General features: G+C 42.8%; 92 protein-coding genes, 1 rRNA gene, 1 pseudogene and 1 riboswitch. Of the genes and pseudogenes, 69 read left to right on the top strand and 25 right to left on the bottom strand.

The window, feature by feature from the left end; translation table 11 throughout:
- Positions 1-711: 711 nt before the first annotated feature.
- Positions 712-3,033, top strand: coding sequence for a putative bifunctional diguanylate cyclase/phosphodiesterase (locus tag IEY48_RS08990; RefSeq protein WP_229786374.1), 2,322 nt, complete (start codon positions 712-714; stop codon positions 3,031-3,033).
- On the opposite strand, the gene IEY48_RS08985 is transcribed toward IEY48_RS08990, so the two are convergent.
- Positions 2,999-3,973: an alpha/beta fold hydrolase gene (locus IEY48_RS08985; RefSeq protein ID WP_188919438.1), complete on the bottom strand. Its 975-nt coding sequence runs from the start codon at positions 3,971-3,973 to the stop codon at positions 2,999-3,001. The two genes, IEY48_RS08990 and IEY48_RS08985, sit on opposite strands and share 35 nt — an antisense overlap.
- A 58-nt stretch (positions 3,974-4,031) precedes the next feature.
- The gene (locus tag IEY48_RS08980; RefSeq protein ID WP_188919436.1) at positions 4,032-5,837 is read right to left on the bottom strand and encodes a DUF885 domain-containing protein; all 1,806 of its coding nucleotides are present in this window, start codon (positions 5,835-5,837) and stop codon (positions 4,032-4,034) included.
- Between the two features lie 218 nt (positions 5,838-6,055).
- On the opposite strand from IEY48_RS08980, the gene add reads away from it, so the two are divergent.
- Entirely contained in the window at positions 6,056-7,054 is a 999-nt protein-coding gene (add, locus tag IEY48_RS08975; RefSeq protein WP_188919434.1) for an adenosine deaminase, read from the top strand.
- A gap of 121 nt (positions 7,055-7,175) precedes the next feature.
- Here the strand turns inward: add and hemN are convergent, their stop codons facing one another.
- The 3 genes from hemN to IEY48_RS08960 form a co-directional block, all read right to left on the bottom strand.
- Positions 7,176-8,552 carry an oxygen-independent coproporphyrinogen III oxidase gene (hemN, locus tag IEY48_RS08970; RefSeq protein ID WP_188919432.1) on the bottom strand — a complete coding sequence of 459 codons (1,377 nt, stop codon included), beginning with the start codon at positions 8,550-8,552 and terminating at the stop codon, positions 7,176-7,178.
- A 184-nt stretch (positions 8,553-8,736) separates the two neighbouring features.
- On the bottom strand, positions 8,737-9,486 hold the full coding sequence (locus IEY48_RS08965) for an NRDE family protein (RefSeq protein WP_188919430.1): 750 nt from the start codon (positions 9,484-9,486) through the stop codon (positions 8,737-8,739).
- A 59-nt stretch (positions 9,487-9,545) separates the two neighbouring features.
- Positions 9,546-11,132, bottom strand: a complete 1,587-nt coding sequence (locus tag IEY48_RS08960; RefSeq protein ID WP_188919428.1) for a ZIP family metal transporter — start codon at positions 11,130-11,132, stop codon at positions 9,546-9,548.
- Between the two features lie 264 nt (positions 11,133-11,396).
- Here IEY48_RS08960 and IEY48_RS08955 point away from each other — a divergent pair, with 264 nt between their 5' ends.
- The 3 genes from IEY48_RS08955 (at position 11,397) to IEY48_RS08945 (ending at position 15,363) form a co-directional block, all read left to right on the top strand.
- Positions 11,397-11,993, top strand: coding sequence for a YhgN family NAAT transporter (locus tag IEY48_RS08955; RefSeq protein WP_188919426.1), 597 nt, complete (start codon positions 11,397-11,399; stop codon positions 11,991-11,993).
- Positions 11,994-12,181: 188 nt separating this feature from the next.
- Positions 12,182-12,496 (top strand): hypothetical protein, encoded by a 315-nt coding sequence (locus IEY48_RS08950; protein WP_188919424.1) that lies wholly within the window; start codon positions 12,182-12,184, stop codon positions 12,494-12,496.
- The gene (locus tag IEY48_RS08945; protein ID WP_188919422.1) at positions 12,496-15,363 is read left to right on the top strand and encodes an immune inhibitor A domain-containing protein; all 2,868 of its coding nucleotides are present in this window, start codon (positions 12,496-12,498) and stop codon (positions 15,361-15,363) included. Before IEY48_RS08950 ends, IEY48_RS08945 begins: the two co-directional genes overlap by 1 nt.
- A 72-nt stretch (positions 15,364-15,435) precedes the next feature.
- Here IEY48_RS08945 and IEY48_RS08940 read toward each other — a convergent pair whose 3' ends face one another.
- Positions 15,436-16,002 carry a chorismate--pyruvate lyase family protein gene (locus IEY48_RS08940; protein WP_188919420.1) on the bottom strand — a complete coding sequence of 189 codons (567 nt, stop codon included), beginning with the start codon at positions 16,000-16,002 and terminating at the stop codon, positions 15,436-15,438.
- 126 nt (positions 16,003-16,128) lie between these two features.
- Between IEY48_RS08940 and IEY48_RS08935 the strand changes: the two genes are divergently transcribed.
- Positions 16,129-16,527 carry a flagellar basal body-associated protein FliL gene (locus tag IEY48_RS08935; protein WP_188919418.1) on the top strand — a complete coding sequence of 133 codons (399 nt, stop codon included), beginning with the start codon at positions 16,129-16,131 and terminating at the stop codon, positions 16,525-16,527.
- Positions 16,527-17,588 (top strand): 23S rRNA (adenine(1618)-N(6))-methyltransferase RlmF, encoded by a 1,062-nt coding sequence (rlmF, locus tag IEY48_RS08930; RefSeq protein WP_188919416.1) that lies wholly within the window; start codon positions 16,527-16,529, stop codon positions 17,586-17,588. The genes IEY48_RS08935 and rlmF overlap by 1 nt, the downstream gene beginning before the upstream one ends.
- Before the next feature lie 9 nt (positions 17,589-17,597).
- Here rlmF and IEY48_RS08925 read toward each other — a convergent pair whose 3' ends face one another.
- The gene (locus IEY48_RS08925; protein WP_188919414.1) at positions 17,598-18,458 is read right to left on the bottom strand and encodes a formate dehydrogenase accessory sulfurtransferase FdhD; all 861 of its coding nucleotides are present in this window, start codon (positions 18,456-18,458) and stop codon (positions 17,598-17,600) included.
- Positions 18,459-18,794: 336 nt separating this feature from the next.
- Between IEY48_RS08925 and IEY48_RS08920 the strand changes: the two genes are divergently transcribed.
- From IEY48_RS08920 to IEY48_RS08830, 19 genes are all read left to right on the top strand, one after another.
- Positions 18,795-19,262, top strand: a complete 468-nt coding sequence (locus IEY48_RS08920; protein WP_188919412.1) for a DUF3305 domain-containing protein — start codon at positions 18,795-18,797, stop codon at positions 19,260-19,262.
- On the top strand, positions 19,259-19,903 hold the full coding sequence (locus tag IEY48_RS08915; protein ID WP_188919410.1) for a DUF3306 domain-containing protein: 645 nt from the start codon (positions 19,259-19,261) through the stop codon (positions 19,901-19,903). Before IEY48_RS08920 ends, IEY48_RS08915 begins: the two co-directional genes overlap by 4 nt.
- Before the next feature lie 140 nt (positions 19,904-20,043).
- The gene (locus IEY48_RS08910; protein ID WP_188919408.1) at positions 20,044-21,729 is read left to right on the top strand and encodes a 4Fe-4S binding protein; all 1,686 of its coding nucleotides are present in this window, start codon (positions 20,044-20,046) and stop codon (positions 21,727-21,729) included.
- 10 nt (positions 21,730-21,739) lie between these two features.
- A complete protein-coding gene (locus IEY48_RS08905; protein WP_188919406.1) occupies positions 21,740-22,405 on the top strand; it encodes a TorD/DmsD family molecular chaperone in 666 nt (221 codons plus the stop codon).
- Positions 22,406-22,455: 50 nt separating this feature from the next.
- The gene (locus IEY48_RS08900) at positions 22,456-22,653 is read left to right on the top strand and encodes a formate dehydrogenase (RefSeq protein WP_188919404.1); all 198 of its coding nucleotides are present in this window, start codon (positions 22,456-22,458) and stop codon (positions 22,651-22,653) included.
- Positions 22,654-22,669: 16 nt separating this feature from the next.
- Positions 22,670-25,519 (top strand): formate dehydrogenase subunit alpha, encoded by a 2,850-nt coding sequence (locus tag IEY48_RS08895; RefSeq protein ID WP_188919448.1) that lies wholly within the window; start codon positions 22,670-22,672, stop codon positions 25,517-25,519.
- Positions 25,520-25,546: 27 nt separating this feature from the next.
- Positions 25,547-26,143: a formate dehydrogenase FDH3 subunit beta gene (gene fdh3B, locus IEY48_RS08890; protein ID WP_188919402.1), complete on the top strand. Its 597-nt coding sequence runs from the start codon at positions 25,547-25,549 to the stop codon at positions 26,141-26,143.
- A 47-nt stretch (positions 26,144-26,190) separates the two neighbouring features.
- A complete protein-coding gene (locus tag IEY48_RS08885) occupies positions 26,191-27,207 on the top strand; it encodes a formate dehydrogenase subunit gamma (protein WP_188919400.1) in 1,017 nt (338 codons plus the stop codon).
- A 268-nt stretch (positions 27,208-27,475) separates the two neighbouring features.
- Positions 27,476-27,709, top strand: coding sequence for a hypothetical protein (locus IEY48_RS08880; RefSeq protein ID WP_188919398.1), 234 nt, complete (start codon positions 27,476-27,478; stop codon positions 27,707-27,709).
- Between the two features lie 84 nt (positions 27,710-27,793).
- Positions 27,794-28,588 (top strand): EcsC family protein, encoded by a 795-nt coding sequence (locus IEY48_RS08875; RefSeq protein ID WP_188919396.1) that lies wholly within the window; start codon positions 27,794-27,796, stop codon positions 28,586-28,588.
- Positions 28,589-28,692: 104 nt separating this feature from the next.
- Positions 28,693-29,577 carry a formate/nitrite transporter family protein gene (locus IEY48_RS08870; RefSeq protein ID WP_188919394.1) on the top strand — a complete coding sequence of 295 codons (885 nt, stop codon included), beginning with the start codon at positions 28,693-28,695 and terminating at the stop codon, positions 29,575-29,577.
- Positions 29,578-29,670: 93 nt separating this feature from the next.
- Positions 29,671-30,663, top strand: a complete 993-nt coding sequence (locus IEY48_RS08865; RefSeq protein ID WP_188919392.1) for an alpha/beta fold hydrolase — start codon at positions 29,671-29,673, stop codon at positions 30,661-30,663.
- A gap of 428 nt (positions 30,664-31,091) precedes the next feature.
- Positions 31,092-31,289 (top strand): formate dehydrogenase, encoded by a 198-nt coding sequence (locus tag IEY48_RS08860; protein ID WP_188919390.1) that lies wholly within the window; start codon positions 31,092-31,094, stop codon positions 31,287-31,289.
- A gap of 18 nt (positions 31,290-31,307) precedes the next feature.
- A complete protein-coding gene (locus tag IEY48_RS08855) occupies positions 31,308-34,166 on the top strand; it encodes a formate dehydrogenase subunit alpha (RefSeq protein ID WP_188919388.1) in 2,859 nt (952 codons plus the stop codon).
- Between the two features lie 28 nt (positions 34,167-34,194).
- Positions 34,195-34,764, top strand: coding sequence for a formate dehydrogenase FDH3 subunit beta (gene fdh3B / locus IEY48_RS08850; protein WP_188919386.1), 570 nt, complete (start codon positions 34,195-34,197; stop codon positions 34,762-34,764).
- A gap of 79 nt (positions 34,765-34,843) precedes the next feature.
- Positions 34,844-35,815, top strand: coding sequence for a formate dehydrogenase subunit gamma (locus tag IEY48_RS08845; protein ID WP_188919384.1), 972 nt, complete (start codon positions 34,844-34,846; stop codon positions 35,813-35,815).
- Positions 35,816-35,893: 78 nt separating this feature from the next.
- Entirely contained in the window at positions 35,894-36,175 is a 282-nt protein-coding gene (locus IEY48_RS08840) for a DUF2306 domain-containing protein (protein ID WP_188919382.1), read from the top strand.
- The gene (locus IEY48_RS08835; RefSeq protein WP_188919380.1) at positions 36,172-36,612 is read left to right on the top strand and encodes a GNAT family N-acetyltransferase; all 441 of its coding nucleotides are present in this window, start codon (positions 36,172-36,174) and stop codon (positions 36,610-36,612) included. The genes IEY48_RS08840 and IEY48_RS08835 overlap by 4 nt, the downstream gene beginning before the upstream one ends.
- A gap of 111 nt (positions 36,613-36,723) precedes the next feature.
- Positions 36,724-37,593, top strand: a complete 870-nt coding sequence (locus IEY48_RS08830) for an EamA family transporter (RefSeq protein WP_188919378.1) — start codon at positions 36,724-36,726, stop codon at positions 37,591-37,593.
- 99 nt (positions 37,594-37,692) lie between these two features.
- Here IEY48_RS08830 and IEY48_RS08825 read toward each other — a convergent pair whose 3' ends face one another.
- Positions 37,693-38,733, bottom strand: coding sequence for a DUF7450 family protein (locus IEY48_RS08825; protein WP_188919376.1), 1,041 nt, complete (start codon positions 38,731-38,733; stop codon positions 37,693-37,695).
- A 217-nt stretch (positions 38,734-38,950) separates the two neighbouring features.
- Between IEY48_RS08825 and IEY48_RS08820 the strand changes: the two genes are divergently transcribed.
- Positions 38,951-39,598, top strand: coding sequence for a hypothetical protein (locus IEY48_RS08820; RefSeq protein WP_188919374.1), 648 nt, complete (start codon positions 38,951-38,953; stop codon positions 39,596-39,598).
- 17 nt (positions 39,599-39,615) lie between these two features.
- Here the strand turns inward: IEY48_RS08820 and IEY48_RS08815 are convergent, their stop codons facing one another.
- Positions 39,616-41,466, bottom strand: coding sequence for a tetratricopeptide repeat protein (locus IEY48_RS08815; RefSeq protein ID WP_188919372.1), 1,851 nt, complete (start codon positions 41,464-41,466; stop codon positions 39,616-39,618).
- Between the two features lie 258 nt (positions 41,467-41,724).
- Here IEY48_RS08815 and IEY48_RS08810 point away from each other — a divergent pair, with 258 nt between their 5' ends.
- Entirely contained in the window at positions 41,725-42,057 is a 333-nt protein-coding gene (locus IEY48_RS08810; protein ID WP_160055443.1) for a DMT family transporter, read from the top strand.
- Between the two features lie 110 nt (positions 42,058-42,167).
- On the opposite strand, the gene IEY48_RS08805 is transcribed toward IEY48_RS08810, so the two are convergent.
- On the bottom strand, positions 42,168-43,331 hold the full coding sequence (locus IEY48_RS08805) for an iron-containing alcohol dehydrogenase (RefSeq protein ID WP_188919370.1): 1,164 nt from the start codon (positions 43,329-43,331) through the stop codon (positions 42,168-42,170).
- Positions 43,332-43,618: 287 nt separating this feature from the next.
- Here IEY48_RS08805 and IEY48_RS08800 point away from each other — a divergent pair, with 287 nt between their 5' ends.
- The 6 genes from IEY48_RS08800 to IEY48_RS08775 all read left to right on the top strand — a co-directional run bounded on the left by IEY48_RS08800 (position 43,619) and on the right by IEY48_RS08775 (position 48,718).
- Positions 43,619-44,488, top strand: a complete 870-nt coding sequence (locus IEY48_RS08800; RefSeq protein WP_188919368.1) for an AraC family transcriptional regulator — start codon at positions 43,619-43,621, stop codon at positions 44,486-44,488.
- A 42-nt stretch (positions 44,489-44,530) separates the two neighbouring features.
- Positions 44,531-44,857: a N(4)-acetylcytidine aminohydrolase gene (gene yqfB, locus IEY48_RS08795; RefSeq protein WP_188919366.1), complete on the top strand. Its 327-nt coding sequence runs from the start codon at positions 44,531-44,533 to the stop codon at positions 44,855-44,857.
- 265 nt (positions 44,858-45,122) lie between these two features.
- The gene (locus IEY48_RS08790) at positions 45,123-46,460 is read left to right on the top strand and encodes a coproporphyrinogen III oxidase family protein (RefSeq protein ID WP_188919364.1); all 1,338 of its coding nucleotides are present in this window, start codon (positions 45,123-45,125) and stop codon (positions 46,458-46,460) included.
- A gap of 79 nt (positions 46,461-46,539) precedes the next feature.
- Entirely contained in the window at positions 46,540-47,391 is an 852-nt protein-coding gene (locus IEY48_RS08785) for a PfkB family carbohydrate kinase (RefSeq protein ID WP_188919363.1), read from the top strand.
- A 218-nt stretch (positions 47,392-47,609) separates the two neighbouring features.
- Entirely contained in the window at positions 47,610-48,302 is a 693-nt protein-coding gene (locus tag IEY48_RS08780; RefSeq protein WP_188919361.1) for an MOSC domain-containing protein, read from the top strand.
- A 56-nt stretch (positions 48,303-48,358) separates the two neighbouring features.
- Positions 48,359-48,718, top strand: coding sequence for a DUF4870 domain-containing protein (locus IEY48_RS08775; RefSeq protein WP_188919359.1), 360 nt, complete (start codon positions 48,359-48,361; stop codon positions 48,716-48,718).
- Between the two features lie 95 nt (positions 48,719-48,813).
- On the opposite strand, the gene IEY48_RS08770 is transcribed toward IEY48_RS08775, so the two are convergent.
- Together IEY48_RS08770 and IEY48_RS08765 are read right to left on the bottom strand one after the other, a co-directional pair.
- Entirely contained in the window at positions 48,814-50,736 is a 1,923-nt protein-coding gene (locus IEY48_RS08770) for a methyl-accepting chemotaxis protein (RefSeq protein WP_188919357.1), read from the bottom strand.
- A 246-nt stretch (positions 50,737-50,982) separates the two neighbouring features.
- The gene (locus tag IEY48_RS08765; protein ID WP_188919355.1) at positions 50,983-52,632 is read right to left on the bottom strand and encodes an electron transfer flavoprotein-ubiquinone oxidoreductase; all 1,650 of its coding nucleotides are present in this window, start codon (positions 52,630-52,632) and stop codon (positions 50,983-50,985) included.
- Between the two features lie 233 nt (positions 52,633-52,865).
- A riboswitch (molybdenum cofactor riboswitch) is annotated at positions 52,866-52,998 on the top strand.
- Here IEY48_RS08765 and moaA point away from each other — a divergent pair.
- The 11 genes from moaA to IEY48_RS08710 all read left to right on the top strand — a co-directional run bounded on the left by moaA (position 52,986) and on the right by IEY48_RS08710 (position 61,337).
- A complete protein-coding gene (gene moaA / locus IEY48_RS08760; protein WP_188919353.1) occupies positions 52,986-53,966 on the top strand; it encodes a GTP 3',8-cyclase MoaA in 981 nt (326 codons plus the stop codon). It overlaps the preceding riboswitch by 13 nt.
- Before the next feature lie 114 nt (positions 53,967-54,080).
- A complete protein-coding gene (gene moaC, locus IEY48_RS08755; protein WP_373293719.1) occupies positions 54,081-54,512 on the top strand; it encodes a cyclic pyranopterin monophosphate synthase MoaC in 432 nt (143 codons plus the stop codon).
- Positions 54,513-54,566: 54 nt separating this feature from the next.
- The gene (moaD, locus tag IEY48_RS08750) at positions 54,567-54,815 is read left to right on the top strand and encodes a molybdopterin synthase sulfur carrier subunit (protein WP_188919349.1); all 249 of its coding nucleotides are present in this window, start codon (positions 54,567-54,569) and stop codon (positions 54,813-54,815) included.
- A 2-nt stretch (positions 54,816-54,817) separates the two neighbouring features.
- Positions 54,818-55,279, top strand: a complete 462-nt coding sequence (gene moaE / locus IEY48_RS08745; protein ID WP_188919347.1) for a molybdopterin synthase catalytic subunit MoaE — start codon at positions 54,818-54,820, stop codon at positions 55,277-55,279.
- 64 nt (positions 55,280-55,343) lie between these two features.
- On the top strand, positions 55,344-56,192 hold the full coding sequence (gene modA, locus IEY48_RS08740; RefSeq protein WP_188919345.1) for a molybdate ABC transporter substrate-binding protein: 849 nt from the start codon (positions 55,344-55,346) through the stop codon (positions 56,190-56,192).
- On the top strand, positions 56,192-56,869 hold the full coding sequence (modB, locus tag IEY48_RS08735) for a molybdate ABC transporter permease subunit (protein ID WP_188919343.1): 678 nt from the start codon (positions 56,192-56,194) through the stop codon (positions 56,867-56,869). Before modA ends, modB begins: the two co-directional genes overlap by 1 nt.
- Positions 56,853-57,959, top strand: coding sequence for an ABC transporter ATP-binding protein (locus tag IEY48_RS08730; protein WP_188919341.1), 1,107 nt, complete (start codon positions 56,853-56,855; stop codon positions 57,957-57,959). The genes modB and IEY48_RS08730 overlap by 17 nt, the downstream gene beginning before the upstream one ends.
- Before the next feature lie 196 nt (positions 57,960-58,155).
- Positions 58,156-58,617: a hypothetical protein gene (locus IEY48_RS08725; RefSeq protein WP_229786373.1), complete on the top strand. Its 462-nt coding sequence runs from the start codon at positions 58,156-58,158 to the stop codon at positions 58,615-58,617.
- 7 nt (positions 58,618-58,624) lie between these two features.
- Positions 58,625-59,308: a response regulator transcription factor gene (locus tag IEY48_RS08720; RefSeq protein WP_188919337.1), complete on the top strand. Its 684-nt coding sequence runs from the start codon at positions 58,625-58,627 to the stop codon at positions 59,306-59,308.
- Between the two features lie 67 nt (positions 59,309-59,375).
- On the top strand, positions 59,376-60,617 hold the full coding sequence (locus IEY48_RS08715) for a sensor histidine kinase (protein WP_283106223.1): 1,242 nt from the start codon (positions 59,376-59,378) through the stop codon (positions 60,615-60,617).
- A 42-nt stretch (positions 60,618-60,659) separates the two neighbouring features.
- Positions 60,660-61,337 (top strand): TIGR01621 family pseudouridine synthase, encoded by a 678-nt coding sequence (locus IEY48_RS08710; protein WP_188919335.1) that lies wholly within the window; start codon positions 60,660-60,662, stop codon positions 61,335-61,337.
- A gap of 356 nt (positions 61,338-61,693) precedes the next feature.
- On the opposite strand, the gene IEY48_RS08705 is transcribed toward IEY48_RS08710, so the two are convergent.
- Complete coding sequence (locus tag IEY48_RS08705; RefSeq protein ID WP_188919334.1) at positions 61,694-62,857, bottom strand: GGDEF domain-containing protein; 1,164 nt, start codon at positions 62,855-62,857, stop codon at positions 61,694-61,696.
- A gap of 177 nt (positions 62,858-63,034) precedes the next feature.
- On the opposite strand from IEY48_RS08705, the gene IEY48_RS08700 reads away from it, so the two are divergent.
- Together IEY48_RS08700 and IEY48_RS08695 are read left to right on the top strand one after the other, a co-directional pair.
- Positions 63,035-63,208, top strand: coding sequence for a YqaE/Pmp3 family membrane protein (locus IEY48_RS08700; RefSeq protein WP_160055483.1), 174 nt, complete (start codon positions 63,035-63,037; stop codon positions 63,206-63,208).
- A 118-nt stretch (positions 63,209-63,326) separates the two neighbouring features.
- Positions 63,327-63,497, top strand: a complete 171-nt coding sequence (locus IEY48_RS08695; RefSeq protein WP_188919332.1) for a DUF2986 domain-containing protein — start codon at positions 63,327-63,329, stop codon at positions 63,495-63,497.
- Between the two features lie 48 nt (positions 63,498-63,545).
- Here the strand turns inward: IEY48_RS08695 and moeB are convergent, their stop codons facing one another.
- Complete coding sequence (moeB, locus tag IEY48_RS08690) at positions 63,546-64,328, bottom strand: molybdopterin-synthase adenylyltransferase MoeB (RefSeq protein ID WP_188919330.1); 783 nt, start codon at positions 64,326-64,328, stop codon at positions 63,546-63,548.
- Positions 64,329-64,335: 7 nt separating this feature from the next.
- Positions 64,336-65,589, bottom strand: coding sequence for a molybdopterin molybdotransferase MoeA (gene moeA, locus IEY48_RS08685; RefSeq protein WP_188919328.1), 1,254 nt, complete (start codon positions 65,587-65,589; stop codon positions 64,336-64,338).
- Positions 65,590-65,739: 150 nt separating this feature from the next.
- Here moeA and IEY48_RS08680 point away from each other — a divergent pair.
- Positions 65,740-66,012: pseudogene (locus IEY48_RS08680) on the top strand (GIY-YIG nuclease family protein); the annotation flags it as partial.
- A 90-nt stretch (positions 66,013-66,102) separates the two neighbouring features.
- Here IEY48_RS08680 and IEY48_RS08675 read toward each other — a convergent pair.
- From IEY48_RS08675 to hslR, 4 genes are all read right to left on the bottom strand, one after another.
- Positions 66,103-67,965: a M14 family metallopeptidase gene (locus tag IEY48_RS08675; protein WP_188919324.1), complete on the bottom strand. Its 1,863-nt coding sequence runs from the start codon at positions 67,963-67,965 to the stop codon at positions 66,103-66,105.
- A gap of 146 nt (positions 67,966-68,111) precedes the next feature.
- Positions 68,112-69,668 (bottom strand): phosphoenolpyruvate carboxykinase, encoded by a 1,557-nt coding sequence (locus tag IEY48_RS08670; protein WP_188919322.1) that lies wholly within the window; start codon positions 69,666-69,668, stop codon positions 68,112-68,114.
- A gap of 249 nt (positions 69,669-69,917) precedes the next feature.
- Entirely contained in the window at positions 69,918-70,778 is an 861-nt protein-coding gene (gene hslO, locus IEY48_RS08665; protein WP_188919320.1) for an Hsp33 family molecular chaperone HslO, read from the bottom strand.
- A 27-nt stretch (positions 70,779-70,805) separates the two neighbouring features.
- Positions 70,806-71,204, bottom strand: a complete 399-nt coding sequence (gene hslR / locus IEY48_RS08660; protein ID WP_188919318.1) for a ribosome-associated heat shock protein Hsp15 — start codon at positions 71,202-71,204, stop codon at positions 70,806-70,808.
- Between the two features lie 253 nt (positions 71,205-71,457).
- Between hslR and gspC the strand changes: the two genes are divergently transcribed.
- From gspC to IEY48_RS08600, 12 genes are read left to right on the top strand one after another with little or no spacing between them, the layout of a single operon-like run.
- Positions 71,458-72,372: a type II secretion system protein GspC gene (gspC, locus tag IEY48_RS08655; RefSeq protein WP_188919316.1), complete on the top strand. Its 915-nt coding sequence runs from the start codon at positions 71,458-71,460 to the stop codon at positions 72,370-72,372.
- A gap of 24 nt (positions 72,373-72,396) precedes the next feature.
- Positions 72,397-74,529: a type II secretion system secretin GspD gene (gene gspD, locus IEY48_RS08650; protein WP_188919314.1), complete on the top strand. Its 2,133-nt coding sequence runs from the start codon at positions 72,397-72,399 to the stop codon at positions 74,527-74,529.
- Positions 74,522-76,081: a type II secretion system ATPase GspE gene (gspE, locus tag IEY48_RS08645; RefSeq protein WP_283106220.1), complete on the top strand. Its 1,560-nt coding sequence runs from the start codon at positions 74,522-74,524 to the stop codon at positions 76,079-76,081. The genes gspD and gspE overlap by 8 nt, the downstream gene beginning before the upstream one ends.
- Before the next feature lie 3 nt (positions 76,082-76,084).
- On the top strand, positions 76,085-77,317 hold the full coding sequence (gspF, locus tag IEY48_RS08640) for a type II secretion system inner membrane protein GspF (protein ID WP_188919312.1): 1,233 nt from the start codon (positions 76,085-76,087) through the stop codon (positions 77,315-77,317).
- Between the two features lie 58 nt (positions 77,318-77,375).
- The gene (gspG, locus tag IEY48_RS08635; RefSeq protein ID WP_188919309.1) at positions 77,376-77,810 is read left to right on the top strand and encodes a type II secretion system major pseudopilin GspG; all 435 of its coding nucleotides are present in this window, start codon (positions 77,376-77,378) and stop codon (positions 77,808-77,810) included.
- A gap of 1 nt (position 77,811) precedes the next feature.
- A complete protein-coding gene (gene gspH, locus IEY48_RS08630) occupies positions 77,812-78,384 on the top strand; it encodes a type II secretion system minor pseudopilin GspH (protein WP_188919307.1) in 573 nt (190 codons plus the stop codon).
- Entirely contained in the window at positions 78,377-78,781 is a 405-nt protein-coding gene (gspI, locus tag IEY48_RS08625; protein WP_283106221.1) for a type II secretion system minor pseudopilin GspI, read from the top strand. The genes gspH and gspI overlap by 8 nt, the downstream gene beginning before the upstream one ends.
- Complete coding sequence (gene gspJ / locus IEY48_RS08620) at positions 78,762-79,457, top strand: type II secretion system minor pseudopilin GspJ (protein ID WP_188919305.1); 696 nt, start codon at positions 78,762-78,764, stop codon at positions 79,455-79,457. The genes gspI and gspJ overlap by 20 nt, the downstream gene beginning before the upstream one ends.
- Positions 79,457-80,443 (top strand): type II secretion system minor pseudopilin GspK, encoded by a 987-nt coding sequence (gspK, locus tag IEY48_RS08615; RefSeq protein ID WP_188919303.1) that lies wholly within the window; start codon positions 79,457-79,459, stop codon positions 80,441-80,443. The genes gspJ and gspK overlap by 1 nt, the downstream gene beginning before the upstream one ends.
- Before the next feature lie 51 nt (positions 80,444-80,494).
- Complete coding sequence (gene gspL, locus IEY48_RS08610; RefSeq protein WP_188919301.1) at positions 80,495-81,703, top strand: type II secretion system protein GspL; 1,209 nt, start codon at positions 80,495-80,497, stop codon at positions 81,701-81,703.
- Position 81,704: 1 nt separating this feature from the next.
- Positions 81,705-82,181 (top strand): type II secretion system protein M, encoded by a 477-nt coding sequence (locus IEY48_RS08605; protein WP_188919299.1) that lies wholly within the window; start codon positions 81,705-81,707, stop codon positions 82,179-82,181.
- 9 nt (positions 82,182-82,190) lie between these two features.
- A complete protein-coding gene (locus IEY48_RS08600) occupies positions 82,191-82,952 on the top strand; it encodes a type II secretion system protein N (RefSeq protein ID WP_188919297.1) in 762 nt (253 codons plus the stop codon).
- 60 nt (positions 82,953-83,012) lie between these two features.
- Here IEY48_RS08600 and yrfG read toward each other — a convergent pair whose 3' ends face one another.
- Complete coding sequence (gene yrfG, locus IEY48_RS08595; protein WP_188919295.1) at positions 83,013-83,660, bottom strand: GMP/IMP nucleotidase; 648 nt, start codon at positions 83,658-83,660, stop codon at positions 83,013-83,015.
- A gap of 77 nt (positions 83,661-83,737) precedes the next feature.
- Between yrfG and nudE the strand changes: the two genes are divergently transcribed.
- The 4 genes from nudE (at position 83,738) to IEY48_RS08575 (ending at position 86,678) form a co-directional block, all read left to right on the top strand.
- Entirely contained in the window at positions 83,738-84,292 is a 555-nt protein-coding gene (gene nudE, locus IEY48_RS08590) for an ADP compounds hydrolase NudE (RefSeq protein WP_188919293.1), read from the top strand.
- A 140-nt stretch (positions 84,293-84,432) separates the two neighbouring features.
- Entirely contained in the window at positions 84,433-85,242 is an 810-nt protein-coding gene (cysQ, locus tag IEY48_RS08585) for a 3'(2'),5'-bisphosphate nucleotidase CysQ (protein WP_188919291.1), read from the top strand.
- Between the two features lie 105 nt (positions 85,243-85,347).
- Positions 85,348-86,040 carry a hypothetical protein gene (locus tag IEY48_RS08580; RefSeq protein WP_188919289.1) on the top strand — a complete coding sequence of 231 codons (693 nt, stop codon included), beginning with the start codon at positions 85,348-85,350 and terminating at the stop codon, positions 86,038-86,040.
- 83 nt (positions 86,041-86,123) lie between these two features.
- Entirely contained in the window at positions 86,124-86,678 is a 555-nt protein-coding gene (locus tag IEY48_RS08575; RefSeq protein WP_188919287.1) for a hypothetical protein, read from the top strand.
- Positions 86,679-86,717: 39 nt separating this feature from the next.
- Here the strand turns inward: IEY48_RS08575 and mnmH are convergent, their stop codons facing one another.
- Positions 86,718-87,821, bottom strand: coding sequence for a tRNA 2-selenouridine(34) synthase MnmH (gene mnmH / locus IEY48_RS08570; protein ID WP_188919285.1), 1,104 nt, complete (start codon positions 87,819-87,821; stop codon positions 86,718-86,720).
- Positions 87,821-88,876, bottom strand: a complete 1,056-nt coding sequence (gene selD / locus IEY48_RS08565) for a selenide, water dikinase SelD (RefSeq protein ID WP_188919283.1) — start codon at positions 88,874-88,876, stop codon at positions 87,821-87,823. The genes mnmH and selD overlap by 1 nt, the downstream gene beginning before the upstream one ends.
- Positions 88,877-89,070: 194 nt before the next feature.
- Between selD and IEY48_RS08560 the strand changes: the two genes are divergently transcribed.
- A complete protein-coding gene (locus IEY48_RS08560; RefSeq protein ID WP_188919281.1) occupies positions 89,071-89,685 on the top strand; it encodes a TetR/AcrR family transcriptional regulator in 615 nt (204 codons plus the stop codon).
- Positions 89,672-91,537 (top strand): MFS transporter, encoded by a 1,866-nt coding sequence (locus tag IEY48_RS08555; RefSeq protein WP_188919279.1) that lies wholly within the window; start codon positions 89,672-89,674, stop codon positions 91,535-91,537. The genes IEY48_RS08560 and IEY48_RS08555 overlap by 14 nt, the downstream gene beginning before the upstream one ends.
- 54 nt (positions 91,538-91,591) lie before the next feature.
- Here IEY48_RS08555 and IEY48_RS08550 read toward each other — a convergent pair whose 3' ends face one another.
- Positions 91,592-92,701, bottom strand: a complete 1,110-nt coding sequence (locus IEY48_RS08550; RefSeq protein WP_188919277.1) for an acyl-CoA desaturase — start codon at positions 92,699-92,701, stop codon at positions 91,592-91,594.
- A 156-nt stretch (positions 92,702-92,857) separates the two neighbouring features.
- On the opposite strand from IEY48_RS08550, the gene fabR reads away from it, so the two are divergent.
- Positions 92,858-93,475, top strand: a complete 618-nt coding sequence (gene fabR / locus IEY48_RS08545; RefSeq protein WP_188919275.1) for an HTH-type transcriptional repressor FabR — start codon at positions 92,858-92,860, stop codon at positions 93,473-93,475.
- Between the two features lie 73 nt (positions 93,476-93,548).
- On the opposite strand, the gene trmA is transcribed toward fabR, so the two are convergent.
- The gene (trmA, locus tag IEY48_RS08540; protein WP_188919273.1) at positions 93,549-94,646 is read right to left on the bottom strand and encodes a tRNA (uridine(54)-C5)-methyltransferase TrmA; all 1,098 of its coding nucleotides are present in this window, start codon (positions 94,644-94,646) and stop codon (positions 93,549-93,551) included.
- Between the two features lie 129 nt (positions 94,647-94,775).
- Between trmA and murI the strand changes: the two genes are divergently transcribed.
- Positions 94,776-95,555: a glutamate racemase gene (gene murI / locus IEY48_RS08535; RefSeq protein ID WP_188919271.1), complete on the top strand. Its 780-nt coding sequence runs from the start codon at positions 94,776-94,778 to the stop codon at positions 95,553-95,555.
- A 20-nt stretch (positions 95,556-95,575) separates the two neighbouring features.
- Here murI and IEY48_RS08530 read toward each other — a convergent pair whose 3' ends face one another.
- Positions 95,576-96,028, bottom strand: coding sequence for an RNA recognition motif domain-containing protein (locus IEY48_RS08530; protein WP_188919269.1), 453 nt, complete (start codon positions 96,026-96,028; stop codon positions 95,576-95,578).
- 659 nt (positions 96,029-96,687) lie between these two features.
- Here IEY48_RS08530 and IEY48_RS08525 point away from each other — a divergent pair.
- A 16S ribosomal RNA gene (locus IEY48_RS08525) occupies positions 96,688-96,803 on the top strand; the annotation flags it as partial.

Raw genomic sequence — 96,803 nt, 5'->3', positions numbered from 1 at the left:
GCGCATGATAGGACAGGGTATGTGTTCAGCAACTATGCTGAATGGAAGTATGCATGAGCCGTATACGAGGTCCGTACGTACGGTTCTGTGAGAGGGATGGGGCGGTGACGCCTCACCCTACTCGATACGTCTGAGATTTGTTTGTCAAATGAGCATTATAGCAGTGTGGTGATATGCCCATGTGAGAGTAGGTCATTTCCAGATGCCTAATTTACTCGTTAGATTAGAGTTGTGAAAAGCCCGTTGCTAACCCAACGGGATTTTTTACGTCTGTTGTTTTATTGTTATAGCGAAATGAGCTATCTTGATCTGCTATAGCTTACTGTTTAATGACCGAGCCCTAACACAATGATTTTTTGATGCATTCAGGTTGGGCGGTTAATAGATACTGAATTCTGTTGATATCTGCACTACAATATGTGGAGTAAAAGCCTTCATGATTAAACAGTCTTTATCTTGTTTATGTGGTTGTGTTCTATAACTATTCCTTTACATATTGCTAAGATTACCGCTAGCATATATTTATCTATTTTATTGGGTGGGTTTATTTTGCCTCGGTTGCCGAAACTGTCTTTGTCTTTCCTTGTTCCTGCGTCTTTTTTTATCCTTTACCTTGGGTTGGTATGTGGGGAGTATTTTTATGAACATGCAGAACTAAATGAGCAATTAGCATCGAGGCAGTCTGAACAAATTCAGAAAGATCTTTTTCGTATGAGTCATGTGATTGAATCTGCCGTGATGACTCAAGATTTCGAGCGTATAGAGCAAGAGGTCGCGCTTGTATCGACTGATCAGAATATGATGGCGTATGTTATTTTAGATTCTGCTAGCGAGATTCAATTTGCTAACCACATAATTTGGCGTGAAAGTAATGCCATCAATGTCCTTGAAGGTTATTCAGCCGATAAGCATCGTGCTTCTATTGGCAGAAATAAACCTAATGTCATCGTCAATTTTGAACGTTTATCGATTCAAGCCTATTACCCGCTGAATTCAAATTCACGTTTTAGTTATTCGAATATGGTTGAACTTATTTATCTCGAATATGATATTGCAAATCTGTTATCTGAAGCTTCAGAGAGTTTACTCAAACGTTTTATTGAAATTTGGGGCTTAGGTGCAATTGTACTGACGTTGTTTTGTATTTTATTGCATTACGCATTTATCCGACCGTTAACTCAATTAAGTCGTGCTGCTAAAAACCTCGATAAGCCAGATTTTAATACGAATATAGTTTGTGTTACGCGTGAGGTTTCCACGCTACGAGATTACTTAAATTTAGTTAAAGGTCGTTTGTTCCGTAGTCAAAAACGCCTTAATGATGCGGAGCAACGTTGGTTATTTGCTGTGGAGGGCGCGCGTAATGGCATTTGGGATTGGGCTATTGCTACCGGTGATGTGTTTGTTTCTGATCGCTGGAAAGAAATATTAGGCTATCAACCTTATGAACTTGATAATGACTATTCTGTTTGGGAGTCTCGTTTACATCGTGACGATAAGCCCCAAGTATTAAATACTCTTCAAAATTATATCAATAATCAACATGATGAATATGAGAGTGTGCATCGCTTACGACACAAAGACGGCCGTTATATTTGGGTGCTTGATCGAGGCAAAATTGTTGAGTGGGATGAGTTAGGTAGGCCTTTACGGATTATTGGTACTATTACTGATGTTTCTGGTGACGTTAAAAGTCAGCGAATTTCGGTGGATAAACCTAATCACAATGGCCTAACAGATTTAATTAATCGAGAAGTACTTGCTGATCAACTTTATGATTTGCAAGTGCTTAGCCGTAAGACTGGCCAGTTCTCTGCGCTCCTTATGATTAATTTAGATAACTTTAAGCTGATCAATGATGCCCTTGGCCGACAGCTAGGTGACCGTTTATTGATGCAAATAGCTGCTCGGTTATCAGGGAGCTTTTCGAGTGCGGGCACTGTGGCGCGTCTTGGTGCTGATGAGTTTGTTATTTTGGCTAAAAACTTTGGTCATGATATCGATCAAGCAAACAAACGGGCATTAGCATTAGCGAGTGAAGTTCGACAGCTCATTGGCCGCGGTTTTACTATCTCGGAGCAAAATTTATCGATTACAGCTAGGATTGGCTTGGTTGTTTTTGATGGAATTGAGTCGTTAGAACCACAAGTATTATTGGCTCGAGCCGACAGTGCTTTAGAGCAAGCTAAGGACAGTCGTTCTAATGGCTGCGCTATCTATCAGCCAGAATTAGACCAACAACATGTACAGCCAATAAAGCTGCAAAGTGAGCTTAAGCTTGCCATCCATAATAAACAAATGTCTTTGGTGTATCAGCCCGTTGTTGATCATACAGGGCAATTAAATAGTGTCGAAGTATTGATGCGCTGGTATCACCCACAATTTGGTTATATTAATCCGCGCAAATTTATTGCCGCAGCTGAAGTAACTGATTATATTTTTGAAATCGAGCTTTGGGCACTCGACCAAGTATTGTTGTTAATCAATTCTTTACAACAAATGAATTCAACTGTGCCTGTGATGTCACTTAATATTTCTTCAAGGCATTTTCATCAGGATCATTTTGCTCATGTGGTGATGAGCAGAATATCAGCGGCCCATGTCTCACCTAAATTACTGCAATTTGAAATAGCAGAAGATATTTTTAGGGTTAATGCTGATGACGCAAGAAATAAGATTATAGAACTACAAGCTTATGGTATTAATATCGCGATGGACGATTTTGGTGGTGGTTCTTGTGGTGTGCATCAATTACAAGGGATTTCATTTTCGCAGGTTAAGTTGGCGGCTGTGTATCTTGAAGAAATAGAATATAACCCTGAAACATTTAACATCGTAAACGCCATAGTTGAATTTGCGAATAAGTTGAATTTACCCGTCGTCGCTAAACAAATCGAAAACAAAAAACAACTTAACTTATTAACCCATGCAAAATGTACGGGCTTTCAAGGCTACATTATTAGCCGTCCACTTGATCAAGACGACATCACACAGTTAATTAAGACGCAGTTATCGTTGAGTGTTGCGCCATAAAGTCCATTGAATACGATAAGGCGATATTGCGCATTGTATCTGTTTCAATAAATACCTCATGAAACGCCCCTTCAATAACCACTTTGTGGCACTTGTTACTGAGTGAACGATTTTGTGCTTCATTGCAAACAACGCTGTCTTTTTCTGCCTGTAAAATCAAAATCGGAGTTTGGCTCTCTTTGGCATAACCGATGCTTTGCATCGCTGCATCTAAGGCTTCAAGTAACCAATGATTGGTCGGAGACCCTAATTGAGCCTTTGGGGTGGCATTAAACAAGTTGCGATAATGCTGATAGCGCTGTTGGCTGTGAGTGAGCTGATTTCGGTTGAAATTGACGGCTTGATAAGCACCACCGCCTAATACAAAACGGCTGTTTACCTTGCCATTAACTATCTGGCTGTTATCAAATTTAGTGGCTAACCATCGTACTAACGACTCAGCAAAAGGCAGATTAATGCCAAACATAGGTGCTGAAAACACGGCCGCTGTAAATGTTGTGGGGTGCAAGTGTATATAGTGGCTTGCTATGGTGCTTCCCATTGAATGAGCTAACATAAATAGCTCTGTATGCTTAAAAGGCCTGACAACCTCATCAATGAATTGACTGAGGTCTTGGGTATAATCACTAAAATTATCGACATATCCCATATGAGGGTTATGTGTCAGCCGGTCAGATAACCCTTGGCCTCGATGATCTAATGCATAGACGCTAAAACCCTGCTGAAATAAATCAAACATTAACTCTTTATATTTTATATATGACTCAACACGACCATTGCTAATGACTATTGCTTTTTGGCTATCTGGATGTTGGATATGGGCATAAGCGATATTCATCCCGTCTGGTGTCTTAAAGTGACTTTGTTTGACTCCTAGCCAAAAATCGCGCTGGGCGCTGGTATCTAACTTGAGTTCAGACGAAAATTTCATGTAATGCATTATGTATAAGCCAGCTGGTTAATATGTTTAGGTGTTTATCGAGTCATCACAATGGCAGTTAACTTTGGCCATTGGTGGTTAATAAGGCCTGTTGCTGCAAGATAAACTGATCAATCATTTGTTCTAATACTGACATTGGAATTGACCCATTTTCAAGTACCGCATCATGAAAAGCTCTGAGGTTAAAATCAGTGCCTAATTCGGCCTCTGCTTTTGCACGCAAACGTTTAATGGTGAGCTCGCCTATTTTGTAAGACAGTGCTTGTCCAGGCCATGAAATATAACGGTCAATCTCTGTGGTGACATTATGCATTGATAGCGCGGTATTGCTGGCCATAAAATCAATAGCTTGTTGACGAGTCCAGCCTTTTGAATGCATCCCAGTGTCGACGACTAGGCGGGCTGCTCGCCACATTTCGTAAGTTAAACGGCCAAAGTTACTGTATGGGTCTTGATAAAACCCGGCTTCAAGTCCGAGGTATTCTGAGTATAGTCCCCAGCCTTCACCAAACGCTGAAATATAGCTATAACGTCTAAAGTTGGGTAAATCAGTTAGCTCTTTATTTAATGAAATTTGCAGGTGATGCCCTGGTACGGCTTCATGCAGCGTGAGTGCTTCAAGTTCATATAAAGGGCGTTTATCAAGCGCATAAGTATTGACCCAATAGTAACCAGGTTCGTCATCGCGGTTTGAGCCTGAGTAGCGTCCTGTTGTGTATTTAGGTGCTATTTCTGCAGGTACAGGAGCAATGCCGTAAGGCGTGCGAGGCAATTTACCGAAATATTTAGGCAACATGGCATCGGCTTTTTTGGCAATAAAGGCTGCCTCCCTGAGTAGCTCATCTGCCGACTTTGGGTAAAACTGCGGATCGGTGCGTAAAAAATGTAAAAAGTCCGCAAAGCTGCCGTCAAATTTTACCTGCTGAATAATTGCCTCCATTTCGGCGCGTATTCTTGTAACTTCTTCTAGCCCAAGCTGATGGACTTGCTCGGCACTCATGTCGACAGTGGTGTAGTAATTAACTCTATTTTGATAAAACGCTGGGCCATCGGGTAGTGCTGAAGCGGCAATTTCGGGGCGTGCATTGGGTATGTACTGCTCGGTCATAAAATCATAAAACTGCTGATAAAGTGGCAGTACAGTATTTGTTACTAGCTCAAGACCTTGCTGGGTGAGTGCGTTTTTTTGTGCGGCGCTGAAATGATCGGGATAGTCAGTGAACGGCTTAAAGTAGCCACTTTTTTGTGGCTCAACAATAAAAGCACTAATGCTGTCTTCAAAGCCTTTTAAGGTTACTTTTGCCGGCGTTATCCCGCTGGCAAGGCCTTGCTTAAGCCAGAATGTTTGTTGTTCAAAATAACGTGGCATACCCTCTAATTTGGCAATATATTGTTGGTAATCTTCAATATTGTTAAAAGGTGCTTTTGCGATGGAGGCGATATAAGCGTGAAACCCACTCTCAGCGGTGATCGGCAGGTAATGGTCATGAAAATAATACAGGTCGACATCGTTTTGCAGCTGAGCCTGAAGCATATCGGCGTTGATAACACTAGCACTTGATAATTCACTACGATCTAGTGTGGCGAGTTGTTTGAGTAAGGCTTTTGTTTGCTGATCTTTTAGTGCTAATGATTCTGGGGATAAGTCATTGAGCTTACTGGCGGCTTCTTTGTTACCTAAGTTGGCAGCAAGCTCTGGAGAATACGCTAAAGTGAGCGCCCAACTCTTATCGATTAAGGTTTGTAATTCTTGTTCGACACTTGTTTGTGTTGCAGGAGCTTCAGTGGAAGTTTGTGGTGTCGCGTTAAAATGACAACCAGATAAACTGAATATAAAAAGTGCAGGTAAAAGCAGCAAGCGCATCAAAAGTCCTTTAATGTGGCAAAGTGTTGGCTTCGTTTATTGAGAGTATGCCCGATTTTAATCCAAAAACACATCGCAAATACTGTTAAGACTTGTTGTGACTGAATTCAGAAAAAAACAATCGCCATCAGAAAATATGTAAATACATGTTAAACTGAATACTATTCTCTGACCGACAAAATCAAACCAATGGCAGGGTAAGTTTATAGGGGTTAATTATGATAGATACAACCATTCCGCTGGTTGATTTGCATCGTCATTTAGACGGTAATGTTAGCGTAAAAACCATTTGGGAATTAGGCCATCAACATGGCATTAAGTTACCCGCTAATTCGTTAGAAGAGCTTGCACCTTTTGTGCAAATTCAGGGTAAAGAAAACAACCTGGTTGATTTTTTAAAGAAGCTAGATTGGATGGTTGCTGTATTGGCTGATTTAGATGCTGTTAAGCGTGTTGCCTACGAAAACGTAGCCGATGCCGCAGCTCAAGGATTAGATTACGCAGAGCTGCGCTTTAGTCCTTACTACATGGCGATGAATCATAATTTACCGATTGAGGGTGTGGTTGAAGCGGTTATTGATGGTGTTCGTGCAGGTGTTAAAGAGCACGACGTTCAAATTAATCTCATTGGTATTATGTCGCGCTCTTTTGGCCAAGAAAAATGCCGTTTAGAGTTAGAAGGCATATTAGCGCACCGTGACAGCATTGTTGCAATGGACTTGGCGGGTGACGAGCTCGGGTTCCCAGGCGACTTATTTACTGAGCACTTTAAACGTGTTCGTGATGCTGGACTACAAATCACTGCACATGCGGGCGAGGCTGCGGGTGCAGAAAGCATGTGGCAAGCCATTAACGTTTTAGGTGCCACTCGTATTGGCCATGGTGTTAATGCTATTCACGATCCTAAATTAATGGAATACCTTGTTAAACATCGTATTGGTATTGAATCGTGCCCAACCAGTAATTTACATACCTCAACCGTCGCAAACTATGATGTGCATCCGCTGCATAAATTTTTAGACGCTGGTGTGTTAATTGGTTTGAATACTGATGATCCAGGCGTGAGCGCAATTGATATCGCGCACGAGTATCGTGTGGTTAAATCAGAAATGGGCTTTAGCGATAGCCAATTAGCAACCTTGCAACGTAATGGCGTTGAGATGGCGTTTTTGTCAGACAGTGAACGTAAAGCGTTATACGCAAGAAAAGCGAAATAACCTGAGTTTAAATAGCTTGAGTTGAATGCCATAAAACGTTGCGTTAAACCTTATAAAGTACATAACAAAATAGCCAGCAAATGCTGGCTATTTTCATGTTCAGATATTGATTAACGCTGAATTAAATCACCCTTGAAAACTGCTGTTGGCGGGCTTTTTGACGATAATACACATCAAAGCACATACAAATATTACGGATAAGTAGACGACCGGTCGCGCTAACAGTAAGTTTGCGGTCAGTTATATCGACAAGCTTATCGTCAATAAAGGTCTGTAATAACTTTAAATCTTCAGCAAAGTAGTCTTCAAATTGAATATCAAACGCAGCATCAATTTTGGCCATGTCTAAGTCAAAGTGACAAATGATTTGCTTAATGACCGCGCGACGGATTTCATCATCACGATTTAAGCTACAGCCTTTCCAAAGTGCATGACCATTAGCATCAATGGACTCGTAGTAAGGGCGAATGTCTTTTTGGTTTTGTGCATAACAATCGCCAATTTGGCTGATTGATGAAACACCTAAACCTAACAAGTCACATTCTTCCTGAGTGGTGTAACCCTGGAAGTTGCGGTGTAGTTTACCGGCATTTTGTAGCTTGGCTAATTCATCGTTAGGTTTAGCAAAGTGGTCCATACCAATAAACTGATAACCAGCACCCGTTAACGACTCAATGGTTTGATGCAACATATCGAGTTTTTGTTGTGGTGATGGCATATCGGCATCTTTAATTTTACGTTGCGCCGCAAAACGAGATGGCAAATGCGCATAGTTAAATACCGATAAACGATCTGGCGATAATTCAATAATACGTGCAATTGTTTGAGCAAAAGTTTCGGGTGTTTGTAGCGGTAGACCGTAAATAAGGTCAACGTTAGTCGATACAAACCCTAATGCTTTCGCTTTGGCAATTAAGTCGAAAATAAATTGTTCGTCTTGCTCGCGATTCACCGCAACTTGAACGTCTTTATTAAAGTCTTGCACACCAATAGATACCCGGTTAAAACCGGCTTCTTTTAATGTGTCTAACATACTCAGTTCAATCTCACGTGGATCGACTTCAATTGAGTATTCACCCACTTCAGCAAAATTAAAGTGTTCTTTAATCAACGCTGTTAACTTAAGAATTTGCTCTGGGCTTAAGAAGGTTGGTGTGCCGCCGCCCCAATGCATTTGGGTTACGGTGTAATTTTTGAATAGCGGTGCGCGCTTAATAATTTCAGCGGCTAAATACTCAATATATTGGTCTGCTTTGTGGGCATGGCGGGTAATAATTTTATTACAGCCACAGTAGTAACAAAGCTTGGCACAAAAAGGAATATGCACATACAACGACAGTTTGTCGGTTTTGCTATTTTTAATCGATGTCAGTAAATCTTGCTCAGTAAAAGCGTCATCGAATTCTAATGCGGTCGGATAAGAAGTATAACGGGGACCGCTGTAATTGTATTTTTCGATCATCGACTGATCCCAACTAATCTGAGTGGGCTGCTTCAAGGCGTGTCCTCCGGGGGTAAATTAGCAACACGCGAAGTATGCAATGTTCGTAAACAAATTAACTTGATCTAGGTTGTAAAAATGAATGTTGCTTGTTTAAACCCATGCAGTTTAGCGCCCGCTGATATGAGATTTTGTTATTAATGAGGTGTATGTCACAGTCTATTGCCGTAAAATATTGAAGTTAACCCAGTGTAAATTGCTGCGAACCGAGGTTTCGCGCTTTTCCGTCATAACGCGTTTCACAAAAGGTCATACTGCCGCTTCTGTGTTTGAGTAATATGCTAGTCGAGCGGGTGCCATACTCTTGGTGTTGAATAAAAATAGAGGACAGTCTGCGTTCCCACTCCATGCTCAGGCCTGTTTGTGGTAAATCTGCATCTGCTGGTTGAGAAGTGTCGAGCATTAATGTGCGTAGGGCTTCCACATCGGGTTGAACTGTTTTGGATATGTAACTTTGTAGTGCTTGCTGACCTTTAGCCATTTTAGGCCATACATCGTCTAACGCTCCATTACTCACCGCATGAAACCCTGGTGACAACAAGGTAGTTTGTAAGGTTTTACTGTTAAAGCAATACAGTTGTTGCTGTTGTTGAAACACTAAATTGAACGGGTTGTAGTTGATGGCGTGTTCGCTTAACCATTGCGGGGTGATATCAGCTGTGCATAGCGCATTAACGACCAACTCACCACGACTTCGCACGCCGTCTTGTTGTTCCATTTCTCGTATATTGGTTAACCCTGCAAATTGGCCATGTTCATTCACCCCAAGCCAAGTGCCGCCGGCAAGTTTATCTTGTCCTGCATAGATGGCGGGTGTAGTTGGCCAACAATGTGCGGGTTCTGTTGCTCTATGATGAAACTCATCACGATTGGCACAAACAATCAGTGGATAATCTGGGTGGGCATCAATAGCAACAAATAAAATACACATGGGGCTACTCGGTAAAGGACGATAACCCCATCATAACCATAAATGGTATTTACGGGTTATTAATGTTGATGATTGCGCCCTGAGTTATCTTCTTTAGAGTGCGAATGATGATGGCCATGGTCATGACCTTTTGCATGGTCATGTGGCGCAGATTTTATATTAATCATCAAGCGACTTAAAAACTGACGAGGCCCAAGGCGTAATAAGCTTGCGCCAAATAATAATGCTATCGCCACCAAGCCAATCATATTGACGCTATCTGGCAGATTTAACGTAGTTGTTGAGCTTAATGTCACCTGGTCTGCGACCATTAGCCCCGCTAATAAAATAACGCCTAACATTAAGCCTTGTTTCCAATTCATTAATTTTAACTGACCAATACTGAGCACAGGTGCAGCTAATAACGTAAAGGCAATGGCTATCTGACTCCAACCGCTGTACGCCAAAGCTAATGCCAAAATAACGGTGCCAAGATTACAAAAACGCATAGGTAAAAAGACCAACAGTAAAATAAACACCTGTGTCGCCGGATTTTCTAATGGAACCGACGGGTGACCAATTACATTAGCCAGTACTAAACTTAATATAATCCAAGGCGCGCTTCGGTCAATGAGTTGGCCAAAACCAAAACGCAGCGCCGAGTTAGGTTGTGAAGGATGTGGGTCGGTAATCTCAACTTGAGTCGCCGTCATCAATACGCCTATCGCCAGTAAGCCAAACAATTGGTACAGGGCAAACCAGGGACCCAGTAAAAGTAAGGTTACCAATAGCGCTTCAGGCCCTGCTAGGCGTTGTAACCAGCGCAGCGCTAGTGAGTGATGAGATGGTCGTAAACCCAGAGCAAATCGGGCAGTCGCAATAACATAGCTGGCTAATAAAATGGGTGAAATGGTTAATAACCAGCTCACAAACTGTTCAGGGCCATGGTTATGATGTGTATGTTCGTGGCCTCCGGTGTCCATTAACAACAATAGTGCCAATAAACCTAAGCCAAATAAGCTGCCAATGCCTGCTTGGTATTGATATTTTCCTTGCTTGTCTTCGTGCTGGTGACCATGAGGTTGATGTAGTACAACATGCAAAATTGAGCCAGTAACAAATGCTTGTAGATAAACCGTATTTTCCAGGCTTAATTGAGTTAATAACTGCTCACCAGCAAAATAGCCTGCTGCGGTCAGTAACATCATTGCTGCCAACACAATACTGGCCCAACGCGTCCCCACTTGCGGCTTTAATAGCCACCAAATAGCCACCCCGACAGGTAGGCGGTGCATAATCACGCCCAAGGCAAGCAAGATAGAGTTGCCTTCTTGTTGTGCTAGTACCATTGCACCACCATCGGTAATGGTGTGCAATAACAGCCCGCCAATACCGAGGGTTAAAGTAATATTATGGGTAATGTCTGAGTATCGATGAAACAGTTTTTCGCTGGCAGTAGGGCCCCAAACACCGAGTAACACAAAAAACAGCGTGATAAATCCGCCGTGTTCGAGCAGTTCTGGCAATATATGGATGAGCACTAGCCCACCTAGCGAGACGAATATAAACCCGTCTAAGCCTTTTTGTAGTCCACTTCCCGATGAAAAGTAACGGTAAAAAAGTGGCCCAAATAATAATGCGATACAACTAGCGATGAGATAGAGCATGATATCCAAGAGTTCAATCGAAAAAAAACGATGCAGTATAACATTTTTCAATTATGTTGTAGCGTGCGAATAGCGCAAGCTGAAAAATTTACTTAAAACAGATAATGCAAGCAATGACTCGATAGTCAGCCATAGGCACTGTGAAGGTAGAGGACTGTGCTATTGGAAACAGATTAAACGAATATCTGACTCATTACGTCGATTGTTGTGACAGTTTCGGTATACAATATCGTCATTGTTTTACAAATTAAAAGATAGTTGTCCATGGATATTTTTTCTGCTGCTGTGATGTTATTTCTGATTATGGACCCCCTCGGTAATTTACCTATTTTTGCCTCCATATTACGCCACATCGATCCTAAAAAGCGCCGCAGAGTGTTAATCCGTGAATTATTATTTGCGCTAATTATCATGCTGTCATTCTTGTATGCTGGTGAAGCTATTTTGAATTTTCTTAATTTGCGTTCAGAATCGGTCAGTATTGCCGGCGGGATTATTCTATTTTTAATTGCGATTAAAATGATTTTCCCATCACCAGGGGGTGTAGCAGGCTTAGCTGCGGGTGAAGAGCCGTTTATTGTGCCAATGGCCATTCCGTTAATGGCTGGTCCGTCTATTTTGGCCGCGTTGATTTTATTAGCGCATACCGACAGTAGCCGAATGATGGATTGGACCATTGCTTTAGTGTCTGCATGGGCATTAAGTGCGTTTATTCTAATGTTTTACAAATTATTTACCCGTTTATTAGGCGAAAAAGGCCTAACTGCTGTTGAGCGTTTAATGGGTATGGTGCTGGTGATGATTTCAGTGCAAATGCTGCTCGATGGTATTTCAAATTATATAAACCACACTGCCAGTTAACCCCAATCGGCTCTATTTGCTTTTAAAACCGACTTTAATGAGTCGGTTTTTTGCTTTTCGGCCTTCATAATGATTTTTTTACTACTTTTTAATCGAACGGTCATCAATACATTAAACAATGTCTAAGTTTAATTGTAAGTCTATCGTTGCAGCTGTTAATGTCATGTAATTATGGGTTGGGGTGATATATGAAACATATTTTGATTATGTTGGGACTGCTAAGCTTAAGCTTGCAGGGGTGCCAACATCAAGTGACTGAGGCGCAAGCCAGTAAACAGACCGCAGAAGTGGCCACCAAACCCATCATTAAAGATTGCGGGCCTAGCGCTATGCCGCCGATACGAGATCGCAGCAAGTTAATTGTAAACTTGCGCGCCAAAGGAATAATTACTGACGATATGGATCAGGCACAAATAGATAAAACGGTTGCCGACTATATTGCTAAGCGTCAAAAAGCATTTGAAAAATGCCACAAACCTACACCAAATACAGGTAAGTCGTAATGAGTAAGTTAACTAAATATCAAGGGTTTGCTGTTTCTAGCTTGTTGCTTGCATGCAGCAGTATGGTCGCGGTAGCCGCGCCGCAAACGGGCACGCCAACCGATGGCGCTATCATCAATGAACAGCAAGTATTGTATTGGTTAATTAAACGCGGTGAATTAGCGGCAGATGCCAGTGATGCAGAAAAACAAGCAGCTGTAGAAGCATTTGTGAGCCGCGGCCGTGATGCCACGTATAAACCCGCAGCCATTGAAGTCAAAGCTGAGCAAGCGCGTCTTAATCAGTTATCACAGTCAAGTAGTAGCAGTAAAACGGCTCAATATGTGGCCTCAAATAACACCGTTCAGGCTGACCAAGATATAACTAAAACGGTTAAAGTGTTGGCCGTGCTGGTGGACTTTCCTGATTTACCTTACGATGCTAACCAGCTTGAATCTGGCGATACTGCAATGTATTACAGCAGTTACCCCGCATCACATTATCAGCAATTGTTGTTCTCAGAGACTGGTTTTACTGGACCCAATAATGAAACGTTACAGTCGGTATATCAATATTTTCAGGCCGTATCGGGCGAGAGTTTCTTTTTTACCGGTGACGTAAAAGGTTGGGTTACAGCAGACAATAACGCGGCATATTATGGTGCCAATAATGCTGACGAAGATGATCAAGCCGTGCCTGAATTAGTTAAAGAGGCGGTTGTTAAAGCGGTTGCCGATATGACCGATGCCGAATTAGCAACGTATGATGTAGAAGACCCATACGACTTAGATGGCGACGGCAATTACGATGAAGCCGACGGCATCATTGACCATGTGATGCTATTTCACTCAAGTATTGGTGAAGAAGCGGGTGGCGGTGTATTGGCCGATGATGCTATTTGGTCACATCGCTATTATGTAGATACCAGCACTACAGGTTATACCATACCTGGGCGGGGTGGCCTTAAAGTATTTGGTTATACCGTGCAGCCTATCGACTCTGCTGCCGGTGTTTGTACCCATGAGTTTGGCCATGATTTAGGTTTACCTGATGAATATGATCTCACTTACAGTGGTGATGGTTCACCCGTAGGTGCTTGGTCGTTAATGTCTGACGGCAGTTGGACCGGTAGTATTGCCGGGGCTCAGCCAAGTGGTTTTAGCCCATATGCGAGATCGTATCTTCAACAAAAATATAAAGGTAAATGGGTTAACGAGCAAAATATTGCCCTAGCCGATTTAACCAGTAGTGGTACTGCAGTGCAGTTAAATCATGCGGTTAATGCCGATGCCGTAAACCAGCTATCGATAGCCTTACCTGCTGAAGATATTGCCTTTACCGCTCCTTTCAGTGGCGAGTACCAGTATTATTCTGGCCAAGGCAACATGGTTAGTAATGCGATGTCATTTGATGTTACCTTGCCGCTAGATACGCCATTAGCACTGACATTTAAAGCGCATTGGAATATCGAGGTTGATTATGATTATGTGCAAGTGATGGTCGACAGTGTGGCTATAGCAGGTAACTACACCACCACAAATAATGCTATTTTCCCTAGTGTAAAAAACTACATTACTGGCCAATCAAGTGATATCAGCACAGCAACAGGGACTGAATCCTGGGTTGATCTTAGCTTTGACCTTAGTGCTTATGCTGGTCGCACCGTTCAAATCAGCATGGTGTATAAAACCGATGAAGCCGTTGGCGACTATGGTATGGCGATTGATGACATTCAACTGACCAATCAAGGTAGCGCATTTTATGTCGATGGCGCAGAGTCTAGTGGTGTTGCAACCTTATCAGGTTTTAGCCGCATTGATGATAATCGTCCTGGTAAAGCAAGACGTTATATTGTCCAGCTTCGCAGTCATCAAGGTGTCGATGGTGGATTGTTTTATGAAAAATACGAACCGGGTGTATTGCTATGGTTAGAGAACTTTAACCAAGTTGATAATAATGTTTCAGAACACCCTGGTGAAGGTTTAATCGGGGTGATTGACGCCGATCAAAACCTTATTGGAACCCGCAGTACCGACGTGCAAATTCGTGACGCGACCTTTAGCTTGTATGCTCAAAGTAGTTACTCTGGCGATACATCTTTAGGTGCTGAGTCATTATTTGATGACAGCCGAGATTACAGTGCGCCACTTAAGCCACAAGCAGGCATGATATTACCTGAGTTAGGGTTAACCATGCAGGTAACAGAGCAAGCATCCGATAGCAGCACGGCAACCGTTGAATTTGCCTTAGCTGACAGCAGTGTTTTACCTGACGTGACGCTGACTGCAGAGATTAGCGCACAAGTAAACGGTGCAGATGTGAGTTTTAGTGCTGAGGTTAGTGGTGGCAGTGATTACACCTATGCTTGGTCTTTTGGTGATAATGCCACTAGCACAGATACCGCTCCCACTTATACTTATGCACAATCAGGTGATTATGCCGTGAGCGTGGTAGTGAAAGACAGTGCGGGTAATACGGTTACCGACACAGAGAACGTACGAGTGGTCATATTACCTGTTGCTGCGTTTACGTTAACTCAAACGGATGCTAGTGTTAGTATGACAAACCGTTCAACCGAAGGCTTTGGCGGGCTCACTTACCTTTGGAATTTTGGTGATGGCAGTGCCTCAAGCACAGTACAAAACCCGAGCTACACTTACACCCAGAGTGGCACTTATGCGGTGACATTAGTCGCAACAGACTCATTAGGCAATGAGTCAACGGTTAGTCAAAATGTGACTATTACGCTTGCTACTACGCCTACCACCACAACACCAACAGAGGCCACATCTACTGACAGTAGCAGTGGTGGCGGTAGTTTGGGTTGGTTAAGTATGGTGCTACTTGCACTTGCTGGTGGGTATCGTAAGCGGACTCAAACCGTTTAACGATTAGATTATCGACACAACCCATAAAAAGCCCATTACTTAACCTAATGGGCTTTTTTATTGCGGTGCGGTTTAATGCTGATTGATGTACTCAACTGCTGCGGGCAAAAAAATCTCGCTAACGATCAGTTGTGAATCGAGTAAATTAAAATAGCGTCTTCGCCCCCATAAACTCGATGTCACATGCTGGTCAAGGCTTGTGGCTAATGCAGCAAGTCTGCCACAGGTTTCGAACTGGGCCACTTCGATATCACCAGGGGTAATATCTGGGCTGGTAAATAATACCTCTCCAAGCGGGCGGGTACCTAAACCTTCAAAATGATGGCTCTGAGTGTGTAAAATATTTTGCGGGATTAATGTGCGGGCAAACACCCAAGGTGTGCCATCAAGGAATAATAGTACTTCACGGATCCAAACCGGTTCATTGTGGCTTGGAAACTCATGTTCAAGAGGTGAGAGCAAGTGCTCCCCAAGGACTTTGACTTCAAAATGGCGACAATGGGTTTTAAGGCGTTGGGTTAAACTGCCTGGCGCTAATAACCAGTCTTTAAGTTGGTTATCGGGTAAGGAATCGATTTTTTGTGGCGAAAACCAATGAATTGATTCACCATATGGAAAGCTAACACTGGTCACGTTCATCTAAAACTCGTTACAATATACCTCAACGGCAATAGTCTATCATGTCGTGAATCACCAAACACGCCTCAAGGTGTGTACAACATGGCCGATTTAATTAACGTTACATCTTTAGGAGTGTCTCTTATTATGAAAAAATGGTTTTTTACGTTAGTTATTTGGTGCTGTGTTTCATTAAACGTCAACGCGGCAGGTGAAGGTGTAGAAGATTACGCATATTATGGCTTTGAGCCTGATATCGTGACTAATTATATTTCTAATCGTAAAAAGTTAGGTTTTGTTAAGATCAGTGTTGAGTTGATGGTAAAAGATCCTAATGATCTTGTGAGTTTAGAGCACCACGATCCACTTTTACGTTCGGCCATCGTTGAAATTCTGGGTAACCAGTCTGAAGATAAAGTGAAATCGCTCTCTGGTCGAGAAGAAATTCGCCGTGAATGCTATGAAACCGTTAACCGTTTAATGGAGCAAGAAGTTGGCCGTGCAATCGTGGTTAATTTACTGTTCACCAAATACTTATACGATTAATGACCAATCCTAAATCTCGTGTTGGCCGAGCTAAGCAACCTACTGGTAAACGCTCGTCAACGGCACAGAAAAAAGCGCCACAGAGCAAAACCATAATCAAAACGTTACACCCTCGTAATGCTCACCAGCATGGTTATGATTTTGACAAGTTAGTTAGTGTAATGCCGTCATTAGCGACTTTTGTGCGGCCTAATCCTTATGGAAATCCATCAATCGACTTTGCTGACCCTCAAGCTGTTAAGGCGTTAAATGCGGCGCTGTTATTCAGTGAGTACAAAATCAAAGCATGGGATATTCCGTCAGGATATTTATGCCCGCCAGTGCCTGGACGTGTCGATTATTTGCATTACATTGCGGACTTATTAGCATTAAAAGGTCACATTAAACGTGGAGCAGGAATACGCGCGTTAGATATTGGTACCGGTGCCAATGGCATTTATCCTTTGTTGGGGATTACCACCTATGGTTGGCAATTTGTTGCTTCAGATATTGATCCCGCATCGATTGATAACGTGGCACATATTGCCAAGCAAAACCCTGATATTGCTGCAAACTTACAGCTAAGGTTACAACCCGACCCCCAGGCTATTTTTAGTGGCATTATTACTAAAAACGAACGTTTTGATGTCACCATGTGTAACCCGCCTTTTCATCGTTCTTTAGCCGAAGCCTCCGCAGGCACTTTGCGTAAGGTGACTAATCTCGCTAAAAGCCAACAACAAAAACACGGCAAAACCTCAAGCAATTTATCTGCGGCACAAACTAATCCTAAGTTGAATTTTGGTGGGCAAAAAGCTGAGCTGTGGTGCGATGGCGGCGAGCAACAATTTTTGGCCAATATGATCAACCAAAGTAAAGCGTTTGCCAGTCAAGTATTGTGGTTTACTTCGTTAGTCTCAAAGTCAGATAACCTCAAGCCATGCTATCAGCTGCTTAAGCAATTAAATGCGGTTGAGGTAAAAACCATTGAAATGGCCCAAGGTAATAAAGTGACTCGTATTTTGGCGTGGAGTTTTATCCCCACGCAATTACATCTGCAGTGGGGACAATTACGAGGTTAGCTTGAGGTGTTATGCGTTATTTTTGAGTGCGTCAAACTCTACGGTTTCACTGCCGTGATAAATCAAAAAATGACGCCCTTTGGCGCGTGCTATCAAGGTAATACCTAGCTGCATGGCTAAGTCTAAGCCCATTTGAGTCACACCACTGCGAGACAATAATACCGGTATTCCCATCTTGGCGACTTTAATCACCATTTCTGAAGTGAGTCGGCCTGTAGTATAAAAGATTTTATCGCTGCCTGTTTGCTGCTCTAACCACATGTCACCGGCTAAGGTATCTACTGCGTTATGGCGCCCAACATCTTCAACAAAGGCTAAAATTTTATCGTCTTGGCAGATACCACAGCCATGTACCGCACCTGCATTTTTGTAGGTTTCATTGTAGGCATTAATATTATTAAGTAGCGCATAAATTGTTGATTGTTTTAAGGCTGGTGTTGGCAGCACTATATCGTCTAAACCTTGCAAGAAACCACCATAAACCGTACCTTGACCGCAACCTGATGTAACCGTTTTTTCCGACAACTTTTGTTCAATATCATCAGAGACTTCTTGGGTTATTACCGCGGCAGAGTTCACATCCCAGTCAACAATGACAGACTCTAATAAGCTTAAATCACTAAGAAATCCCTGGTTTTTAAGATAGCCAATGGTTAATGACTCGGGTTTTGCTCCTAGGGTCATTAAGGTCACGATTGGACGCCAGTTTAAGTACACTGTTAGTGGGCGTTCACAGGCGACAAATTTATCGACAATTTCACCTTGATCATCAACGGCTTTTACTGCAAGTGTTAATGGAACTTGAGTCGCTGTTTTTACAAACTTAACGGGCTTTTTAGTTGCAGATTTTGCCGAAGCAGATTGGGTCATAGGTAGCCTCTTGAGGTGTTTTTATTGAGATGTTGGCACAAATAAATGGCTTCATCGTTGGTTTAGCATAGCAATAATTATTCCTTAAAACTGAAAACATCTTACTTAAGCGTGATCTGGCGCAAATCTTCAACAAATCAATACTTTTAACGTGTATTAATGTCCCAGTTAGCATTGCAGTGTGGACATAATGTCCTATTGTTAATGGGTAAATTGGGATCAAGTTCAAAGTTAATTTTGATTTTTAGTTGGCACTATTTTTGCTGTAACTAAGAATAGTAATTCAATTAACCGTGGCTCGTTCAGCACGTAATTAACTCAGAGGTCAGCATCAATATGCAACATACCGACAAGATATGGCCGATGTATGTGTCACTCAGAAAAGTGCAAGTGCAAACCGGACGCTGGTCATCAGTGCGCTGGGAGCTTGAGCACATGGTGCCAGCAACGCAACCTAAACCAGACAATGCGGTGTTAATTCCGCTTGAGTTATACAAAGATCAACGCGGCAGTTACCGCATTAATCTCGATATGGAAAATCCAACGTTATTTATCGTGTGTGATGAGCTAAGCGATGGCACCTGGGTCCCAGCGATGATTTCGGCTGACCAACACGTGAGTGCCGGTTGTCTAGAGTCAGACACGCCAGTCTTAAACGTTGCCATGCCAGGCGCCGTTGCCTGTTGGATTGAAGCCTTTATCACCCGCCATGGCGAAGTGGAAATCAGCGCCCATCGTCGTAAGCATGTTAATCGTCGTAAAAATGAAGGCCCGAGTGCAGATCATTTAGGAAACATGCGATGAGTAGCTCTGATGGATTATTAAGCCGTTGGGAGTTACGTCGCCAACGAGTGGCTGAAGAAGCTGAACAGCTTGAGCAAGAAGCCGCTCATGTTGATGAAACTGTTGATGTTGTCGCCCTAGATGATGCAAGTCACACAAACGATGTTGATGAGGCATTAACTGAAAGCAACGTCGAAGACGAGCCATTGCCCGATCCAAATACCATTGAAGTGGGTGGCAGCTTTGCCCGTTTTATGGCTAAAAATGTCGACCCAACCGCGAAGGCTGCAGCATTACGTGCCTTATGGAAACAACCACAATATGGGCATATTGATGGATTACTAGAATACGCACTGGATTACTCCAATCAGCCAGTGTTATCTGCTGATGTATCAGCTGAGTTAGCCAATAAAGTATTTCGTTATGTTGTTGAAAAAACTGATGATGCTGAAGATGAAAAGCTAGCAGAAGTTGAAAACAACATTGAAACCCCGCTTGAAGCTGAAATGGCTGAAACGGTAAATAACACAGATGTTATCGATAGCGATGAATCGTTAAGTTTATCTCAACAATCGACAGAGCCGCTTATGGTCAGTCATGCACAAGTTCAGGATGATGACCAGCTTGTGCCAGCTTTTGCCAGTGATGAGGCTAAAGGCTAACAGACCTCTGCATACCTATATGATATTGATAAAGTAATGGGTGTGCTGTCAGTCGTTTGAATGAGCTTAGTTAAACAAGCGTTAATAACAGTAATGAGCCACTGTTATTAACCCAGAATAAAACCGATATTAGGAACGCAATGAGCATAATTAAAAACCAGCCTATGCTGAAACAAGCTCGGCAGCAGGTGATGGCGAATACGCAGATCCTACAAAATCTGATCCCGCCAACAGTCAGCTATACTACTCAAGGTAATGTATTAGTCATTGGCCCAGAAGATCTTGCCCGTTTAGCAGCGGACAAATTGTCCACTATGAACAATTGTGTCATTTTGGCGAATGAAGCGATTACCAGCCAGGATGAAGCTCACCTTGAAGCGGTAATGAATGCCGCAACTGATATTGAAAGCTACTATAATAAATTAATCAGCATTAAAGGCTTTTTAGGCCAGTTTCAAGTTAAGGTTGAAGGTGACAATGGCGTAAGCGATTTAAGTGTGGTGGCAATTCGTCAAGCCCACTTTGATATCGTGCTCGACTTAAGCCACAGTCCAAGCATTAACTTAGAAATGTTACCTCCCGGCTATTTTTACGTTGGCCAAGACCAAGCGCTACTTGCTGACGCACTTGAACAAATCCCTGATTTAGTCGGGGAGTTTGATAAGCCAAGATACGTCAAAGTCAATCATGACATTTGCGCTCATAACAAACATGGTTTAAATGGTTGTAATCGTTGTTTAAATTTTTGCCCTGCAGATGCAATTAGCAGCGTGGCACAAAAAATTGAAATCGACCCATACCTTTGCCATGGCGCAGGCAGTTGCAGCAACGCATGTCCAACTGGGGCATTAAGTTACGACTTACCGTCACCAAAATCATTACATTCTTACCTTGAAAAGCTCGTTAGTCGTTACCGTTTACAAGCGCAAACAGCACCCGTGGTGTTATTTCATGATAATGAAGCCGGTGCGCAGTTTATTACAGATGAGTTAAGTGGTGATGTGTTACCCATCGCAATGGAAGAGATTACCGTAGCCAGTATTGACCATTGGATGACCACGTTAGCGTATGGCGCGCGTGAAATCCTTATTCTTAATACAGATTTGACCGCACCAACGTTAACCCAAATGTTAAACGGTGAATTAGCACTAGCAAATCGCATTTTAGATGAAATGGGCCAGCCACAGCGTATACGCTTAATTAGCCCAGATGAGCTTGCTGATTTATACCCATCATTGGCAATCAGTTTAGCGTGGCCTGTCATTATGCCAATGACAGTAAACCAAGCTGATGCTGGGCCTGCTAGCAATGCCAAGCGCAGTTTGTTGTTTCAAGCGATTGATCATCTAAACAGTCAAGCTGCAGCCGTTGATAATGTGCTATCTATTGCCAATATTCCTTACGGCGTTGTGAGCATTAACAGCGACAAATGTACCTTGTGCATGTCATGTGTTGCGACTTGCCCAACCCAAGCGCTAAAAGATGGCGGTGATACACCAGCACTTAAGTTTACTGAGCAAGATTGTGTGCAATGTGGTTTATGTGAAGCTGCTTGTCCTGAAAAAGTCATTAGCTTAGTGGCACAAATTAACTTTAATCCACAACAGCGCCAACAAGTTCAAATACTAAAACAAGAACCACCATTTGAATGTATACGATGCGGTAGCGAATTTGCCACCCAATCAATGGTGCACAAAATGATAGAAATGGTCGGCGCACACAGTGCATTTAGCGCCAATATAGAACGTTTGAAAATGTGTGGCGACTGCCGAGTAAAAGACATGTTTGAAGACATCCTTGACGATCCAGAAAAGCAATTGCGATAAGAGATCTGCTATGACAGAAACAGTGAGAGAAATAAGCGAGAACGACCAATTAAGAGCTGATATTTATCAGTTGTTGGCAGCGTTAATGCGTCGCCAACCGAGTGCCGAATTATTGCAGTTTTTAGCTGATTTAGACATAGAAGTCGAAGAAGGCAACGCCATGAGCGATGCTTGGGTTGCATTGAAGCAAGCAGCACAAAAAAGTGATACTGATACCCTAGAAGATGAATATTTTGCCATCTTCTTAGGGGTCGGCAGCGGTGAAATAATGCCTTACGGCAGTTGGTTTATGACAGGTTCATTAATGGACAAACCCCTAGCCGCATTACGCAGTGACTTAATACAATTAGGATTTGAACGCGAAGAAAACGTCAAAGAACCTGAAGATCATGTTGCCGCACTATGCGAAGTGATGGGTTGCCTCATTTTAGAGGCTCCAGGTTATCGCCAATTAGCGTTTTATCAACGCCATATTGGTAGCTGGATTATTCGCTTTTGCGACAATTTAGCTAAAACACCTAGTGCTAAGTTTTACGTTGCGGTTGCGCAACTTGCTAACGCCTTTTTTACGGCCGAAGCTAACGAATTTGAACAGTTAAGTTTAAATATTCCGGTGAATTGTCCAGGTAGTGCTGACTTAGAACCAGTAGAAGAACAAGCTGTGCAAATTAACTAAACCGGATGATGGCCTAACCGGCCACATCTTTTTATCAATAAGGAGACATTATGAAGAAGCAAGCTTCCGACATGGGTCGTCGTCAAATGCTAAAAGCATTAGCGCTCGGCAGTGCGGCAGGTGCTGTTGCAAGTGTGAGTGCCCCAGCACTTGCTCAAGTGACTAAACCTTCTACCGAAGAGCCTAAGGGCAATAACTATCGCGAAACAGAGCATATTCGTAATTACTATGCTTCGTTAAGCAAATAACAAAGGAGAGTGTGTGATGCGATTAACCCGCAAATCAGACACAGTCGAGACTAAAACAACGTCCGGCTTAGGTCTTAACCGACGTCAATTCCTCAAGTCTGCCAGCTTGGCGACAGGTGGTATTGCCGCAGCGTCAATGCTTGGTGCAGGTATGATGCGTAAAGCAGAGGCAAAAGACGTGCCTCATAACGCACCTACAGAAGTGAAAAGAACCATTTGTTCTCACTGTTCTGTTGGTTGTGGTATTTATGCTGAAGTACAAAATGGGGTATGGACAGGGCAAGAGCCTGCGTTCGACCATCCATTTAACCAAGGTGGACACTGTGCAAAAGGTGCTGCATTACGTGAGCATGGCCACGGTGAAAAACGCTTAAAATACCCAATGAAGTTAGAAGGCGGTAAATGGAAGCGTCTATCATGGGAGCAAGCCATCAATGAAGTAGGCGACAAAATGGAGTCGATTCGTCAAGAATCTGGTCCTGATTCAGTTTACTTTATGGGTAGTGCAAAATTTTCAAACGAACAAGCTTATATGTATCGCAAATTAGCGGCAATGTGGGGCACTAACAATGTCGATCACTCTGCACGTATTTGTCACTCTACCACGGTAGCCGGTGTTGCAAACACTTGGGGCTACGGTGCGCAAACTAACTCGTTTAACGACATCCGCAACTCAAAATGCATGATGTTTATTGGTTCTAACCCATGTGAAGCTCACCCAGTGGCGATGCAACACATTTTAATTGGTAAAGAACGCGGCGCTAAAATCATTGTGGTTGACCCACGTTTTACCCGTACAGCAGCTAAATCTGATGAATATGTTCATATTCGTCCAGGTACTGACATTCCATTTATTTATGGTCTGTTATGGCATATTTTCGAAAACGGCTGGCAAGATGAATCATTCATTTCTCAACGTGTATATGGCATGGAACGTATCAAAGAAGAAGTGAAAAAATACACCCCAGAAGAAGTCGAAAACATTGCCGGTGTACCTAAAGCGCAAATGTATCGCGTAGCCAAAATGATGGCTGAAACTAAGCCTGGCACTATCGTGTGGTGTATGGGTGGTACTCAGCATCACATTGGTAACGCTAACACTCGTGCTTACTGTATTTTACAGTTAGCCCTTGGCAACATGGGTATTGAAGGCGGCGGAACAAACATTTTCCGTGGTCACGATAACGTGCAGGGTGCAACAGACTTTGGTTTGTTATTTGATAACTTACCAGGTTACTACGGCTTAACGTCTGGTGCATGGGACCATTGGTCAAATGTATGGGATCTCGAACCAAGCTGGGTTAAAGATCGTTTTGACCAAGGTGAATACCTAGGTCAATCACCACAAACATCTGCAGGTATTCCTTGTTCACGCTGGCACGATGGTGTGTTAGAAGACAAAGCCAAGATTGCCCAAAAAGACAACATTCGTTTGGGATTCTTCTGGGGTCAGTCTGTTAACACCGAAACTCGTGGCCGTGAAGTGCGTGAAGCGCTTAACAAGATGGACACGATTGTGGTAGTCGATCCATTCCCAACCATGGCGGGTGTTATGCACGAACGCCAAGATGGCGTGTATTTACTGCCAGCAGCAACTCAATTTGAAACCTATGGTTCAGTATCTGCATCTAACCGTTCACTTCAGTGGCGCTCACAAGTGATTGAGCCACTATTTGAGTCGTTACCTGACCACGTTATTATGTATAAGTTGGCCAAAAAATGGGGCGTTGCAGATCAATTCTGTAAGCACATTAAAGTCAATGGTGACGAGCCATTAGTGGAAGATATCACCCGTGAATTTAACACAGGTATGTGGACTATTGGTTACACTGGCCAAAGCCCAGAACGTTTGAAAATGCACCAAGAAAACTGGGGCACCTTCGACGTTGAATCACTAGAAGCACCTGGCGGCCCAGCTAAAGGCGAAACCTATGGTTTACCTTGGCCATGTTGGGGCACACCAGAACAGAAACACCCAGGCTCACAAATTCTGTATCGCACAGGTCGTGAAGTTAAAGATGGTGGCGGTAACTTCCGTGCACGTTATGGTGTTGAGCACGAAGGTAATAACATTCTTGCAGAAGGTTCTTTCTCGAAAGGATCTGAAATTCAAGACGGTTATCCAGAGTTTACTGCCGACATGCTTAAACAGCTTGGCTGGTGGGACGACCTAACGGCTGAAGAGAAAGTCAAAGCAGAAGGTAAAAACTGGAAAACAGATATCTCTGGTGGTATTCAGCGTGTGGCAATTAAGCATGGTTGTATGCCTTACGGTAACGCTAAAGCGCGTTGTATCGTATGGAACTTCCCTGATGACATTCCATTACACCGCGAACCGCTATACACGCCTCGTCGTGACTTAGTGGCTAAGTACCCCACTTATGAAGACCGTATGGTAGCGCGCCTACCTACACTTTATAAGTCAATTCAAGACAAGGATTTTGCTACCGACTTCCCACTTGCTGTCACAACTGGTCGTTTGGTTGAGTATGAAGGTGGTGGTGAAGAAACCCGTTGTAACCCATGGCTTGCTGAACTGCAGCAAGAAATGTTTATCGAGATCAACCCAGCAGATGCAGCTGATCGCGGTTTACGTGATGGCGATGACGTGTTTGTTCACAGTCCAGAAGGGGCAAAAATTACCGTTAAGGCAATGGTGACACCACGTGTTATTGCTGGCGAATGTTTTATGCCGTACCACTTTGCGGGTGTATTTGAAGGCAAGAGCCTAGAGAAAAACTACCCAGAAGGCACAGTACCTTACATTATTGGTGAATCAGCCAACACGGTAATGACCTACGGCTATGATGTTGTGACTCAGATGCAAGAGACTAAGTCTAGCTTGTGTCAGATCAGCAAAGCCTAACAACACTTGATGAGGAGATAAGCCATTATGGCAGTCATGAAATTTCTGTGTGACACCAAACGCTGCATCGAGTGTAACGGTTGCGTCACAGCTTGTAAAAACGAAAACGACTCTGCTTTAGAGTGGGGTATTCAGCGTCGCCGCGTGGTGACAATCAACGATGGTGAACCAGGAGAAGCATCAATATCAGTTGCTTGTATGCATTGTACCGACGCGCCTTGTATGGCCGTATGTCCTGCAGACTGTTTCTACCGTACCGAAGACGGCATTGTGTTACACAACAAAGATACTTGTATCGGTTGTGGATACTGTTTCTATGCTTGTCCGTTTGGTGCACCGCAGTTCCCTAAAAAGACTGCATTTGGTAGCCGCGGTAAAATGGATAAATGTACATTCTGTGCGGGTGGCCCTGAAGAAGATCATTCTGATGCAGAGCGCCAAAAATACGGTGCAAACCGTATTGCAGAAGGTAAATTACCAATGTGTGCCGAGTTGTGTTCAACCAAAGCGTTACTTGCGGGCGATGCAGGCATTGTGTCTGACATTTACCGTCAACGTATGGCAACACGCGGTAATCCAAATGTGATTTGGGGCTACAATCCTAAAACAGGTGAAATGATCTAACCAGAGCATAGGCTGCGATTAAGTTCGCAGCCATTTAAGGAGTGACAATGTTAACTTTAACGTTAAACAAATCACTGCGCAGGATGTTTGCTCTGTTGGTTCTGTGTATGGGATTGGGGTTGGTCACATCGCCGGTGTATGCCGCTGATGAGCAATCTAGCCAGCAACAAGCAAAGTCTAAATCCAGCGATGCAGATCTCTGGCGCGCAGTTAAAGCCGGCGAACCGGGATACAGTACAGATAAAGGCTTAGAAGCCGATGTGCTTATCAATGTCGCAGGTAATGAAGGAAAGGCCCTGCGAAATACCTACCTAAAACCTGCAATCGGCTTAGCTGTGATAGGGGTTTTTGGTGCCTTTTTAGTGTTTTACTTAGTGAATGGTCCATCTAAACTGAGTAAAGGCTTTTCAGGCAAAATGGTACTTCGTTGGAGTAAAAGCGATCTGTGGTTACATTGGATTATGGCGATATCTTGCCTAACTCTGATGGTAACGGGTATCGTTATTATGCTCGGGCGGCATTTTCTTGCACCTTACGTGGGTGAAGGAATATGGGCCGGTATCATCGCATTTAGTAAGTTTACTCACGACTGGTCGGGGCCTATTTTCATGGTCTCTTGGTTGTTGTGTATTATTAAATGGATGCCACTACAAACCTTTAAAATGTACGATTTGAAATGGTTTTTAGTGGTGGGTGGCTACATTAACTTTGGTCCGTTTAAAGGCAAACACCCAGACAGTGGATTTGCCAACGCGGGTGAAAAAATGTGGTTTTGGACCTTAGCTATTTTTGGTCTAAGTATCAGTGCTACAGGGGTCATGTTAGTGTTCCCTACACTTGATTTACCAAGAGAGTTGTCGTTGCTTGCCTTGTTGATACATGGCGTCAGCGCTGCAATCTTAATTGCGTTTACGATTGTACATATTTGGATGGCAACCGTACTCAGTGAAGGTGGTATGGAGTGTATGGTATCTGGCTATTGTGACGAAAACTGGGCTTCGCAGCACCACAATGTGTGGTACGACGAAATCAAAGCTGATGGCACGTTAAAATACAAAGAGTAACCCTATAAAGTAAGTGTTAACACACTTGTTTATGGTAGAGATAAAACACCTTGTTAGGTAACTGACAAGGTGTTTTTTATTGGCATTTTTTTGTTTTGGCTGATTGTTGTATGGTGCGTGATAAATATGATCCGAATATTGTCATGACCAAAGGCTATCCTCATAACTAGAGAAAGAGGGTATGCTATTAAATATCCTGAAAATGGTCTGATTAGCCCACCTAAGCGACAGTTTGTTGCTAAAACATCTATGATTAAAAGAGGCAGTAATGGCAACCCCCAAAAATGATAAAACACCCGTTGATGAAAATGTTGATGATAGTGTTGCTTATGGTATGTCACAACGAGGCCGCCAGATTGATGATCCTTTAGAGGCGATTAAGGCTATGCGTTTAGGGCAATTGTCTGTTTGCCGCCTCAAAACCGAGCAAGAAATGCAAGCGATGGTAAGTAAAGCAACAAGTACCAAAACTGTTAGTCATAACGTGAAAACAGATGACTAGATTTGGAACTGACTTTGTTGTATCAATAACTGAAGGTCTTCAGCTTTTGTTACCACCCCGTTGCCATACCAATAAGGGGACTCGTTGAATATTTCAGAATCGCATTACAAAGAACTTGTTATTGCCAAATCGCTATTAGAAAACCCTGGATTAGCAGTAAAAATAAGCCACTTTATTGGTACGCCAATTGAAAAGGGGTTGGCGTTACTGCCTGCTAACTGGAATAAAAATATCGCCAAAGTCACTGAAAAATCGTTAATGAAAGCCTCTGAAGCCGCTATCTTTACCATGAAAGATATTCCCGGTGAAGCGTCATCTAATCGCTGGCACAAATTAGGTGCTGCGGTGAGTGGTGGTGTGGGTGGCTTTTTTGGTTTAACAGCTATTGCTGTTGAACTGCCGGTTTCTACAACGATTATGTTGCGATCTATTGCGGATATTGCCCGCAGTGAAGGCGAATTAATTACCTCCCTCGACACAAAAATGGCCTGTTTAGAAGTGTTTGCTTTAGGAGGCACGAGTGATTTAGATGATAGCAGTGAATCAGGATATTTTGCGGTGAGAGCTGCGTTAGCAAAGTCGGTGTCGGAGGCGGCTGAATTTATGCTAACAAAAGGGATAACCGACGAAGCAGCACCGCTTTTGGTGAAACTCATCAGCAATATTGCTGAAAAATTTGGCGTGCAAGTCACCCAAAAAGCCGCGGCTCAAGCGTTACCGGCTATTGGCGCTGCTGGTGGTGCAATTATCAATACTGTGTTTATTGATCACTTTCAAGACATGGCCAGAGGCCATTTTATTGTCCGAAAGTTAGAGCGACTATATGGCTATGATACAGTCAGAACAGCTTACAACTTGTTGCCTAACAACACGCATTAACCGCCATTGAATCTCGCTTTAGCATTAGCGCCAATAATCAACAAGGTAAAGTATTTTTAAGCAAGGGGCACCAGAGCAGATTTATTGCAGAAAAGGATAGCAACATGACACAAAATGGACCATCTCAACCGACCGGCAACGCGGTGAAACGTGAGGCGCGTGAGCACGAAATAAGCCCATCAGAAATCGCCTTGACTGGTGCTGAGCGTGAAGCCGTTGCAGAAAATAGCAGTCTTTCGTCGCTGACCGTGTACTCAATTATAATGCGCGAAGGTCTAGAAGAATTAGAGCGACCTTTATTGTCTTTGTGGTGGTCAGGCATTGCTGCTGGTATTGGTATTTCATCTTCGGTATTAGCCGAAGCGGTTATCCGCAGCAATATAGGCAGTGATCACCCATACTTATCTTTGGTAGAGAGTCTGGGCTACACCTTCGGATTTGTGCTGGTGATTTTGGCACGGCTACAGCTGTTTACTGAAAACACCATTACCGTTATTTTGCCCTTGCTTGCCAATACAACCAAGCGCCATTTAGCAAGCACGGCACGTTTGTGGGCAGTCGTGCTAGCGGCCAATTTTGTCGGGACTTTTTTTACTGCGGCGATGGTGGTGCATGGCGGCATTTTAACCGAAGATATTTTTAGTGCCATATTACAGATATCACGGCACGTAGCAGAGTTGTCCCCCTCTGAATCGTTATTACGCGGTATTCCGGCAGGATTCTTTATCGCTGCACTCGTGTGGATGTTGCCATCAGCAAAAGGCTCATCGTTAATGTTGATTGTGATGTTTACCTGGTTAATTGCGGCAGGTGAATTTACTCATGTTATCGCCGGTTCGAATGAAATATTTACTTTAGTGTTAAATGGCGAACTGCATTTTATTGCGGCGTTGTCGTTGCATATTGGGCCAATGTTGCTTGGCAATATCATTGGCGGGACAGGGTTATTTGCCATGCTAGCTTATGGTCAAATTCGCCAAGAAATGTAACCGCTTAAGAGGTGAAAATTACGATGTTGTATTAAGCGTAAATCACTGGCATTGTGTATTTTTGTTTGTTTATGATTTTTTAATGAGATCAATATGAAGAACTTTCTTTTAGTATTATTAAGCCTTGTTTTGTTCGTGCCGCAAACCTTTGCAGCTGAGCCTGTAACCTACAACAAAGAGTTAGATGGTTTTGATTATCCTTTTGATGTTAAAACGTTTAATTTTAATTCGCAAAACACCGATTTAGCCATGCGCTATATGGACATTGGCGACAAAGATGCCAAAAAAGTGATGGTGTTATTGCATGGTAAAAACTTCTCGGGTTATTACTGGGAGCAAGTTGCCAATGACCTGCTAAAAAGCGGTTATCGAGTGATTATTCCTGACCAGATTGGTTTTGGTAAATCAACTAAGCCCGATTTTTATCAATACAGTTTTGGCCAACTGGCGCTCAATACAAAATTGTTGTTAGACAGCTTACAGATTAACCAGTTTGAGCTTGTTGGCCATTCAATGGGCGGTATGCTTGCGACAACTTTTGCGGTTAATTATCCAAGTGCAGTCAGTAAATTGATTTTGATTAACCCTATCGGCTTAGAAGATTACAGCCAGTATGTGCAATTTAAAGACGTGAATTTTTTCTACAAAAATGAGCTAGGTAAAACCTTAGATAAAGCGCGCAATTACCAAAAAGCCAATTATTATGATGGCAAATGGTCTAGTGAGTATGAAAAGTTATTAGTGCCGTTACAAGGTATGTTGGCTGGCGATGATTGGCCTATCGTTGCTTGGAACAATGCCCTCACTTATGGGCCTATATTCTCTGAAAATGTCGTTGATAGATTTTCGCAGATAACCAGTGAAACAGTACTCATTATCGGTACCCGAGATCAAACCGGCCCAGGTCGTGGTTGGCTAAAAGAAGGGGTTACCAGAAAATTAGGCGAGTATAAAAAACTGGGTGTTAATGCACATCAATTAATTAAAGGCTCAACCTTAATCGAACTTGAGGGGTTAGGCCATATGCCGCAAATAGAAGACTACCCAGTATTTATTAAAGCATTTCATCAAGCTATTGCTGAATAATCTTATGCAGCGGGACATTACAATCTCTTGTTACGGGTGCGTTGTGTCGCAATAAATTGGTGCAATTTAGCGATATTATTATCACACCTCGAGGATGCTCCTCGGGGTGTTTTTTTATACTCTCCCACCTCAAACAGTGCCCTCGAAAAATCACATTTATCCTGCTGAACATGCTTAATTAAACCAAGGTAATTTAGTGTTTAATTTTTGAACAGCTATATGTGTGATCTAAAAGGCATTTCTGACTTTTTAAGCCAGTAAAATCCTCCTTCCTTAATGTAGATCAATTTACCACAGCGCTATCCCTCTTAATATCACCTAGAAATTTTAAACACTGTGCTTAAGCAAGGTGTTCAGTCCGCACTTTTTTAACAAGATGGCAGTATTGGCAACATGTTAAAAAGCGCTTCCTTTTCGATGGAGATTACATGAGTAAGCAACAACCTGATCTGAATCGCAGATCTTTGCTGAAAGCTATCACTATTGGTAGTACAGCAGGCGTCGCTATTTCCGCGACAGGCATTAAGGTTGCCAACGCAACAGAGCAAAGTGCAAGCACTTCTCACATTAAAGGCTATCAAGAAACAGCCCACATTCGCAGTTATTACGATAGCTTACGCGGCTAGTTCAGGAGAATTTTAGCGATGAAATTAACTCGCAAGTCAGATACGGCTCTTACCAATAATGCTTCTAATAAGCTTGGTATTAATCGTCGTCAGTTTATGAAACAAATGGGTGTTGCAACAGGTGGTATTGCTGCAGCGTCAATGATGGGTACTGGTATGATCCGCCGCGCTGAAGCGAAAGATGTACCTCATAATGCACCTACTGAAATCAAACGGACTATTTGTAGTGCGTGTGCGGTAGGTTGTGGTTTATACGCTGAAGTACAAAATGGTGTGTGGACTGGCCAAGAGCCAGCATTTGATCATCCATTTAATGCCGGCGGCCACTGTGCTAAAGGTGCTGCATTACGTGAGCATGGCCACGGTGAAAAACGCCTTAAGTACCCAATGAAATTAGTGGGTGGAAAATGGAAGAAAATCTCTTGGGATCAAGCTTTTAATGAAGTTGGTGACAAGATGATGGATATCCGTAAAGAGTCAGGTCCTGATTCTGTTTACTTTATGGGTAGCGCTAAGTTTTCTAACGAAGGCTGTTACATGTATCGTAAACTTGCTGCGATGTGGGGCACCAACAATGTCGACCATTCAGCGCGTATTTGTCACTCTACCACGGTAGCCGGTGTTGCAAACACTTGGGGCTACGGTGCGCAAACTAACTCTTTTAATGATATTCAGAATGCACATGCAATCTTCTTTATCGGTGCTAACCCTGCAGAGGCGCATCCGGTTGCAATGCAACATATCTTAATCGCCAAAGAAAAAAACAACGCTAAATTAGTTGTAGTTGATCCGCGTTTCTCACGCACAGCTGCACACGCTGATTTACATTGTGGTCTTCGTCCTGGTACTGATATTCCATTTATTTACGGTATGTTATGGCATATTTTTGAAAACGGTTGGGAAGATAAGAGCTTTATTGACCAACGTGTTTTTGCCATGGACTCTATTCGCGAAGAAGTGAAGAAGTTCCCTCCTAAAGAAGTGGCACACATTACTGGCTGTAGCGAAGAAGAAGTCTACCAAGCTGCTAAAATCATGGCCGAAAACCGTCCTGGCACCGTTATCTGGTGTATGGGTGGTACTCAGCATCACGTGGGTAATGCCAACACTCGTGCTTACTGTATTTTACAGCTTGCTTTAGGCAACATGGGTATTCAAGGTGGCGGTACTAACATCTTCCGTGGTCACGATAACGTGCAAGGTGCAACAGACTTGGGTCTGTTATTTGATACCTTACCAGGTTATTACGGTTTAACTTCAGGCGCTTGGGCACATTGGAGCAACGTTTGGAGCTTAGATTTAGATTGGGTTAAATCACGTTTTGACCAAAATGAATACTTAGGCCGTGTGCCGATGAATACACCTGGTATTCCTTGTTCTCGCTGGCATGACGGTGTGTTAGAGACACCGGAAAAACTGGCCCAAAAAGACCGTGTTCGCATGGGATTCTTCTGGGGTCAGTCTGTTAACACTGAAACTCGTCAGTCAGATGTGCGTGATGCATTAGACAAGATGGAAACCGTCGTTGTTGTGGATCCATTCCCAACCATGGCCGGTGTAATGCATCGTCGCCAAGATGGTGTGTACTTGTTACCTGCCGCAACTCAGTTTGAAACTGAAGGCTCTGTGTCAAACTCAGGTCGTAGCCAGCAATGGCGTGAAAAAGTGATCGAGCCATTATTTGAGTCGAAAACTGACCTTGAAATCATGTACCGCTTATCGCAAAAGCTAGGCATCGATAAAGAATACACCAAGCGCATCGCCAAAAACGCTAACGATCTGTTAGTGATTGAAGACATTACCCGCGAAATTAACCGTGGTATGTGGACTATTGGTATGTCAGGCCAAAGCCCAGAGCGTCTTAAGCAACATACTCAAAACTGGGGCTTATTTAGCAATAAGACTCTAGAAGCACTTGGCGGTGAAGTGAAAGGTGAAACCTATGGTCTACCTTGGCCATGTTGGGGCACACCAGAGCAAAAACACCCTGGTACTCAAATTTTGTATAACACAAATAAACATGTATTGCAGGGCGGTGGTAACTTCCGTGCACGTTATGGTGTTGAGTACGAAGGTAAAAACTTACTTGCTGAAGGCAGTTTCTCGGTTGGTTCTGAAATTGAAGACGGTTACCCAGAGTTTACCGCAGACATGCTTAAACAGCTTGGCTGGTGGGATGATTTAACTGCAGAAGAGAAGCAACATGCAGACGGTCACAACTGGAAAACTGATATTTCAGGTGGTATTCAGCGTGTGGCAATGAAGCATGGTTGTATTCCTTACGGTAACGCTAAAGCGCGTTGTATTGTTTGGAACTTCCCTGACCAAGTACCTGTTCACCGTGAGCCGCTTTATACACCGCGTCGCGATCTTGTGGCTAAGTATCCTACTTACAATGATATGCAAGTTCACCGTTTACCGACCTTGTATAAATCAATTCAAGACCACGACAGCTCAGTTAAATATCCACTAGCACTGACTTCGGGTCGTTTAGTTGAATATGAAGGTGGTGGTGAAGAGTCTCGCTCTAATCCTTGGCTTGCTGAACTTCAACAACAAATGTTTGTTGAAATTAGCCCTGCAGATGCCGCTGATCGTGGCCTGCGTGATGGCGATACAGTATGGCTTGAAGGTGCTGAAGGTGGCCGAATTAAGATTAAAGCCATGGTTACGCCACGTGTTAAGCCTGGTGTTACCTGGATGCCATACCACTTTGCTGGTGTGATGCACGGTGAGAGTTTGGCGGCTAACTATCCAGAAGGCACTGTGCCTTACGTTATCGGTGAATCGGCTAACACTGCATTGACTTATGGTTATGACCCTGTGACTCAAATGCAGGAAACCAAAGCGTCACTTTGTCAGATTGTAAAAGCGTAATTGCAGTTAAGCTAGGAGAATTGCCAACATGGCTACAATGAAATTTTTATGTGATACCAAGCGCTGCATTGAATGTAATGGCTGTGTCACTGCATGTAAAAACGAAAACGACTCTGCTTTAGAGTGGGGTATTCAACGTCGCCGCGTGGTGACACTCAAAGACGGTGAGCCAGGTGAAGCATCAATATCTGTTGCCTGTATGCACTGTACCGATGCACCTTGTATGGCAGTATGCCCTACAGATTGCTTCTACCGTACCGAAGACGGCATAGTGCTACACAACAAAGATACCTGTATCGGTTGTGGCTACTGTTTCTATGCGTGTCCTTTCGGCGCACCTCAGTTCCCACAAAAGTCAACATTTGGCGGTCGTGGCAAAATGGACAAATGTACTTTCTGTGCTGGCGGCCCTGAAGAAGATCATTCTGAAGCAGAGCGCCTCAAATACGGTTCTAACCGTATTGCTGAAGGTAAGTTGCCAATGTGTGCTGAGTTATGTGCAACTAAATCGTTGCTTGCGGGTGATGCCGGTGTGGTATCAAATATCTACCGTGAGCGTGTTGCTTCTCGTGGTTCTAACAATGCAATTTGGGGTTAATTCTCTGTTGTTAAGTTAGTCTCCAAGTGTTGCTAGGTATTCAAGATATTGAGCACCTAGCGACTCAAAAGGATGTAACATGAAAAATATACTAATCGCGTTATCTGTGGCGCTGAGTTTACTTTTTTGTGGTTTTGCCCTGGCAAATACCGCAGAAGAGCCGAGTTCAGCCAACGAGTTAATGTGGACTCAAGTAAAAGATGGTGCTCAAGGCGTTACCACGTCACAAGGCCAGGCTCATAACCAGCTAATTAATACCTACGACATGCGTGTGTTTCAGCTACGTAGCGACTTATTAGCACCCGCCATTATGGCTGCGTTATTTGGCATGATTATCGTGTTTGTGTTGTTTATTAAAGTAAACGGCATTTCAAAATTACACGGTGGTTTTTCTGGCAAAATGGTACATCGCTGGTCAAAGTTTGATGTCAGTGTTCACTGGTTAGGTGCGATTCCTTGCTTGTTACTGATTTTAACCGGGTTAACCTTGCTTGCGGGTCGTTTCTTTTTCCAACCATACTTGGGCGAAGGCTTATGGGCTGGGTTAATTAATGCTGCTAAGTTAGTGCATGATTATATGGCCATTCCATTTATGTTCGGTTGGCTACTGATGACCGTGCTTTGGGCTAAAAATCAAATGCCAAAAATGTACGACATCAAATGGATGCTCTATGTTGGTGGTTATATTAATTTTGGTCCATTTAAAGGTAAGCACCCTGACGCAGGGTTTGCTAACGCCGGTGAAAAACTATGGTTTTGGACGTTTGCATTATTTGGTCTAGTGATTTGTGCTTCAGGCATGTTGTTACTGTTCCCAAATATATTTGAACCAAGCCGTACCCTGAGCTTAATCGCTTTAGTGCTTCACTCGGTGAGCGCCATTATTATTACCGCGTTTTCTATCGTGCATATCTTTATGGCTACAGTTATGTCTGAAGGTGGTATGGAGTGTATGGTCTCTGGCTACTGCGACGAAAACTGGGCGACTCAACATCACAACTTGTGGTTTGATGAAATCAAAGAAAATGGCACCTTAACTTACAAAAAGTAAATTAATGGCGTGTCATCTGTTAAACACCTTATTGGGCAACTGATAAGGTGTTTTTATTTATGCCTCAAAAGAGACTTAATGCATTACCTTGAGCCACTGCATATCGCACAAAGCATTAGGAAACATGTTGATGCTGTTTACGCCATGGTGTCATTGTTTATGCCTGCGCATTTAGGCTTGCTATTGTTTAATCATTTTGGCTATATTCATTTGTTAAATTTACTGACATTGTATGCGGTACCTACGGGGTGTTTTTATCGTAAAAAGGGTAATGTTAATGGCCATAAACGCAGCAAATTGTGTTGTATTGCGGTCGGTTATTACATAGTTGGTTTTTGGGATAAAGAGAGGTCATTATGACTTACCAGTTTGTTGAAGGTACGGTAGACGATATTGTCGCGGTACTTGCATTAGTACCTGAGTTTGACAATAGCATCACGGCAACCACAATCGCCGAGCGTCTTGCGGGTAAAAGCGCGTTAATTTTAGTGGCTAAGTACGATACAGCGCCCATTGGTTTTAAAGTGGGTTACTCGCTCAATCATGATGAGTTTTACAGCTGGCTTGGTGGTGTACCACAACACAGAGAAATGAAAGTCGCCTCTCAATTGCGCCAGTTGCAAGAGTCTTGGGCGGTTGCGCAAGGATTCAAAGCGATTAAGGTTAAGTCCATGAATCAGTTTCCCAACATGTTACATATGCTTATTGCCAGTGGTTATCATATCTGTGGTTATGACAATAATGGTGCAACAACGAATAGCAAAATTGCTTTTATAAAAAACATCATACAGACATAAAATTAATCGCTTAATGGTATGACTTCTGTGCATGTTGATATTTAATACTGCTCGGTTTGAACGTGCTCATGTAGAATGCCATTATTGCGTTTTTCATCTTTGGGTTTTTCTATGCAAATCAATCGTGTACTTCTTACTGCTGTCGGTAGTGTGTTGTTGGCAATGGTGACCATTCAATCTGGCGCCTCTTTAGCAAAACAACTTTTCCCGATTATTGGGCCTGAAGGCACCACGGCGTTGCGTTTAGGTTTTGCAGCAGCCGTTTTATGGTTAGTGTTCCGCCCTTGGCGGGCAATGCCTCAAGGTCGAGATTGGCAAAGCATTATTATTTATGGTTTGTGCTTAGGTGGGATGAATATCTTATTTTATCTTGCGATTGAACGTATTCCGTTAGGCATTGCGGTCGCACTTGAGTTTACTGGCCCTTTGGCAGTCGCCTTATTTAGCTCAAAGCGCAAAAGCGATTTGTTTTGGGTGGCCTGTGCCATTGCAGGCATTTTATTACTCATGCCAAGTTTGTCGAGCGCTCAAGGGCTTGATATAGCAGGGGCATTGATGGCGCTTGGCGCCGGTGCTTGTTGGGCTGGGTATATTTTATTTGGTACTCGTACAGGCAAGCAAGCATCTGGTGGCATAACGGTGGCTTTAGGCATGACAGTGGCGGCAATTGTTTTAGTGCCTGTTGGTGCTGTTACCCAAGGGTTAGCGTTAATTAGCTGGGAAGTCTTACCGCTTGGGTTATTGGTGGCTGTATTATCAAGTGCCTTACCCTATTCATTAGAAATGGTGGCGCTGCGTAATATGCCGACGCAAGCGTTTAGTGTGCTGATGAGTTTAGAGCCTGCAATTGCGGCCCTGGCTGGATTTGTTATTTTGAGTGAACAATTATCCTTATTACAGTGGCTCGCTATTGGTTTGGTGATTATTGCGTCAATAGGCAGTAGTTTTACTCCTAAAAAAGCGGTTGAGATGGGCGTGTAGATTTCTATGCGCGAGAATGTATTTTTGTTATTTTTCTCCAATAAAAAATAGTCAGTGAGGGGACTCACTGACTATGTATAACCCTTTATCAATGTAGGTTTATAGTTGCTTTAATGGTTTTATTTCTGCTCTTTTCATTTCTCTTGGAATTGGCTTACCGGGTTTATTAGGCTTGACTGGGGGTAAGTGTTTTTTACTCGATGGTACACAGAACAACTCACGTTGATCATTGACTATCTGATCAGGCGCAAATTGGTTATTGATTTCAAGATTGTGGTTTCTCACTTTGCTTTGTTTGATTAAGTCATAGCAAACCATATGACGCTTTTCGTTTCGAATTTTATACATCTTGTCGTTGTGGATCTTGCTTGACGGGTTACATAACAATACTGGCTTACCCAAAACTGCACGCGTTTTACCAAACTGATCTTCTATCATGATGGTTTCTTCACGAAGAGCATCTCCTTTTTGCACGCCATAACATTGGAAGTGTTCTCCAGGCATATGGACTGCAACCGGTGCCGCTTCAACGATATCGCCACAGGCCGCGGTAAATACAGAATAGGTTTTTGGGGCTAAGTTACTGGTCGACCAAGCCCAGCGGAAATTATTAGTATTCACATTATTGGCTAGCGGGAAGTTCATCGTTCCCCAGGGTGAGGTGCCTCCGGCGACAGAACCAGGCAATAGATAAGGTGATTGGCCATTAGACAAGGTATTTGCAATTAATGTATTAATTTGGCTTGCATTAGGTCCGCCTGCTTGTGCCCAACCAGACGATGTAATCGAAGATTGGTGTGCTTTAAAGTGGCCTGAGCCGGTATAAATCGTGCTATCACCTTTAAAAATAGCTGCCATACCTTGTGACACCTTACCATCCCCCCATGCAATCACACTGACTGAACAGGTTTCTAGTGATTGGGCTGAGTTGTCAATATCAAACTTGAATGATTCAATTTTTTGCCAATTACTGCCATTGGCCCCACGGTAAACGACTGTAGGTGTACTACCATTACCTGGTGAATGTACCACAATGAAATCGTTATCTGCTGTGACGTTAGCGGTTATTGGGGTTGCACAAACTATTGTTGATGCACTCATTAGACACATACTGATTAATGTTTTTTTGAATATACTCATCCTGACCTTCCTTATTCTGGTTAGTAAAATGTTGAAGCATGCTTAATGACTTAAGCTGATTCAAAACTAACAGTTAAGATAAAAAAGTCAGTAAAGTTAGAGGGTTAAAAAGGGGGCGTTTTATGTTTTACCCAAATTTACCCTAGTATTTAGTGGACTATAAAAATGGAAATGCATAGCGTCTAAGTTGATGCATTCATTCTAAAAAGGATATTTTATGAAATACATATTGCCCCTAGTTACTCTGCTTAGTTGTGCTGGTAGCGCATCTGCGCACCAACTTGCATTTAATGAACTCACCCCTGTCAGTGCCGCGATTAAAACCGAAATCACTTTTGAACTGAGCGAGATGGATATGATTAAACAGTATCATTATCGTGCCCAGTACTTTGATATTGAAAAATGGATGATGAGTAAACAACTGACATTACATAATGATCATGTAGCTGCGTCGCAATCGATGAACACTCGTCAGATGCAACAACCTGAAGTCGAAATAGATGATTTAGGTGGCTTTCATGGTGTGATAGACCCATTCACGAAGCTACAAGACAATAATGTTAATTCACCCGATCTTAATAGCGTGACAAATCGAATCAATATTGCAGGGCTTGTGGCTGTGTCGATGTGTAATGCTTATGCTTCGATTAATATCAAAGATCAAAATAATAATCTAATGCCTAAGTTTATTGCACCTAATAGCTTTTTAGTGGGGATAAATCCTGCAACAGCACAACAAAGTGATTATCGATTGACCGAAGGATTAACGTTTAGTTGTGTGTATAAAAATGTACTTAAGCCAGTAGTAAGAGACAGTGTTCGTGAGATTAAACTACAGCAACCATTACTTAAAAAAGGTGGGTAAACCACAAAATTAATCGATTACGTTATGCCTAAAGACTCGCTCTTGATCACTTGCATAATTCGGTCAAGATGCGAGGTTAGTAGTGTTCTATCATCGTTAGACAAATTGCACTCAGACAATATGAAGTGACATGTTTTAACAACATTACGCCAACGTGGATTATCAGGTAATTTTTTTACGTGTAGGTATTTATCTAAAGAGCGTGTTCTTAGACGACCAGAGTCGATAGATATCGTCCAAATTTGGCTTCTGTCGGCTAATTCTACTTTATTAGTTTTAGTGCTCTTTTCCCAAATATTAATGCAATCAAGCATGGTCGTGACCAACAATTCTGCAAACGAGGCTGTTAATTCGCTTGGTGATTGTGGTGAGGTGTCTGGTTGTTGTTCGCTCTCTTCATGCTCTGTTGTGTCGTCATTTGACAATAAAAATAACTGCTGCTTATGTGACTCAATAATGGTCATTAAATGCTGCTGAGCTTTACGCTTTCGATAAATATAAAAACTCACTACAAAACCGACAAGTAAACTAATGCTGGTGATACTCAAAATTAAGTTAAGCAATTTATCAATTTCTTGGCTTTTTTGTTGGTTGATGATTTGCTCTTCTGCTAATGCTCTTTGTACACGTTCATTTTCAATATCACTTTGGATTACCTTAATGTTTTCGCTGTATTTTTTTTCAAGCAAAGCCTCATGTAATACCTGATATCGCTTTAAATACACTAAAGACTCGTAAGGACGTCCATTGTCATAATAGAGCTCACTTGCATATTGATAGATACTCATTTTTTGTAATGAGTCTTGCTTGGTGTCGCTATAATCCATGGCGTTTTCAATGAATGTGATTGCTTGTGTGACATCTTTTTGGTGATTGGCTATTTGCGCTTTTAAATAGTAAATCACATCGTGAAATGAGTGATCTTGACGAGGTAAATATTCAGATAAACTCTCTGCAACTGCTTGAGCGGGTGCAAATTCATTTGCATTGATATGGATTGTGGCCAAATTGATTAAAGCAGAAAGCTTGTCGTTACCCGTTAAATTGTCATTATAAGCCGATATTACCTTATCGCTATAAAAGTGCTTCTTATTGAACTCATTGTTTATATTATATATCTCAGCAAGATTACCGTAGAGGTGCGACATATAACTAATGGTATTTATGTCTGCATTGTCACTTGTGTGGCGTAAATAATGCTCGAGCGACAGTTCAAAATAGCGTTGAGACTCGGTATATTTTTCGAGCTTTTTATAGATAAGACCCAGATTACTCAAAGTTATGGCAGTATAAAAATCATTCCCCAAAGCTTCTTTAATAGCCAAACTTTTTTGGTAGTAGCTTAAGGCTTTTGCATAGTGGTTTAAATACTGCTCCGTTAACGCTAAGTCGTTGTAGCTTTTTGCTAACCAAAGGTCAGATTGTGCTGTTTGCGCGATATTGAATGCATTTTCGAATAGGTTTTTTGCTTCAACATAGTCTTTTTTGTAGAGTTTTTCTGCTGCACTTTTGCGAAGCCAAAGGTATTGGATTTCGGTACTTTGTATAAATCCGGTGCTATTTTTTACGGCGATGAGTTGTTGTTCAGCGGCCGCAGCATTGTCTAACTCAAGGTACAGATCGTATAGCGTTAATTGTAATTTAGCGGCAGTAATAGGGTAATTTTCTTTGTCTAATGCAGTGAGCTGTTGACTGCAAAAACTGAGGCTAGCTTTGGGAGAGACTTGTTTTATACGAGTGTTACATTGTTCAAGTATAACGTTAGTTTCACTATTTATGTCTTCCGTTACCCCAATGTCTGCTACGGCACTAAGGCAGTAAATACACAGTAAAAAAATAGATAAAGACGTTGTTGAAAATCTCTTCACGTTGTCACCAATTCAATACCTGATTTTTGGGGGGCTGTAATACAGCGATATTCATTTAACATATTAACAACATAAACAGATAGTGAATGTAAATACAAGCAATCGCCGTGATTGATTGTCTGAGTCGCAAACTAAGATGACATAGACACAATGGGTGCGGGTTGAGTTTAGTTATCGATATAGCTAAGCATTCGCGGGCTGATTTCTTGGCGATTAATCTTTATACTGCTCGCCTGTTTGGCTGGGTAGAAAGTAAAAATGAAAAGTTGGATATTGTTAAGTGTGGCGATTTTAACCGAAGTTGTGGCGACATCTGCGCTTAAAGCCAGTGATGGATTTACTAAAGTTACGCCTTCAATAGTGGTTATTGTTGGGTATGTGTTGTCTTTTTACTTTCTTTCTCTAGCATTAAAAGGGATCCCGGTAGGTGTTGCTTATGCCACATGGGCAGGCCTTGGGATTGTGCTTATTACCTTAATAGCTTGGGTGATGTACGGTCAAAAGTTGGATTTAGGTGCACTGGTGGGCATGGGATTTATTTTGATTGGTGTGGTGATAATGAATTTATTTTCGAATGTGACGCCGCATTAGCGTAGAAAGACAGGTAACTAAAAAGGGCTTAACAATGCACGTGATTGTTAAGCCCTTTTTCGTTTCGAGCAACTCGAAGCGACCTTAATGTCGCTTCGATTAAATGCTGACTACCACGCCATATCTAAAATTTTACGGCTGGTGGCTAAATCAACTTTACCGCTTTCAGATAATGCTGTCATGCCGTGGGCTTCTAACGCGTCAACCACTTGAGATAGTTGCTCTTGCGTTACACCATGGTCGCGTAAACGCACAGGTAAACCCACTTGCTTGAAGAAAGCTTCGGTTTTGTCGATAGCCTGATCTACACGGCTTGCTTCGTCACCTTCTGTAATATCCCACACGCGTGCAGCATATTGTACGAGTTTGGCGTGTTTTTGCTCTTTCAGCACACGCCATAATGATGGCAAGATCACCGCAAGCGTTTGTGCATGGTCAATATCAAATAGGGCAGTTAGTTCGTGGCCAATCATATGAGTCGACCAATCTAACGGTACGCCTGTACCAATCATGCCGTTTAGGGCAGATGTGGCACTCCACATTAAGTTTGCACGAGCATCATAGTTAGTTGGCTCTGCAACTGTGATTGGGCCAACTTCAATTAAGGTACGTAAAATACCTTCTGCCATGCGGTCTTGTACGCGTGCATCAACTGGGTAAGTGGCATATTGCTCAAGCACATGCACAAATGCATCAACCACACCGTTAGCAACCTGAATTTTTGGCAAGCTGAAAGTTAATTCAGGATCTAGCATGGCAAATGTTGGGTAAGCACATGGGTGGTTTACTGGGAATTTACCACCTTGATAACTTACAACGGCAAAGGCGTTCATTTCAGAACCGGTAGCGGGCAGGGTAGCAATCACACCGAGTGGAATCACTTTGTCATCAGCCACTGGCACTGGGTTAAACCCGTGTTGTAGTAAGCTTGCTGTATCGCCGTCAAACTGAGTGGCAAGGGCGATAAATTTGGTGCCGTCCATGACTGAACCACCACCCACAGCTAACAAGAAGTCGATTTTTTCATTACGTGCCACTTCTACAGCTTTTAGTAGAGTGTCATATTTTGGGTTAGCTTCAATACCACCAAATTCAAATACAGTGCGGTTACCTAAAGCGGCTTTGACTTTATCAAGCGTACCAAAACGTTGCACGCTGCCGCCACCGTAAGTGATTAATACTCTGGCATTGGCTGGTATAAGTTGATCTAACTCTGCAATACGGTCTTTGCCGAAAACAACATGAGTAGGGTTACGATAATTAAAGTTAAGCATAATAGGCGCCTTTTGGTTTAGCGATAAAACAATAAATACGTTGCTGTTTACCGATGCTCTTAAACATCAGCTTGTAAGAGTGACGTAAACAACAGCCAGAAATCATGTGTCTATAATAATCTCTTGAGTCAAAATAAACATACACAGAACTATTGTGTTCATGCTCATTCCTACCTTTTTTGTTCAAATAAGACGTTTATTTGCTAAATATAATGCCTTTTACTACTTTTTTGGTAATATCTATCTTAACTCGGCAATGGTGCTGTTAATTTTATTAAGGTGGTTTTATGAATGAGATAGCAACATTAATGGCACAGCTTGCACCACAAGAAGGAGTTAATAATACTCATTTGGCTGGGGTACGTGTGTTTCGTGGCTCACAATATGCTTCTCGGGGGCCATTATGCTATTCCCAGGGGGTGTTGATTGTGGGTCAGGGCAAAAAGCGTGTCTATATTGAGGATAAAACCTTTGACTACGACCGTCAGCATTCTTTAGTCATGACGGTACCGCTCCCGGTTGAATGTGAAACCTTTGCCAGTATTGAAGAGCCGGTATTAGTGTTGATGGTGGATATTAACTTAGTGCAGTTAAATTACATCGTTAGGTTAATGGACGAACATCATCAAATTCCAAAAGATTTAAATGAGTCGCGCCAAAGTGGTTTTTTTATTGCCGACAGCACTGAAGACATGGATTGCAGTGTTATCCGCTTATTGCAGGCTTTGCAGTCGCCGTTAGAGGCTAAAGTGATGGGCGAGGCGTTAGTGCTAGAACTGCTATATCGCTTATTAGATGCCCCAAATTCCGCGCCGCTGTATGCTTTGTCGTTAAGCCACACTCGTTTATCTCGGGTTGAAAAAGCCTTGAGTTATATCCATAAGCATTATGGTGAGTCGGTTGAGGTGGATACGCTAGCGAGCTTAGTGAACATGAGCCCGTCGGCATTTCATCGTTGTTTTAAAGAGGTTACCACGTCTTCGCCTATTCAATATTTAAAGAAAATTCGCTTAAATAAAGCCAGAGAGTTATTGCAATTACAACGGCTGAAAGTGAAAGAGGTATCTACCCAGGTGGGCTATGAAAGCACCGCACAATTTAGCCGTGAATTTAAACGCTACTTTGATCAAAGCCCGGGTGAGTTTGCTCGGTTATAATACGCGTTTACGTAGAGTTATTTCATTGATTAAGGGTTTAATATGTCTGTAATTGCACCCACACAAATCACTTTTTTTGAATTTTTAACGCCACTCGTAGCGTCGGGGCAAAAGACGATTACCATCCGTGATTTCAGCGAAAGTCATTACCAACCTGGTACTCAAGTTGAGGTCTATACCCTTGAAAGCCATACTAAGGTTTGTGACATTGTTATTTTGGCCGTTGAGCCGTTAGCCTTTGACGACATCAATGAATTTCATGCCAACCAAGAAAGCTTACCTTTAGATGAATTAAAACAGCTTATCCAACAGGTTTACCCTGACCAACAACGTCTATTTATGATCTCTTTTGCGCTTGTTGAGACGTAAGTAAGTTCGAATTAATTGTCTATCAATCAGTGATCTCAAGTGTCATACCTCGTTTTAGACACGCTTCAATACAGTAGTGTCTAAAACATGATCTGCTTAACAAATGATCTCTTCTAACCATGTTAGTTTGCATATCTATTAGTTACTTCACATTTTAGCTACCGCTAAAGTGATACTTTTGCTTTCTGCGTGTGACGTATTTGTATATCTAACATTTTACTGTCAATGGTTTTGCTCTTAGGGCTTCATTCAATTAGGATTTTCTATGTCTTCAATCATTCAATCAGCCAGCCAAGAGTTGATTAAACCTTACCAAGCCAATATTACTGTGCCTAACTGGATGATAAGTTCAATGGAGCGGGTGATGCAGTATTATGTCGATAAAAATCTGCGTCTTGACACCATTTCAACAGACCGCATGCCTAAGCCTGTCGAAGGCAAAAAGTACATGTTGTACGCTCACATTCCGTTTTGTCATACCTTGTGCTCGTTTTGTACTTTTCACCGCTTTTTATTCCGTGAAGACAAAGCGCGTGAGTACTTTATTGCGCTACGCAAAGAAATGCAGATGGCGAAAGATTTAGGCTACGAATTTGAGTCTATGTACATTGGCGGTGGCACCACCACGGTTTTAGAAGATGAACTCGCTCGTACCATTGAACATGCAAAGACATTATTCCCGGGCATTAAAGAAGTGTCTTGTGAGTCTGATCCACAACATTTAGGCAGCCCTGAATTTAAACAGTTAAAAGGCCTAGTCGACAGAATGTCGATTGGGGTGCAAAGCTTTGATGACGGCATTTTAAAAATGACCGACCGATTAGATAAGTTTGGTTCGGGGCAAGAAACCTTTGACCGCATTATGGCGGCAAAAGAATTATTTCCTATTATCAACGTTGATTTGATTTTTGGTTTTAAAGGTCAAACTGACGAGATTATCCAGTCTGATCTCGATATGGCATCTAAGCTAGACCCGCGCCAAATTACCACTTATCCATTAATGATTACTCACCAAACACGTAAAAGTGTCAAAGGCGAACTCGCAGCGCCTCATGGTGAAATGGTTAATCAGTATCGTCAAATCTTGAATAGCTTAACAGGTCAGTATAACCAGCTTTCAGCTTGGGCCTTTGGTAAAACCGATAATGAAGGTTTTGATGAGTACGTGATTGATTATGATGAGTACCTAGGTGTGGGTTCAGGCTCATTCAGTTTTTTAAATGACACCTTGTATGTGAATACCTTTTCACTGAAAAAATACCAACAACGTATTGCGCAAGGCCGCATGGCGGTTGAGCAACAGAAAAAATACCAATTAAAAGAAGTGATGCAATATCGTTTCTTACTGGGTATGTTCTCTGGGCGTTTATCGCGTAAATATTTCCGCGATAACTTTAATGTCAATTTAGACACCGCCTTATTTAAAGAAATGGCGTCAATGAAAGCTATGGGCGCACTAAAAAATGATCCGGTTAATCCTGACGAATTAATTGTGACCGACAACGGTAAAATGTTGGGCTTATTGATGATGAAAGAGTTTTACTCTGGTATGGACAATGTGCGTGCGCAGTTGCGTCAACCGCTTGCCGAGGCAGACATGTAATTTACGTCTATAGCCGTGTGATCTACGCCGATTTTGTTATACTTAATGCTCTTTTGTCGGGGTTTTTCTAGGTATCGCTATGGCCAATATTTTACTGCTCGCTAATATCAATTGTGACCGTATTTTACGGTTAGATAAACCATTGCAAACTGGCGGACGGTTTCATTATCAAGACGGTGGCTTACGTTTAGGCGGTGGTGGTGCCAATACTGGCTTAGGTTTGGTGTGGGCAAAACACAATGTGTCGCTAGTCAGCGAAGTGGGCAGTGACGACATTGGCGATTGGATTTTAGCGAAAGCGAGTACCCTTGGATTAGATTGCCGTTTAGTTCATCGTTTTAGCGGTAACACCTGTGAGATGTTGCTGGTGATGACGCCAGATGGCGAGCGCACCATTATTAGACCGCAACGGCCTATATTCGAGTTATCTCATGCTCCCAATTGGCAACAATGGGACGCGTTTTATATCAATTCATCTGCAAATGGTGCCGACATATGGGCCCAAGATGCTATCGACAGTAATCCTCATTGCAAAGTGATTGCGCAACTGGCTAAAGATCAGCGCAAGCGTCCTTGCCATGTGTTGATTGCCTCGATTACCGATATGCAGGGGCGTTGTAATCAAGCGCCGTGGCAGTTTGCTCAATCTATTGCTGGCGATGCGCTACAGTATTTTATTGTTACCGATGGTGATAAAGGCGCAATAGCCTACAGTGCTGAAGGCGAACAGCATGTTCCCGCTGTGATGGCTGAAGTTGTTGATACCACTGGCGCAGGCGATGCGTATGCTGCGGGTGTCATCCATGGTTTATGCCAAAATATGTCTATTTTTGATGCAATGCATCAAGGGGCGTTATGGGCTTCATTTGCCGTTGCAACTCCAAGCTCTATACCTGGTGAAGCGCTTAAAAAGCACCTTACATCAAGTTAATGAAAATCTTTGCCGTTGTCATTTTTATGTCATGGTTGATCATTATTATGTGCCGGTCTAATCAACTTATGCTCGATTGCAAAGCGTAAATACGTCTATGTATTGGGTATTTTTCGGTATTAACTCCCTATTTTTATTGCCTTACTATTCACGAGTAAGGCTTTTTTTTACCAGAAATTTGGGTATATTGACTCTACAGGATCTGTGGGGAAGGCAGGATGAATAAAAAGTGGGTTAACCGTATTTCGGGTTTGTATTTAGGTGACCAGGTGCAAATGCACAATGGTGTTGCTAGTGGTATTAACCAAAAACATGCCGCAACACAACTGACTGTGCAGTTTGATCGCGTGGTGGGCAATAGTGAGGCCGATCCAAAGCATCACGGTGGTTTAGACCGAGTATTGCATCATTTTCCCCGCGAACATTATGGTCAATATCGCCGCTGGGACTTAATGTCTAGCTTTAAAGATGCACCATCGATGGGTGAAAATATCAGTACTGTCGGTGTGAATGAGTCCCTCGTTAATATTGGTGATATTGTTCAAATTGGCGATGTCACTTTGCAAGTTACCCAACCACGCTCACCTTGTTTTAAACTCAATGTACAATTTGAACAGCCTAAATTTGCCCTCGCGATGCAAGAGAGCCGCATGTGTGGTTGGTTTTATCGAGTATTGTCTGAGGGGGTTATTCGCCCAAGCGATAGCATTTGTTTAATTGAGCGTAAAACGGACATTAGTATTGCTAAGGCGATGCAAATTTACTTTTTACCTGAGTTTGATGCCGAGCAGTATCAAACTTTACTTGCTTGTGATGGCTTAGCACAAAGCTGGGTCGAATCACTGCAACGCCGCTTGGCAAAACAAAGTATCGAAGACTGGGCAATGCGTTTGTACGGTAAAGCCAGTTAATTAAATACTGTTAGACAATAACGTATACAAAATAACAGCATGATAAGGAACATCGAATGTCTGAACCGACAGGTGAAGTAAGTAAACAAGCAAAAGACATGGGCTTATTGATCCACGCCACAAGCTTTGCAGGGTATATTTTTCCATTAGGTAGCGTATTAGGTCCGTTGATTGTGTGGTTGATGAAGCGTGACGAGTATGAGTTTGCTAATCAGTGTGGTAAAAATTGCCTTAACTTCAAATTGAGTTTAATGATTTATGCGATGATTTCGGCTGTTTTGATTTTGGTGGGCGTTGGCGTATTACTGCTAGCAGCGTTAGCATTATTAGATATTATTTGTACTATTATCGCGATAGTCAAAGCCAGTGACGGCATTGCTTATCAATATCCACTATCGATTAAGTTTTTGAAATAACACCTTAAGATGATAAAAATAATGCCACTCAATGAGTGACATTATTTTATTTACGAGCTATTGAGTGTTTGCTAGTTGCAAAAACTCTAGTGGGATTACACCTTAAAGCGAGCCACCAACACATCTAATCGGCTTGCTAGTTGGTTCAAGGCTTTACTTGCTTCAGCTGCCGCTTGTGCGGTGTCAGATGTGCGTTGAGTAATATCATTAATCTCAGTCACATTACGGTTAATATCTTCAACCACCGTTGACTGCTCTTCTGTTGCAGCCGCGACTTGGATGTTCATATCGCTAATTTGAGCAATACGCTCACTGATGCCACTGAGCGACTGGCTGGCTTCATCAACTGCAGTAACCCCTTCTTTTGAGCGACTGCTCGATTGTGCCATGGCATTTACAGCTCGACTGGCTTCTGATTGCAGCTTATCAATCATGGTTTGTACTTCGTTAGTCGATGCTGCAGTACGTGAAGCAAGGTTACGCACCTCATCAGCTACAACGGCAAAACCACGGCCGGCTTCTCCGGCGCGGGCCGCTTCAATGGCTGCGTTGAGTGCCAGTAAGTTGGTTTGCTCAGAAATCGCACGGATTACATCTAAAATACTGCCAATTGACTTAGTATGGGTCGCAAGCGATTCAATCACTTCGCCTACCTGTGCCACATCGATTGAAAGTTGATTAATGGTTGAGCGAGCGCGCGTTACCACTTTTTGGCCATCAACAGATTCTGTATCAGCATCGCGAGCTGTCACGGCAGCTTGAGCGGCATTTGCTGCAATTTCGTTTACGGTGGCGCCCATTTCGTTAATAGCAGCGACAACCATCATGGTGCGATCTTTTTGCAGATGACTGTCGTCTAGAGTTTGGTGTGCCTGATTAGACACATCCACTGCAGATAGACCAAGTTGTTGGCTAGTATCTGCAACTTCAACAACAGTTTGTTGGATTTTGCTAATAAAGCTATTAAACCCGCGAGCTAATTGGGCGATTTCATCTTCACCATTGACTGGCAGTCGTTGGCGTAAATCACCTTCGCCTTCACCGATGTTTCTGAACATTTCCGCAACTTGTGCAATCGGACGGCTTACTGAGCCGGCAACCGAAATGGCAATCACAATGAATACAGCAGCAATTAACACTGTCCATAATAGGATTTGATAAGCCGATTCTTCAAGTAAGGCAAACACTTCAGCTTCAGGCACTTGCGCAACTAAATACCAGTCCATTGACTTAATGTAGCTGCTGGCGATTAACATATGTTGGCCATTTACATCAGCTTTGATTAAGTTAAAATCATTTTTATTGAGTAAGCTGTTGGTGTTGGCGTTAGGGTATAAATTACTTAAAGTCGCTTTACCTATTTGGCTGGTGTCTTGGTGTAGTTTTACGTCACCTTTAATGTCAACTAAATATATAAAACCGCTGTCTTCAATTTTAAATGAAGCCAGTAAGCTCACCATATCATCTAAAGGTTTAGCGAGACCGACCAAGCCTCTACCATCAGGCTGTTGATAATTAATGTAAAGTTTAACATCGCCGTTACTAGGCTCTGTAAATACATTTAGCATCCGTTCTTGTTTACTATCGCGATAATCAAAAAACCAAGCATCTTGCTGTTGGTTTAATATGCGCAAAAACCCATCTTGATTATAATAGGCTGCCGTTTCGCGGTCGGCGTAGGATGCTTGTGCTAAATCATATTGATTTTTTATACTATTAAGTTCAGCGATAACAATTTCTTCTTGGTCTGCAGGTCGACCATTTTCAAGCCATTCAAGCAACATTTTACTTTTTGCTAGCTGTTCACCAGCATTCATAACTGTGCTGATTTGAAGATCGACTTCATTGCGAATTTGCATCAACAAGCTGGGCATTTCAGAGTTAAGCATACGTTGCTCAACCACTTGTTTCGCACTTCGTTGGCTCAGCAACCCAACTAACATGGTTGATAGCAGCACAGCAAAAGCAACGGTGAGCAGGATTTTTTGCTTAATGGTAAGGGTGCTAAATGTATTCATCTACAACGGCCTCTAAAAGTATCTCTTTGTTATATCGGACACAATGGCAATAAATTGATAAAAATTTTGTATTAATCAGTAATGACAAAACGGTTAATGGTGTAGGTCTTTGTGATGTTATGGGGCTAATGATAGTCGAAAAAATAAAAAAAACGCACCTATTTTTAAGTGCGTTTTTTTGACAGTAGCCAATAAATTAACGATGGGTGAACAACGAGTTAATGGCAAATAAACATAACTCGTCGTTTACATGTTTGGATAATTTGGTCCGCCGCCGCCCTCAGGGGTTACCCAGGTAATATTCTGGCTTGGATCTTTAATGTCACAGGTTTTACAGTGAATACAGTTTTGGCCATTAATGACAAACTTTTTTTCACCCTCATCTTCTACGACTTCATATACGCCAGCAGGACAATAACGTTGCGCTGGCTCGTCGAATTTAACTAAGTTGACCGAAATCGGAATGCTTTGGTCTTTTAAATGTAAATGACAGCGTTGACCTTCCTCGTGATAGGTGTTCGACAAATACACTGAAGATAATTTGTCAAAACTGAGTTTTCCATCTGGCTTTGGATAGTCAATCTTACTGTACTCGCTAGCTAAACCCATTGAGGCATAATCTGGTGTGGTATCGCGGAAGGTTACCGGGAACTTACCACCAAACCAGTTTTGGTCTACGTAGTTAAATGCGCCACCCATTAAGGTGCCAAATTTATGCAACGCAGGGCCAAAGTTACGCGACTGATGTAGCTCTTCATGCAGCCAGCTTTCTTCAAAGCGTTGCTGGAAACAGTCAAGGTCTTTACCGCCCTCTAACCCGGCAATTAGACCTTCACCTAAGGTTGTCGCTGCAATAATCCCGCTTTTAATCGCAGTATGGGTGCCTTTAATTTTGGCGAAGTTAAGGGTGCCGGCATTACAACCGATAATTAATCCACCCGGAAAGCTCATCTTAGGTAGTGAGTTTAAACCGCCTTTAGCAATGGCTCTGGCACCGTAAGTTAGGCGTTCGCCACCCGTAAGTGTTTGGGCAATAACCGGATGTGTTTTATAACGTTGAAACTCGTCAAACGGGCTTAAATGCGGGTTTTTATAGTTTAAGTCGATAATTAAACCCACAGCGACTTGATTGTCTTCCATGTGATATAAAAATCCGCCGCCAGATGAGCCGTTGACTAATGGCCAACCACCAGTGTGAACCACTTTACCTTGCTGGTGTTGCTCAGCAGGGATTTTCCAAATCTCTTTAAACCCTAAACCATAATGTTGTGGGGTTTTGCCATTATCTAAATGGTATTTTTGAATAAGCTGCTTACCGAGGTGGCCTCGGCAGCCTTCAGAGAACACGGTATATTTAGCGTGTAACTCCATGCCTGGCATATAGCTGTCTTTAGGCTGGCCATTTTCATCGACGCCCATATCGCCAATTAAAATGCCTTTGACGCTGTTATCTTCATTAAACAACAATTCACTTGCAGCAAAACCTGGAAAAATTTCGACACCCATGGCTTCGGCGCGATTAGCTAACCAACGAGCAAGGTTGCCCACACTAATAATGTAGTTGCCTTCGTTGTGCATGGTTTTAGGCACTAAACTGTTGGGCATTAAGCGTGATTTTGACTCAGAGTTGAGTAAATAAATTTCGTCGTGACTGACTTTGGTGTTGAGGGGAATATCAGAGTCGCGCCAATCATTGAATAGCTCGTCCAGTACATCAGGTTGAAATACCGCGCCAGATAAAATGTGGGCGCCCACTTCAGAGCCTTTTTCTACCACACATACTGTGATTTCTTTATCGGCATCTTTTGATATCTGCATTAAACGACAAGCCGTTGCTAAACCTGCAGGGCCTGCACCGACTATTACAACGTCGAACTCCATTGACTCGCGTTCCATGTTCTCACCTTTCAAAGTTTCCCGTTAGCGTGCGGGTTTATTGTTTTTTTATCACGATAGTTAAACGATCGTTTATCCTTTTACTCACCTTACCGCAAAATTTGCTTTTGTCACAGGGGCAAACACAATCTTATCAGCGTGAGTCGAGTCACAAATAGTTAACGATTTAGTGATTTTGAATAAGATATTCATCTAAAGGGGTATTTGTAAACCTACAAATAAGCCTATAATTAGGTCTGACGGTTCTCCGAGCTTTTTGTCCTACGTCAATGATATGGGCATTTTGCCGTGGTAATTTTGCCACCGGGGTGAGTAAAGAAATGCACTTACCTCCCACACTTGGAAAGGTTAACATGTCCCAGTTACAAGACAATTTTGGACGAAAATTTCATTATTTACGGATGTCAGTCACTGACGTTTGTAATTTCAAATGCAGCTATTGCCTGCCCGATGGCTATCGCCCTGATGGCAAACCGACTTTTTTAACGCTCAACGAAATTGAAAATCTCGTAGCGGGATTTGCTGCTGTGGGCACGCAAAAAATTCGTATCACAGGTGGCGAGCCGACCCTTCGCAAAGATTTTACTGATATCGTGCGCATCGTTGCTGATAACCCTAATGTCAATACAGTGGCAATGACCACTAATGGTTATCGTTTACAGCAGCATGCAAAAGAATGGTATGACGCAGGTTTGCGCCGTATTAATGTCTCAGTAGACAGCTTAGACCCAAAAATGTTTTACCAAATTACCGGTGAAAATAAATTCGACCAAGTGATGCGTGGTATTGATGCAGCACTTGAGGCGGGGTTTGAACGAGTCAAAATTAATGCGGTGTTATTGAAAGGCTTAAACGATAAAGATTTACCGCGTTTTTTACATTGGATTAAACACACGCCTATTGATTTGCGCTTCATTGAACTGATGGAGACAGGCCTAGGTCGTGACTATTTCAATGCCCATCACTTGGCCGGTATCGACATTAAAAAGCAGCTTGAGCAAGAAGGCTGGTTATACGATTTACCGAGTGCAGATGATGGCCCCGCACAAAACTTCAGTCACAGTGATTATCAAGGCCGTATTGGCCTGATTATGCCGTACGCCAAAAACTTTTGCGCCAGTTGTAATCGCCTTAGAGTCTCTGCCAAAGGTAAATTGCACTTGTGCTTATTTACTGAAAATGGCGTTGATCTACGCGACTTACTGCAAGAACCATCGCAACGTGATGAACTAATCACTCGCTTGCATGGCCAATTAGAGCAAAAGAAAGAAACTCACTTTCTGCATCAAGGCATTACTGGCGTGACGAAGCATCTAGCCTCTATTGGTGGCTAGTCGCCACCTTTCTTAGCTCAAAATAAGTGTCGTTAACCTACAAATTCTATTTGATAAGGTATTCATATCATGAGTAATCGTTTCACCCACATTAATGCCGATGGCAATGCTCACATGGTCGATGTCACTGAGAAAGCCGTGACCGAACGCGAAGCCAGAGCTGAAGCATATATCGACATGGCCGCAGATACATTAACGATGATCATGAGCGGTAGCCACCATAAAGGTGATGTGTTTGCTACAGCGCGTATTGCTGGTATTCAAGCCGCTAAAAAGACTTCAGATCTTATTCCGTTATGCCATCCTTTAATGTTAACCAAAGTGGAAGTTGAGCTTGAAGCTCAGCCAGAACATAACCGTGTCCATATCACTAGCTTGTGCAAATTATCTGGTAAAACCGGTGTTGAAATGGAAGCGTTAACCGCTGCGTCTGTGGCTGCGTTAACCATTTACGATATGTGTAAAGCGGTGCAAAAAGACATGATTATCTCGCAGGTGAGATTACTAGAAAAACGCGGCGGAAAATCTGGCCACTTTACTGCTTAATATTGGCTAGTTAAGTTATTTATTGTCATCAAATTAATGTATTGAGAGACCACTATGATCCAAATATTATTTTTTGCGCAAGTCCGCGAGTTACTCGGTACCGCGAAAGTGGAGCACAGTAGCGCCAATATCCATACCACAGAAGAACTACGCGCAGCGTTAGCTGCAACCGATGATAAATGGGCTAAAGTGCTCACTTCGGATAAGCTACTTGTTGCAGTAAATCAAACGATAAGCCAATGGGATACCCAGATAAAAGCCGGTGATGAAGTTGCCTTTTTCCCTCCAGTAACAGGGGGGTAGTCATGACAAATGTAACAACTGTTAGAGTGCAAACTCAGGACTTTAGTGTGGCTGACGAATATGCCTTACTAGCCAATGACAACCAAGATGGTGCTGTGGTCAATTTTATTGGTAAAGTGCGCGATTTTAATGATGGCAGCGCAGTGACTGATTTAACGTTAGAGCATTACCCAGGCATGACCGAGTCAGTCTTAGATCAAATTTGCCAACAAGCACGTGAGCGCTGGCCATTAAACAAGGTGACCATTATTCACCGTGTCGGCACGATGGCGCTAGGTGAGCAGATTGTGTTTATCGGTGTCACCAGTGCTCATCGTAAGGCTGCCTTTGCTGCATGTGAGTTTTTAATTGATTTTTTAAAGACCAAAGCACCATTTTGGAAACTTGAAGCCAATGATACTGGCAGTAAATGGGTCGAAGCTCGTGACAGTGATGAGCAAGCGGCTAAAATGTGGCAAAAATAGTGTGGCAAAAATAATCTAACTAATATTCTGCCGTTGTTTGCTCAACCAATAAGGTCAGTTATTAATGTTTTCTACTTCGTTATCTGTTTTTACTCATGGTGAGCGTTTCAAAAGCCAGTGTTACGCTATTGCCTTCACGCTAATATTGGGTCTATTGAGTGTGATATTGCCGACTCATGTTGCTCAAGCTGCCGATACTCCAGCCATCGCTGCCGCAGCAAATATTAAATTTGCCCTTGATGACATCGCCAAAGATTTCAAACAACAAACCGGTTTGTCTGTTCGTATCAGTTATGGCTCATCTGGCAACTTTATCACTCAAATTCAACACGGCGCCCCCTTTGAAATGATGCTCAGTGCCGATGAGTTTTATATAGAGCAATTGCATAAGGCGGGTTATACCCAAGATGCTGGAGTTATTTATGCCATCGGCCGCTTAGCACTGGCAGCCCCAAAACAATCACCGTTAATTCTTGATGCTGAGTTGGTGGGATTGGGGCAATTTATTACCGACGGTAAGCTTAAACGCTTTGCGATAGCCAATCCCGATCATGCGCCATACGGTGAACGCGCCCGAGAGGTGCTAAAAGCCAAAGGGTTATGGGATGCTGTGCAACCTAAGCTCATTTTTGGTGAAAACGCGTCACAAGCCGCTCAGTTTACCATTAGTGGTTCGACTCAAGGTGGCATCGTACCTTTGTCCTTGGTGCTTGCGCCGCAATTTACTCAGTTGGCTAACCATGTGGTTATTCCTGAACATTTATACCAGCCATTAAATCAACGCATGGCATTAATGCCAAATGCTTCTGAAACCGCAATGCGCTTTTATCAATACATGCAAAGCCCACAAGCGCAAAAAGTGCTAAGCGAGTTTGGCTTTAATTTACCGCAAGCAACAGAGAAGCTCGACTAATGGATTGGCAAGCGCTGTTGCTGTCGGTCAAACTCAGTAGCTTTACTGTGTTGTTGTTAATTCCGTTGGCGATCATCATCGGCCGAGGGTTGGCGTACTTTCAATTTCGCGGTAAATCATGGTTAGAAGCATTAATTTTAGTGCCCTTAGTGTTGCCGCCGACTGTCATTGGTTATTACTTGCTGGTGGGTCTGGGTAATCAAAGCTTCATCGGCGGCCTTGCTGAGCAGCTTTTTGGCCAACAACTGGTGTTTAATTTCTCTGGGCTAGTGATAGCCTCCATTATTGTCAATATTCCCTTTGCTGTGCAGCCGATACAGCGTGCTTATGAAACCATTCCAATTGATATTCGCGACGCAGCAGCTTGCTGTGGTATGAGCCGTATGCGGATCTTTCTTAAAGTCGAGTTACCTATGGTATGGCCTGGTGTATTAACTGCATTAGTGCTGTGCTTCTCCCATGTGTTAGGTGAATTTGGTGTGGTATTGATGCTCGGCGGTAATATTGCTGGCGAAACCAAAACGATCTCAATAGCCATTTATGACAGTGTGCAAGCCTTCGACTTTGACTCCGCAGGCATGATGTCATTGGTATTGTTGCTGTTTGCGGTGAGTTCTTTGGCACTAACAACCAGTATGTCGCGGCGTTTAGGAGGCCTTAATGCCACACAACGCTGATCTTGTTTGTCATATTAGCCAGGAGTTGCCCATCCCATTGGCGGCAAACTTTACCTGTAAAGCCGGTGAAGTGTTAGCGGTAGTAGGGCCTTCGGGGGGTGGTAAAACCACCTTACTAAGAATGATTGCTGGGCTAACAATCCCCAAGCAAGGCCGTATTCAATGTGGTGATGCTTTATGGTTTGATTCTGCAGAGGCTGTGACGTTAACACCGCAGCAGCGCCATATTGGCTATATGCCACAACATTTTGGCCTATTTCCGCATTTGTCGGCGTTAGATAATGTGATAGCAGGGCTTGACCATATCCCTAAGTCAGAACGTAAACAGCGTGCTTTAGATTGGCTAGAGCGGGTTAATTTACATGGCTTGCCTAACCGTTTGCCTGCGCAACTTTCGGGGGGTCAGCGTCAACGTGTGGCGTTGGCGAGGGCATTGGCTCGTGAGCCAGCCATTTTATTACTCGACGAGCCTTTTTCGGCGGTTGACCGTGAAACCCGCGAACGTTTGTACATTGAACTTGCTAGGTTAAAGCAACAGCTGTCCATTCCAGTGGTGATGGTGACTCACGACATCCATGAGGCGTTATTGCTCGCCGATAAAATGATGTTAATAAGCCAAGGCAAAATGCTCCAACAAGGTCAACCTTTTGAAGTGCTGTCACATCCTTATGATGAAGCGGTGGCTCGCCAAATGGGCTTGCGTAATATTTTTGATGGTGAAGTGGTTGAGCAAGATATTGAGCGAAACATGACCTGGTTTAAACTCGGTGAAGAGCTCATTATCAGTGACAGCGCGCCACCATTGACAAAGGGCCAACCAATCCGCTGGGTTATTCCTAATCAGGGGATTCGTTTTAATGCCATCAGCAGTGGCCGTTTATGTAAAAGCATCAATAAGCTTGATGTCATGATCGAGTCGGTATTGGTCATGGGCGAATCGTCACGTGTTATCGCAGCTGTTATGGGGATTGGTTCAGTGCTTAATGCTGACGTGCCGACCCACTTAGTCGAAAAGTTAGGTCTGCAAAGCGGAGTGCATACCACCATCGCGTTAAAGTCTGAGCAAATTCATATCTTAAACACCCCTTAATTCAAGTTGATTTAAGCTCGAAGGCCTTGTTTTACGGTGTTTATGATCAATTATTAATCTTAGATTTCTTGGGACTTTGGCCGCTCTTAGGTAGAGTAGTGCTGTAATAAAATTTTCAATCAAATAGAGGCTAGTGATGGTTCGGTTGCTATTAGCAATATGCTTTCTTCCTTGTGCCGTGATGGCTACGCCGTCGATGCACACTTTATTGATCAACGGTGAGTTTCTCAAACCCATTGTGGTCATGGAGCAATTAGAACAACAAGACAAAGGCACAATATGTGACTTTGATGTTGATGTGGAAGAAGGGTTACTGGTTTACAAGATTTCTATGGTTAACGTAGAAGCGCGAGAAATCAGTAAATACCAGTACCGAGCGTTAGATGGTGTACTGCTAACCGAAAAATCATCTGCTTATAATTCTGACGATATCGGCTCTGTGAATGCCGCTAAAATGTTACAAGCTAAGCACATGACGTTTTCTGCGCTGGTTGCTTTAGCGATTGAAGATCAACAAGGATACTTAACGCAAGCGGAATTGGACCACGACTTATCTATTAGTTATCTCGAACTAAAATTACTCAATCAAGATAGTAAAAATACCATTGCTTTCGACATTGAAACCCTGCGTCCACTTCCACTGCTCAAATGGGATTAAAGACTCTATGACTAAGCGTATTTTATTGGTTGAAGATGATGCCACTACGTTAAAATATGTGGCCGACGGATTTACTGCACAAAATTACCAAGTAGACAGTGCGACTGATGGCCAAGAAGGCTTAACATTAGCCAAGCACAATCAGTACGACTTACTCATTTTAGACCGTATGTTACCTAAGCTTGATGGTTTGACGTTATTGTCAGCCTTACGCACCAGCGGTAACAAAACACCGGTACTCATTTTATCCGCATTAAGCCATGTAGATGAGCGCGTAAAAGGCTTGCGTGCCGGCGGTGATGACTACATGACCAAGCCGTTTGCATTTGCTGAGTTATTGGTGCGTGCTGAGAAACTGGTTCAACGTAATGTTATCGAACCCGCGGCTACCGATATTGAAGTCGGCGGCTTAAAAATGGAGCTGCTAACGCGTAAAGTGACCCTCGATGACAACGAGTTAATGCTGCAACCAAAAGAGTTTCAGTTACTCAAATACCTCATGGAACATCCTAACCAAGTGATAAGCCGTACACTGTTGTTTGAAGCGGTGTGGGATTACCACTTTGACCCTCGTACCAATGTGATTGATGTGCATATTGCAAAACTGCGTCGTAAGTTTGAAGAACTTGGACACGGTGAGTTAATTGAAACAGTAAGGGGTGCGGGTTATCGCCTCTGCAAAGGCCATTAAGCCTTATCAAAGTAGTGCGTGGCGCATCACGCTTATCTTCTCGACGTTAGTGACCATTTTAATTGTGATGTTGGTATTAAGCCTTTATCGACAGTTGGTCATTGAACAACAAAACCAGGTAGATAAGCACCTAGCCGCCGAAATGCAGCGATATCAGCAGTTAGCGTTAACCGTGAATCGCCGCAGTTTTGCGGCGCAAATTCGCGCCGCCGATCCTAAAACCGCATTAATTGCATGGCGTAACAGTGTCGACATGGTTGGGGCATTAACTTTTTTGCCTGAAAACATGCCGCAACTCCCCGAAACCAAAGACTTTCCTATTTTTACCGGTGGCCCTGATAAATTACATATTTTGACCGGTGGCCTGGTGATTACCCGTTACGGCCCTGTATTGATTGCCACCCGTACCGATCACCTAGCAACTCTCATTGAAAAGTTTATCAATGCGGCATTTTGGGCGGTGGCATTCACTTTAGGCTTAACGCTGGCGTTGGGGTATATTTTCTCAAAAGCCATCCTTAGACGACTGGTCGAATATAACCGTTTGAGCGAGCAAATTGAGGCCGGACATTACGAAACTCGCTTGCCTGTCAGCGACAGCCAGGATGAGTTTGATATGCTAGCGCGACAATTTAATTTAGTGTTAGACACCCTAGAACAAAACTTACGTGCGGTGCGGGGCGTGACAGATAATATCGCCCATGACCTGCGTACGCCGCTATCGCATTTGCGAATAGGTATTGAACAGCTCGCTGACAAACCCACCAACGAGCTGGCCGATGCTAGCGCAGAGTTACTTGAAGAGTTAGACCATTGTTTAGGCACCTTCGATGCAATGTTGTCATTAACTCGAATAGAAGAAGGCCAGCAAACGCTCGATTTACAACCAGTGAGCTTACAACAAATTTGCCAAGACTTATTTGAAATGGCCGAAGTGATTGCCGAGTCTCGCGACCAGGTGCTAGACATTTCACTTGAAAATGACGTGCAGATTAATGGTGATAAATACCTGTTATTCCAAGCGCTATTTAATCTGGTCGATAATGCAATTAAGTATTCACCGGTTGGTGCATCCATTTGCATTAAGCAGCGTGGTAAACATATCCAAATTAGTGATAATGGCCCAGGGATTGTTGATGAAGATAAAGAGCGAGTATTTGACCGCCTTGTGCGTCTAGACCCGAGCCGTCACTACAAAGGGACTGGCTTGGGCTTGTCGATGGTAAAAGCCATTTTATCGCGTCATAAAGCCACTATTTCATTACACGACAATAACCCAGGGTTGTTAGTTAATATTCATTTTAAATAGTCAGCGACTCAGTTGTTGGCTTTGATTGAGTTGGATCCATCCATGTATCAACTGCTGAGCGAGCAAGATGACTTTATTGTGATAAATAAAGACCCTAATGTGCATTTTCATAGCCAAGATGGCACCGCAGGGGTTATCGCTCAAGCCGAAGCGGATTTAGGGTATAAATTGTATCCGGTCCATCGACTAGACACTCCCACCTCAGGCTTGCTTATTGTGGCCAGAACCCCACAAGCGGCCAATGTTTTTACCCAAATGTTTACCGCTCATCAGGTGCAAAAATACTACTTAGCCATCGCATTAGGTAAGCCTAAAAAGAAACAAGGTTGGATAGTCGGTGATATGGCGAAATCTCGCCGAAGTATGTACAAATTGCTTCGCACTACAGACAACCCAGCTATGACGCAGTTTTTTTGTGCCAGTCTCAGTGAAGGTAAACGTGGCTATTTACTCAAACCTTTAAGTGGTAAAACCCATCAACTACGTGTTGCGCTGGCGAGCATTGGCGTGCCTATTTTAGGCGATACGCTTTACGGTAAAGATGACAGTGATCGCTGCTACTTGCATGCGTATTGTGTGCATTTTAACTATTTAGGCCAGCAATATGCGTTTGAACAATTACCACTTCACGGGGATCAGTTTGTTGATGAGTCGTTTGTTCAACTAGTTAACGAGCAATGGGATCAACCTGAGCGATTGCCCTGGCCGAGCAAACGCTAACTCACGGCGTTATGCATTATCATAATATTACTGACTTAGCTCGACGTTGTCTGACGATGCATATTGTTTGGTGTTAGGGCCTGTTGTTCTTTGCTGGTTAAATTTTGTTCGAGTTAAAAACGTTTTAATCGAGGCGAATGGATTGATGCCTAGTCATCTAAGCAACCCTTTATTCGCAAAGATTCATTCAACAAAGAGTAAAACGTTTTTAGCCGAACCCTTCGGGCAGCGTTTGTTGGCCATTTTTACTGCGTTATCGACTTTTTATGTAGAATAACTACACCTCGAAGTCTCTGCCGCGCAGTTGTAAATGTGAATAATGGCCAACAATTCGCTGCAAAAATAACCTTGAAAGATCAACAGGTCCTAATAGTATTACGGCCATTGTTTTTGGCGATATACATAGCGTCATCAGCTAATTGTAATAACTGCTCTACACTGAGATGCGGTTTACTGGTGACATAACCGATACTTAATGACACCGAGACGGTATTTTTTTGCCACAAAATAGAGCTGTTATTAATTTTAGTTTGAATTTTTTGTGCTACGACAAGAGCATCATTATCTGCAGTTAACGGCAAAATAATTAAAAACTCTTCACCGCCATAACGACAAATAAAGTCAATTTTGCGTAACGATTGCTGCAACACTTTTGCCGTGTTTTTGATGATAAGGTCGCCTGCAAGATGACCATAGGTATCATTAATTTGTTTAAAGTGGTCTAGGTCGAGCACGAGGATGCTATAAGCTAAGCCGTTACGCTGCCATAGGGCGTCAACTTCTTCTAATTTTTTCAGTAATGCATGGCGATTCCATAGTCCTGTCAGTTGGTCTTTATTGGCTAAACTGGCCACTTTGAAGACTAAGCGCGTTAATGCATTGCCATACAATACAAGGTTACTTATCAGTAATAAAATGATGTAACTCCACATCACCAAAGGGGAGTTTAATTTATCTGCGGCAGATAAATTAGCTAACTTTTCAGGGTAGATAAACAGGGCAAGAGCGCGAATTAAAAATAACGATGCCATCAAAAAAAACGGTGCGTTTATCAGTGTGGCATAGTAGATAGAGAGATGTTTTCTGGCTGCTCTGACATTATCAAGCCCCATTAAAGAGAGTAACACAGCAGCAGTGACGCTCATTAAAATCACTAAATAGACAGCGTAACCAAGTGAAGGGGGTACCATTAACATTAATAAGCCGCAAATGGCTAGAGCAACCAGGTCGAAGAGATAAGACACGGGCTGCTTAAACAAGTATTGGCAACCCCATCGCGCGAAAGCAAATCCCAGCAAAATAGTCATATCGGCCACGAACCAATACAAATAGTTAACTTCTGTGGTGCGTTGGGTATAGAGTAAAATGCCTATTACGGTCAGTAAATTGGCAAAAGCAAAGCGCCAACTGGCTTTAGGGGCAATACGAAATACGCCAGCATACAGGGCCCATGCAATTGTACAGCTAGTGCCAATTAAGAAAAAAAATTGAACAAAAATAATACTTTGGTTATCTTCCATATGACCTATTAGTATTTAACAACGTACCGTGAATAGAATGCTACAGTTTCTGGTCCATAGAAATTTTGTGAACTGGGTAGCAAAATGTTAGGGTAAATTCACATCATAAACAAATGATGTCAGTTACTGTTTTTATAATTGCAATCACTGAATTAAGCAAACAATTAAGGATGATAAATGGATACAAATAAGTTATTACTGGTAATTATCGCAATCTTGCTTCCACCTTTAGCCGTTTTTTTGAAAAAAGGCTTAGGTAAAGATCTATTGATCAATGTGTTATTGTGCTTTTTCTTTTTTATTCCGGGTTTAATCCACGCTCTTTGGGTTGTGCTACAAGAAGATCTATAACCATTTCAAACTAATAATGGTTCTGTAAGTTGGTTAATTGCAATCACTCGATCTCAATAGAGGTTATGCGGCTTAAACGTTATAATGAGCAACTTATCGAGTCGATGATGTGGCCAATATGAACCGTAAAAAGAAAATCAATCAAACGCTTAAGGCAAAAGCCAAAAAAGCCAATGCTAAACTGCATAGCACTAATAAGCCCGCTTATGTATCAAAAGCTGAACGTGAAAGGTTAGCACAACAAGCATTGCTCAACGGCGACGTTAATCAATGCTCTACAGAGCAGTAGAGGGACGATATCTAGCTAGCGCTTCTCGCCCTCTCACTGCAGTAGATCTTACTCGCTCTTTGGCAGGGGATTACCGCATATTTTACAATGTGGCTGCTTAGGCAGTTTTAACGATCTAAATTCCATTGTCATGGCATCAACCATTAACAGTTTTCCTGCCAATGGTTGTCCTAATCCGCTGATAACCTTAATGGCTTCGGTGGCTTGAATACAGCCAATCATTCCGACAACCGGTGCTAAAATACCCGATTCTACACAGGTTAATTGCTGCTCGCCAAATAGCGCGCTAAAGCATTGATAACAAGGGCTATCATCTTGATAATCAAATACTGTGACTGTGCCTTCCATCCGAATTGCTGCCGCAGACACCAATGGCACTTTGTGGTCAAAACAACTTCTATTTAGCTGCTCACGCACTAATACATTGTCTGTGCAGTCAAGCACTAAACTGTGCTGGCTAACGAGCTGATTAATTTCATCGTCATCTAGCAATTTATTGATAGCGTTGATGATAATTAACGGATTAAGTTGAGCCAATGTTTGTTTGGCTGAATCTACCTTGGCCTGGCCGACATTAGCATCAAAGTGCAGTACTTGACGTTGCAGGTTAGACAGTTCAACACGATCAAAGTCGACTATCGTCATTTCGCCAACACCGGCAACAGCTAGGTATTGGCTTGCTGCGCAGCCCAAACCGCCAGCACCAATAATGAGTACTTTTGCTAATTTGAGCTTTTCTTGACCGTCGATATCCATGGCTTTAATGGAGATTTGACGGCTATAGCGCAGCATTTCATTGTCGGTTAATATTTCTTGGTCTTCAGACTGCATAATTCTCCTAGCACAGCACGCTGTTAAAAGGTTCTACGGTGACTGTATTACCTTTGGCTAAGTCGCCTTGGAATTGCTCTAAAATCACAAAGCAATTAGCTAAGCTCATCGAGGTTAACATGCCTGAACCTTGGCCTCCGGTTATGGACACTTCGAGCTCACCAGAGGCATTACGGCTTAAAATGCCACGTTGATATTCTACTCGACCAGGATGTTTACGGGTGTCGGTTTGCAGTGTCGCCTGGCACAATAACGGTGCCTTAGGCGTAATGCCCTGCATTTTGTTTAAAATGGGTAACACTAATTTATAAAACGTCACCATTGAAGACACAGGGTTGCCCGGTAAACCACAAAAAATTGCATTATCTATTTTACCAAAAGCAAAGGGCTTACCTGGTTTGATGGCGAGTTTCCAAAAGGTGATTTGGCCTTCTTCAGATAATATTTGTTTAGTATAGTCAGCATCGCCTACAGATACACCGCCAGATGTCAGTACCATATCCGCTTTACTGGCGGCTTCTTTAAAGGCGCCGCGTATGGCTTCTTTATCATCGGTAATAACGCCTAAATCAATCCATTCAATGTGACTTTTGCTCAATAAACCTTGAATTGAATAACGGTTTGAATCGTAAATTTGTCCTGGTGACAGCTCACTACCAACAGGGCGTAACTCATCACCAGTTGAGAAAAATGCCACTTTTAATTTACGGGTAACACGTACTTGGTTAATCCCGATGGTGGCTAATACCCCCATTTCTGCAGCACGAATGGTGACACCACGATGTAATACTTTGGTGCCTGCCAATAATTCTTCACCACGACCACGCACATTGGCGCCGAGTTTTTTGGGATGTACAATCGTGATACTGTCGCCGTCTGCTTGAGTCTCTTCTTGCATTTGTACCGTGTCATACCCAGCAGGAACAGGAGCGCCGGTCATAATACGGATGCAGCTATTAGGTTGCACTTTGCCTTTAAAAGGATGGCCTGCAAAAGAACTTCCGATAAGAGTGAGTGTAGTTTTATCTTGTGAGAGATCTAAATCGACATAACGGAATGCGAAACCGTCCATTGCTGAGTTGTCAAACGGAGGTAAGTCGATACTTGATGCTAAGTCTTCTGCTAAAACGCGGTCGATGGCATTGTTTAATGTCACTAACTCGGTATCTTGGGTTGCATCAACTTGCGCTAATAATTGTTCAATGGCTTGATCTGGATGCATTAGCTTAGGTTGCGCGCAAGGGTCTTGATTGTTTGGCATCTGAACTTCCTTAATGAATACCTTAGGCACTTTTTTAGTGCCTGAGTTAAAAATGATGTTCGCTATTAATAGCGCTTAGTATGCCATGATGGTAAAAGAGTTTTATGATCATACTTAAGGTTTTTCTCGCTTATGTCACAAACTGATGCAGTTTCTTCATGGTATCTATACATTATTCGCTGTGCTAATTCGCATTTATACACTGGGGTAACAACAGATGTTACTCGGCGTTTTGCTGAGCACCAAAGTGGTGGACCCAAAGCGGCTAAGTTTTTAAAAGGCAAAGGCCCATTAACTTTGATGTACCAAGAGACGCTTGTTGACCGTAGCTCAGCGCTTAAACGTGAGATAGCAGTAAAAAAGTTGTCTCGATTACAAAAGCTGCAGCTGATAGACCAATTTAGCGCTAAACAACAGCGTTGAGCACCGCATTTTCGATGCCGTGAGTGACACTCATGTTAAGCCAAGGGACACAAGCCTTGGCATCTGTTGTGTTTTGTTAAGCGCTGGAGCTTACTTTGCCGCGCGTAATACCGGATACATTAGATACTGATTATCATAATAAGGACTACGCTGATAAAACCATCTCAATCTGGCCTTGCTGTCATTGGCAAAGGTTGGGTCAGTCAATGCTTGCTCAAATTCACTTTGTAATGCAGGGTTTCCGGCTAACATTTTTGCCGCAAGAGGCTCTACCGCATAGTCTTCAATGTATTCTGTGCGAGTAAAAATAGTGTTGAAAAACCCCCAATAAAACAATGAGTCTTTAGCTTGTGGTTCAAGTAATAAAATGGCTAAATCGCCCAGAGGTTGGTCTGTTGCAATGCGGATTGTGCCAGCGGGTAATAGAGTGGTGATTTTATGACGACTGGTGTTAGCGGTAACCGTTTGATGACCTTCATAATCAGCGTTTGAAAATACAGGGTCACTAAATTGATACTGCTGGGCAACAATAGACGTTGGCTTGGTCAATTTACTCATACGAATACCATGTAAAGACAAGCGCTCAATGACCTTTGTCCATTGCGGTGGAATGTAATAAGCAACCGGGCGCGACACAATCACATCTGCTTTGGTGTTGGCCACAACAGGAAGATTGGCATACAGCTTAGGTTCACCCGTCCAACGCACTACATCTGCCCCGCTAATTGGGCTAGGTTCAATTCGATAATCAATTCCTTTAAAGTCTCGGCCTTGCGGCAGCGTTTCGCTTTTCCAGGTTAAGGTTATTTTGCTTGGGTTACGGTATTTATCTTCATAAATAGCAGATTTTAATTTGGTGCTATTTTGAGCGACCGTTTTCAGTGTTTGTTCTAGCATTACATAAGTGCCTAGCACTCTTTGCTTATAAGGTTTTAGGCTGTGATTTTCGATTAAAATTGTTGGTAAGTGGCGAGCATCACCATATCCATTGGAAAAGCGTGGGCTAGGGTTCCATAACGACACGCCTTTAGCCATGTCGGCATTATCTATCGCAAACACTAATGGCCCTGGAATATGGCCTTGCTCAGTCAAGGCGGCTTCTATCGCAGGGCGATAAATCGTTTCTAACCAAGTAAAGCTGCTTGGGCTGTAACCTTGCTTTACGTTGTAACCAAAGGTGACATCATATTGGTAGTCAATACCATCAGTAACGTGCACATCAATGTAGAGGTCGGGTTGCCAAATATTGATGGCGCGGATCAGGTGTTGCATCTCTAACGCATCGGCTTTGGCATAATCGCGGTTTAAGTTGAGGTTATTTGCCGTGGTTCGCCACCCCATATTAATTGGGCCACGCTGATTAACGCGGTTGTATTGACTGCTTCGCTCATGTGCGTCAACGCTTAATATGGGTATAAATAAAAAATTAACGTTTTCAAGTAACGCTCTTTTGTTGCCGTGGCTAATGTCTCTTAGCAACATCATCCCAGCATCTTTTCCGTCAATTTCTCCCGAATGGATCCCCGCTTGTACCAGTACCGTTGCTTTGTCGTTGTTGGATAATGCCGTTGCCGTTTCGGCACCTTCACTTGAGGCAACTATCATCCAAATGTCGCGTCCTTGAGGGCTTTTCCCTAGGCTAACTTTGTGTAATAAATCGCTACTGTCGACCAATTTATCTAACCACGCCATGGTGTCGTCATAGTTTGGGCTGCTGAGGTACCCTTGTTGTTCAAAAGGGGTTGTCCAGGGTTGGTCTGCCGCCATTAGTAAGGTTTCACTGGCACCTGACCAAGGCTGAATCGGCGGCAATATGCTGTCGTTGGTGAAGGTATTTGCTGGCGCGATGCTGATGAGCGATGTGGGCTGTGCTTGTTGTTCTGTCGTTGCATTGGCTGTGACACAAAATAACAAAGGACTGACCCATAAACTAGCAAGCAAAAAACGACGCATGAAGACCTCAAAGTAATGATGTTGGGGGGGTAAATTGATATGACATCATAGCATTACCTCTGCGGGAATATGAGGCTGAAAAATAAAAAAATCCCAACTAAAGTTGGGATTTTTGTGGTTTCTAATTTGCTTAACCTAGTGACATTTTATACTTTCGGGCCAGCCTGTTTAATCGCATCTGACACTTGATATTTAGCAAAGTTTTCGCTGAACTCTTGCGCTAGTTGCTGAGCAAACTTGTCATAATCTGCTGCGTTTTCCCATGTGTTAACAGGGTTCAATAATGTGCTGTCTACCCCTGAAACTGCCACTGGTACGTGTAGGTTAAGTTTTTCAATATGAACTGTTTCAACATCTTTTAGCTCACCACTGACAATGGCGTCGACAATGGCGCGAGTGGTTGGAATATCAAAACGTTTACCTACGCCATGTGGGCCGCCGGTCCATCCTGTATTAACCAAGTAAACTTGGCTACCAAACGATTCAATACGCTGCATAAGTAGCTCTGCGTATACACCCGCAGGGCGAGGGAAGAATGGCGCACCAAAACAGGTAGAGAAGGTCGACTGAATGGCTGAGGTTGAACCCATTTCAGTAGAGCCTACTTTTGCTGTGTAGCCTGATAAAAAGTGGTAAGCGGCTTGTTCTTTACTCAGTACTGATACCGGCGGTAGTACACCAGATACATCGCAAGTTAAAAACACAACAGCATGAGGTTCGGCACCGCGGTTTTCTTCTTTGCGTTGGGCAATATGCTCAAGTGGGTAAGCCGCGCGGCTGTTTTCAGTTAAGCTGGTGTCGTTATAGTCCGGTACACGTTGCTCATCAAGCACCACGTTTTCTAATACGGTGCCAAACCGAATCGCATCCCAAATTACTGGCTCATTTTTTTGGCTTAAGTCGATGCATTTGGCGTAGCAACCGCCTTCAATGTTAAATACTCCGCCGGGAGCCCAACCGTGTTCATCATCACCAATGAGCAAACGCTTAGGATCGGCAGATAGGGTTGTTTTACCCGTGCCCGATAAGCCAAAAAATAACGTTGTATCGCCATCGTGTCCGACGTTTGCTGAGCAATGCATAGGTAATACGCCCTTCGCTGGGAGTAAAAAGTTTTGCACTGAGAACATCGATTTTTTCATTTCGCCAGCGTATTTCAAGCCTGCCAGTAGCACTTTACGTTCAGCGAAGTTAAGAATTACTGCCGCATCAGAGTTGGTACCATCGCGTTCAGGATCGCACACAAACCCTGGCGCATTAATAATTTGCCACGTGTCTTTGTTGTTGCGGTTAAACACGGTTGGAATGATAAACAGGTTGCGGGCAAAAATTTGATGCCATGCATATTCCGTGGTGACACGAACCGGAATGTAATGCTCATCATCGGCGCCAACTTCGAGTTCAGACATAAACAGTTCTTTGTCTGCCAGGTAAGTTTCAACACGGCCCCATAATGCATCAAATTTACCTGCATCAAATGGGCGGTTTACGTTGCCCCATTCTACATCTGCCTCGGTAGTTGAATCTTTTACAATAAAACGGTCGTTAGGGGAACGACCTGTTCTTTCGCCCGTTTTAGCCACTAATGCACCATTGGCGGTTAGCTGACCTTCTCCACGAAGAAGCGCGATTTCAACAAGCTGTGCTGTCGTAGGGTTAAGGTTAACGCTGTGTGTTAAATCCGCCATAGTGTTGATCTCCATGTCTTTTAGGTCGGTATTCGCTTTAGTCGATATTATTATGTTGTGATTAGCTCGATTATTGTTATTGCACGATGGCTGTGAGCTAACGAGGGCGATTGTAACTGATGTTTAGGCATTGGTAACGTACAGTTTGGTAATTTTTGTGAAAGTTTTTGATGTTTAGTACTTTTGTTGACTATGTTTAGGCACAAAAAAAGCGCTTTCGCGCTTTTTTATGTAATTAATTACGTTTTTTAGATCTTTTTGGGTTTACTGCTTTGCATCGCTACTGTGACTGCCCGCATATAGCGCAGCAACGTCGATAGCATCAAAGGTATAAACCTGGTTGCAGTATTCACAACCCATATCAATTTTGTCATCTTCAGCTAAAATTGCTTCAATTTCTGCTTGAGAAAGCGTTTTAATCGCGGCAGCGCTGCGATCGCGTGAACAAGTACACTTAAACGTTACATCGACAGGGTCAAATAAACGCACTTCTTCTTGATGGTATAAGCGATGCAACACTTCTGGCGCTTCAAGTGTAAATAGCTCTTCTGCTTTAATTGTGGCGGTTAATGTTGATAAGTGTTCAAAGTCATCATTTTGCTCTGATTTGGTAGGTAACACTTGTAATAACATACCTGCAGCTTGTTTGCCGTTAGCAAACAATTGAATTTGTGTTGGTAACTGTTCAGATTGATTAAAATATTCTTCTAAACAAGCTGCTAAGTTAACGTGGTCTAGCGATACGATACCCTGGTAGCGTTCACCTTCATCTGGTGTAAGGGTAATCACCATGTAGCCCTTGCCAAACATCTCTTGTAAGCTGGCATCGTCGGCTATCTCACCTTTCCAGCGCGAGACACCGCGTAATACTTGCTCATTATTACCATTTATAACGGCAAGAGATACTGGGCCGTCGCCTTGCAATTGCACGCTGATGTCGCCGGTAAACTTAATGGTTGCAGTTAATAGTGAAGTAGCAGCCATAAGCTCGCCTAGCAACTGTTGTAATGCTACTGGATAGTCGTGGGCTGAAAGCACTTCTTGGTAGCTGTTTTCAAGTTGCACGATTTCACCGCGAACATCGGCGTCGTCAAAAAGATAGCGGTGTAAAATATCGTTGTTCATCTTTACTCTCTTAACTCTGTTAGGCGCTTAACAATCTTTAAAGCGCATAAGCTGTCGTCGTTGTTTTTTATCCGGCTTATGATCTGGTGCCGGATTATTCAAAATATTAAGTCGCCGAGCTTCAGCGTTGATTATACGTTTGCTAATGCTTTCGGGGGGTTCTTCATACAAGGTTTGCGCGATGCTTGCGCTCTGTCGATGACCTGATAACACCTTAATGATAACTTCTTTGTCATCATTGCCTTGGCGCAGGCGAATTTTCGCACCAACTTCAGCATTCTTACTGGATTTAGTCCTTTGACCGTTGTAATGTACTTTACCGCCGTTAATCATATCTTTTGCGATGGCGCGAGTTTTATAAAATCGTGCCGCCCAAAGCCACTTATCTAACCGAATAATGCTTTTTTCGGACTGAATTTGATTCAAAGGGCCTCCAAAACAGGGATGATTTCACAGACTGAGTAACTTAACTGCCATACAATACAAGTATTATTGCATCCTGGGGTTAAATTGAGCCTCATTTGTGGGCGCAAACTTAGCATATTTGGTGAAGATTCGCCAATCGATATGCTCGAGGGTTGTTGCTTTATTCTCTGTGGGTTAGCATGGCAAATAGGTATAACATTTTAAACATTAAAACAGAGACCTGTACCAAGACGTATAGAGGGTCCAAAAACATATGGATTTATTAGATAAACTGATCAACAAAGCTGCATCTGTGCCGCATAAACCGATAAGTGGCGTGGTATTTTGGCTGGGATTGGTCATTGTGTTGCTACTTGCCGCACAAATTACATGGAAGTTAATGCCTGTGTCTTCGCCATCCGCGATTTGGCAACCTTCCCCTATTTCTGCTAGCACTGCAAAGCGTATCGAGCTTTCTGGTGTGCGTAATCTATTGCTTTTTGGTCGTGTTGATGGCAATGCCAACAAGCCTAAGGCTGAAGTCGTTGAGCAGATTACCGATGCACCCAAAACCAACCTTTCAATTCAATTGACTGGTGTTGTTGCTTCTACAACAGAAGAGCAAGGCTTGGCGGTGATTGAGTCTAGTGGTCAGCAAGAAACCTATAGCTTAGGCGACAAAATCAAAGGTACGTCAGCATCGTTAAAAGAAGTGTATGCCGACAGGATTATTATCACCAATGGTGGCCGCTATGAAACCTTGATGCTTGATGGACTCAAATACAGTGCAGAAAGCCAAGCCAATGAGCAGTTACAACAAGCCAAGGTCGATAAAAGGGTGACTCGAGTAGATCGTCGTGAAAATGAACGTTTCTCTGAAGAGCTGTCTAATTCTCGCGATGAGTTATTGGCTGATCCAAGTAAAATTACTGATTATTTAGCTATTTCACCTGTTCGCAATGGCGAGGAGCTATCTGGTTATCGTTTAAACCCAGGTAAGGATGCTGCGCTGTTTAAGCAAGCGGGCTTTCAACCAAGCGATTTAGCAAAATCAATCAATGGGTATGACTTGACCGATATGGGTCAGGCTTTAGAAGTGATGGCGCAATTGCCTGAGCTCACCGAAATGGCTGTCATGGTAGAGCGTGAAGGGCAGTTGGTCGAAATCATGTTTAGTTTGCCAGAATAATTTGGCGTTAGAGGATTGAGTAAAATGAATAACAAAGGGATCCGACATAAGATTATTGCTGGAATGTTAGTCGGCGCTGCGATGATGGCGGCGCCAATGGCTTGGTCGGAGCAATATGCGGCTAATTTCAAAGGCACGGACATTCAAGAGTTTATTAATATTGTCGGTAAAAACCTCAATAAAACCATCATCGTTGACCCTACTGTACGCGGCAAAATTAACGTACGCAGTTATGACTTGTTAAATGATGATCAATATTACCAATTCTTTTTAAACGTCTTACAAGTGTATGGTTATGCTGTCGTGGAGATGGAAAACCACGTCATTAAAGTCATTAAAGACAAAGACGCGAAAACATCAGCTATTCGTGTGGCCGATGACAAAATGCCAGGTTTAGGTGATGAAATGGTCACCCGCGTGGTGCCATTGTATAACTCAGAAGCGAAGCAGCTTGCTCCGTTATTACGCCAGTTAAACGACAATGCGGGTGGCGGTAACGTGGTCAACTATGACCAAGCTAACGTGTTAATGATTTCTGGCCGTGCAGCTGTAGTAAACAAGCTGGTTGAAATTGTACGCCGCGTAGACAAGCAAGGTGATACCGCTGTAGAAGTGGTATCGCTAAACTTTGCCTCCTCGGGTGAGATTGTTCGTATTGTTGAAGCACTCTATCGCTCAAGTGCAAACCAAGCGCAATTACCGGGTCAAACTCCAAAAGTGGTTGCCGATGAACGTATGAATGCGGTTATTGTGAGCGGTGATGAAAAAAGCCGTGAAAGAGTTGTTGAGCTTATTCAGCGCCTTGATGCCGAGCAAGCGAATACGGGTAATACAAAAGTACGTTACTTGCATTATGCCAAAGCAGAAGACTTGGTTGAAGTTCTTACCGGTTTTGCACAAAATCTAAAAGAAGGTAAAGACGGTAGCTCATCAACTCAGGGGGCGAGTAGCCAGCGTCGTAGTGACATTAATATTATGGCTCACCCAGACACCAACTCGTTAGTGATCAGCGCCGAGCCCGATCAGTTACGCACCATTGAAAGTGTCATTAATCAGTTAGATATTCGCCGCGCACAAGTATTGATTGAGGCGATTATTGTTGAGATTTCTGAAGGTGATGACATTGGTTTTGGTGTGCAAATGGGTAGTGCGAGTGGTGGCTTAACGCAATTCAGTAACATTGGTACCACCATTACAGACGTTGGCGCGGGGGTGATAGCCGCTCAAGAAGAAGAAGGCACCACCGTTACCGTCACTAGCTCTGATGGTGGCTCTACCACAACGACAAACCCAACATCTGATGGTGACTACACCTTACTTTCTGAGGCGTTAAGCAGTGTAAGTGGTATGGCATGGGGCGTGACGACGGGTGATTTTGCTGCATTGATTCAAGCAGTTTCAAGCGACACCAAATCTAATATTTTAGCTACGCCGTCAATTACCACATTAGATAATCAAGAAGCCTCATTTATTGTCGGTGATGAAGTGCCTATTCTTACGGGCTCAACGTCGAGCTCAAGTAATGACAACCCATTCCAAACCGTTGAACGTAAAGAAGTCGGTGTTAAGTTAAAAGTAGTTCCACAAATTAACGAAGGCTCATCGGTTAAGATGACTATCGAACAAGAAGTTTCAGGTGTGAATGGTAATACGGGTGTCGATATCAGTTTCTCGACACGTCGTTTAACTACGACCGTGATGGCCGACTCTGGTCAGGTTGTGGTCTTAGGTGGTTTGATTAGCGAAGAAGTGCAAGAGAGTGTACAAAAAGTGCCTATTTTGGGTGATATTCCATATTTAGGTTGGTTATTTAAATCGTCTTCTAGCTCTACGACTAAAAGAAACCTAATGATTTTCATTAAACCGACCATCATCCGTGACGGGGTCACAATGGAAGGTATTGCCGGTCGCAAATATAACTACTTTAGAGCGTTACAACTTGAACAACACGAGCGTGGTGTTAACTTAATGCCTAACACTGAAATTCCAGTGCTTGAAGAGTGGGATCAAGAAGCTTACTTGCCTGATGAAGTCAATGAAATGCTAGAACGTTATAACAATCGTCAAGGGTTAGGTACTGAACTGCGAGATTCTGATCCCGCGTTACGCATTATTGATGAAAGTCTGCAAAAGGAAAAGGCTGAAGAGAATGAGTGATAGCGTAGTGACAGAGCCATTAGCCCAAGTATCTAGTGATGTCGCCATGGAAGTGGTCGAAGGCGATGAGGTTTTTCACTCGAACAGCAAAGAGCGTCTGCCGTTTGCGTTTTCACACCGTTTTCAATTGGTTTTAGCCAAAGAAAATGAACAACTGTGTCTGTTTTATACTGACAAGACCCCGCTCAACGCGATGCTTGAAGTGCGTCGCTATGCGGGCGTTGAGTTAGCGGTGATTAAGTTAGATGTTGCTAAATTTGAAGCTAAATTAACCCAAGCCTATCAAGCTAACTCTTCAGAAGCGCAACAGCTAATGGAAGACATTGGCAATGAAATGGACTTGTTTACCCTAGCTGAAGAGCTACCGCAAACCGAAGACTTGCTTGAAGGTGATGACGATGCACCGATCATTAAATTGATCAATGCGTTGTTGTCAGAAGCTATTAAAGAAGAAGCGTCTGATATTCACGTTGAAACCTACGAAAAACAACTTGTTGTACGTTTTCGGATTGACGGCGTGTTAAAAGAAGTGCTTAAACCAAACCGTAAGTTGTCATCATTATTGGTGTCACGTATTAAGGTTATGGCGCGCTTAGATATTGCTGAAAAACGCTTGCCACAAGATGGGCGTATTTCGTTACGTATTGCCGGCCGTGCCGTTGATGTGCGTGTGTCGACGATGCCATCGAGTCATGGTGAGCGCGTAGTGATGCGCTTATTAGATAAAAACACTGGCAACTTAGACTTACAACAACTCGGTATGACCCACAATATTCGCGAGCAGTTTGACGAGTTAATTCGCAAACCTCACGGCATTATTTTGGTGACCGGCCCAACAGGCTCCGGTAAAAGTACCACCTTGTATGCTGGCTTAACCGAAATTAACTCTAAAGATACCAATATCTTAACTGTAGAAGATCCAATCGAGTACGAGTTAGAAGGTATTGGTCAAACCCAGGTAAACACCAAAGTCGACATGACTTTTGCCCGCGGTTTACGGGCTATTTTACGTCAAGACCCTGATGTGGTGATGATTGGTGAAATTCGTGACCTTGAAACTGCGCAAATTGCAGTGCAAGCCTCATTAACGGGTCACTTGGTTATTTCAACCTTGCATACCAACACGGCATCGGGTGCGATTACCCGTTTACAAGACATGGGTGTTGAACCTTTCTTGGTGTCATCGAGCTTACTTGGGGTGTTAGCCCAACGTCTTATTCGTACTCTTTGCCCTCATTGTAAAGAGGCTCGTGAGCCAGACGAGCGCGAACGTGAGTTACTCGGTATTACCGCTAACGACACGCGCGTTATTTACCGTGCAAAAGGATGTAAAGCCTGTGGCCATAATGGCTATCGTGGCCGAACGGGTATCCATGAATTATTGATTGTTGATGACAATGTGCGCGAGCTTATTCATGGTGGGCGTGGCGAACTAGCCATCGAAAAATACGTACGTAAAACCGTGCCGAGCATTCGACATGACGGCATGAGCAAAGTATTGGCGGGCGTCACTACCCTTGAAGAAGTACTACGCGTGACGCGCGAGGAATAATCAATGGCAGCGTTTGAATACAAAGCCCTTGATAATAAAGGCAAGCAAGTAAAAGGTGTGGTAGAAGCAGACACTGCACGTCATGCTCGTAGTCAGCTGCGTGAGCAACGCTTAATGCCGCTTGAATTGCATCCAGTTAGTGAAAAAGAAGCCCGTACACAACGCGGAGGTTTTAGCCTTAGCAATGTGTTTAAAAAACGGATTTCGGTTGCAGAACTGGCGTTAATTACCCGTCAAATTGCCACGTTGGTTGCGGCAGGGTTACCAATTGAAGAAGCATTAAAAGCGGTTGGCCAACAGTCAGAAAAAGCCCGTTTGGGCAACATGATTATGGCTGTACGCTCAAGGGTTGTAGAGGGTTATAGCCTAGCCGACTCAATGGCTGAATTTCCTCATGTGTTTGATGATTTATACCGTGCCATGGTCGCATCAGGTGAAAAATCGGGTCATTTAGAGGTGGTGCTCAATCGTCTTGCAGACTATACCGAACGTCGCCAACAGCTTAAATCTAAACTTACCCAAGCCATGATTTACCCCATCGTGCTTACCGTCGTTGCTATCGGTGTTATCGCCGTATTGCTGGCCGCTGTAGTGCCTAAAGTTGTGGGCCAGTTTGAGCATATGGGCCAAGAACTTCCCGGTACCACCCAGTTTTTAATCTTAGCATCTGACTTTGTTCAGCACTGGGGCGTATTGGTTGTATTGATTATCTTTGGCGGCTTGATTTTGTTTCAGCGCATGCTGAGTAATCCAATTATGCGAATGAAATACGACACAACGTTACTCAATATGCCCGTTATCGGCAAAGTGAGTAAAGGTCTTAATACTGCCCGTTTTGCCCGTACCTTAAGTATTTTGTCGGCAAGTTCAGTGCCTCTACTTGATGGTATGCGTATTGCCAGTGAAGTATTACAAAACGTCAAAGTGCGTGCCGCAGTTGATGATGCTACTGCGCGGGTGCGTGAGGGAACCAGTTTGGGTGCGGCGTTGACTAATACTAAGCTATTCCCTGCAATGATGTTGTACATGATAGCCTCAGGTGAAAAAAGTGGTCAGTTAGAAAGCATGCTAGAACGCGCTGCAGATAACCAAGATCGCGAGTTTGAGTCTAACGTTAATATTGCACTTGGGGTGTTTGAACCTATGCTGGTGGTCAGTATGGCTTCGGTTGTATTATTTATTGTCATGGCAATCTTACAGCCAATTTTAGAGTTAAATAATTTAATCAGTGGTTAAGCAACCCAGCAAAACCAATAAATTTAAGATTTGAATCATTTTTAGAAGGAAGTCTTTAATGCAACAACACAACAAACAACGCGGTTTCACCTTACTTGAAGTGATGGTGGTGATTGTTATTCTTGGTATTTTAGCGTCAATGGTTGTGCCTAACTTGATGGGCAACAAAGACAAAGCCGACCAACAAAAGGCGGTTTCAGATATTGTTGCGCTCGAAAATGCCCTAGACATGTATAAGCTAGATAACAGTATTTACCCAACCACAGAGCAAGGGCTTGACGCATTAGTCAATAAACCGAACTCATCGCCAGAGCCGCGTAATTTCCGTGATGGCGGCTATGTTAAACGTTTACCGCAAGACCCATGGCGCAATGATTATTACCTATTAAGCCCTGGCGAACACGGCAAAATAGACATTTTCAGTGCCGGTCCAGACGGACAAGCAGGCTCTGAAGACGATATTGGCAGCTGGAACTTACAAGACTTCCAATAATATGCATTTTCGTCGTCATGCTGGATTTACCTTACTTGAGGTATTACTGGTCGCATTGTTAATGGGATTGGTGGCATCGGCTGTCACCATTTCTATGAGCGCAGCAGGGCCAGAGCAAGCACTTAACAAGCAGGCGCAACGATTTATATCGGCGACCGAAATGGTGCTGGATGAAAGTGTGCTCAGTGGTCAGTTTATCGGCATTGTGATTGACGAAGACCAATATCAATTTGTGTTTTACCGAGAAGGTAAATGGATGGCTGTCGAGCAAGACCGTTTGCTTGCGACTCGAGAAATGGATCCCGGGATCGTACTTGATGTAGTAATAGATGGCATGCCATTAACGCAAGAAGATGAGCAAGACGAATCTTGGTTTGACGAGCCATTTATTGACGAAGAGAGTGAAGAAGATAAAAAAAAGCATCCAGAGCCGCAAATTTTGCTTTTTCCTAGTGGCGAAATGACGCCGTTTGAACTTAATTTTACCACCGTTACTGACGAGCTTAAGCGGATCAATGTATTGGTCGTTGGCGACGCATTAGGACGGCTAACATTAGGGCGTGTCGATGAGTAAGTCTATTTCACGTCGCCTGAAGGGAGCAATAACAAAAAGTCGGGGCATGACCTTACTTGAGGTGATTGTTGCCTTAGCCGTGTTTTCAATTGCGGCTGTTTCAGTGACCAAAAGTTTAAGTGAACAAATGGCCAATATGCCCATTTTAGAAGAGCGCACTTTGGCGCAATGGGTTGCCAGTAACCAAATGGTTGAAGTGCGATTAACTGATGCATTTCCCGACATTGGCAAAAAAGAAGGCGAGGTCGAACTTGCTGGGCGTGAATGGTTTTGGCGTCAAGAAGTAGTTAAAACTACCGATGAAAAATTTAGAATGATCAAAGTGAGTGTCAGTGACGATAACCGCTATCAACGTATTGTGGCTCAGGTAAGCAGTTATGTGCACAGCAACGACTAATTACAAAGGGTTTACCTTACTTGAAATGCTCATCGCGATCGCGATTTTTGCCATGTTGGGCCTCGCGGCTAACTCGGTATTGTCGACAGTAATGAAAAACGATGAAGTCACCAAAGAGTTTTCTGTTCGGCTTAAAGCATTACAACAAGGCTTTGGTGCATTAGAAAGAGATTTAGGCCAAATGGTGGCGCGCACAGCAAGATCATTTGAAGGCGACCGTGGCAGCCAGTTTTTTCAAGCGGGCGATAATATTCTCGACTCTGATACCCAAGCGTTAATGTTTTACCGACTTGGCTGGTTAAACCCTGACGGCATATTACCAAGAGGCAGTGTGCAGTCGGTTGCCTATGTGGTACAAGCGGGGCGCTTAGAGCGTTGGTATTACCCATACCCTGAACCTGTTGTTGGTGCGGAACCATTAAAAAGTTTAGTGATTGACCATGTGTTATCGGTTGAGTATTCGTTTTATATTGATGACAGCTGGCAAACCAAAGTTGATGGCACCGTCATGCCTAAAGGCATTGCCATGGAAATTGAGATTGAAGGTTTAGGTAAAATTCAGCGACGCTTTTTATTGCCCAAAGGTGCGCCTGCTGAAGAATCTGACGATAATACAAAAGATGATTCAGATGATTCAGATGATTCAGATGATTCAGACGATGAGGAGTCAACCTAATGGGTGGACAAAAGCAGCGTGGAGTTGCCCTCATTGTGGTTATGCTGATTGTGGCTATGGTTGTTGTTATTGCGACAAACATTACCAGTCGTAACCAACTTTCAATGCGGCGCACACTGAATATGGCGCAATATGATCAAGCATATTGGTATGCCATGTCGGCAGAAGAGCTTGCAATCAAAGTGCTAAAACAAGATTTTGAAGATGCCGAAGGTACTGTACATTTACAACAATATTGGGCACTGGCCAATGTGGTGTTTCCAGCCGAATACGGTGAAATTGTTGGTGAAATAAACGACATGCGCGCTTGCTTTAATGTTAATGCGGTGGGTGAGCCTTCAACAGACACTGAAAATAACCAGCCTAAAATGACATTAGCTGCAAGGCAGTTTCAGGCTATGTTGATAAGCTTAGGCGTTGATGAGTTTGGTGCAGAACAATTAACACAAACATTAAAAGACTATATTGATACCGATTCTGTCTCAAGTACATACGGCGCCGAAGATGCCGAATATGAATCACGTAATGTGCCTTATCGTGCGGCAAATACCTTGATGCAACATCGCAGTGAATTAAGAGCAGTATTGGGCTTTAATCAAAATGTATATTTAAATATTTTAGATTATGTATGTGCAATACCGGGCGACAGCCGACAGATATTGAATGTCAACACAGTTAAAGTAGAGCAAGCCGCATTGCTTGTTGGCATGCTAGAAAGCCAGGTATCGATAAGTGAAGCAGAAAGCATCATTAACGAACGTCCCGCAGATGGTTACGGTACGATTGAAGAATTTTGGGAAAGCTCGTCGCTCAGCAGTGTTGAAGCAGAAGATGATCTTAAGTCCAGTTTTGTGGTCGACAGCGAATATTTTTTATTACACGCTGGCGCCAAGGTAGACAACGCAATATTTCGAATGGATAGCGTACTTAAGCGCAAAGGTAACAACTTAGAAGTGCTCACCCGTCAGTACGGTGGCCAACAATAATAACAAGTTCATTGCGTGTAAAAGGCGTATTGAGAGTGGTGGAGAATAACAGTGTCTGAACGGCTATTTATCCGGTTAGGAAAAACATCAGAACACCCATGTTCATGGCTAGTATGGTCTGAACAAGAGCAAGAGATTATCGCCTCGGGTGAGTTGGCTGATGCGGCAAGCCTCAGCACGCTTGCTGAGCGTGCTGGTAATCGTCCTGTTGATGTATTGGTACCCGCTGCCAGCATGACATTGACCCAAATTGCTCTACCTGAAAAAGGTCAGCGCCAAGCATTAAAGGCGTTACCTTATATGCTTGAAGAAACCCTCGCAACCGATGTCGATAATATGCACTTTGTTGTAGGCCCGCGCGAAGGTGAGCTGCTCAATGTTGCTGCCGTTGCTCATGAGCAAATGCAAGCCTGGCTTGCCTGGTTGCAAGAAGCGGGCTTAAAAGTAAAACGCATTGTTCCTGACTGTTTAGCATTACCATTAGAGCAATGTCGCTGGGCTGCAATGAGCTTAGGTAACGAATACCTGATTAGAACCTCTGAAGGCAGTGGCATTAGCCTACCTAAAGCCTGGTCGACATTTGCTTTACCGCAACTGGTTAATAACGCAACGGCATTAAACGATAATCAAACAATTAATGTCGCCAGTTACAGCGACGATATCGCAATTGATGGCGTGCAGGTTGATAATAAACCACTCGATTTGCCGATGATGGTCTTGGCTAAAGGGATTTTAAATGCGCCAATTAACTTATTAAGCGGTATTTATAAGCCCAAGCGTGAATACAGTAAGCATCTCATTGTGTGGAAAAATGCCGCCATTATTGTGGTGGTAGCAATAGTGTTGGCTCTCATCAATAAAGGGTTGACGATTCACCAGCTCAACAATGACACCGACTTGTTACGGGCACAAAGCGAAGTGATTTTTAAGCAAGCCGTACCTAGCGTAAACCGTATTGTCAATTTACGCTCGCAAATGGACAGTGAATTGCGCCGTATGCAAGGCCAAGGTGGTGGCGCAGCATTTTTTGAAATGCTCGACGGACTCAAGCCTGCATTCAATAAAGTTCCAGACTTAAAACCTAACAGTTTACGTTTTGAAGGTAACCGTGAAGAATTGCGTATGCAAATTACCGCACAAAACTATGCCCAGGTGGATCAGTTTAAAGAAATTGTTGCCAAAGACTTTCAGTTAGAAGGTGGGGCAATGAATAGCACTGATGAAAACGTCACCAGCACTTTAACCTTGAGGACCAAATAATATGGAAAACTTACGTATTTGGTGGCAAGGTTTAGCGACTCGAGAGCAACAACTTGTTGGATTTTGTGCTGCTATTTTGGTTGTCGGCTTTGTCTATTGGGGGATATGGACACCCATTTCGAATGCACAAATTGACGCTGAACGCAGTCACAAGGCTGCCCAACAAACGTTAAATTATGTCAAACAAACTGCGAACAAGTTAGCTGGTTTAAAACAGGCAGGTGCAAAAGCCAGTGCGCGTGGCAGTTTAAGTTCTATCGTCAACCAAACAGCAGGCCAATACCAGTTAGAAATTACCCGTATGCAACCTCAAGGTGACAAAATTCAAATATGGATGGATGATATTCCATTTGATGTATTATTGGGTTACTTGCACGAACTGGTTGAGCAAAAAGGCTTAACGCTAGACAGCGTGGATTTAGCCGAATCTGATGTAACTGGCTTTGTAAAAGTCAGACGTATTCAGCTTTCACAGTAAGGATTTTTCGTGAGTTTATTTTTTAAAATACTGTTTGGTGTTGTGGTTTATATCATTTTTATGATTGCCTATGTGCCAGCTAACTGGTTAGTTAGCATTGCACCGTTGCCTAACAATGTATTGATCAGTGGTGCTGAAGGCACCTTATGGCAAGGCAAAGCAGCATTAGTGAGTGTTGATAAGCGTCAAGTTGAACATGTTGCCTGGCAATTAAGCCCTTGGGGTTTGTTTATGGGCCAGGCTAACATTGACTTTAGCATTGGCAATCGCGCAACGCCGGTGAGTGGTAAAGGTAACGTAACCTGGTCGCCTGCAGGTGTAAGTGGTAAAAATATCCGTCTTGATGTACCCGACAGCTTTTTATTAGCAGGTGCTAAATTGCCTTTTAAAACGCAAATAAACGGTGACGTGAGTTTGATGGTTGAAGTGTTAGAGCAAGGTAAACCTTGGTGCGAGCAGCTCAAGGGCAAATTATTTTTAAATAGTACTGATGTTAAAAATCAGTTTGGCATATATCCGTTAGGTAATATTGCATTGGGGTTAAGTTGCATTGACGGCCAATTACAACTCTCCACAGATGAAACGCTAAATGCATTAGGGTTAACAGGTACTGCAATTTTAGGTGAAGGTAACTTAGTAAAAGTCAGTGCCAAAATAAAACCTACCGATGCGCAACCACAAGATTTACGTAAGTCATTACAATTTTTGGGACGCCAAGATAGCCAGGGCTATTATCCCATTAATTACCAAGGTGTCGTGCCTGGACTGTAGTGGGAAATCATAAAAAAGCGCATTGATAGCAATATCAATGCGCTTTTTTGTTTAAGCAATTTAGAGTGAATGTAATAAGTCACTCACTGCCGGAAATTGATTAAATACCGTGTGTGGTTTTTGGCTGTCAGGGTTACTAATGCCTAGCTGATAACCTACGCCGGCTCTTTTTGATGCAGCTAAAATCACCTCGCTGTCGTCAACAAACAAACACCTTGCTGGGTCGAGCTTAAATTTATCGAATGCATATTGCCAAAAGTTGGGATGCTCTTTGGGGTAGCCACTTTCGTGGCTCGACAATAACTCGTCCAAACCTTCGGCTAAATTAGTATGAGTGAGCTTTAATGCCAAGCTATGAGGGTGCGCGTTAGTGAATAAAATACGCCGTTTACTTGCACTCGCTAGCGCCTGTAAAAATGGCATACTGTCTTGACGGATTTTTATTTTATCTGCAGCAGTATGATGCAAAGCTAAAATATCTAAGCCTAAATGCTGTTGCCAATAATCTAAGCAATACCAGTCTAATGTGCCAACCACATTATGATACGCCTGAGTCACTAAATCATTAGCATCATCTAAACTAATTTGCCGTAACAGGCTTAATTGTTGTGGCACCAATTGTAGCCAAAAGTGGTTATCAAAGTGCAAATCTAATAGGGTGCCATCCATATCAAGCAGCACTGTGTCTATCTTATGCCAAGGAAACATGTAAATTCCGGTTGTAGAATATACCTAGAATAGTAAGATTGTATCTTGTCTTTATTAATTCGTCACATGGGGCTGCAATGACACAGCGGCATGAAAAGCCGGAAATCCTGCACACTGAGATCGTTGCCAAAAGCCGATTGTTTCAAATTGAGCAGGTTCATCTGAAGTTTTCAAATGGTGTAGAACGCCAATATGAAAGAATGAAAGGCGGTAGCAGAGGTGCAGTTATGATTGTGCCTATTCACGAGGGTAAATTGTTACTCGCCAGTGAATATGCCGCTGGCACAGATAAATACGAGCTAGGTTTTCCTAAAGGATTAATTGATCCTGGCGAAACTGCAGCCGAAGCGGCCAACCGTGAACTGCAAGAAGAGATTGGTTTTGGCTGCCATAAGTTGACACTGTTAAAAGAGTTGTCACTTGCCCCCGGTTATTTCTCAAGCAAAATGCAAATCTTTGTGGCAGAGCAACTTTATCCAAGTCATTTAGAAGGTGATGAACCTGAGCCAATTGATGTCATTCCGTGGCCATTAACTGATTGGCAAGCCTTGCTCGATAATGCCGATTTTTCAGAGTCTCGCAGCGTAAGCGCATTGTTTTTGACTCAACAATATCTAGCGTCTGCTGAGTAGACAAAATAAACGCGAACAGTGGCATCATTGACTATATTTTATTGATGTACGCACAAATTTAGGCAAACAACCGCGACACAAAGGGGCTAACGGTTCCCCTTATAAGGTCATCCTTAGCGAATCCAGCGATTGGAGTAGTAATGAAGCCAGAAGATGTAATTGAGCAAGTTATTGATATAGCAACAGAAGCCGGCAAAAAAATCCGTGAAATTTACCTCGAGGGGAGCTTTAAACGAGAAGTAAAATCTGACAATACCCCTGTCACGTCAGCAGATTTAGCCGCCAACGATATTATTTGCAGTCAGCTTGCCGCGTTAACACCCGACATTCCTATTTTAAGCGAAGAAGCCGCTGACATTCCTTTAAGCGATCGCGAAAGTTGGAAGCGTTACTGGCTTGTTGACCCGCTTGACGGTACCGGTGAGTTTATTGCAGGCAGTGGTGATTTTTCTGTCATTATTGCGCTGGTTGAACACAACCGTCCGATAATGGGCATAGTGTATGTACCGATGACTCAAATGTGTTATTACGCTATTGCTGGGCTTGGAGCATATAAACGTGATGGCAAAAATGAACTGCGCATCACCAGTAAACAGATCGCAAACGGTGACACTGACAATATACGTTTAGCGGTAAGTCGTCGCCAAGATCCTCAATCCGTTTTAAAGTTAATGAATAAACCGAATCATTGCGAATTAGTGGTGATGGGTGGTGCAGCATTAAAGAGTTGCTTAGTCGCTGAAGGCCGTGCTGATTGTTATGTGCGTTTAGGCCCAACGGGTGAGTGGGATACCGGCGCTGCACAGATTATTATTGAAGAAGCAGGCGGTGCGCTCATTGATATAAACTTACAACCATTAACGTATAACGAGCGGGAAAGCTTGGAAAACCCTAATTTTATCGTTGTGGGTAGCCCCAATTTACCGTGGGATATCTTACTTACAACCTAAGCGTGTCGGTTAGTAAATATATTTTATGTAGCATATTGCTTTTATATTGACGTGTGAATATTGTATCTCAATTGTTAATAGGATGTTTTATTGAGAGCAAAACACATGAGACACAAAGGAATGTATACCGCTTCAACTTCGATGCTATTAATCCTCGGAGCGATTGGATTGACAGGTTGTGGAGGTGGTAGTGATGATAGTTCACCTGACCGCGGTGGCGGAACAGCTGATGGCCGCCTAACTGGCGATGCTGTTTATTACGCTGCAGCGTGTGATGTCACACAGCCCGCGGTGGGAACTGACATTATTGTACATCGTAAAGATGGCACTATTTTAAGCCAATCAAAAGTACCTTCAACGGGGAAATTTGATATTGCTTGGCCGAGTGAGGCTTATCATTTTTCATATGCTCAGACCATCAACGATGAGTTGTTCGTGACCAGTCTGCTTAATGTTGTTGCGGGTGATATCGGCATTGTGGGTGGACGTAATAGTAACCTTGACTCGGCGTGTTCTTGCACTGACTTTAATTTTTCGTTCGATGATATTTACTTCGCTTACAATGGCTATACCGTTTACCTTAATGGCGACAACAAGACGAGACGTGCCAACGTTTGTAAACAAGATGGTCAATACCCTCCAGTTAATTTAGTCCTCACTCCCAGCCATGATGATGGGCTAACATCCTATGCGGCACAAATCGTGTTAACAATTATGCTGCCAATCGCACTATATATGTTGACCCCTCTATATTTGAAAACGCCGCTAATGAAAGTGTTTTACTCGATGCTGTATTAAGTAGTGCCAACAGCAATATTGAATACCCAGATTTTAGAACATTTTCAGAAACAGATTATGGCCGAGCAAACTGGATTTCATGGATGATGTCGCCGCATGTTTTCCCTGGACTATTTGCTAATAACTTCATTACTTCATCTCATTTTGATTACTTAGGAGGCGATGCTTACGGCGAGGTATATTATTACACCAGTCGGCGTCATCGCGTAACCGATCCAGGCGATACTCAAATTGTGCAATTACAGCAAAACCAGCAAAAAATGCTGCAAAGTACAGACGCAATTTTAACTAGCTTTAGTGAAGACGGTGCCAGTAATTATGATTTTACGGGGATAGGGACAGGTAAAACCTTACTTCAGGTTAATTTTGGTCAAAACGGCATTGCGCACTGGACAATTGAAGCCCCCTTAAAAGGGACGTTTCCAGATTTGGATTTACCAACAAATTTACAAACACCGTTTGAGCAAATTACCCAAGCGAATTTAACGGTAATGATTTATGGCTACTTTAGTCATTCGTCGAGCCAATATAATCAATTCCGTACAAAAGCAGTCGAAATACAACGCGCTGATTTGAAAACTCGGTCAGATTTTTATGATAATTATGTTATTGAACAAATTTCTGTAGATATTTATTAAACCTACAAAATAACGCCCTCAAAAGAGGGCGTTATTTTTTTAGGCTGTTTTACGAGCGTCTAACCATTGATGAATGGCTTGCCTGTCACCTTGAAATATAACCCGATCGCGCTTCTTTTCTAATTGAAACTCATACATAGGGTCATAGTAAACGTCTAATAGCAAACTTATCCAGTCTAGATGTTTTCTGGCATCATTTTGACTTTGTTGCTGTAATAGAGCCTCATCAACAAGCTGTTGAAGCTGCTGATGTTGCTTTCCGCCCAAGCGTTTACGAATACCCGTTAAGCTTTGAGTGAGATAGTGGCTAAATGCTTCAAACCCGTCTTGCTCACCAAATTTAACAACATAATCAGCCAACTTATCGGTGATATAGTCTTTGAGTAACCGAGGTAAGCGAATATCTCTGGGTTCATCGAGTAATACAATATCTGCTTGTTGCATCGCTTGATAAAAAGCGTGCGGTAATGCCGACCGACCAATCAGATAGCTTTCATCTTCAAGTAGTAAATGGCGATGTTGCTGCTGTTGATGCTTGAGTAATGAAACCGCAAGGTTATTTTCAAAATTGATTTGTGTCGGCTGTGGCTCAATGTTTTTGCCAAAACTTGAGCCTTTATGGTTTGCGATACCTTCTAAATCAACCGACTCATCGCGCTGATGTATCAACTCTGTTTTACCACTACCAGTAATACCACTTAATATCAGCATACTGGTTTGTTTTGGTGCATTGTCGATAGCACCGATTAAAAAACTGCGCATTGCCTTATAGCCGCCTTGGATAAAAGGCACATTAAGGCCTGCCTCTTTTATCCATTGCTGGGATAGCTTTGAACGTAATCCACCTCTAAAACAATATAAATAACTTTCAGGGTGTTGTGACAATTGAGCTTGCCATGCTTCTATTCGCGCTTGCTTCACTTTACCGGCGACCAATTGGTGGCCTAATGCGATGGCAGCATCCTGGCCATGTTGTTTATAGCAAGTGCCGACTTTAGTGCGCTCATTATCTTGCATTAATGGCAAATTAACCGAATGCGAAAAAGCACCTTTAGTAAACTCCACTGGTGCTCGCACATCAATTAATGCTCTGTTTTCAAGTAATAACCGGCCATATTCAGAGCTGGGGATGATGTCACTCATTAAATTAGCTCGATGAGAGCATCATCGCCAGTACCAACCGGCGTGAACTCGACCATTGAACCAATACACATCGCTTGTATATTATTTGCCGTTAACAATGCTTGTAGTTCAGCTTCGCTTTCTACGTTTACAGCCACTAATAACCCACCGCTGGTTTGCGGATCGCACAAAATGGCTTTTTGGTCATCGGTGAGTTGCGGTAAATGTTCACCGTAACTGTCAAAGTTACGATGGGTGCCGCCCGGCACGCAGCCTTGCGCTAAGTAATCAGCAACCTTTGGCAGTAAAGGTACGTTATGTAATGCAAGGTTAGCTTTAAGTTTTGCTCCTTGGCACACTTCAATTAAATGGCCTGCCAAACCAAACCCTGTGACATCCGTTAACGCATTCACACCGGTAATTTTTGCGATTTCAATACCAATAGTATTGAGCTGACACATGGCTTGTGGGGCAATGTGACTGTCCTCGTCTCGTAATTTCTTTTGTTTTTGCGCCGTGGTCAAAATACCAATACCAATTGGTTTGGTGAGGTATAAGCGATCGCCAGCTTTTGCCGTGTTATTTTGCTTGAGTAATTCTAATGGGATTTGCCCCGTTACGGCTAAACCAAAAATCGGTTCAGGTGCATCAATACTGTGGCCACCGGCAAGCATTATGCCTGCATCTGCACAAGCTTGGCGCCCACCATCAACCACTTGTTGGGCAACCTCTGGAGGGAGAACATTGACTGGCCAACCTAAAATTGCAATAGCCATAATGGGTGTGCCACCCATGGCGTAGATATCACTAATCGCATTAGTTGCTGCAATACGACCAAAAGTGAAAGGGTCATCAACAATAGGCATGAAAAAGTCAGTAGTACTAATAATGCCAGTTTGTTCATTGAGCTTATACACGGCGGCATCATCACGGGTTTGATTACCGACAAGTAAGTTCGGGTCAGTAAAAACGGGGAGTTGTGAGGCCAGAATAGTGCTTAGGACTTTAGGAGAAATTTTACAGCCGCAACCGGCGCCATGACTATATTCGGTAAGTTTAACTGTTTGCTCAGACATAATGGGGTGATCTTTAGACGGCGTATTGAGCAGCAATTATAATCACTATTAGGCAGAATATCTTGTGTTTTAGTCATTTATACAATCTAGTTATTACTTTATGTTCGATAAAATAAAATATTATGAACATTGTTTTTTATTTTGTTTGCTGTTAGCTTATCACTCATCAAGACAAATGATGTTAGGTGACTACAGTGGCAAGACGTAAAGAGCACACTCATGAGCAAATTAAACATATGGCAATTGAAGCTGTTGTAATGCATTTGCAACATGACAATCTTCATTCTTTGAGTTTGCGAAAAGTGGCTAGTCAAATTGGCTATGTGCCGAGTACCTTAATAAATATTTTTGGCAGTTATCAGTATTTATTATTGGCTGTATCAGAACAGACTTTGGTGAATCTATCTACGGTGCTGCAAGGGTTAACACTGCAAGCGCCGATAACGAATATTCAAAATATGGCGATGGCTTATAGTGATTTTGCTCTACAACATAAAAGCTGTTTTCGGTTGGTGTTTGAATTAACGATGCCAGACGATCAGCCTTTACCGCAAAACCACACCACGATTGTTAAATCATTATTTGCTTTAGTGGAGTCGCAATTACGCAGTTACTTTACAGGCATTAATGAACCACAAGCAGAATTGATGAGCCGAGTGCTTTGGGGCGGTATTCATGGGTTAACGACTTTAGCCTTAGATGAAAAGCTATTTGCAACCCACAATGACTTACACACTATGTTGTGCAGTCATGTACAAGGATATATTGCTGGTATAAGCAAAACAGGGAGTTTGCATGATATTAACTAAACGCTTTTTACCTTATTTTGTGACCCTGTGTTTAGGGGCGCTAAATGATAACTTTTACAAAAATGTCTTGTTGTTACTGGTGACCTACAGTCAGCTTAATGCATTACCTATCGACGTTAACTTGTTTGTCAATTTAGCCGCTGGCGTGTTCATTTTGCCATTTTTCTTGTTTTCAGCTCATGCGGGTATCGTGGCTGATAACATGAACAAAGCAAAATTGATCCGGCGGTTAAAGCTTTTAGAGCTAATAATCATGTCCACAGCGGCAGTCGCGATAATTAGCCAGAGTTATATGGTGATGTTGTTTCTGTTGTTTTTAACTGGTAGCCAATCTGCTTATTTTGGTCCGGTTAAATATTCATTATTACCGCAAGCGCTGAGCGAGGCCGAATTAGTCAAAGGTAATGCCTTAGTTGAAATGGGCACCTTTTTGTCGATTCTTATTGGTACATTAAGTGCCGGCTTAGTGGTAGCGAATGAAAACGGTTTAACCTGGGCAGCGATTATTGTGTTGGTGCTTGCTGTGGCGGGCTATCTTTCCAGCCGAGCAATTCCTTCTTTGCCTGCACAAGGTGAACTTAATCCGAATAAGTTTTCTCTATTTTCTGGTACCTTAAGCTGTATTAATAAAGCACGTGAAACAAAGTCAATTTGGATGGCAATTTTAGCCATCAGTTGGTTTTGGTTTTTAGGTGCCACATATCTGACTCAGTTTCCTAATTTTGCCAAGTTGCATTTGCACGCTGATGCTACCGTCGTGTCTTTGTTGTTGGCGTTGTTTTCTGTCGGCATTGCCGTTGGCTCTTTTGTGTGTGAACGTTTTTCGTTTGGCCATGTTGAACTAGGTCTGTTGCCGTTTGGGGTATTGGGACTCAGTGTATTTAGCTTCGACATGATAGGCGCAATCCCGCTACAGGTGGTTGAGCCTGGTTTTGTGTATAGCTTTGAGTCTTTTATTAGCAATGCTCAGCATTATCGAGTCATGATTGATCTGTTTTTGGTTGGGTTAAGTGGTGGGGTATTTATTGTGCCCTTGTATGCGTTTATTCAAACCCGCGCAGAAAAACAAGAGTGCGCTCAAGCCATTGCGGCTAACAACATTATTAATGCGTTGTTTATGGTGGGCTCTGCAATACTCTCAATCGTATTACTCGGGGTATTAAATTGGACAATTCCTGAGTTATTTATGTTAATTGGCATAATGAATTTAGTGGTATTGTTGTATGTTTACTCACAGGTGCCTGAGTTCACCCAGCGGTTTATCAGCTATTTGCTCAGCCACGTGATGTATCGCGTTAATGTGAATGGCAGAGAGCACATTCCGGCGCAAGGAGCAGGGATCATTGTCAGTAACCATGTGAGTTATGTTGATGCATTAATCATTATGGGAGCTTCAACGCGGCCTATTCGGTTTGTAATGGATAAGTCCATCAGCGAAATTCCACTTTTAAGGTACTTATTTAGGCATGCAGGGGTGATTCCTATCTGCTCACCTAAAAAGTGTGAAGCCACTTATCAAAATGCATTTGAACAGATCCACCAGGCATTAGCCAATGACGAGCTGGTGTGCATATTTCCAGAAGGCCGGTTAACGCCAGACGGTGAAATAGGTGAGTTTAGACCAGGAATTGAAAAGATATTACAGCGTGACCCAGTACCCGTAATACCACTTGCACTCAAGGGGTTATGGGGCTCGTACTTTAGTCACAAAGGTGGCCACGCACTGACGACCAAACCTACTCGTTTTTGGTCTCGCGTGAAAGTGAATATCACCGCGCCCGTAGTGGGAGAGACAACTAGCCGCATGGCATTGCAACAGCAGGTGACACGGCAATTCGACATTAACCGGTAGATAAAAAAAGGCCATCTTGGGTTAATCAAGATGGCCTTTTTAGTGTTACTTCACTTACTGGGCGTAAGCTGCGGTTAAGCTTTTCCATTGACGCTGCCTTTCTAAAAACTGGCTGCGTAAGTGTTGCACTTGTTGTTTAAGATTATGATCGGCTAATTGTTTACGTTTGGCTTCAATTAAGCTCTTTTTCGCTTGATAGTATTCAAGTAAATGTTGCTTCATTAAATCGTATTCAGCTTGAAACTTTTCAACAATTTCATCGCAGTTAGGTAAATGTGCTACCTGATTTTGCGCTTGCAAAAGTTGCATCTGCAAACGTGCACTTTCAATACGCTCTTGCGGCACTTTTCGAAGGTTAGTCGCTAAGCCAACCCAGCTCATCGCTTTGATTAACCATTTGGTTGGATCGTAATCCCACCACTTAATGCCATTACGATAATCGTTTTCAAAAATATGGTGAAAATTGTGATAGCCCTCGCCATATGTTAATAACGCTAAAAAGGCATTATCACGCGCAGTGTTTTTATCTGTGTACGGCTGTTTACCCCAAATGTGGGCTAAGGAGTTAATAAAGAAGGTGCAGTGATGTACTACCACTAAGCGTAATAAACCTGCCATTAACACCATAGACAGTATGTCACCGTTTAACCAACCTAAAAATGCTGGCAAGCCAATGTTCATCAAAATGACTAAAGCTAAGTAGTGTTTATGCTGCCACATAACGATACGGTCGTTTTGTAAGTCGCGTACGTTATTGTAATCGCTGTAACGACTGGCTTGGTATTCACGTAGCATCCAACCTATGTGGCTATACCAAAAGCCCATTTTAGCCGAGTACGGATCTTTATCATTATTATCAACATGTTTGTGGTGTATACGATGGTCACTACACCAATGTAAAGCACTGTTTTGCAGTGCTAATGCGCCACCTAACGCGTATAAAAAACGAACCGCAGGGTGGGCCTTATATGCTTTATGGGACCATAATCTATGGTAGCCGGCGGTAATCGATAAACCACTAGCGTAAGCAAAAACAACAAATGCAATCCATTCAATGCCGTCAAAGCCATGGGTGAAGCCACGCCAAGGGATTAATACCACAGCGCCAATTAAGGTAATGGCAAATAGCAGGGTATTAAGCCAAATGATTGGAGGTTTTTTCATTTAATAAGATTCCAATAATAGGTTATAGCAAGTTGAGCGTACATTTGTACGCTAATTTAACTTAGTCGATAGGGACGGGTCAAGTTTAACAGGGCTGTGTTTCTGTTTTAAAAACGGTATTATCTGTTGCTAAATGTTGACTGAATGGATTAGTAAATGGGTGTTAGAGCACAACAAAAGGAAAAAACGCGTCGTGCATTAGTGGATGCAGCTTTTAATCAATTAAGCGCAGAACGCAGTTTTTCGAGTTTAAGTTTGCGTGAAGTTGCACGCGAAGCAGGTATTGCTCCCACTTCTTTCTATCGTCATTTTAAAGACATGAACGAACTTGGCTTAACCATGGTTGATGAAGGTGGTTTAACCTTGCGCCAAATGATGCGCAAAGGTCGTCAACGCGCAGAAGCCGGTGGCAGCGTCATCCGTATTTCAGTCGATACCTTTATTGAAGTATTAGAATCTAATCCAAACGTATTTCGTATTTTATTGCATGAACGCTCAGGAACATCTGCCGCGTTTAGAGCTGCAGTTGAGCGTGAGATTGAACATTTTATTTCAGAGCTCGCGCATTATACAGAGGCGCAAGCCAACCGCACGCCAGACCTTGCCCGAGCACAGGCAGAAGCATTAGTGATTTTAGTGTTCAATGCTGGAGCATCGGCGTTAGATTTAAAACGCAGTGAGCGAAAGGCATTAGCTGATCAGCTTGTATTACAGCTGCGGATGGTGGCAACGGGTGCAGAAGCGTTACAGCAAAAAATGGACAATCGTACCTAAGAGTTTTCAGTATTGTAGATACAACGAGGGCGCAATGAATGCGCCCTTGTTGTATCTAGTAAATCGCGCTGAGTTATTTACGCACAAGCAATACACCTGACTCCATATGGTCGGTATATGGGAATTGGTCAAATAATGCAAAGCGGCTAATTTCATGGGTTTCGCTTAGCGTAAGCAAGTTGTCTTTTAAGGTTTCAGGATTACACGATATATATAAAATTCGCTCATAGCCCTGTACTAACTTTAACGTTTCCGGGTCAATACCTGCGCGTGGCGGATCAACAAAGATGGTATTGCAATTATAACTGTCTAAATCAATTCCTTCTAAGCGTCGATATTGACGTTTCTTCGCCATCGCGTCGCTAAAGTCTTCTGCCGACATACGAATAATCTGAACGTTATCTACTTTATTGATAGCAATATTATATTGAGCAGCATCAACAGATGGCTTAGCTAATTCCGTAGCTAATACTCGGTTAAAGTTTTGTGCCAATGCAATCGTGAAGTTGCCATTGCCACAATACAGTTCCAGTAAGTCACCTTGGCTTTGTTTAGTCGCATCAATCGCCCATTCGAGCATTTTTACTGATACTTTTGCATTCGGCTGAGTAAAGCTGTTTTCAATTTGCTTGTACTGTAATGTTTGTTGATTAACCGTTAACGACTCGACCACAAAGTCTTTGTCTAAGTCGATTTTTTGCTTGCGAGCTCGGCCAATAATATTGATATTAAACTGTGTCGCTAACTTAGCTTTTAATTGAGTTGCTTGCTCGCGCCATTCATCATCAAGCTGACGATGATAGAGCAGTGACACTAAGATCTCACCACTAAGCGTTGACAAAAAATCTATCTGAAATAGCTTGTGACGTAATGCTGGATTAGGCTTTAATTCTTCTATAATTGCCGCCATCATTTGATTAATCAGTAACCCTGCTGGTAAATATTGGTCACAACGCACTTTTGCATTCAGTGCTTTATCAAACATGTAGTAATATAAGTCATCGCCTTCATGCCACATTCTAAATTCGGCACGCATACGATAATGCATTGGTTCAGAAGCAAAGATTTCTAGCGCTGGAGGATTGAAATCGGCAAAGGCCTGTTCAAGCTTGATGCGCTTTTGTTGTAATTGTGCATCGTAGTTTTTAGGATCCATTGCAGCTAAATTCATATCGTCCACCTAAGGCTGTAAAAAAGGGCGCAAATATTATACTAAATGACACTGATGTCTAGTATTACGCGCCTAATGATAAAATGACATAACCATAAATATTGAGCAGATTCATCTTTGGAGCCCATATTGTCTGGACCTATATTAGTATTTGATTCTGGCATCGGCGGATTGTCGGTCATGAGTGAAATTAGAAAACAGCTACCTCAGCATGACTATTGCTATCTGTTTGATAATGCCCGTTTGCCATATGGCAACTTGTCAGAACAAGAGCTGATCAGTGGTTGTGTTGCATTAATAACCCAGCAAGCTAAACGCCTCAATGCCAGTATAGTGATCGTTGCATGTAATACTGCAAGTACACTCGTACTGCCTCAATTGCGCCAGTCACTTACGATTCCAATTGTTGGCGTTGTTCCTGCAATCAAACCTGCAGCAATGTTATCGCAAAAGAAACACATAGGATTGCTGGCTACACCAGGAACAGTGAAACGAGATTATACTCAAGAGCTCATCAATCAATTTGCTGAAAATTGCCGAGTCGAGTTGTTTGGAACATCTGAACTTGTGTTATTAGCCGAACAACATGTAGCACGTCAAACTATCGACAAAAATAAGTTGAAAGCTATCCTGCAACCAATTATTGAATCTGATATAGATGTATTGGTATTAGGTTGTACACACTTTCCGATGATCGCTACTGAAATTAGTGATTGCATAGGGCCAGGAGTGACATTATTAGATTCGGGTGAGGCAATAGCGAAGCGGGTCAGGTTTTTGCTTTCGAAAGAACATGACGGCAGTAAGCAATTACAAACATGTTACACAGCAGAAATTAGTGAAGGGCTTAAAGAAGCATTAGTCGATTATGGCTTTAGTGATTTTTCGCTGGTAACCATAACCGACTAACGATATCGCTAGCTCACTTATTACGAATTCTGGCTATTATCAGAGTCAGATTCTTGTGATTTAGCTTCTCTTACTTTTAAAGTACGTTCTTGGAAGCTGTAGTCATTCAGTTTGGCCATTGCCTTTTGAGCCCCAGCTTCAGACATTTCAACAAAACCAAATCCTTTACGACGACCCGTCTTGCGGTCACGAACCAAACGCACCGAGTTAACCGGACCATATTCACCAAATAAAGCTTTCACTTCACCTTCGTGCACACGGTAAGGTAAGTTACCTACATACAGTGTCATCGTTGGACCAACATAAGGTTCATCAGCAGAGTTTGCTGAACTTGTTGGCATAAAGGTAAAAATCAACGTTGCCACTACTACACCAGCAATAAACGCTACAGAAGAAGATGCACCGCCAAACTGAGAAAAAACAAAAGCGCCAAGAAGCGCCGCAATCAAAACAATCACGAATGATTTCTGCATAAAATAATCTCTAATGAATATAAAAATGATAAATAACTGTTAAAAACCGTTACATAGTAATTAAATTTTGCCAGATACACCAGACTGCTGTTGAAAAATTGAGCTCAAAATTAACTTAAATATCAGAAATAACCATTTTGTGATCTAGCTAAAGGTGCTTCTTTAAGCAAAAAACTCAAAAAAGAAACGATCTGAACAAAAGTTCAACGTTCAAAACTATTATTAATTAAAAGCGCTTGCACTAAATCTTAAGCTGCCTATAATGCGCATCCACTGACACGGCAGACAGCGAAAGCAAAAGCCGGTGAGTGTTATCAAGCTACTGAGGTAGTGAAGATAACGGCAAAAAGAAGTTTGAAAAAACACTTGACGCCATAAAGGGAATGCGTAAAATACGCAGCCCTGACCTACTGAAACGGTCAACGCTCTTTAACAATTTATCAAGTAATCTGTGTGGACATTCACAGGTATTGAGTTATTCGAAATTGTCTTCTTGTTCTTCGGAATGTAGGCAATCAAAAAATTTAAATCTCAATGCATCACCTTAGGGTGTTGAATGTTCATACTAAAGACAAAAGCTAGTTTCATTAATTTGAAATTAGCGCATGTACATACAGTAAGAATTCATTGAGCAGAACTTTCGGGTTCGAAAAAAACTTTAATTGAAGAGTTTGATCATGGCTCAGATTGAACGCTGGCGGCAGGCCTAACACATGCAAGTCGAGCGGTAACAGAGAGTAAGCTTGCTTACTTTGCTGACGAGCGGCGGACGGGT

This window comes from Shewanella saliphila, from assembly GCF_014648295.1.
Classification (GTDB): Bacteria; Pseudomonadota; Gammaproteobacteria; order Enterobacterales; family Shewanellaceae; genus Shewanella; species Shewanella saliphila.
Note: the sequence above shows the minus strand (reverse complement) of the source record. Positions and strands in the feature narration are given on the sequence as shown.

Coding starts and splice junctions, on each gene's coding strand:
- IEY48_RS08990 (WP_229786374.1), top strand. CDS start 712: ATGAGTCATGTGATTGAATCTGCCGTGATGACTCAAGATTTCGAGCGT.
- IEY48_RS08985 (WP_188919438.1), bottom strand. CDS start 3,973: ATGCATTACATGAAATTTTCGTCTGAACTCAAGTTAGATACCAGCGCC.
- IEY48_RS08980 (WP_188919436.1), bottom strand. CDS start 5,837: ATGCGCTTGCTGCTTTTACCTGCACTTTTTATATTCAGTTTATCTGGT.
- add (WP_188919434.1), top strand. CDS start 6,056: ATGATAGATACAACCATTCCGCTGGTTGATTTGCATCGTCATTTAGAC.
- IEY48_RS08965 (WP_188919430.1), bottom strand. CDS start 9,486: ATGTGTATTTTATTTGTTGCTATTGATGCCCACCCAGATTATCCACTG.
- IEY48_RS08960 (WP_188919428.1), bottom strand. CDS start 11,132: ATGCTCTATCTCATCGCTAGTTGTATCGCATTATTATTTGGGCCACTT.
- IEY48_RS08955 (WP_188919426.1), top strand. CDS start 11,397: ATGGATATTTTTTCTGCTGCTGTGATGTTATTTCTGATTATGGACCCC.
- IEY48_RS08950 (WP_188919424.1), top strand. CDS start 12,182: ATGAAACATATTTTGATTATGTTGGGACTGCTAAGCTTAAGCTTGCAG.
- IEY48_RS08945 (WP_188919422.1), top strand. CDS start 12,496: ATGAGTAAGTTAACTAAATATCAAGGGTTTGCTGTTTCTAGCTTGTTG.
- IEY48_RS08940 (WP_188919420.1), bottom strand. CDS start 16,002: ATGAACGTGACCAGTGTTAGCTTTCCATATGGTGAATCAATTCATTGG.
- IEY48_RS08935 (WP_188919418.1), top strand. CDS start 16,129: ATGAAAAAATGGTTTTTTACGTTAGTTATTTGGTGCTGTGTTTCATTA.
- rlmF (WP_188919416.1), top strand. CDS start 16,527: ATGACCAATCCTAAATCTCGTGTTGGCCGAGCTAAGCAACCTACTGGT.
- IEY48_RS08925 (WP_188919414.1), bottom strand. CDS start 18,458: ATGACCCAATCTGCTTCGGCAAAATCTGCAACTAAAAAGCCCGTTAAG.
- IEY48_RS08920 (WP_188919412.1), top strand. CDS start 18,795: ATGCAACATACCGACAAGATATGGCCGATGTATGTGTCACTCAGAAAA.
- IEY48_RS08915 (WP_188919410.1), top strand. CDS start 19,259: ATGAGTAGCTCTGATGGATTATTAAGCCGTTGGGAGTTACGTCGCCAA.
- IEY48_RS08910 (WP_188919408.1), top strand. CDS start 20,044: ATGAGCATAATTAAAAACCAGCCTATGCTGAAACAAGCTCGGCAGCAG.
- IEY48_RS08905 (WP_188919406.1), top strand. CDS start 21,740: ATGACAGAAACAGTGAGAGAAATAAGCGAGAACGACCAATTAAGAGCT.
- IEY48_RS08900 (WP_188919404.1), top strand. CDS start 22,456: ATGAAGAAGCAAGCTTCCGACATGGGTCGTCGTCAAATGCTAAAAGCA.
- IEY48_RS08895 (WP_188919448.1), top strand. CDS start 22,670: ATGCGATTAACCCGCAAATCAGACACAGTCGAGACTAAAACAACGTCC.
- fdh3B (WP_188919402.1), top strand. CDS start 25,547: ATGGCAGTCATGAAATTTCTGTGTGACACCAAACGCTGCATCGAGTGT.
- IEY48_RS08885 (WP_188919400.1), top strand. CDS start 26,191: ATGTTAACTTTAACGTTAAACAAATCACTGCGCAGGATGTTTGCTCTG.
- IEY48_RS08880 (WP_188919398.1), top strand. CDS start 27,476: ATGGCAACCCCCAAAAATGATAAAACACCCGTTGATGAAAATGTTGAT.
- IEY48_RS08870 (WP_188919394.1), top strand. CDS start 28,693: ATGACACAAAATGGACCATCTCAACCGACCGGCAACGCGGTGAAACGT.
- IEY48_RS08865 (WP_188919392.1), top strand. CDS start 29,671: ATGAAGAACTTTCTTTTAGTATTATTAAGCCTTGTTTTGTTCGTGCCG.
- IEY48_RS08860 (WP_188919390.1), top strand. CDS start 31,092: ATGAGTAAGCAACAACCTGATCTGAATCGCAGATCTTTGCTGAAAGCT.
- IEY48_RS08855 (WP_188919388.1), top strand. CDS start 31,308: ATGAAATTAACTCGCAAGTCAGATACGGCTCTTACCAATAATGCTTCT.
- fdh3B (WP_188919386.1), top strand. CDS start 34,195: ATGGCTACAATGAAATTTTTATGTGATACCAAGCGCTGCATTGAATGT.
- IEY48_RS08845 (WP_188919384.1), top strand. CDS start 34,844: ATGAAAAATATACTAATCGCGTTATCTGTGGCGCTGAGTTTACTTTTT.
- IEY48_RS08840 (WP_188919382.1), top strand. CDS start 35,894: ATGCATTACCTTGAGCCACTGCATATCGCACAAAGCATTAGGAAACAT.
- IEY48_RS08835 (WP_188919380.1), top strand. CDS start 36,172: ATGACTTACCAGTTTGTTGAAGGTACGGTAGACGATATTGTCGCGGTA.
- IEY48_RS08830 (WP_188919378.1), top strand. CDS start 36,724: ATGCAAATCAATCGTGTACTTCTTACTGCTGTCGGTAGTGTGTTGTTG.
- IEY48_RS08825 (WP_188919376.1), bottom strand. CDS start 38,733: ATGAGTATATTCAAAAAAACATTAATCAGTATGTGTCTAATGAGTGCA.
- IEY48_RS08820 (WP_188919374.1), top strand. CDS start 38,951: ATGAAATACATATTGCCCCTAGTTACTCTGCTTAGTTGTGCTGGTAGC.
- IEY48_RS08810 (WP_160055443.1), top strand. CDS start 41,725: ATGAAAAGTTGGATATTGTTAAGTGTGGCGATTTTAACCGAAGTTGTG.
- IEY48_RS08805 (WP_188919370.1), bottom strand. CDS start 43,331: ATGCTTAACTTTAATTATCGTAACCCTACTCATGTTGTTTTCGGCAAA.
- IEY48_RS08800 (WP_188919368.1), top strand. CDS start 43,619: ATGAATGAGATAGCAACATTAATGGCACAGCTTGCACCACAAGAAGGA.
- yqfB (WP_188919366.1), top strand. CDS start 44,531: ATGTCTGTAATTGCACCCACACAAATCACTTTTTTTGAATTTTTAACG.
- IEY48_RS08790 (WP_188919364.1), top strand. CDS start 45,123: ATGTCTTCAATCATTCAATCAGCCAGCCAAGAGTTGATTAAACCTTAC.
- IEY48_RS08785 (WP_188919363.1), top strand. CDS start 46,540: ATGGCCAATATTTTACTGCTCGCTAATATCAATTGTGACCGTATTTTA.
- IEY48_RS08780 (WP_188919361.1), top strand. CDS start 47,610: ATGAATAAAAAGTGGGTTAACCGTATTTCGGGTTTGTATTTAGGTGAC.
- IEY48_RS08775 (WP_188919359.1), top strand. CDS start 48,359: ATGTCTGAACCGACAGGTGAAGTAAGTAAACAAGCAAAAGACATGGGC.
- IEY48_RS08770 (WP_188919357.1), bottom strand. CDS start 50,736: ATGAATACATTTAGCACCCTTACCATTAAGCAAAAAATCCTGCTCACC.
- IEY48_RS08765 (WP_188919355.1), bottom strand. CDS start 52,632: ATGGAACGCGAGTCAATGGAGTTCGACGTTGTAATAGTCGGTGCAGGC.
- moaA (WP_188919353.1), top strand. CDS start 52,986: ATGTCCCAGTTACAAGACAATTTTGGACGAAAATTTCATTATTTACGG.
- moaC (WP_373293719.1), top strand. CDS start 54,081: ATGGTCGATGTCACTGAGAAAGCCGTGACCGAACGCGAAGCCAGAGCT.
- moaD (WP_188919349.1), top strand. CDS start 54,567: ATGATCCAAATATTATTTTTTGCGCAAGTCCGCGAGTTACTCGGTACC.
- moaE (WP_188919347.1), top strand. CDS start 54,818: ATGACAAATGTAACAACTGTTAGAGTGCAAACTCAGGACTTTAGTGTG.
- modA (WP_188919345.1), top strand. CDS start 55,344: ATGTTTTCTACTTCGTTATCTGTTTTTACTCATGGTGAGCGTTTCAAA.
- modB (WP_188919343.1), top strand. CDS start 56,192: ATGGATTGGCAAGCGCTGTTGCTGTCGGTCAAACTCAGTAGCTTTACT.
- IEY48_RS08730 (WP_188919341.1), top strand. CDS start 56,853: ATGCCACACAACGCTGATCTTGTTTGTCATATTAGCCAGGAGTTGCCC.
- IEY48_RS08725 (WP_229786373.1), top strand. CDS start 58,156: ATGCACACTTTATTGATCAACGGTGAGTTTCTCAAACCCATTGTGGTC.
- IEY48_RS08720 (WP_188919337.1), top strand. CDS start 58,625: ATGACTAAGCGTATTTTATTGGTTGAAGATGATGCCACTACGTTAAAA.
- IEY48_RS08715 (WP_283106223.1), top strand. CDS start 59,376: ATGTTGGTATTAAGCCTTTATCGACAGTTGGTCATTGAACAACAAAAC.
- IEY48_RS08710 (WP_188919335.1), top strand. CDS start 60,660: ATGTATCAACTGCTGAGCGAGCAAGATGACTTTATTGTGATAAATAAA.
- IEY48_RS08705 (WP_188919334.1), bottom strand. CDS start 62,857: ATGGAAGATAACCAAAGTATTATTTTTGTTCAATTTTTTTTCTTAATT.
- IEY48_RS08700 (WP_160055483.1), top strand. CDS start 63,035: ATGGATACAAATAAGTTATTACTGGTAATTATCGCAATCTTGCTTCCA.
- IEY48_RS08695 (WP_188919332.1), top strand. CDS start 63,327: ATGAACCGTAAAAAGAAAATCAATCAAACGCTTAAGGCAAAAGCCAAA.
- moeB (WP_188919330.1), bottom strand. CDS start 64,328: ATGCAGTCTGAAGACCAAGAAATATTAACCGACAATGAAATGCTGCGC.
- moeA (WP_188919328.1), bottom strand. CDS start 65,589: ATGCCAAACAATCAAGACCCTTGCGCGCAACCTAAGCTAATGCATCCA.
- IEY48_RS08675 (WP_188919324.1), bottom strand. CDS start 67,965: ATGCGTCGTTTTTTGCTTGCTAGTTTATGGGTCAGTCCTTTGTTATTT.
- IEY48_RS08670 (WP_188919322.1), bottom strand. CDS start 69,668: ATGGAGATCAACACTATGGCGGATTTAACACACAGCGTTAACCTTAAC.
- hslO (WP_188919320.1), bottom strand. CDS start 70,778: ATGAACAACGATATTTTACACCGCTATCTTTTTGACGACGCCGATGTT.
- gspC (WP_188919316.1), top strand. CDS start 71,458: ATGGATTTATTAGATAAACTGATCAACAAAGCTGCATCTGTGCCGCAT.
- gspD (WP_188919314.1), top strand. CDS start 72,397: ATGAATAACAAAGGGATCCGACATAAGATTATTGCTGGAATGTTAGTC.
- gspE (WP_283106220.1), top strand. CDS start 74,522: ATGAGTGATAGCGTAGTGACAGAGCCATTAGCCCAAGTATCTAGTGAT.
- gspF (WP_188919312.1), top strand. CDS start 76,085: ATGGCAGCGTTTGAATACAAAGCCCTTGATAATAAAGGCAAGCAAGTA.
- gspG (WP_188919309.1), top strand. CDS start 77,376: ATGCAACAACACAACAAACAACGCGGTTTCACCTTACTTGAAGTGATG.
- gspH (WP_188919307.1), top strand. CDS start 77,812: ATGCATTTTCGTCGTCATGCTGGATTTACCTTACTTGAGGTATTACTG.
- gspI (WP_283106221.1), top strand. CDS start 78,377: ATGAGTAAGTCTATTTCACGTCGCCTGAAGGGAGCAATAACAAAAAGT.
- gspJ (WP_188919305.1), top strand. CDS start 78,762: ATGTGCACAGCAACGACTAATTACAAAGGGTTTACCTTACTTGAAATG.
- gspK (WP_188919303.1), top strand. CDS start 79,457: ATGGGTGGACAAAAGCAGCGTGGAGTTGCCCTCATTGTGGTTATGCTG.
- IEY48_RS08605 (WP_188919299.1), top strand. CDS start 81,705: ATGGAAAACTTACGTATTTGGTGGCAAGGTTTAGCGACTCGAGAGCAA.
- yrfG (WP_188919295.1), bottom strand. CDS start 83,660: ATGTTTCCTTGGCATAAGATAGACACAGTGCTGCTTGATATGGATGGC.
- nudE (WP_188919293.1), top strand. CDS start 83,738: ATGACACAGCGGCATGAAAAGCCGGAAATCCTGCACACTGAGATCGTT.
- cysQ (WP_188919291.1), top strand. CDS start 84,433: ATGAAGCCAGAAGATGTAATTGAGCAAGTTATTGATATAGCAACAGAA.
- IEY48_RS08580 (WP_188919289.1), top strand. CDS start 85,348: ATGAGACACAAAGGAATGTATACCGCTTCAACTTCGATGCTATTAATC.
- IEY48_RS08575 (WP_188919287.1), top strand. CDS start 86,124: ATGATGTCGCCGCATGTTTTCCCTGGACTATTTGCTAATAACTTCATT.
- mnmH (WP_188919285.1), bottom strand. CDS start 87,821: ATGAGTGACATCATCCCCAGCTCTGAATATGGCCGGTTATTACTTGAA.
- selD (WP_188919283.1), bottom strand. CDS start 88,876: ATGTCTGAGCAAACAGTTAAACTTACCGAATATAGTCATGGCGCCGGT.
- IEY48_RS08555 (WP_188919279.1), top strand. CDS start 89,672: ATGATATTAACTAAACGCTTTTTACCTTATTTTGTGACCCTGTGTTTA.
- IEY48_RS08550 (WP_188919277.1), bottom strand. CDS start 92,701: ATGAAAAAACCTCCAATCATTTGGCTTAATACCCTGCTATTTGCCATT.
- fabR (WP_188919275.1), top strand. CDS start 92,858: ATGGGTGTTAGAGCACAACAAAAGGAAAAAACGCGTCGTGCATTAGTG.
- trmA (WP_188919273.1), bottom strand. CDS start 94,646: ATGAATTTAGCTGCAATGGATCCTAAAAACTACGATGCACAATTACAA.
- IEY48_RS08530 (WP_188919269.1), bottom strand. CDS start 96,028: ATGCAGAAATCATTCGTGATTGTTTTGATTGCGGCGCTTCTTGGCGCT.